Source organism: Bacillus sp. K2I17 (genome assembly GCF_002209985.1).
In the GTDB taxonomy this organism is placed as follows: domain Bacteria; phylum Bacillota; class Bacilli; order Bacillales; family Bacillaceae_G; genus Bacillus_A; species Bacillus_A wiedmannii.
In genome coordinates, this window is the sequence record NZ_NJGF01000008.1 from 1 (window position 1) to 115,343 (window position 115,343).

Below are 115,343 nucleotides of genomic sequence, written 5' to 3' on the forward strand. Positions count from 1 at the left end.
TCCCCTCCATAGTAAACAGATTAATGTGCTTTCTTTTTACTGTCTACTATAAGGGGATCATATCATTTAAGGTGTCTTTTCTCTTTTTTATGCCATATACTTTTTAAGCCTTTTTTATCTTTAAACGATTTGTAGAAATTAATACAACTCGAACATCTAGCCCGTTATATGTTCGAATATGTAATAAAAATTATATAAATTAAGAATGTATTTTAGATAATTTTAATGATAAACATCAAGGTATCTTCGCCTCCTCCTATCATAATAGCAATGTTTCCTTGCCTATCTCTTTTATTAATTTGTAATATAATTACAGTATGTGAAATTATATTACATGAACTTTAAAAGCGAAGTGAAAATAACCGTCACTTCGCTTTTTGCATTTATAATCCGTATTTAAATTACTCAATTCTATATATACTTCCACATTATTTGCTTTTATTTAATTGGTTTCTCCGTTTTTAAAACTAGTGAACTTAATGCAGGAACTTTAATTTTATTATCATGGACAACGTAAAGTGTTTTACTACCTGCCTGTTTTCCGTCTACTAGTACTTTCCACGGACCTTTCGATGGAAGTGTTATGTCAACGGCTTCCTTATTTGCGTTGTGAGTCACCATAAAGTATTCATTTTTATTCCCATTTCCCTTTATTGAATAAGCCACAACATTTTTGGGAGTATCCATAAAAGCTATATGTTTTTTTATTTGTTCTGCAGATGTCATTCGAAAAGCTGAGTACTTTTTGCGTAAATCTATTAAGCCCTTCATATATTCTACCTCATTATTAAATGCTGCACGGCGCAACCAGTCCATTTGGTTAATTGAATCAGGAGATTTGTAACTGTTATGATCACCATATTTCGTACGCATAAACTCTTGTCCTGCATGTAAGAATGGGATACCTTGTGATGTTAATAAAATCGAAGAAGACAATTTGTGCATTTGTTTTCGCACTTCTTCACTATCACTCGAATTAGTCAACTCAAGTTTGTCCCATAATGTATGATTATCATGTGCTTCCACATAAGTTAGCACCTGCTCCGGATCTTGATACGTAGACGAATTTATATCGTAATCAATGCCTGCCGTAATCCCTTTTTTAATACGGTCTTCCATGTTTTCCTTTCCATTTACAAATCCATTTTCCTTTTCCTCAAATACACTACCTTTTAATCCATCACGTATATTATCGTTAAAATGAGCAATCCCTTTCATTTTCACTGCATTTTTTTGATTTGCTTTCAATTCAGCTGCAAGAGGTGTATTTAAATCCCAACCTTCTCCATGCAGTATAATAGAAGGGTCAATTTGATTGACAGCTTTACGTATTTCATTCATCGTTTCATAATCATGAATACCCATTAAATCAAAACGGAATCCGTCTAAATTGTATTCTTTTGCCCAATATGTGACGGAGTCAACCATAAATTTCCTCATCATTTTCCGTTCTGAAGCTGTATCATTTCCTACTCCAGTTCCATTTGCAAATGTTCCGTCTTCATTGTAACGATAATAATAACCTGGAACTAACTTATGAAAATTAGATTCAGCAGCATTATACATATGGTTATATACTACATCCATCACAACACGAAGATTATTATCATGCAGTGTTTGAATCATTTGCTTTAATTCGGTTATTCGAACAGTTGGTTCATATGGATTTGTAGAATAGGATCCCTCTGGAACGTTGAAGTTTTTCGGGTCATATCCCCAGTTATATTGTGGTTCGTTTAAATTCTCTTCATTTACTGAAGCATAATCAAATATCGGTAAAAGCTGTACGTGCGTAACACCAAGATCTTTCATATGATCAAGTCCTGTTTTCACATCTTTAGGCCCTCTTGTTCCTTTTTCAGTTACACCTAAATATTTTCCTTTATGTTTTATACCACTTTCGGGCTGAATAGAAAGATCACGTACATGCAATTCATAAATAATTGCATCTTCCGGATTTTTAAATTTTGGCTTTTTGTTTGTTTTCCATTTTTCAGGAGTTGTTTCTTCTAAATCAACAACTGCACCTTTATCTCCATTTACAGAAGCAGCACGCACATACGGATCAACTGCTTCTGTCCACCTATCACCAATTTTCACCTTATACGTATAAAAGAGACCTTTTTGGTTCCCTGTAAGTTCTGCTTTCCAAGTGCCTTTTTCACTTTGTTGCATGTTTATTTCAGTACCTATTTTATCGTTCCATTTTTTATATGTAACTAACTTCGCTTCACTCGCAGTAGGAGCCCATACACGGAACTTTGTATGTTGTGGTGTATATATATTACCTAAATCGTTACCACCATAATAAAATGAATGATCAAACTCCGCACTACGAATGACTTTACCGATTTCGGTATACGTATCAGCTACGTTTTCGATTTTAACTTTGTATGTCTGTTTTAAATCAATTTTCTGTTCCGTAATTATTTTCACCTTATTTGTAATATCTCCACCATTTTTATCAAAAGGATTAATTTCCTTAATTTTAATGCCCTCAATTTCAATTTTCTGTTCCTTACTATTAAACGGAACATTAGTCGTTACAGTGATTTCATTAAAACTATCAATAGTTGCTTTTTGAATTGATAGATTCGAAGAAGGCTTAGAAGTATATACTTTATCATCACCCGAAAGAATCCACACTTCAGCACGACCGTCCTTTATATTTTCAATCCAACGATCGCCACCATCTTTTTCCCACTCATTTGTACGAATAATAAATCCTACACGATTATAGTCATCATCTATATTAATCTTAGCGTACTTTCCAAATTCATCTTCACCAGTAAATTCATATGATTTACCATTCGCATTTTCTCCCCATAACCAAAGGTTCCAATCCTTTGTATTTCCAGACTGTTCTTTGTAATGAATGATAACTTCAGTTGTTTTGGAATTTGAAACTGCCTTTACACTTTGAAAAGAGAAAACAGATGATAACATAACGATTATAGTAAGTAATAAAACTGATTTGTTAATTAATCTTTTTATCATTTGCACCACATACACCCTTTCTTTAAATAGTACGTACAATTTATTATGCTCGTACTAAATTACACTACTTAAATTAATCTAGAACTCTCTTTTACTTCACCCCCATATTGGCTATTTTCACATATGTATTTCAATGATCTTTTAATACGAAAACGTTTGCATTAATGTTTAAAAAAATAGATTTATTTATGTCTGCATATATTTGTAAATACTAAAAGATCAAGGAAATCATTTTAAAGCAATCGTTTGTTATCGCTTTCATTTTATAGCACTTTCTATTAAGAGGTCAATATATTATTAATTTTCTGTTTTTATACACTTTAAACCTTATATATGTGTCGTAACTTCATAAAGATAGACAACCTAATTATTGCTTATTAATTGTATTTTCAATCATACATTGCTGTATAAAAAAAACAGCTACTATCTTTAAAATGACAGTAGCTGTTTTTCATAATGTAATAATATATGAATGAAAACTATATTTCTAACTTACTTAATTTTTGCTGCATCAAATGCCTTTTGAACTGCTTGAACTTCAGCAGTATTTGCTCCATATTTATTCGTTGCCACTCGAATACATGCTGATCTCAACTCTTTGAAATTAGAAGTCATGTTTAACTCATCTGTATTTGCATAATAGAAGATATCAAACATTTTATCTTCACCAATCCCTTTAACAGTTACACCGTTATGAGTTCCACCTTTTGCAATGAGATACGCAACTTTATTGATAATATTTGAATTAAAATGAACGCCACCTTGATCCCATCCATTAAAATCGTTAAATTCACTGTAATCATCTGGATAAGGTACTCCAAGTGAAGATGGAACAGAAGCCGGGTTTTCCATATCACGGAAAACAGATCCAGTTTGTTCTCCCATAGTCCAGTTAAAACTTCCATTGTTTACGTATTTCTCAATAGATGTTCCCATAATATCAGATAGCGCCTCATTAATCGCACCAGATTCACCGTAATATTCAAGATTAGATTCGCTAGAAGTAACTGCATGTGTAAATTCATGGCCAGCTACGTCGTATGCCTTGACGATAGGATCTCCGTATACAAGCATACTTCCATTATTCGCACTTAATGCATTCTGCCAATTTTTCGGATCATTCGTATCTCCAGAATCCCAAGCGTGTACAACTGAAACTACCTTTTGTCCCTTATTATCAAAGCTATTACGCTTGTATTTATCTTTATAAAAATCAAATACTTTTGTTGCTAAGTAATGAGCACTTACTGCTTTTGGATCGTTAAATGTTGTCGAAGTACTAGTTGCTAATGTACCAGGATAATAGCTTTCTTCTTTAGTAATGTCTCTATAATTCACATCATATGTTTCAATTCCTTGCCCTCTTGTATAATCAGCAAGGGCATATTTGCCATTACTTTGTTGAGAGATTCCAAATGTACGTGATATACCTAAATCATCTTTTCCTGTTCCAGTTAATGATGTAAGATTGCTTTTTTTACTTTTCTTTAATGCTCCAACTAGTTTTTCACTTGCTTTTAAGTTAGATTCTTGTACCATATTTTTTAACATATCACCATTTTGTGCATTTACTAAATAAGTTCCGGAAACATATTTTGGTGTTGCAGCTTCAAATGTAACTTGATATGCATTGCTAGCTTGTCCATTATTTTCATCAACAAAAATAACTTCTTTAACTTCGGGCTCAGAAATAAAATTGATATCGTTCCCGTACTTCGTATAAATATATTGTTTTGCTTCATCTTTTGATAGATTAATAGTTTTTTTCAATTCTTCTTGTTTTAAATTTTGCGCACTATCACCTGAAATACTTTTAATAACACCGTTATTATCTACGTGTGCAGTTAATTGATGGCCGTATACTTCTTTTCCTTCGTATGTTTGCTGAATACGTACAAGTGTAGTCCCATCATATGAACCACGTTTTTGAAGAACTTTATAATCTACTCCTGTTTCTCCATTGACTTGCTTTGGAGAAAGAGCTTGTTCTGTTTTCTCCTTAAGAGCATCTTTTACTACATTCTCTGGTGCCTTTTGTGACGGTTGTGTAAGTTCACCCGAACGGAACGATTCTTCCTGAATTTGAACTTGAAGTTGATCTGTTTCCTCTGCATAACCTACTCCGTATGGTGCAACAGCCGTTAAAGCTAAACCTGTTGTTAATGCTACCTTAGTTAATGTCTTTTTGTTTTTCATTTTGTTCACCTCGTATAATTTTTGGAATAGAAAGCTTGTACAAAGTATACTTCCTGTTTTTGTCGAAAAAAAGGGAAAATACACAATTTATGTAACATTATGCAAAATTACATATATGTGGTCGATGATATAAATAAAGAACGACACATATATGTATATTAATTTCAATAAAAAAGAGCTCTTTTAGGCGCTCATCCAATTGGTTAGTTGTTAATTATCTATATTCATTCTAATCAAAGTGCCCTTACATCTAAATAACAACATAAAAACCCACTCTTTACTATTTTAAGAGTAGGTTTAATGCTATTAAAATAAAAATTGTTATAGGACATCTTATAATTTATATTACTTATTTAAACTTATATTTCGGACATGAAGTTGATTTAGGATAAAGATGGATCAAATGAATACTAATGACCTTGATAAACAAGAAAAAGAAAGTGCGTGTTTTGTTTTATGACGTATATAGTATATAAATACTGTAGTGAAGCAGCGCATCTACAATTTAGATTTTTTAATATAATGTTGTTATGTATGTCTATAGCTGCAAAGATGGATTGTAACGTTATGAGATAGCTGAAGTCTCATATGAGTTTCAGGCTTTTTTATTTTGTCAAAAATATCTTTAATTTGTCTCCCATTTAAATATAGTAAAGGACACATCTATTGCATGTTATTAGCTCAAGGTATGTTCTTTTAAAGCATATTATAAATATGCATAGTAAGAAATAAAACCATAATTATTCAAATAAAAAATCCCCCGGATTTGTTTAATGATCCAGGGGACTTTTTATTGTTGATTCTTTATATTTCCATACCGATCACAGACTTTTTTAGGATAATGGTATGTCCAAGTTTAATAGTTCTTTGCACGAGAGCTATCTATTTTATATTTATTTAATTATCCTACTAAGTTTTTTGTAAAATTCACCTTTTCTTTTTACATGATTAAACTGATTTGGATTAATATTAACTTTTTGTGAGAGTGCTACAATCTCTTCTTTTGTAATTGAATCTTTAGTATTTATAGATGCTATATTTGTATATTTTCCATCTTCTGTTTTTGGAATTTCTAAAATCCCTTTATTCACAAGATCCACTACAGCCTTGTGCTCTGAAGAATGTGTATTCACCCCAGTAATTTTCCAATTATGCATAACTTTTGGTGTGTATATACCATTCTTTACCTCTTTTAAATATGTAATAGCAAGGTTACGAATGGTGCCACCAGTTTCCCCAAATGCATTCTCTTGTTTAGATGACCATATTTGTTCAAACTTACGCCCCTCTAAAGCTCCACCTTTCGCCTGAAGAGCCTCCATTCTATAAGCATTCATTCCCAGCGTCATAACATCGCTCATTTTAATTGGTTTATTTGTACGAATAGAGCGTAAATTTGTAATTCTACTTCCATAGGGTTTTGTTAAGTCAATTTCGTATTTTACGCCTCCAAAGAAATCGTTCGTACTGTATTTAGAAGCACGACGGGTTTTATCAAAGCTAACTGTTACATCTCCGGCACGAGATGAGTTAAAGTACCCTGCCGCCCATTCCATATAGTCTTTTAAGTCTTTCCCAGTTACCTTATATACTGTAATTTCTCCCAAAGCATATTGATAGTTATACGCAATATCTTTCTTCTTAATAGGACCTACATCCAAACGGGCATTATCGTTATCAATTTGATGGGCGACTACATCTGCTTTGCTGTAGTAGAGCATGACTTCATGAAAGAAATCTGATAAAGGTGTCTCTTGAATCTGCACACTTGGAATACCCTTTATTTCATTTTCAGGAACAAGGTTTCTACCCTTTAATTGAGCGACAACAACATTTGCATCTCCTCTCGCATACTCGTGAAAAGGTGTCAGTGTGTCTTCAAGTGTAGGATCAGATACTATTGTTGTTCCATCAGTATTTTTTACAGGTATAGCTGTAGCAGTTTTATCTTTTAAAACCAGCTTTCCATCTTGCTTTGTAAAAGTAAGGTCAATACGTGAGATATGTGTTCCATATTTATCTGGTTCTGTAATAATAACGCCATTTACAACTTCTTTTTTAACAAGTTTATGCATATGAGCTGCAAAAATAGCACTTAGTTCCGGACAAGCATTCGCAATATCTTGAACACCAGTACCAGGGATTCCATTCTCATTTTCTAGTCCCATATGCATAACGCCTACCATTACATCTACTTTACCTTCTAATTCTTTAATTGCCTTTTTTGTCTCTTCTACTGGATTTTTCACAACTAAACCATCCAAATGATCTGTCCCTTTTTCAAAATCACTAATCATTGGTGTATTCATACCAATAATCCCGACTTTAATTCCACCTTTTTCAACAATTGTATATGCAGGAAGAAAACGCTCTCCATTTTCCTTATAAATATTTCCTGCTAGTGTCTTGCCCTTATATTGCTCACTAACTTTTTTCAATGTGTCTAATCCAAAGTTAAATTCATGATTTCCAAATGCCCAGGCGTCATATTCCATTGCATTCATCGCTACCATCATTGGCGATTGTGGCTGATCATTGAATAACTCTACTGAATTTCCTTGAATTGTATCCCCAGCATCTACTAATATGGTATTGGGATTTTCTTGACGCACCTTCTTTATAACCGTATAAAGCTGCGTTAAACTTCCACTCGTATTTGCACCATCAAGCGCATAATCCCAAGGCATAAATCTACCATGAATATCGGCAGTACCTAACAGTGTAATATTAACATCAGATTCCTCAGCTTTTGAGATAGATGGTTTGACTGTTACTGCTGTTCCAAGAAGTATAAAAATAACAAAATAACATAAATAGTTCTTCCATTTCATTTTTTGCATAATAACAATATTTCTCCCCTTTTTGTACTTTCATAAAGTTGCTTGAACTTTAAAAATGTAACTTATTATTCGGAAAACTTCAACTGCAAAAGAAAATTTTGGAGGTGGTTCTGCTGTGAAAATATAGAGAATAAAATGCATATACCCCCTAGCAGAATAGTATTTACTTCTTCCTCCAACGTGTGAAGAGCGCTAAACCAACGGTAGATGTATATGTACTGTCAAAATTATGGACATATAACTCATTTCCGGAAATCATTATAACTTAAAGATATAGTGTGTAATGCTGATTACATTTTCGGATTTCATTGCTAATTTATTTCCTTCTAAATGAAAATGCTGAGATCACTTCCAAAAATAATAACCCCGTTCTTCATTTAAGACGGGGTTCCACTTATACAACAATTCGGATTCAGTTTTTTTTCGAATATTCGTTTCCTATTCAAGAGTAAGATCTGCTAGTTTCGTATTTTCTTCTGCTTATCAGGACTTATATTTTATCACTCGAACCCTTGATGCTTTCCTAAATCGCTCAATAAATAGATAATAATTTTTACTTTTCAACTTCACAAAGCAATTTTACCTCTTTGATTTGTTCTATATGACGTTGTTCATGCAAATAGATTAATTCTATCCACTGATCAAGAAGTAATTCTCCAAGAGCTGGATGCATCACTGATTTTTTTGCCAATTTAGATTCATCTTCTATTGTACTCAGAAAACGCATCAATGCTTTTCTAGAGTCGGTTAACAAATCAACCATTTGCAGCACTTCAAATGGTTCTATACTTGGTTCAATCATTTCTGGTGCTATAAATTTTATTGATCTATCTAATACAATAGTATGAATTTCTTTACGCTCATTTTGGAAACTATCCATCTTTTTTAATCCTGACAAAATAACCGTTATAACTCTCTCATCTAATAAAACTAAGTGATGACAAACTTGTGCTATACTCCATTTATCCTTATCTGGTTTTCTATTAAATTGAGTATCACTTAACAAAGTAATTTCCTCAAATAATTGATTTCTCGTTTCATAAAACTTGTCCTTTACAAATGTATTCATGTGAATTCTCCTTTCATTAGAACCTATATACTTAGATTCCTGCGTTAGAAACATTCTCTATAGAAGAAAGATTTTCCTTCACTACTGTTTCTCTAATTCACGACTAAATATATGAGTTTTCTCAACATCCTTGAAGATTTCCTTGAGGTTATCATGTGCTGCAGCTACACCATAATACTTTCCACCGAATCCTTTCAATACAACTACATAAAACGTTCCTAATTATCAATCTAGCATTAAATAAATGTAAAAAATGCCCCTATTCATTCATTTTTCATGCGTATGTATGTACATTTGTTAATTTATTCGATATATTATGTGTATTGAATGATTACGAAAAGCTTATTGGTCGCTAAAAAACACCTTATATTTTTATATCCGAGAAAACTACAAAGTGTATAAAATTCCATTTGTCAAATGAATTTAATGCGGAAGGAGGTTTGTGGTTACTTCATCGGGATATAACCATCAGTTTTGAACTGATAAAAATATAGGAGGCGACATAATGTTTCGTACGATTTCAAATTTCATGAGAGTAGCTGAGATAAGAAACAAAATTCTTTTTACACTAGCGATGCTAATTGTTTTTCGAATTGGCACGTTTATTCCAGTTCCTCATACTAACGCAGAGGTATTAAAAGTACAAGATCAAGCTAACGTTTTAGGTATGCTAAACGTATTTGGCGGAGGAGCACTGCAACACTTCTCAATCTTTGCTGTAGGTATTACACCATATATTACAGCTTCCATCATAGTACAATTACTACAAATGGACGTTATACCTAAATTTTCGGAATGGGCAAAGCAAGGAGAAATGGGCCGAAAGAAATCAGCTCAATTCACTCGATACTTTACAATCATTCTCGCATTCATACAAGCCATTGGGATGTCTTATGGTTTTAATAATATAGCAGGTGGACAATTAATTACAGATCAAAGCTGGACTACATACTTATTTATTGCGACAGTTTTAACTGCAGGTACTGCATTTTTACTTTGGTTAGGTGAACAAATTACCGCTAATGGCGTTGGTAACGGTATTTCGATGATTATCTTCGCAGGACTTGTTGCGGCGATTCCAAATGTTGCGAATCAAATTTATTTGCAACAATTTCAAAATGCAGGCGATCAATTATTCATGCACATCATAAAGATGGTCTTAATTGGTCTCGTAATTTTAGCGATAGTTGTTGGTGTTATTTACATTCAACAAGCTGTGCGTAAAATACCGATTCAATATGCAAAAGCTGTTTCAGGAAACAATCAATATCAAGGAGCAAAAAACACTCATTTACCTCTTAAAGTAAATAGTGCTGGTGTAATTCCAGTTATCTTTGCTTCCGCATTTTTAATGACGCCGCGTACAATTGCGCAGCTCTTCCCTGATTCAAGCGTATCGCAATGGTTAGTTGCAAATCTTGATTTCGCACATCCACTTGGAATGACGCTTTATGTCGGTCTGATCGTTGCTTTCACATACTTCTACGCATTTATTCAAGTAAACCCTGAACAAATGGCTGAGAATTTGAAAAAACAAAATGGCTATGTGCCTGGTATTCGTCCTGGTAAATCAACAGAACAATATGTAACGAAAATTTTATACCGTTTAACATTTATCGGTGCAATTTTCTTAGGTGCCATTTCAATTTTACCGCTCGTATTCACAAAAATTGCTACATTACCACCTTCTGCACAAATTGGTGGTACAAGCTTACTTATCATCGTCGGTGTAGCACTTGAAACAATGAAGACGTTAGAAAGTCAGCTTGTGAAACGTCATTATAAAGGGTTTATAAAAAAAGTAAATTAAGTAAAAAACACAGTTGGTTATTTTTCCAACTGTGTTTTTGATTCTACTACCTCTAATTTTCCCACTAATGTATCAATCACTTTTTCTAAGTTCACAATTTTTTCATCTAATGCTTGGATGCGTTTTTCGCTATCCTCTACATTATTATATTTTAACTCATCATTGGAAGATTTGAACTGCTCCCATAATTCAAAAATAGTATTTTCAGTAGGTGATTTTGATTTTTCACCACTACTGGTTGCATCTTTATTTGATTCTAATTCAAATTGAAGTTCATATGTATTTCCAGTTAACTCTTTAGCTATTTCCGCAATTAAATCTTTATAAGACTTTTCAACCCATCCTTGTTGGAATTCGTTTTCAAAATAAATGATTAATGAATTTTCATTTATTCTGGCTGTCGTTTCTTTAACCCATGTTTCATATGAAGGTCTTGAAATTATTAATTGCATTTTACCTTTTATTTCATTCCAAATTGTATTGGGTTCTTCTTGTCCGGAAGTGAGTGGATTATTTTGCATATGATGAATATGTGTGATAGGAGTGGTTTTTGATTCTATTTCGAACCAAATTTGATATTCTTCATTAGTAAGTTTCTGTACGGTACTTGAAATTATATTTTTATACTCACCTTCAAGCAAATCACGATGAAACGCATCCTCACAAAAGATTATTAATGTATTATCTTCTATAGTAGCATTTGTATTTCTAACCCAGGTTATAAATGTTTTCTCTGCTAATTTTGGCCTTAACGCTTTCTTTACTTCATCCCAGCTATTTAGCCTTTCTTTTGGAACATCTTTCAACTTTGATGGTTCGTCATTACATAGATCAAACTGAATTTCAAACGTCGTATTAAACATTTCTCTTAATGTATGAAATACTAATTCTTTGTAGTGAGATTCTAACCAGTCACGAGCAAATTCATTTGGACAATAAATTGTTAATATATCATCCTCTAAATAAACAGTAGTATTAGTAAACCAAGTTTCATATGATGGTTTTGAAATTTGCGGTCGAATTTTTTCCTTTACTTCAGTCCAATTCATTTTCATAATAACTCCCCTCTTTTTATAGTTCTCTTTCATATAGCTTAATAATATTACGCCTTTCCAATAAATAAAGTCAATCCGTATCATGAATAAAATTCAAGCAGCCCTGTTATATACAGGGCTGCTTCTTTATACAACTACATTTCCTTCTCAAATAATTTCCCTTGTTTGAAATAGCTCCGGAGTGTGGATCGATTAGCTAAAAATACACCAACCAAAATAAAACAAGCACCTATTCCCATTGTAGGGTTTAAAGGTTCTCCTAATATGATATATCCTACAATAATAGCAATTAACGGTGATACATATAACCACGTTGACGGGAATACAGGATTTGTTTTTGATAAGAGCCAATAATATAATCCGTGCCCACCAATTGATCCGATAAAGATAAGATATAAAATAGGCCACTGTACACTCCATGAAGCTAATACAGATACATTCGGTTGTTCTACTATGACGGATGCGATTAGTAATAATACCCCTCCGTAAAACATTTGAATACCATTAATGAGAAATGGTGATACACTTTGTAAATCCGAAAGTATTTCTTTTGAGCGAATAGAGCCTATTCCGTAAAATAACTCTCCTATTATTAAAACAAAACAAGCGATACTCCATATGAGACTTACTTCTTGGTGCGTTCCTGGTAAAGAAACAAAAACAACACCTATTAGTGCGATAATTAAAGCAAAAAGTTGCTCTTTTTGTAATTTTTCCTTATTTCTCTTTGCCTGTAATAATAAAATCATCATCGGCCCCGTAGCAGAAAGTACAGCAGCTAATCCTGAAGAAATATATTGTTCCGCCCAGTACAATGTAGCAAATGTCATAAACGTTAAGCAAAAACCAGCATATATAATACGTTTTGAAAATACATGTGGCATAATTTCCTTTCGCTTTAACTTAAATATAATCATCAGAATGACGCCTGCTAAAAAGAAACGAATTCCTGCTGAAAATAATGGGGGCGCTCCTGCTTCAATTCCGATTTTTATCGTTAAAAATGTTGTTCCGAAAATAATACATACTAAAATATAATTGAAAATGACCATTTTTCTTCCTCCTTTTTACTCTTAACATGAGTATAGAAGGTATGGTGTATAACAGTGTATCTATGTATATAACAGTTACTTAAAATTGTAGTTGATTCTCTTTATATTTTTCGCTTTAATAAAATAAAAACGAAAAAGGTGAAACCATGAAGATTGTCCTTCGTAAAGAATCCAACATACCGTATTACCAACAAATATATATGCAAATCGTTGAAAGAGTACAAAGTGGCATGCTTGCGCATGGTGACCTCCTTCCATCTTTACGCTCTATGGCCGAAGATTTGCAGATTAGCCTATTAACTGTTCGTAAAGCATACAAGCAATTAGAAAAGAAAGAATATATACGCATTGAGCAAGGAAAAGGTGCTTATATACATAAACATGTAAAGAAAGATTTCAAACCAATTCCGTACAAATGGCAACAAACGAAAACGATTAATGTTATGCGATCTCAATATGCAATGAATCAGCACCGAAAATATTACGATTTTTCACAAGCGATTTTGTATCCTCGTTTATTGCCAAATCCATTCTTAGCAGACGAAATGCATAAAATACTTCATAAAGACCAGATGATCCTAGCAACTTATGGGCCAGTACAGGGTGATTATGAACTGCGAGTTGAAATAGCAAATTACTTAAGTGAACACCAGAATTTAGTGACCGATCCATCTAAATTATTAATTACAAGCGGAGCACAACAAGGAATTGATTTAATTGCTCAAACATTATTAAAACCTGGTGATATTGTATTAGTGGAAAGTCCTTGTTACAGTGCTGCGCTTGATATTTTCATCAATAAAGGTGCTAAAATTATACCAGTTTCTCTTGATAATCATGGAGTTCGCTCCGACTTAATCGATGATATTTGTCAAAGTAAAAATCCCGTATTATTGTATACGAATCCAACTTTCCAGAACCCGACAGGTACAGTAATGAGTAATGAACGGCGAATGGAACTTATAGAACTAGCAGAGCTATATGAGTTTTTTATAATTGAAGATGATTCTTTCGGAGAAATATATTTTGAGGGTGCTACTATTTCCTCTCCTATCAAAAATTTTGATACGAATGGTCATGTAATATATATAAAAGGATTTAGTAAAACGTTAGCACCAGGATTGCGTATCGCATCTCTTATTGCCGATGGGCCTATTTTTGAATGGTTATATGCTGTAAAAGGTTCAATGGATATCGGTAGTCCTTTATTAACGCAAAAAGCACTCCTTCCTTTTTTACGTGCAGAACGTATGAAAAATCATTTAGAAAAATTACGTACGGCTTTACAAATTAGACGTGATATAACTATTGATATGTTATCACCACTTAAAGAATTACGATTTGAAATACCAAATGGTGGCTTTAATTTATGGATTACACTTCCTGATTCGATAGATCCCTTTACCTTATTACAAAAAGCAAATGAAGTAGATGTCTCTTTTTTACCAGGAACAGCTTGTCTATTAAATACAGATATAAGTAATAACCAATTACGGATTAGCTACTCGATGTTAAATGAAAAAGATATGTTGATTGGTTTAGAGAAATTACATGATACAATACGAAACTGTATATTATAGAAATAACATTACATATCCAATAAGAAATACTATCCAAAATGAAAATGTGACTTTTTGGATAGTATTTTTTTCTGCGTTTTTTGTAGTTCAACTTCACTTTCTCTACAAGCCACTATTTTCATTATCCTCCGACTTTCATTACAATTTTACCTCTAATATGTTGACCTTCACTCAAAATATGAGCTTCTCTAACCCCCTCTTCATTAAACGGCACAACTTTACTTATAATTGGTTTTATTTTTCCGTGTACAATTAATTTTGATAATGCTTCTAATTGCTTTCCGTTTGGTTTTAGCCATAAAAACCCTGATTTTATCCCTTTTACTTTTTGAATTGGCTCATGAACAATCGAAACTAACACACCATCAGATTTTATAATTTGAAAGCTTTTTTCTTGTACTTCGCCACCTATTGTATCTAATACAATATCGAAATCTGATAGTAACTCTTCAAATTTATCTTTTTTATAATCAATAAAGAGATCTGCTCCTAAAGACTTTAAAAACTCTTCATTCTTACTACTTGCAGTTGTCGCAACAAAAGCTCCAAATGATTTTGCGATTTGGATTGCCAAACTTCCAACTCCACCAGCTCCAGCATGAATGAGTACTCGGTCATGTTCTTTTATTTTTGCGTAATCTACAAGACTTTGCCACGCTGTAAGTCCTGCAAGAGGAATAGAAGCTGCCTCTTCGAAACTTAGATTAGTAGGCATATAAGATACTAAATCCGATTTTACTGTAATGAATTCAGCATAAGAGCCCTTCCCTATATTTTCAGGTTTCGTAAATACTTTATCTCCTACTTTGAAGCACTCTACCTCTTCCCCAACTTCTTCAATAACCCCAGCTACATCCAACCCTAAAATAATTGGAAATGAAAATCGCAACTGTTCTTGTAAGTCTCCTTTTCTTATTTTCCAATCAACAGGATTAACAGATGTCGCGAGAATACGTATCAATACCTCGTTACCTTTAACAATTGGTTTTATAACTTCTCTTTCTTTTAATTCTTCAACATTACCATATTGATCTATAACAATTGCTTTCATTTCCATTCCTCCTTGCTATTTATTTTAATAACATACAAATATTTCTCAAAATTTTTTGCCTTGAATTATCATAAACTTATTTTTGGGGGTAATTACGTAAGAAGCGTTATGAATTCCGTAAAAAAACGTACACTCACCTTAGAATCACTCAAAACTGTATTTTCAATTACATTCAAAAGAAATGGGGAGAACTCTATGACTGAAAAGATATTTAAAATAAACGGGATTGATATATGTACAGAAAGCTTTGGGAACCCTAAAAACCCAGCTATTTTATTAATTATGGGTGCTACGTGTTCAATGGTTTATTGGGATGAAGAGTTTTGTGAACAGTTAGCTAACACGGGGAAATTTGTTATTCGTTTTGATAACCGTGATGTAGGATGCTCTGTTACATATGAGCCTGGAACTTCCAATTATACAGTTACAGATATGGCTGAAGATGCAATTGGGGTCCTCGATGCTTATCATATTGATAAAGCACATCTATTCGGTATGTCATTAGGTGGAATGATCGCTCAAATTGCTGCTGTAAAACATCCCGAAAGAATTTTAACGTTAACATTACTGGCTACAAGTGTGATAGGCTCTGACGATAACACGCGCGATTTACCTCCGATGGACGAAAGAATTTTAACACATCACGCAAATGGCACGCATTTAGATTGGACAAATAAAAATGTTGTAGCAAAATATTTAGTTTCCGGATCTCGCCTATTATGTGGGTCCAAACGAACATTTGATGAAAAAAGAGTCTATAATCAAGTAAAACAAGAAATAGAACGCGCAAACAATCTATTAAGTATGTTTAATCACGCTTTACTTCAAGGTGATGATGCTTATGAAGGTGTGCTTCACTCCATACAAGCACCTACATTAGTTATTCACGGAACAGACGATACTGCACTCCCTTTTGAACATGGTCTCGCACTTATTGATGAAATTCCTAACTCAGTCCTACTAACCCTTGAAGGCGCAGGACATGAAAATCATCCTGATGACTGGGAAGACATCATTCATGCAGTTATTGAACATACATCTAAAATATAGATAAATAACGAATAGAAGGGGCACACCATAATTTGTGCCCCTTCTATTCGTTACATGTAAAAAAGCCCATCACTGTATCCGTATGTATAGTGATGGGCAATACTTATTTTTTCTATGTTTAAAAAAACGGACAATCTAATTGATCAACAGATTCCCATGATTTTTTTTTTATATTATCGGTGGATTTATTAGCTTCTAGTGGCACATTTTTAAAGGGATTTACTTCGACCTTTAATAAAGATGATGGCTCCACGTATAATGAGAAAACATGGCTACTTGGTATAGCTTTTGACACATCAATATCTCCTACTTGTTTAAAGAGTTGCTGCGCTGCAAAGAAAAAGAAATTGGTTGGGTTTGATTGTTTATTCAGCCATGCAATCATTTCAGGTGATACTGATTTATGAATATTGATTTTTACTCGATCACCACGTTTATATCGCCTAGATCGCATACTTCCACCAACTAACTTATCGTTAAGTTTGTAAATCCTAACTCTTTTTGCTTATGCTCTCTATATTTTGGCGAACAAGTGTAGACTAATAATCCACGTGCATTTGTAAATAATGGATTATCTACAAAGATTACATTTGTTAGTCGTCCTTTTTGTTTTAAAATCATTTTTAAACTGTTTTTAATAATTACTGCGCCCCCGCCATAAATAAATACGTATGGATCGTCTTTCATGTCATCAATTTTGTTTATGATATCTGTTGCGACACGCGCTGCTAAACCTAATAATGCTGGTTGTGATTCTTCAACTAGTAACGCATTTCTTGGGTGCTTTTCATTTAAATAAATTTGGTTAAACTCTGTAATACTATCAATCGTCTTTGTTGGATACTTCCGATTCCATCTTGTAATAATTTGTAGTAACGTTTCTTTCACACCGTATGATAAGCCCTTACTTAGTTGTGGTCTAAAGTTCACACCTAGTGAAACTACTTCTTCTGTCGTCCCTGCACCAATATCAAAAGACAATAAAGTTTTATCAACAAAATCAATTTCTGAAACTTGATTTTGTTCACATTCTATTTTATGTTTCACTACATTTCCTTCTTCATCATATACAATGCCCCACGTACCAGAAGCGCCCTCAGGTAGGCATTTACAATATTCGATTGAAATATTAATTGTCACATCACGTCCGTTAGGATAATGGAACACAACCTTATGATTGCCCATATAACGTTTCGCATTTTCCGCAGCTATTTCTTGTGTAATAAGCTGCATAGGAAGAGCAACAGATAAATCATAACGAATATTAATATGACTAGAAGTTGGACTTTGACGCATAGCACTTACTGCTAAACCAGATAGAATTGTAATAACCATTAACTCATCAGTTGACTTATTTGATTTCTTCTCAACCTCAGTGCCTTTTAATTGATCTTGAATGACTTTTTCCCCAACGATATACCGCACGTTATTTAACATTAGCGATGGAGAACTAATGGTCACGTCAATGTGATTTTCTAATTCAGATAATGAAACATCACTCTCATCTAACAATCCTGTAGGCTCTCCTATATATAAAGAATATATACTCGGAATAAAAATAGGGTCTTGCCCTTTCACCATTAACTTCAAACCGTTATTTCCTGCATCAGCACCAGCTTTTAATAGAATAGACATAACTACCCCCTAAATTAATCTGACATCCCTTCCAAATATATGCGAGCCCATTCTTTTACATTCAAATGTAATGTAATTTTTTATTAATCATAAAAACAAAATATCATGTTCTTGCACCATTTATGTAAAAAGTATTTGACATAAAACTTTTCCAATTTTATACTATGGATGTAAAGAGTTTTTTACAACTATGGAGGTGTTATTTCTAATATGAATCGCAAAAATTTCATTTTACTAACAATCGTTTTATCGTTACTTGGAGTACTTATACATGGAGTCTATAAATACATCTCTGAAGGTGCGATTTTAGGTGGAACAATCTTCGCAAGTGCAATAATAATTAGCTACCTCATCAATCATATTACGTGGGGAGATCCAAACGGAGTATCAGAAGAAAGCAAAGATGAAATGGGACAACAAATTAAATATAAAAGTTTTAAAATTGCTTATTTTGTACTTATATGTCTTATGTTTTTTGTTTTACTATTATCAGAAGGATTTGCATTCCTATTACTCGATGAAATAAAGAATCTTCCTCTTTTTATCGCACTTTGTTCTTCGTTCTTTATTTATCCTATCGTTGAACTTATAGTCGCAAAACAATATAAATAAAAAGATGAGATTTTGTAAAGTGATAATAATGTTATTTAATTTTGATTTAAAAATATAAATAATAAATTTGTTTAAATCTTGTTCAACTAAAGCTCCCATTAGTTAAAGTGTAATTCTTCAAAAATTATTGAGATTCTTCTAGAAAATTAAAATCACCATCAATAAGATCCTGTAAATACTTATCAAAGCTGTTTGCAATCACTTCATATTCATCAGGGTCGTGTAAAAAACGAATGATTTGACCACATACCCCTTCGTCAGAAGGATTAAAATCAATATACAGCTTTGATGTTCCACCGTTGTTCATACAATCTGAAAAGTGAATATACGTGCCAGGGAGAAGTCCTTCTGGATTTATTTTAGAGTCAACAGCATCCTCTTCATCTTGGTATTCTAAAAGATAGGAGACGTCTTCTCCTTCTTTTGAACTTTCGATCATCTCCTGTGTAGAAAGTAAATAATATGGATACTCTTCAACATCTGAACCTAAAATACATACCCCAACTTTGTTTTCTCCATATTTCCGCCAATATGTACCATCGATATTTTCAAGTAAGGAGATTAATGATTCTGGACAATTCGGATATTTCAACCTTAATATATCAATATCCTCTTTTGTAGCACCGCACGCTTTATTTAGTGCTTCGAGATCATCTGTTGATAATGCTGCTCTCAAGCCGTTTAAAAATTTGTTTACCAAATCCATTATTTTATCCTCCCAATAATCAAATATAAATTTTTTAGTCTATATACCTAACATAAATAAGATTTGGCCTTTAACTGTTTTCACATCTAATTTAATTAGTACCATTACGCTCTAGCTCTTCTCGATTAAAGTATTGTTCTAGTAACTCTTTACCTGTTTTGATTGTAGTATAGTACTCTCCACCATACAGTTTCCCTTCTGATGGATTGTGAAAATCTTCGTATTTCTTGAAGTCTTCATTTTCTTCAAATGATTTCTTTGCAAGGTCCATGTCTGTTGTTTCAATTGCACCAAATACCCTACCTATATCATAAACGTCCTCTTCATCAAAACTCTCTTCTAAAAGATAGTGTTTATCTTCTTCTATAGACGTTATCTTACCTTTTGTAAGTGAGTATAGGTGCTTCGTTTCTTCTACTTGTACCATGATAAAAATCCAACCAACTCTTACAACCGTACATGGTGCTAAACCCTCTAATGTAAGTGCAACTACCTTTTGGTCTTTCACAAATTTCCCCATCTTACCTACCCCTTAATTCGTTTATTTTATACTATAACCATAGTCTCTTAAACATTTATCTGCTCTAAGTGAATCTCATCTTTTAATATTTACATTCCTTCAACTATCGCTTTTAATTTATTCACAGTCCGCCAATTTCTTACTGTAGCTGGCGTATGTAACTTCTGAAACTGGTTCATTAATTTAGAATTTCGAATGCTATTTTTGAAAAATAAATAAACAACTTTTTCATAAATATAGCAATCTTCAGTCTCATTTTTTTGCATAAGCAGCTGAGCTTTTTCTTTTTCAGAAAGTTCGTTTGCTAAGAAAGCAACATGTATACTTTCACCTTCTAGCAATGAATCGGCTTCATAGGGGCATCTTTTTATCATATTTATAAATTCCTCATGTGTTCTTAACATGACTGGAACATCAAAACCAAAAACGTTTTTAATTTCCGATTGTATTCGTTTATTTAAAAAATCAACATCATTTTCAGATTCGAACACGATATTACCGCTTTGAATATATGTTTTTACTTGTTTTAACTCTATTGATTCAAACATTTGTTTTAAATCCGCCATTTTGATTACCTTATGCCCGCCTACATTGATTCCTCTTAGTAATGTAATATAAATTGTCATATCAATCCTCCCCATTTAAATGAGCCGAACAATTGAGTTGATTTTCACTCTTATATTTCTCGGATATTTGTTTTAATTCCTCTAACATATCATGTATAGATAATACCTCAAACAAAATGATAGATTCGCTTGAAAAGTGATGATGATATTGATTTGGTTTACAATGTCCTAAATCATTTTTATAATCCCAAAATTTTTTGTCTAATTCATCAATCAGTTTAAAATGTTCTTCATCTATTTCATTACAATTATTTCTTAATATAGAAATTACAGAATGAACCGTTCGCTGTAATATCTCTTTTTTATTTTGTGACCAGTCCCATGTTTCAATTGGTGCTCGAGCTAAATTATCTATATGGTAAATAATTTGCTGCAATATATGGAGTTGCTTCTGCATGGCTAAAAAGCTTCTCATTTCATTCTTTGTATGTCGATGATATTTCCAATCTTTTTGCTCATATTGAACAAATTGTAACGCTTTATGTAATGATAAATTCAAATTAGATAGATTATAAGTTGTCTCTTTCGTTATAACTTTCCCTTCAATTAATGTATTAAGCCATTCCTCCATAATATTTGCAGTTTTAACAAATAGCTCCTCTGTACATCCCGAAATGGTTTCAAGGTAGTGTGGTGGCAAAATGAAAAAATTCACTAAAGTAGATACTATAATACCAGTAGATGTAGTAGCTAATCGAATTAAAAATGCAGTGAAATAATGATCTGCCGTAATAGGGATCATTGCAACAGCAGTTAATGTTGCGACTAACGTTCCCGCATGTAACTTTAGTTTTTGACATGTAACGATTGTAAACATCGCTGCTAACGCATAAGAAAGAGCCTGATGACCTAGGGAAAATGTGAAAGTCATTGCATACGCCGATCCAATTGTTGAAGCTGGAAAACGAATTAGCCCTTTTTTTATAGAATCCGTTGCAGTTGGCTCAATCGTTACAATAGCCGTGATGACAGCAAAAATAGTGGGTATATTGAAACATTCACAAACTAGAACTGTAAGAAAAACTGCTATTCCGGTTTTTATCACCCTTCCTCCAACAATATTCCATTTTCTAACTTGATTCATTTTGTATTTCCTTCATTTCTATTTCATTTATATATATAATCTACATTATATATCGTACTAAATAAAAAAACTTACTACTTTGTTATGCAAGAGTAAGTTTTTCTTCTCGTTATTTCATGATAGGTAAATGCATTATAATTTGTTGACCAATTGGTCCCATTCTTCTAAAGCCTTTATCTTGGAAGCCGACTTTTTCATATAAATTTTGTGCAGGAATATTTTTTTCATTCACAGCAAGTACAACCTCATTTTTTATCGGGAAATAACGTTTTACAAACTCTTGTAATAATGCCAATGATTTTTTAGCATATCCTTTTCTTTGTCTATTGTGATTTATAGAAAACGAAGTTAAAAGTAAAGCATCTTGATTGTCTGTGAACTCCTGTACTCTATCCCCTGTTTGCAATGCGAAAAGACCAACAGGTACCCCATTGTAATCTAAAATAACAATCACATTTTTTGTTCGATCACTTTTTGCTTTCTCCAATAATTCACCTGGATCTGATGTGAATTGAACTTGTTCACTTGGTAAAGTAAATGTTTGTATAACTTCTTTATACTTCTCCTTATACGGAACTAATTGAATTTCCCCTGTATGTATGTTCATGCTAAACTCTCCCATTTTTCAACTTATTAACTTAAACCTTGCTGCGCTTTTGAATGCACTTTTCCATCTAAAAAGGTAATTTCAACTAATGAAGTTGGATCGCTTCCCTTCCATGAAAAAATTTGTTTAATTTGTGTAGAATCTTCTACACCTTCTTCTATAAGTAAATTACCATCAAAACCAATTACATCTTTCACTTCAATATAAGTCATTCCTTCATTTATATTCGAGAAATGTTTTATATTGATAGACTCTTTCTTCTCACTTTCCAACACAGTAGAAGAAGTCGCTGTTTGTTTTTTTACTTCTTTCTTCTGTTCACACGCTGTCATACTGAAACCTAAGCATAAACTACATACTATTAATGCGCTTTTTTTCATCATAACAGTTGTCCCTCCCACCATAATTAAACCATATATTCCCTTAAAAATAAACTGAATATTAAATATTATATTGAAAAACCCCCGTACAATTAAGTACGGGGTTAACTTTATTTATTCAAATGATTATTTGATTGGTCATTCTGTTCTTTTCTTAGTTCTTGTTCTTCATCTTTTGGTAATTGTTTATCATTATCTTTAATTGGATTCGTTTCTCGATTTTCAATCATGTCATTTGGAACTTGTGGCATTACTCGGCCAACAATTGCTGCTAACTCATCAAGTATACCTTCACCTGTTTTTCCTTTTTTAATTTGCTTTCCAATTTGTTTGAGTCGTTCATACGTATCAACATCCGCTACAACGACTGCATTAGCACCATCCGGATCGTTTTTTAAACTTTCTGCTACAGAGTATTTAATGGACTCCACGCGAGTTCGATCGAGTTTCGCTTTTACATCAATACCTACAATAGCATATTTCCCCACAACTACCGCTGTTGCATCATTCACACCTGGCACACTTGCGGCTAAAGATGCTAAATGGTCCGCCGCTTTTTCATTTGGCTTATTTGGCTTATTTGGTTTGTTTGTATAATTAACATTTTTCGTCGAAACATTTTTTTGCTCTGGTTTTTCGTTTGGATTGTCCTTTTTTCCAATACTACATCCTGTTATAAAAAAGCAAAGCATCAACATATATATTAAGATCTTCATTATTCTCACCACTTTACTATTAAAGTTTAATCATAAATTTTTTCAACAGCTTGCATTTTCTTCACTTTTTCCTCTGCTCCGCTATTTGCATTAATGAAAATTTGGTACGTATCTTTCCCTAAAGTACCTACAAATTCATAGCAAAGTACTTCATTATGCAAATCATTTACAACTACGGCTTTACGTTCTTCCATAACTTTAACATCTGGATTGATTTTCTTTCTTGCTTCTGCTGCAGTTAGCTTTGCTGAGGGAACTGTTCGTTTTTGGTGTGATGCTAAATATTCTTTTGCAGAAAAACCAACGATAGAACCATCATCTAAAGCAATTTTCATTTGAATTGCTTCTGGATAAATTCGTACGCCATTCTCATTTACTACATACGTAAATACACCAACGTTATCATATTGTGAGCTATCAAAAAGCTCCATATTATTAAACTTGTGGTCCTTTAAAAATTTCAAACCTTTACTTCCTGCATCGTTTAAACTAATTTTCTGTTCTTTAATTTCTCGGTTATTCATAACCCAAATTGGATATCCGCCTTTTCCGGTAATATCCATATAAAACTCATTATTCGTTGCTGGATCTTTAATTTTCACACTATAGAAAGATTCTTTCGCACCTTTTCCGCTTTTCTCAACTTCTACTTTTTCATTTCCTTTTAAATTCAAAAATGATTTTGCGATTTTCGCCGCTTCATCTTTAGAAATTGCCTTTCCTTCCGCTTCAAATCCACCTTTTTTATTTTTTTGTGCACTTGTAAAGGTCGGTCCGAAGTTTGTAGATGAATACGATGTTACATTTTTCTCTACTGTTTTTAATCCATCAATAATTGTATTGTCTGCAGGATCACGATTTGATGCGAGTGCCATCTCAACATCCATCCAGCGTAAATTATTTTTCAAAACAAGATGTTGTACTTTTCTTAGTTCATCTTGTATATTGCCTGCATTTGAATATAAAGTTTCCAACGTTTTGTATTCTTGATCATTTAACGGCTCTTTTTCTAAATCACGAATGGCTGCACGGTAACTAAAATCACCGATATTTGCTAAAAATTCTTCCGTTTTATTAAAAGGCATTAATGTTAAAGGCAGTTGTCCTACATCCGAACGAGCTACAGATGTTATTCTCCATACGTCTGCTAATGCAGGTGATAAAGATGCACGGGAATTCATCGCGAGCGTTGTTCCAATTTTGTCGTGCAATAAATCAACCTCATATGCTAAATCATGAAACGCACGTTGATAGCTATTTTCTGCTCGAATTAATACTGCATTCTTCTCTTGATGTTCTTTGTAGCCCCAATATCCTGTTCCAACTACACCGACTGTTAATAATACGATTATAATACCTCGTAACATGGTTCCACCTCCGCTCTATTTACAGAAAATATGTTTCCCGATCTTTTTAATTTGTGGACGAGTCCAAATCCATTTACTTGTTGCGGTATCTGGATTGAAATAGTACAATGCATTTCCTGTTGGATCCCATCCATTAACTGCATCTAATACAGCTTTTTTCGCTGTTTCATTTGGCGTTAAATATATTTGTCCGTCTGCTACCGCTGTAAATGCTCTTGGCTCAAAGATTACACCCGAAACGGTATTTGGGAATGATGCACTTGTAACTCGATTCAAAATAACCGCAGCTACTGCAACTTGCCCTAAGTACGGTTCACCACGAGATTCTCCATATACTGCGTTTGCCATAAGCTGAATGTCATTTTGAGAATAACCATTTGGAACATTTGTCCCTTTATTTTGAGATGGTTTATTTTCTTGTGCAGTACCACCACTATTTCCTTTATTCGTTGTCGTTCCTTTATTAGCTGTTGACTTGTCATACTTCGTTGCTTTTACTAGCATTTGCTTCGTTTTAGCTCCAGCTAAACCATCAACAGGTAATCCGAATTTCTCTTGAAAATTTCGAAGTGCCCAGTATGTACCCCATCCGAAAACACCATCCACTTTTCCCGTATAAAATCCGTTATATTTCAAACGAGATTGCAGTTCAATGACATCTTCGCCAGATGCTCCTCTTTGAATGACTTGATTAGAAAAAGCTTCAACATTTTTTAGTTGTATACTACTTACCATCAAAGATAGTCCTATGAATGCAAGTAAAATTGCTATTTTAAAAATAGCTTTTTGACGCATGATTTTCCCTCCTTAATTACGGAAATGATTTCTTGGTTATGTTTTGTAAAAGCCTCGCTTTTATGTAAAGAAGACAAAAAAATCCAAACTCATATCGTTGAAAAAATATGTAAACAATATAAAAAAATATAAAAGGAGTTCATCATGAAAAAATTGTTAAAGCGTATCGCACTCGTCATTTTGTTCATAACTACATGTTCAAATATATATACTGTCCCATCAATTGTTCATGCGCAGCCTCCGTATGCCAAATGGGGGAAACTTGCTGTAGAAAAGACGAAAGAACAATACCCAAAAGCGGAGATTATTGATTACCTTCATATAGGTAGAAAACCGAAAACCGTTCAAATAACGGTTGAAAAATTTAAATTGTGGCTACGTGAAGATGGAAAAGAATATGGTGTTTTTGTTGATGTAGAATTTGAAACGAAGACAGATAAATTTATAAAGATGACATTTCAGAAGACGATTAGATAAAATGAAAGAACCCGTACTGTTTATATTTTAAACAGTGCGGGTTCTTTCATTTCTATAATCCATTCCTAAATTTACACCTTTCAAACATTCTCTCTTCTTATATAAACTTATAATGCTCCTGTACATGCTCAATAAACAATTTCAATGGAACAAGTCCACGTTTTGGCATATGACTACTTATTACAGCAACAAGTTCTAACTGTGGAATGATAACGATGTATTGTCCGCCATATCCCATAGCAAAATACATACAATACGGTATGTGAAATCTTTCGTTATTCAAAACCCACCAGTGATATCCATAAGCCCCCACATGTTCATACGTTTCAAATAGAGCTTTACTAGATTCTTCTAACCATTTCGATGATACAATTTCATTCCCTTGCCAATATCCATTCTGCAAACATAATATTCCGAGCTTTAATAAATCTTTAGATTTCATTTTCATACCGAAACCGCCGACATGTATGCCTTGCGGATCTTGTTGCCACTCATATTCGGTAATTTCTAATGGATCAAATAAATATCTTTTCGCAAACTGCTCTGTCGACATTCCGGTAACTTCTTGAACAATATAGCTAAGCAAGTGAGAAGACCCTGAGTTATAATTCATTTTTGTAGCTGGTTCTTCCATTATTGGTTTTTCTAATATATACTGCACCCAGTTTTCCGATTCTACAAAATCATTTGGGAACACTACTCCATTTCCGAACTCTTTCCAATCCTCACCTGTAGTCATCGTTAATAAATGATAAAGAGTCAAATCCCGCTTTTCATTAGATACATTTTCAATCCACTCTATAATCGGTGTATGTATATCATTTATATATCCTTTATCAATTGCAATACCAATTAATATAGATACAATGCTTTTTGTAATCGAGTTTATTTTATATAAATTACTTGCACATTCTATCGTTTTATAATATTCATTGGTTAGCTCACCTTTTTGATAAACGAGAAATGTATTTACTTTTTTCTTTTCAAATTTATTTTCTAGTTGCTTGAAATCCAAAACTTTACCTCCAATTAAATCATTACCTTATTTATTATATCTTGTAGCTTTAATTAAAACATAAATGTGTTCAAATAAAAAACAAACCTGCCAGTAATAAACTGACAGGTTTGTTTTTTATAATTTCGTACGAACATTCCAAAGCTCTGGGAAGAAACATTGATCAAGTACTCGTTTTAAATACGATACACCAGAAGATCCGCCTGTTCCCATTTTATGACCAATAATACGTTCTACCGTTTTCATATGACGGAAACGCCATTGTTGTAGCCAATCTTCGATATCAATTAATTTTTCAGCAAGCTGATATAAGTTCCAATATTTTTTCACATCGGCATACACTTCTATCCATGCTGCTTCTACTGTTGCGTCTTCTTCATAAGGCTGCGTAATATCACGATTTAACACATCTTTATGAATAGGGAATCCTTCTTTTACAAGTGCTTGAATTGCCACATCATACAAACTTGGTGCGTGTAGCGCTGTATGAAGTCGAGCGTGTAATTCTGGATCTTTTTCATAAATTTTTAATGCGTGCGGCGTTTTATAGCCAAGCGCATACTCAATCATACGATATTGATACGATTGAAAACCTGAAGCTTGACCGAGTGAGTCACGAAACTCAATGTACTCTGATGGTGTTAATGTCGCAAGAATATCCCAAGATTGAATAATTTGCGACTGAATTTTTGATACACGTGCTAACATTTTAAAAGCTGGTTGTAATTTATCTTGTTTAATAGATTCAATCGCTGCGTTTAACTCATGTAAAATAAGCTTCATCCAAAGTTCACTTGCTTGGTGAATCACGATGAATAACATTTCATCATGATGATCTGATAATCTCTTTTGAGAAGATAGTAAACTATCTAATTGTAAATACTCCCCGTACGTCATATTCTCTTTAAAGTCCGTATGAATTCCTTTTTCCATAATTACCTTTTCGTTTTCTTTCATATTAGCCAAACGCCCCTTTTATATAATTCTACTTATATTGGTCTAATAACTGCTCGAACTGGACTTCCATCTGCATCTGTTAAGGCAAGTGGTAATGCGATTAATTCATAATCGCCGTCTGCTACATGATCTAGTACGACATTTTCTAAAATGTGTATACCATGTTTAAACAATTGGTGATGCGCTGCCAATTCTTTATCGTCTAATGGATCTACTGATGGTACATCTACCCCAATTAAACGAATTCCCTTTTCAGAAAGAAATGGTGCGATATCAGCACGTAAATGCGGAATTACATTCGGGAATTCATTCGCTTTACCATGTGAAGATGTGCGTAACAACAAGCGTTCTATACCTTCTAAATGAAAGGTTTCTAATTCCTTTTTCCCAATGCTTTCAAGATTAGAAACATCAATGATCCGCGCTGGACCGACATAAACTTGAACATCTAAATCTATTACTTTCTTTCCATCATTATCAAAATGAAACGGTGCGTCAATATGAGTACCTGTATGAATACTCATCGTTAACTTTCCGACATTTACTGAGCCACTCTCTTCTTTTGACCATGAAACTTCATACGAGAACGGTGTATCACCTGGCCAAGTAGCAATATCATTATTTAGCGGTTGTGAAATATCAATCCACTCTGAAGCTTTCATACTTATGCCACAACCTCCCGCTTATTTTCAAACTGCTTATACGCTTCATCTTTCATAATTTTCTTTAATATTTGTACAGATTTCCACACTTCTTCGTATGTGTTATATAAAGCGACCGGCGCAAGTCTTACTCCATTAGGTGCACGGAAATCAGGGATAACTCCATTTGCTTTTAACGCTTTACATATGCGTGCTGCTTCTGCATGTTCTAAATAAATGTGCCCGCCTCGTTTTTCATCCTCTAATGGATTTCCAATTGTAAATCCGTAATCTTTTAATTCATAATCAATTAAATCCAGCATGTATCTTGTAATATGTAGCGATTTTTCACGTAAACGTTCTATACCAGCATCTTTAAATATTTCAAGAGAACCAATTAAAGGTGCAGTACTTAATAAGTGCGGTGTACCAATTTGATAAGCACCTGCATGATCAGCAGCTGTTAATGTATGTTCCATATCAAACTGCTTATCTTTTCTAGAACTAAACCAACCTGATAATCCTGGAAGTCTATTAAAATGCTTTTTATTTACATAAAGGCCCGCAACTGCACCAGGTCCTGCATTTAAATATTTATAATTACACCAAATGGCGAAATCAACATCCCATTCTTTGAAATGATGCGGAATAGAACCGATTGAATGACATAAATCAAATCCAATATGAATACCACGCTCATGAGCTTCCGCTGTTAAACGTTTCATATCAAGAATTTGTCCACTTCTATATAGTACAGAAGGCAATAAAATTAACGCGATATCATCTGTCATTGCTTGAATAATATCATCTTCAGAAAGTGTTCTACCGTCTCGGCTCTTCACTCGTACTAAATGCTCATCTGGATCTAGACCCTTTAAACGAATTTGACTTTGAAGTGCATATATATCTGACGGAAATGTTAATTCATCAGCAAGAATTTTTGTACGTATTCCTTTCGGCTCATAAAACGTCGCAATTACTTGGTGAATATTCGTCGTTGTGGAACCGGTTACAATTGTTTCTTCCGGTAAAGCTCCAATAAGAGGCGCAGTCAATTCACCTAATTTCTCCGAAAGGAAAAACCACGGATGCTCTCCTTCAGTCCAGCCGTCAATTCCATACTCCTTCCATGAATCGAGCAACGTAAGTAATGATTTCTCTGCTCTTTTTGAAAGTAGCCCTAATGAGTTTCCATCTAAATATATCGTTCCTTCTTTTTTATAGAATTCAGTTTGAAAATCTTTCAGTTCATCATGTTTATCACATTCAAGCGCATATTCATAATTCGGTTGAAATGGTTCTTTATACATGGTGTCACCTTCTTTTAATTTTCTTTTTATTCTAACTAATTGAAATATATCACCTTAGTTGATATAACGTCAATGATATTATGTCAGTTGACTTTATATATGAATTCCTTTTACAATACAGTTATATTTTCAGATATTTCAGTATAAAGAGGTGGTTCTTTGAAAAACAATACTCTTTCATCAAGAAAACACCGCTCCTTAGAAACAAAGAAGAAACTATTACACGCTGGTTACACTATTTTTATACATAACGGATTTCAAAAAACGACTATTACACAAATTATTAAACATGCAGAAACTGGTTATGGAACGGCATATGTATACTTTAAAAACAAAGATGATCTCCTTATCGTTTTAATGGAAGATGTCATGAATCAATTTTATGATATTGCTGAGCGCTCCTTTTCCCCTCAAACGAAAGAAGAAGCACATAAAATGATTCAAAATCAAGTTAGAGCATTCCTACAACTAGCAGAAAAAGAACGAGCTATATTACAAGTTGTGCAGGAAGCAATTGGATTATCAAAAGAGATACGTCAAAAATGGGACGAGATACGGGAACGCTTTATAAACAGTATTACGCAGGATATTACATACTCTCAAGAAGGTGGATTAGCACAGCCTGAATTAAATAAAGAAATTGTAGCACGTGCTTGGTTCGCGATGAATGAGATGTTTCTTTGGGCAATTGTGAAAAATGATAAAGAATTAGAGTTAGGAGAAATTGTGCATACATTGACGGAAATGTATACGACTGGGCTATATAAATAGCACACTCATTTATATAGGTGTGCTATTGTATGGTCTATAAAAATATTTTATCTGGTTATGGTGATGCTAAAAGTGTTTTTTTAAATAACGGGAATGTCTTAGCAATATTTCCAAGGTAAGAAAAGCGAACATAGCCTTGCCTCTTCTGAACTTGCCTATTGGATAACAGAAAGATTTTGTATTGATAAGGAGATTTACCAAACAGCTATTAAAATTTTTAATGAGCAAACTTCAAAAAAATAACCTGTTACTCAACAAATTAAGTACCAGGTTATTTTAAATATTTTATTACCGATACAATAATACAAATTAGCGATGTAAGTAAAAGCAACAGTCCCATATTCTTATTCTCTTTTTCATCCTTCTTAACATTTTGTATCCCCATTCCAGCAAGCATAAAACCTAACAATAATTGCAAAATAAGCATACTTTGCTTCGAATCATCATTCCAACTGTAAATAGAATAGCCCATTACAATAATAGCGAGTATAAATGTGGTAATTCTAATTATAAAAACACCCCCTATTTGATTCTATTGTGTTAACCTACTTACAATCCCAACAATAAACTTATACTCATCTCTACTTTTTCTTACTTTCTTAAACCCTTCTTTCGTATCAAAAATAAAACACGTTTTCCGAAACCAAATCCGTACATATAAAGACTCAAAGTAAATAGGTTTTATAATTCCTCTTTCCTCAAATTCAGTTCCATCTTTATTTTCTATTTCTGTTCGAACGAACCACCTATTTCCAATACCAATTTCAATATACTTCACATAAGTCCACCTTTCGGAAATTAATTTTTAACTATTCTATTATTTCCCCGGTAAGCGCACATTCCGACAGAACATGAGCCCATAAAGAAAAAGTAGATTACAAAAATCTACTTTATAACTTATATTTTTGCATTCGTTTATAAAATGTACTGCGAGGTACATCTAACAGTTTTGCAGCTAAAGAAACATTTCCATTCGTCTTTTCTAGCGCTTCAATCATACTATCACGCTGTATTTTTTCACGAAAATTTAATGTATGTTCTGTTTTATTTTCTGTTTGCAATGCAAGTTGATGTTGATTTCCCATCATTGTTTGTAATAAAAAAGAGATTTGTTTTTCGCATATTTCGCGACCTTGCGACAAAATGTAAATCCGTTCTAATACATTTAATAATTCCCGAATATTTCCGGGCCATTTATGCTGTGAAAATTGATTACAAATACTCTTTGGGAATACAACATTCCAATTCTTTCGTTCACAAAAATCTTGTATGAAGTACGGAATATCCTCTTTTCTTTCTATTAACGATGGAACATATAGCGGATAAACATGTAACCGATAATATAAATCTTGACGGAATTTCCCTTCTTCTACTAATCGCAGTAAATCTTTATGTGTCGCTGTAATAATACGAATATTTACTGGTACTTCTTTTGAACTGCCAATCGGGGTTACTGTTCGTTCTTGTAAAACACGCAATAATGCTACTTGCATCTCCGGCGGCACTTCACCAATTTCATCTAAAAATATTGTTCCACCGTCTGCTTGTTCGAATTTCCCTTTATATCCTTGGCGCCGCGCACCTGTAAACGCACCTTCAGCATAACCGAATAATTCACTTTCCATTAATTCTTTCGGCAACGAACCACAATTAACAGCTATAAAAGGGCCATTTTTTCTTGGACTATTTTCATGAATCGCTCTCGCTACATATTCTTTCCCTACACCTGTTTCACCACAAACATATACACTAGCGTCAGTTGGAGATACAAGCTTAATTTCTTCTAAAGTATGTTGAAATGCATTGCTTGTCCCTATAACTCCTGGGAAAGTAATTCCGTTTATAAATGGGGAAGCTGAAAATAAATTTCCTTGTTTATTTTCCTGTACATAAATACATTTCCCGATCATTCTATCATTACTATATACTGGTACTTCTAATTTAGGCTTCAATCCATGTTGCATTAAATCTTCAAGTTTCATTCGTGACCAATTAGAAACACGTTCTCGAACCTTTTTGCTTGCGGAAACGATAACATCACGATGATTACAAATGACAACTTGTTCATCACTGTCAATTACATCTAAAAAACGATGGATTAAATGTAGTTCATTTTGATGCACTCGAATACTACATTCACGTTCAATCGCATGTGCAATTGAAGTTACAATCCCTAGCATATACGGATGTGAAAATTCAATTGGACAGGAGAAATCTAGAACACCAATTAATTTCCCATCATCGTTATGAATCGGAGCGGCCGCACAACTCCAGCTATGAGATGCGACAGAATAATGCTCTGTACCACTTATCATAATAGCCTCTTCAATCTGTAACGCGGTTCCTATCGCATTTGTACCAACAGCTGCTTCCGTCCATTTCACACCCTCAATGAAGTTAATATGTTTTGCTCGTTTTAACGTTTGTTGATTTCCGCTTAACGATAGAACGTAACCGTCTGGATTAATTAATAATGCCATCATTTGCAGTTCATCAATGGTTTTCCTCATATTTTGTAATTGAGGTATTGCTATATCAAGGAAGATTTCACTCTTTTTCTTTTGATCTTGAAAAATATTAGAAGACAAAATTTTCTGACCTTTATTCATATGAGGATTCACATTTGCTTGTTTACATCGATGCCATGACTCTGAAATTCTTTCGTTCATACGGTTCGAATCAAGGACTCCTTCATCAATAAACTTTTTCCATGTATGTAAGTAAAACGGTGAAGCTAACATTGTATCATCTCCCTATTCATTATTTTGGAGATCTGTAAAAACATACTTTTATTATAAAACTGAATAAAAGCGTTTTCAATAAAACTAGAAAGACGACACAAATATGTTAATAATTTGAATATCTTAATGCGCTTCTTTATTCTTTTTTAGTAAAACTATATTTTGTATAATAGACGCAAAGAAAATACATAACCAAAACCACTTTTGTGGATTGCCGTTTATAAAGAAAACTATCAACGCTATTGCAAATAAAGTAGTGGATGCTAAACTAAAATATAATTTTGTTTTAATTCCCACTATCCCTCACTCCTCTATCACTTTACAGTACATATTAACTCTTCATTTTTTAACTCTAATATGTACTTCTGTAAAACATATTCTCTTCCGCCATGTTTTTCATACCAATCCTGTATTCTTTTAACATGCATCTCGTCACTTCTAATTTTTGATTCAATGTCTTTATACTGTTCATAACTGTCATATTCCCATATGGCGAATATTTCTGTTGTACCATCATTATTATCTTTCATCCAGCGTCCTATTAGCCTGGAACCATGCTTTAACTGGTTAGGTAAGTTTGTGTTAGTAAAATGCTCATTAAATATTTCTGAAAATTCTTTTTTTACTATATAGTACTTTCTTCTGTAAAACATCCCACTACACCTCTTTTATGAATCTTCCCATTACAACCGTATTATAATACTTCCCATCCGACAGCTTTTTGTCATTTTTCAAAATACCTTCTACTTCAAAACCTAATTTTTTATAAAGTTGAATAGCTTTTTCATTTGTCTCTAGCACTTGTAATGATATCTTTTTCACTTCATTTTCATCAGCCCACTGAATAGATTGTTGCAAGAGACTCTTACCGATTCTATATCCCCAAAACTCTCTTAAAATACAAACACCAAATTCTACCTTATGGGATAATCTCTTCAAATTTGATCCTTCACATCTTGAAAATCCTACGATTTGGTTGTGCACTTCTGCAACTAAAAACAGATTCTTTATCTCTTCACTATCTGTTTTTATTATTTTTTGAAACCCTATCTTATTTATAAATCCCTCTCCAGCTTCTCTATCCATATTTTCAGTTTCGCCATCGATCTGAACTCTAATTTCTGATAACTGCTCAGCATCCGTTTCAGATGCAGAACGAATTGTATAAGTTAATCCATTTATATGAAACTCTTGTCCTTTTATAATCATTACAAACTCCTTTTAAATGCAATCTATTGATGCGATTATAATTTCTTTACCCTGTTTCTCAAATTGTTGAATCGTTTCTTTACTAGCTTCTTCATCTGTTATTATAAGGTCAATTTCTATCAGTGACTCTCCTTTTATAAAGCAGTCTCTTCCAAGTTTCTTATGAGGAGCTAAACAAATATTTCTTCTAGCAATTTTACTTACTCTTTTTCCAAAATAAGCAACTTCCGGAGTTGCAGTACTTATACCGTTCAATGAAATGCCACCACCTGTAGAGAAATAAAGATCAATAGATAATCTACTTATCATTTCAGAGGCAAGTGTATCTGTCATATTCCCTGATGGTTTCACCTTTCCACCAATTAAGTATGTATCAATGTTCTTATATTCCCGTAAGGTACTAGCAATTTCTAAAGCATTCGTAATCACTGTAAATGACATTTCAGGTAAGTATTTTAACATGGCATAATGAATAGAAGCCCCGCCAATAAAAACGGAATCACCTTCTTGTATGTAGGATACAGCAACTTTCGCAATCGCATCTTCCTCTATTGAAATATCACGATAACGTTTCGTTGGTTCGGCAGCTAAGTTTCTCACTCGCGTCAGTTCGATTGCACCTCCGTGCGTTCTTTTTAACAAGCCATCCTTCTCCATAATAGATAAATCTCTTCTTATCGAATCAATAGACATATCGAAACTTTCCGCAAGATCTTTAGCAATTACCCTTCCATCTTTCTTAAGTAACTCCAAAATTTTCTCTCTACGCTCTTCAGTAAACATATACCCACCGCCCTTATTGAAGATTCTGAAACCTCATCCTTATTTTAATTATATGCATGTCTCTTCCGTTTTACAATATTTTCAATTCTTATTCACTCCGTTTTATTCAGCTTTTCCCCTCTTTCTATTCCGTTAACTTCAGAACGAAATAAATGTATATTTGTATATTCCACAAACATACTTCCATTTAACTTCCTATTGATGTAAAATTATTCCTATGTTTTACTTTTTAACACAGAAAGGAATTATTATGAAATCTATAATTAAAGTAACTTGTACAGCATTATTATTTACAGGACTAATGGCAGGATGTAATGGGAATACTGCACCGAAACAAGAAAAGAGCGCTCTTGAAAAGGATGCAATGCACTATGGGGAAATATATAAAAATGAATACTATAGAGCAACTGTTGAAAATGCTAAATTCGAAAAAATAGACAAAGAGTGGCGTCTCACAGCTCGAGTTACTATAAATAATGCTCGTACTGACGGACAAACGATAGATCTTTCAGAAATAAAATATTTCATAAAAGATGAAAAAACGGGTGAAAAATACGAAGGTGAAGTTATACAAAATGAAAATGCTAAAAAGGTTCCTTCTGAGTTTTCTTTAACTACCGACATTGTATTTAATATGAAAGCTTCTCCAAAAGATTTAAATACCATGTATTTATACATAGATAGCAAAGCTGCGCCGTTAACAGATACTTATTGGAAGCTTGATAATTTAGCATCTAAATAAAAAACAGTCTTATAAGACTGTTTTTTTGTTTGTAAAGTTATAAAGTTTACTAGTTACCTATCTCAAGCAATACGTCTTTTGCACAAATTGTCACTTCTTCAAATGGGCCATCAAATAATACACCCAATTCGAACCCTTCATTAGTAAGATCTATTTCATGACATAACCACCAAGCACCTTCAAAATCTTCCGGAATAGAACATTTCGTTACGCCTGTAAAAGTTACTTCCAGTTTATCAAATTCACTGCAAGTACCACTGCAATCTAATATAATAATTAGCGTATCTTTTGATATTCTCTCTACTGATTTGACTACACTGTCATGTAGTGAGTAATCATGTAACTGAATAACATTTGTTGGGAGTTTTTTCTTAATCGAATGGAATTGCTCTAAGTAGAATCGATCTAAATGAGCCCTTCTTTTCTCACAATCCTCTATCCATTCTTTCATAAGTTTTTTCAATTCACTAGAAGGATATTCTGAATTAATTATGGTGTTATGAATAAATGGGTGTATGGATTCAGGAAGGAATTTTAATAAATCTGTTTTCCTTTATTTCCTCTATTAAACTTTGTATATCCATTTCTGACCATTCTTTTATAGACTCTATAAAACTTACAAATTCTATAATTTGCATTTCTTTATACCAATCTCCAGTGAAATTCTTCAATCGCACCACCCCTAAAACATTTTAACATCCCACAAAAGCAATACATCTATTTATTATATCATTCCAATAACTATTTTTTCTAAAGAAAAAATGCAAAACTATAAATATTCCGCCTTTTATTTCTAAAACTTCAGAATATTTACAATAGTTTATAATTAGAATACATTTTACTAGTACAAAGTTTCACCTGTACAAAATCTAAACAAAAAGGGATGGTTATATGTTGAAGAAATTAGTAGCAGGTACACTAGTAGCGGGATTTGCATTCACTGGAGGACTTGGAGTAGCAAGTGCTGAAGAAAAAGCTAACACAATTAAGTCTTTTGATTATTTAAAAGTGGATGAACAGGATGTTAATTCACTTACAAAATTAAGTGATCAGGACAAGAAAGATATCCAAATTACTATGGTATTACCAGAGCAAAATGAAAATGGAGATTGGTTAGCTTACGGTTTTACTAGCCGCGAAACATTAGATGCTTATATTGAAAAGGATAAAAAAGTACTTAAAAATAAAATTAATCCTTTAGGTAGCGGTGCTGGTAGTACTGATTTTTATGAACATAAAGATAAAGGTGGCCAATATATTTACTGGAGCAGCGGTTTTAAAAACTTACCTTCTAGCTGGAATGACAGAATTTCTTCTGTAAGTACAGCATCGCCTTCAGCAAGTTATTCAACGACACTTTGGGAGCATACTTCAACACAAGGCTATGGAAAAGGTGTTGTATTCAAACATGCTGATTGGTACGGTAAAACTGCTAATTTAGCTGCTGATTGGAACGATATTACTTCAGCGATTGACGTAAAAAAATAATAAGATATTCAATTTTCCCTGTAAAAATTCAAACCACTATTCTCTTATTCATTTAGAGAATAGTGGTTTATTAATTTTCTATTTAAGCATGTACAGCATGCCCTACAGCTTGTAATAACGCTTCATGAATCGCTTCAGATAAAGTTGGATGCGCTGCAATATAATCTCTCATAATATCAGCGGTAACTTCTGTATGAATCATTACAGTTCCTTGTCCGATTAGTTCGGTTGCACGAGGACCGATAATAGAAATCCCAACAATTTCTTGATATTTAGGTTCCACGATAACTTTTACTTTACCCGTTTGTTCTCCAATAATAAGCGCCTTTCCGTTCGCTGTAAAAGGAAATTCTCCTATAAGAATATCACCGTATTGTTCTCTTGCATCTTTTTCGTTTAAACCAACACTTGCGATTTCTGGGGATGTGTATATACATCGAGGTACTGCATGATAGTTAACTTTCACATCTTCTCCACTCATATGTAACGCTGCTGTCGTTCCTTCATGGAAAGCAACGTGAGCAAGTTGTATTCCACCAATCACATCACCTGCTGCGTAAATATGTGATACATTTGTTTGCATATGTTCATTCACAGAAATTCCTTTATTTGAAAATTGAACACCTGCTTTTTCTAAATCTAATTTTTGTACACGTGGTTTTCGGCCGACAGAAACGAGAACATATTCCGGATTGGCTTCTTGGATACTTCCTTCATATTCAAATGAAGCTTGCTTCTTATAATTATTTAATCCTTTTAAAGCAGCTCCTGTAAATATTTCTACGCCATCATTTTCTAGTTTATCTCTTAAAATATGTGCGATATCTTCATCTTCACCATGTAATAATTGCGGTGCCATTTCAACAATCGTAACTTTTGTTCCAAGACGACTATAAATACTTGCAAACTCGCAACCTATTACACCACCGCCAACGATTAATAATGATTTCGGTATATTTTCTAGGGACATTGCATGGCTACTATTTAAAATCCACTTCCCATCAAATGGAGCAAAAGGTAATTCAGTCGGTTCTGAACCTGTTGCTATAATGAACTGGTCTCCATCTACTACATCTACTTTATCACCGTGTGTAACTCGTACACGGTGATCCGTTTCAAATTTCGCTTTACCTTGTATAACTTTTATTTTATTTTTCTTCATTAAATATTGAATTCCTTGGACAAGCTGCGTTACGATCTGTGATTTCCTCGCCTGTATTTGCTTCCAATCAATTGATATACTTCCTTTGTTAAGCGTAACTCCGTAATTATTCGCTTTTCTCACAATGTCATGCACTTCCGCACTTTCTAACAATGATTTTGTAGGCATGCAACCAACATTTAAACAAGTCCCGCCAAGATCAGCTTCATCAATAAGAGTGACATCTTTCCCATTTTGAGCCGCGGTAATTGCCGCTACATAGCCAGCAGGTCCGCCTCCAATAACGACTAATTTACTCATTCTCTCACCTTCTCTTTATAAAAGAATTGTTACAGGTTCTTCTAAATAACGTTTAATTGTGCGTAAAAATGCAGCTGCTGGTGCGCCGTCTAATACACGATGATCGAATGTTAAACTTAAAGGTAACATACTTCCTTTTCTTAATTTTTTCCCTTTATATACAGGAACATGTTCAATTGCACCAACACCTAAAATACCAGTTTCAGGTGTATTTAATACTGGTGTGAAATATTCAATCCCAAAGCTACCTAAATTACTAATTGTAAAGGTTGTCCCTTGCATATCGTCACTACTTAAATTACCTTCTCTTGCTTTTTGTGCCACAATTTTAATTTCTTTAGATAACTCTACTAAAGATAATTTATTAGCAAAGCGAATAGACGGAACGACTAATCCTTTTTCTAACGCGACTGCCATGCCTAAATGAACATGTTCAAATTGATGAATTGCATCATCTATATAAGCGCTGTTCATTTCTTTATGCTCCGCAAGTGCTAATACAACAGCGCGAGAAACGAAATCCGTAATGGTTAGTTTATCGTATCGTTTTTGTACAACTTCCGCTATGTCTTTATGTAAAGCTACTAAATCTGTCACATCTACTTTCATCGTTAATGTTAATTGCGCACTATTTTGTAGGCTTGCATGCATACGGTTTGCGATTGCTTTCCTCATACCAGTCACAGGAATGACTTTACTTTCTTCTTGTTCAAGTACTTCTGGAATTGCAACTCTTTCCTCAAGTGCCTTTAAAACATCTACCTTTGTTATTCTTCCTCCAGGTCCTGTACCAATTAATGATCTAATATCAAGATTTTCAGTTTTTGCAATCTTTTTCGCAACCGGAGATATTTTGATTCTTTGCTTCGCTACTTCTTTCGCATATGGTTCTGTATGTTGTATATTTTTAGGTTCTGCATTAGGTGTTTTTTCTTCTACAACATTTGTATTTTCATAGACTTCTACTTTTTCGTTCGGCTTACCGATATAGCAAATTACAGTACCCGGCGGCACGCCCTCATCTTCACTTACAGCTATATCAAGAACAGTTCCATCCGCTGGTGCTTCTATTTCAGTTTCGATTTTTTCCGAGTTAATGCTAGCAATTAGTTCACCTTTTTCTACATTATCACCTGCTTTAATATTCCAGCTCGTAATAATACCTTCTTTCATCGCCATACCTAACTTTGGCATTACAACTTCAACAGCCATGTTTCTCTCTCCCTTCTCATCGTTTCATTACACATGTAATAAAGATTGGTCTCCGATCATTTCTGATACGGTTTCAATTACTTTTTCCGGCGTTGGTAAGTATAACTTTTCAAGTGGTGGAGAGAACGGAACTGGTGTATGTGGTGCTGTAATTCGTTTAATAGGTGCATCTAACAAATCGAATCCTTTATCCGCTACAATTGCTGCAATATCCGTTGCGATACTACATCTTGGATTTGCTTCGTCAATAACAATTAGGCGATTCGTTTTTTCAACAGATGCTAAAATCGTATTTTCATCCAATGGTGATAAAGAACGTGGATCAATTACTTCTACTTCAAGTCCCTTTTTCGATAATTGCTCAGCAGCTGCAAGTGCTGTATGAACTTGTTTTCCAATTGCGACGATTGTTACATCAGAACCTTCACGTTTAATATCTGCTTTCCCTAATGGAATTGTATAGTATTCTTCTGGTACTTCGCCTTTCATATTGTAAAGTGTTTTATCTTCAAAGAAGATAACTGGATCGTCATCTTCAATTGCTGCTAATAATAAACCTTTTGCGTCATACGGAGTAGAAGGAACGACAACTTTTATACCTGGAATGCTCGTAAATAACGCATATAAACTTTGTGAATGCTGTGCCGCTGCGCTAAAACCAGCACCATGCATCGTACGTACTGTAACTGGCACTTTTGCTTTACCACCGAACATGTAGCGGAACTTTGCGCCTTGGTTTAATACTTGATCAAGACAACTACCGATAAAATCATTAAACATTAATTCAGCAATCGGACGTAATCCTGTTGCAGCAGCTGCCATCGCCGCTCCCATATAACCCGCTTCTGAAATAGGTGTATCTAAAATACGATTTCGACCAAATTCTTGTACAAGGCCTTTCGTAACACCAAGCACACCGCCCCATGCTTCATCGTCTTGCAAGTGATCAACTTGTGCACCGCCTGCAACATCTTCTCCGATTAAAATTACATTTTCATCACGACGCATTGATATTTTCATCGCTTCATTAATTGCAGTTGACATACTTACTGTTCTAGTCATTATTTTTCACCCTCCTCTTATTTGTAAGAAACGTATACATCTTTTAATAATTCTTCATCCTCTGGATATGGACTATTTTCACTAAATTCAATTGATCTTTGCACTGCTTCATCTACTGCCTTTTCCATATCGACAAGTTCAGATTCAGTTAATAGCGCTTTATGAATTAAATGCTTACGGAAATTCACAATCGCATCTTTTTCATTTAAATGTTCTTCTTTTTCTTCTGAAGTTTTATACGTTTGTGCTTCACCTTCGAAATGACCGTAATTGCGATATGTCATACATTCAATTATTGTTGGACCACCACCATTACGCGCACGTTCTACTGCTTCTTCCGCGGCTTTATATACTGCAAGTAAATCTTTTCCATCCACTTGAACACCTGGAATATTGTAAGCTTTTGCTCGATCTGCAATGGAATCACAACTTGACGCATATTCAAATGTTGTTGCTTCACCGTAACCGTTATTTTCGGCGATAAAAATAACTGGTAACTTCCAAATCGCTGCTAAGTTAACCCCTTCGTGAAATGTCCCTTCATTATTTGCTCCGTCACCGAAGAAGCAAACACTCACATCTTTCGTTCCTTTATATTTAGCTGTTAATGCTGAGCCGCAAGCAAGTGGAAAACCTCCGCCTACAATCCCATTTGCACCAAGCATTCCTTTATTTAAATCGGCAATATGCATGGAACCGCCTTTACCTTTACATAACCCTGTCACTTTCCCAAAAAGTTCAGCCATCATCCCGTTTAAATCACAGCCTTTTGCGATACAATGTCCATGTCCTCTATGCGTACTTGTAATACTGTCACGATCCGTTAAGTGGGCACATACACCAACTGCTACCGCTTCTTCACCTGCGTATAAATGAACGAAACCTGGCAGAACGCCTTGGGCGAATAATTCATGCACCTTATCTTCAAACTTACGAATCTCTAACATTTTTTCATACATCCAACGAGCTTGTTCTTTCGTAATTTCATTCCCTTTACTTTCAGTTGTTTTTAACATGTCCAGCCCTCCTATTTTCTTGTTCATCTTTTATATTGCAAGTACTGTGCCAAATTCTAATCATTGATTTCATCGGTTTTCTCTTTCCTTTAGAAATAAAAAAGTGGACAAAATGAGACATATGTCTCGTTTTGTCCACTTTTGTTCACTTAATGTTAGTATGATTATCTTATTCATTATCAAAACTCTTCTGTAACTTCCGGATGTAAATAATTTGACCAATATGATAAGCGTTATGAGTTGTTACATTTGCTAATATTTCCCACCACTTTGCAGAAACAGGAAATCCAACTACATCACTTTCAACCTTCTCTTCATTTATAAGCTTTTGCCATTGTAACAGTTTCTCTAGTAGTTTTTCTCTTAACTCATCGAAGGTTTGATTATTTGAAAGCATAAAACTTTTGTTATTATCACCAATAGCGGGCACGGCATCCACATTCGATTCTTTGTACCTAGTTTGCCACGTTGAATTCCAATACAGTAAATGTTGTACAATTTCAGCTATACTATTACTCTCTTCATTCGGTTTCCAGAAAGCTTCTCTCTCAGGTAGATCTTTCACTGCATCTGAAAATGGAATATACCAACTAGGATCGTTTGCATTCGCTAATAATTGATCTGCTAAAACATCTTTCACATGGGCCATTTTTTCCCCTCATTTCATTAACATATTCATACTCACTTCTCTATATACGCTGAGTCTTTATAATTCCCTTTTTTAAAAATCTCATAGAATATAGAATTAACGGGTATTGCTCTCAAAACGAATGTAAGAATAATAGATTTTCTTATCATAACTCGTTATGATAAAAGAAAAAGAAAGCTGGCGGAAAATGGATAAAAAAATCGCAGTTATAACCGGGGCTTCAAGTGGTTTCGGTCTTTTAACAACACTTGAGCTTGCGAAAAAAGACTATTTAGTCATAGCTACAATGCGAAACCTTAATAAACAAGAAGATTTAATATCTCAAGCTACTAAACTGAACTTACAACAAAACATAACAGTTCAACAATTAGATGTAACCGATCAAAACTCTATACATAACTTTCAATTATATATAAAAGAAATAAATAGAGTAGATCTTCTCATTAATAATGCAGGATATGCACATGGGGGCTTTGTAGAAGAAATTCCAGTAGAGGAATACCGTAAACAATTTGAAACGAACCTTTTTGGAGCTATATCAATTACTCAACTTGTATTACCTTATATGAGAGAACAAAAAAGTGGAAAAATCATAAATATAAGCAGCATTAGTGGTCAAGTTGGATTCCCTGGTCTATCTCCTTACGTTTCTTCAAAATATGCGTTAGAAGGCTGGAGTGAATCACTTCATTTAGAAGTAAAACCGTTCGGAATAGATGTTATATTAGTGGAACCAGGTTCTTATAACACGAATATATGGGAAGTGGGTAAACAACTAGCTACAAACCAATCTGAAACTACTTCTCCTTACAAAGAATATATGGATAAAATACAAAAACATATTAATAGCGGCAGCGATACATTTGGTAATCCGATAGATGTTTCTAATAAAATTGTAGAAATTGCTGAATCTAAGCGTACGAATTTACGATATCCAATTGGAAAAGGTGTAAAATTTATGATCTTTGCGAAGAGGATTCTTCCTTGGAGATTGTGGGAATACCTTGTATTGAGAACCTTTAAGAAAATGTAGTTAACTTTTTTGATAAACATTTTGAAAGAGGTGCTAATTAAATGTTAGGTTTACCGTATGGAAAAGTGTTTTTAGTTCCGTGGACTGAACAATGGGAAATTGAATTTATGAAAGAGAAACAATTCATTGAGGAACAAATTGGCGAACATATTTTAGCAGTACACCATATTGGTAGTACCTCTATTTCACATTTAAGTGCAAAGCCAATTATTGATATTGCAATCGAATTAGAAGATTATACGGACGGTTTAACATGTATTAAAAAGTTAGAACTGCTAAACTATAAATACAGAAAAGATGTACTACCTGAACGATATTATTTTAATAAAGGAGAACCACGAACTCATCAAATTCATATGTATGAACAAGGAAATACATATTTAATAGAACAATTACAATTCAGAGATTACTTAATAAACAATAAGACTTCTCGTATACAGTATGAACAGTTAAAGATTCAACTTTCACAAGCTAATCCTAATGATAAACATAAATATGCTGAGGATAAAACAAATTTCGTTACATCCATATTAGCCAAAATAAATGATGAATTTAAATAAGAAACCATTTACTACTCAATGGTTTCTTATTTATTAGTTAACTCTTGATTTGTACCATCAATAATCACCTTATTATGCAGCAGGTGGAACGAAATAAACTAGTATTGAGAGCATCAATATAAATGCAACCATTCCCGTTATCGAGAGTATATATTCTTTTGATTCTCTATCATACTTCCATTCCATCCATGCTCTTAAAGTCGATGATATCCCTAAATAAATGAACATGACATAAGCCATTTTAGAGTTTTCAAATTTAAACATATAATAACAACTACCTATTATATAAATAATAATAAGTCCTATTTCTATTTTTACATGTAAACTATTCACATGCTTATATCCGAAGAAGCCTCTTTTCTCCATATTTAATTTTATTCTTAAACACTGTTCTAAAAAGTAACCACCTATAGCCAGTCCAATAATAATAATCAAGATTGTAGAAATACCCATTGTTATCCCCCCTCTTATTACTTTATTTATTTTTAGAAATAGAGTGGACTATATTACGTTTATTCTCTTCTAAATAACTTACAATTCCTTCAGGATATGTGGACCTCTCCTTTAATTCATTTATATTTTTCCAAATTAATATAATATCCTCATATTCTTTATGTCTAATTTCATTTATTCCCCGGTCTTTAACAATTCCCCTATGTATCAATGTACAATGATGTCCTTTTTCGTTGTCCCACTCGAAAATATGTTCATTTACTACGGCCAATTCTTGAACATCAATCTTCAAATTGTATTCTTCTATTAATTCTCTTACTATTGCTTCTTTTGCTGTTTAACCAAATTCAATGTAACCTCCTGGAAAACGATAAAATGTTTCTCTTAAATCACATTGTACAAGTACGTTAGAATGATCTTCATTTAAAATCATTACTTCAGCACGTAATCGAGGACTTTTCATTTCTTCTCTCCCTATAATTGCTCATTTTGTGATATTGCCATAGTGTCTTAATCAATACGTATTAAATAAGGAAATATAGAATTATCCCCGTTATCAATAGTGATACAACTCCGCCTAAGGACATCAAAAACTCCCTTGATTCTCTATCATATTTCCATTCCATATATGATTCGAAACTATACAACGTAATTAAAAACAGAAAGGGTAGGAAGCCCATGTATAGAGGGTTCGAAAGAGAAGAACATATAATTATAACTACTATATACGAAAAAATAATAATCCTGTTTCCCCATTTATGCAGCTTATTTACATATTTATTATTCCATCCTTTTTGTTTCGGTATATTTAGCCTTTTTCTCACTATATTTTCTAAAACAAATAAGAATATGATCCATAAAACTAATACAATTACTTTCACATGCATTAGAGAGATCACCTCCTTTATCTTATCGTCTGGATTTTCTCCGGCTAATCACTCGGATACGTAGTACTCATTTTGTTCTCTACGTCCCAACTAATAATAGTCGCACTATCTCTCCCTAATTGCTGATGAACGTGTTCTAAAACATTATGAACATTTTCTTTTAGTTCTACATTACTTTCGTTCATATCATTATACAGATTCAATGGTGTTTCATAATGACGTTCCCCGCATTCTAATACCCCATCTGTGACTATTACAATTCGATTCTTTCCAGCACGTAATTCACGAATTCCTGTTGAATAGCAAGGGACTGGTAAATTAAATGTGTTTATATTTCCAATCCATTCGTAAAAATGACGTTGATTTAATGCATATTGTCCTAACTTATGTAACTCTTCATGAAATACATAAACTAAACAATCACCAATAGATAACCACCATATGTAGTTTTCTTTTCTTACACATATTAAGCACGCTGTTTCCCCTTTTACTCTTTTGCACTTTTCTTTAAATGAGAGGGATTGAAAGATTGTAAGTAGATGATTTTCAACAGATCGAAATACTGTATCAATCGATTCATTCATCATTACTTTTATATTTTCATATTCTTTTTGGATTGTATTTACTACTAAATCAACACTTTCCGCACTATTATGTCCATCTAAAATAGCTGCAAATTCCCAATCACCATTTGACCAAACTAACGCACCATCTTCGTTCTTTTTTGCTCCGGCGCTTATATTCCCGCCGTATTTTCCAAGTACAACGTCACCATATTGTTTAACTGAAATTTCTCCTAAACACATTTCTGTATTTCCAACCCATGAATATTGTCTATTATTTGTTGTATGCATACTCATTTACCATATACTTTCGTATTCTTTCACATATTTTTTTAATTTTCTCTTCGTCACCATATGGCGCATCAGTCCATTTCGCTACTTCAGTTGGTGACCAAAATTCTTTGGGTGTATTTGGATAACGCGGTATGATGTGCATGTGCATATGTGGTACACCATTTCCTGAAACAAAAGTGTAAATATGCTCTGCACCTTCGCTTTCTTTTAACGCTTTACTTACTCTACTTGTTATAAGTCCGAACGTTTTCGCTTCCTCATCTGTTAGTTCAGCAAGACCAGGTATATGTCTTTTTATATCTATCATTACATAACCAAGGTATGTTTCTTCACTATCCCAGTGGACATGTCCAACATAAACGAGTTCATCTTCATAAATAGCTCCACCTGGAACTGTAATATTTTCTTTATGTTTCTCGCAAATAAAGCATTTTCGTTCTACTTGATTATTTGTTGACATATCCATCACCACCCTTTTTATTAATAATATCATAAAAAAAGGAAAAACAGGATTTATATTCCGAAAATTCATTCTTTCAATTCGGCAATTTTTGAAATAAATTTGCACCTTATTATTTCTTCAAAAACGCAATCCCAATTACGATTCCAATCACAATTCCGATTACTAAATTATTAGTAAAAAAACCTTGAAATACACCGATTACAACCCCTATACCGACACCTATTGCCAAGGCATCATTCCTTTTATTATTTTTAGCCAAAATTGCATCTCCTCCCATCATTTCTCCCTAAATAACATACATTTACTTGAATGTATTAATATATTCACTATCTCACTTGAATATTTCCAAAAAATGAACTATAACTTCACATATAATATTTTCCATTTTCTGTGCATACTCCTTTATAATGAAAAAATTTCAAGTAACCATTAAATATATATAGGCATTTACTATAAGAAATATCAGTAATTTATTTAAGGAGGAACGATTCAAATGCATCCTCATTGGAATCCAAATATAAATCAACAATATGTACATTCCCCCCATCCTGTAAGGAATACATTGCATCAAGATTCAGAATATATGATGCAGCGTATTGCAAGTCTTGAAAGTCAATTAGCGAAACTAATCTCATTAATCGACGAAAATAATCAATTAATTAAATCAATGGAACAACAACAAAACCAAGTTTGCACACCAGCTGGCGGTTCTGTTATCGTTCGTATGTAATTTTTTGAACAAAAAAACACACTTTGTATAATAAAGTGTGTTTTCCTTTTATCTTCTTTTTTGATGAAATCCTTGTGTAATGCGGTCTAATATAATCGCAATGACAACAATAGCTAGTCCGGCTTCGAATCCCATTCCAATATTAACTTGTGTTACAGAACGGTATACATCAACTCCAAGACCTGGCGCTCCTACAAGAGATGCTGTTACTACCATCGATAAAGAAAGCATTATACTTTGGTTCACACCAGCCATGATTGTTCCAGTTGCGAGTGGTAATTGTACTTTAAATAATTTTTGTGATGCGGTAGAGCCAAATGCATTCGCTGCTTCAATTAAATCTTCTGGAACTTGTCTAATTCCTAAGTCAGTAAAACGAATTGTCGGTGGCATTGCAAAGATTACGGATGCGATAATCCCAGGCACTACACCTACTCCGAAAAATGTAATTGCAGGAATAAGATATACGAAAGCCGGCATTGTTTGCATAAAGTCTAATGTCGGTTTTAAAAATTTTGAGAATCGTTCATTTTGAGAAGCTAAAATTCCGATTGGGATTCCTACAATAATTGAAATAATAACAGACGTAAGTACAAGTGCTAATGTTTGCATCGTCTGTGCCCAGTAGTTAATATTTAAAATAAATAATAAACCGATCAGTGTAAAAATAATTAAAGATACCTTTCTCGTTGTGTACCAAATGAGGAAACAAAGGATAATAATCATCAATATGGCCGGTATTATTGTTAAAAAATTAGTGAGTAAATCAACGAATCCACCGATAATATAAGAGAATCCTCGGAATAAGCCTTCAAGGTGCTCATATAAACTTGCAACAAATGAATCGACCCATTCCCCTAATGGAATACGTGGTATACTACTCATCGTCTTTCACCTCTTCCTCAATATTACCTGCAAGAGCTTGAATGACACTTTCGCGTTTAATAATTCCTCTAAGCCTTTTCTTCTCATCAATTACTGGTAACGGATATTTCATCTCCGCCATTTTCGCATACGTTTCTTCAAGTAAAGTATCTAAATACACATGCGGGATATCGGTAAGTAATAAATCAGCAATTGGCCACTGTTTTTGAACGGCTTTACTCGCATCATCTGCCGTTAATATCCCTAAAAACTCATACTTTTTGTTAACAACATACACAGTAGAAACGCCAGCGTTCCTCATAATTTGAAGTGCTACACGCGGTCCACGATCAATTAATAAAGTCTCCGGTCGTTTTAATATAGATTCCGCCGTGATTACTTTTCCTAAATTTACATCCGCTACGAATTTCTCTACAAATTCATTGGCGGGACTCATCATAATTTCTTCCGGTGTTCCAATTTGGACAATCTCTCCATCTTTCATTAATGCGATACGATCTCCAATTCGAAGAGCTTCATCTAAATCATGTGTAATAAAAATAATTGTTTTCTCCATTTTATCTTGTAATTCTAACAGCTCATCTTGCATTTCTTTTCGAATCAGTGGGTCTAATGCACTAAATGACTCATCCATTAACAATACATCTGGATTATTTGTTAATGCCCTTGCGATTCCAACACGTTGCTGCATACCGCCACTAAGTTGACTTGGATAATTATCTTTATGATGATCAAGTCCTACTAACTGTAGCGATTCTAACGCTTTATTCTCTCGTTCCTCTACTGGAACTCCTTGAATTTCTAACCCGTACGCAACATTTTGTATCACTGTACGATGTGGAAATAAAGCGAACTTTTGAAACACCATACTCATCTTCGTTCTTCTCACTCTTCGCAACTCTTCTTTTCCCATCGTTGCGATATCTTCACCATCTATGTATATATGCCCCGCTGTTGGTTTAATTAATTGGTTTAACATCCGAACTAACGTAGATTTCCCGCTACCAGACAAACCCATAATAACGAAAATCTCTCCAGTATATACTTCAAAGGTTGCCTTTTTTACACCAACGTTCATTCCTGTCTCTTTCAAAATTTCCGATTTGCTTTTTCCTTCTTTTAATAAAGACAGCGCTCTTTGCGGGTGTTTCCCAAATACTTTTGTTACGTTTTCAACACGCACCTTTGTATTATCCATGTCACTACTCCTTTTCTACCCATCTATTCATATAGTGTTGCGATTTTACAAAGAAATATTACATAAAAATGACATTCATAAGATTTCTTTAAAATTCGCGTTTCCGTTCATAATAAGAATGCTTACTTATACATTTATTTAAAAAGGCAAACATTTCTTAGGAGGGTTTCGATGAAAAAGAAAATATGGCTTATATGCCTTGCATTATTTATTACTATGATATTCTCTTCATGTAATGCAACAAATGCAAATTCGAAAGGAAAAATTAAACTTGGTGTAACAAGTTGGAAAGAAAACATTGCAACGGCAAACATGTGGAAAGTTTTATTAGAACAAAAAGGTTACAAAGTTGAGCTCATGTACTTAGAAAAAGCTGCAATTTGGACTGGCGTTGCTCGCGGTGATGTTGATGCAAATTTAGAAGTATGGCTACCTGTTACGGATAAACCGCTAAACGCTCGTTATAAAGATGATATAGTCTTAAAATCAAAATGGTATGAAGGTACTGGACTTGGCCTTGTCGTCCCTTCTTATATGAAAAACATTAACAGTATTGAGGATTTAAATGCTCATAAAGATGAACTAGATAACAAAATTGTCGGTATCGAACCCGGTAGTAGTCTTATGAATTTAACAAATAAAGCGATGAAGGAATATGATATTAAACTAAAACTTGTCCAATCTTCTGAAGCTGCGATGATGAGTGAATTAAAGAAAGCATATACGAAAAAGAAACCAATCGCTGTTACGCTTTGGAATCCGCATTGGGGCTTTTCAGAATTTGACTTAAAATATTTAAAAGACCCTAAGAAAGTATATGGTGAAAAAGATGATATTTATTACTCTGTTCGTAAAGGTTTCGAAAAAGATTATCCAGATATCGTGAAATACTTTGACAAATGGAAAATGAACGATGAACAACTTGGTACATTAATGGTCATGTTAAATAAAACGAAAGACCCTGAAGAAGCGGCGCGCAAATGGATTGAAAAGAATCAAGCGCTAGTTGATGAATGGGTAAAAGATTAATAAAACAGGCTAGAGGATATGCTATTCCTCTAGCCTGTTTTATCTTATTTTTTCGTAACAACATCATCTACAATCCCATATTCTTTCGCTTCTTCAGCAGTCATAAAATAATCTCTTTCTGTATCATGTGCTACTCTTTCAATCGATTGCCCCGTTTTTTCTGCAATCATTTTATTAATATCACGCTTTAACTTTAGTATTCTTTTCGCTGTTATTTCAATTTCTGTTGCCTGGCCTTGCGCACCACCAAGTGGCTGATGAATCATAATTTCACTGTTAGGGAGCGCAAACCGTTTTCCTTTTGCACCTGATAATAATAACAATGCACCAAATGATGCTGCAAATCCCATGCATAGCGTTTGTACATCTGGTTTAATGAGATTTATCGTATCTAATATGGCAAAACCCGCTGTTGTTGAACCACCTGGGCTATTGATGTATAAATATATATCTTTCTCTGCATCTTCCGCTTCTAAAAATAATAATTGAGCTACGACACTACTCGCTACTTGATCATTTATTTCTGAACCGATAATAATAATACGATCTTTTAATAACCTTGAATATATATCATAGGAACGTTCTCCTAATTTCGTTTGTTCTACTACATATGGAATTGCATTCATTTTAAATCCCTCCAATAATTGTTATGCAACGCAAAGCATACAACTGTAGGAAAAAGGGTTTTTCGCATAAAACAATAAGACTGGCTGTATAGATGGTAACTTAGTAAAATCTATTGTCGGAAGGAGTTTCGTTAATAATTCTGGTCTCTCCTCACGAATAGACGTTACTACAACTTCAATATCATCTGTGAATTCGACAATCTCTATCCCTTCTTCGCTTACAGTTTTCAGCCTATTTCTACTCCGAAATAAAGAGGCTTTTACTGCACCTTCTGATACGGAACATACTTTAGCAATATCAGCGATACTATATTGAAAAACATCTTTTAATAATAAAATTGTGGATTGTTGTACATTTAATGACGATAATACTTTCCCTACCATTTCATGCAAATCTGCAATGTTCTCTTGTGGGGCATCAAAAATAATTTGTTCCTTTATTTTTTCATGGACTGATTTTGATTTCATCTGGTCTATCCAGCGATTTCTAGCTATTTTATATACAAGCGTCATACAAATATCTTTATTACTATATTTTTGAAGAACTTTACAAACTGTTTCTTGAGCAAGATCTTCGCCGTCCCATTTGTTTTTCGTTAAAAATGTACAGTACCTTTTCAATTCTCCATATTGCTCAATTAAAAAGTTTATATTTGAATGATTCATATCGATATGATTCTTTAAAATATGAGTTACTTTTGTGCACAAAATAACCACTCCTTTTCAGCGCTTACTTAATTAACGATTAAACAAATAAAAAAGTTACGGGGCATATAAAAAAATTATGTTTATGTTCAATAATTCGCGGTCATAAATATGTTATGTACAATTTTACGTGAGGAGGAACAAATTTGCCAAAATTAACAATTGAAGGTGCGGGAACTTTTGATGTAAAAGAAGGCACAAAGTTAGTATTAGCGATCGAAGATAACGGTGTACACATTCTCCATCGCTGCGGTGGGAAAGCACGCTGCACAACTTGTAGAGTAGAAATTATAGCAGGTGAGTTTTGTGAAGCAAGTTCTAATGAAAAAAATGCAATTACGGAAAAAGGAATTGAAGATCACTTACGTTTATCATGCCAAATGCACGTACATAAAGATATAGTCGTTCGTCCTATACTTACAGTGGAAAATTCAGGTCTAGATGCAGGCCCACGTCCAGCAGAATAATATGCTGAATTTAAAACAGCTCGCTGGTGAATATGCTGCAAACTTTGTAAAATATGGGATGAAAGTTGGACTTGGCACAGGTTCTACTGTATATTGGACGATACAAAAATTAGGTGAGCGTGTAAAAGAAGGCTTAGCATTTCAAGCTGTACCAACGTCAAAAGAAACGGAAGTATTAGCTAAACAACTAAATATCTCTCTAATTTCGTTAAACGACGTACAAAGCCTTGATCTTACAATTGATGGAGCGGATGAAATTGATGCTAATTTACAACTTATAAAAGGTGGTGGTGGCGCATTACTTCGCGAGAAAATTGTTGCCACTTCCTCCAAAGCACTAATTATTATTGCTGACGAATCGAAACTTGTAACACATTTAGGTACTTTCCCAGTGCCTGTTGAAATTATACCTTTTTCATGGAAACAAACCGAAAGGAAAATTCAATCTTTAGGTTGTCAAACAACGTTACGTTTAAAAAATAACGAAACGTTTATTACCGATAACAAAAACATGATTATCGATTGTATATTCCCTCATAACATATCTAATCCAGCCAATTTACACACTCAATTAAAAATGATTACAGGTGTAGTTGAAACAGGGTTGTTTGTTAATATGACTAGCAAGGCGATTATTGGAACTGAAAACGGAATAGAGGAATTATAAATCCGCTTTATTCCGTGTAGTTAAAAAGGATGAGGTGCTTCCTCATCCTTTTTTCATGTCATTAGTAACGAATCTAATTGTATGAATTACAAACATTATAATAAAAATTACTGTAACAATTAACGGAAAGTAAAAATCATTAGATGTTGTTTTACGGCTATATATAATGAACCAAAATATAGGTATACCAGGTAACATTACTACACCACTAACAAAATTGAGGGTAATTTTATTTATTTTGCTTTTTAACAGAATATGAATAATGAAATTAGAAAGGAAAATAAGAAATAATGTAGTTATTAATAATGACATTATACAGCCTCTCCTTTTCCATATTGATTGCAGGCGTTAGTTCATAATATATTCTTTTTGACGTCAGAAACTCAAAATCATTTATTTTATGAAAAATTTAACTTCCATCTTTTTTATTGTTCAAGCACAAAAAATAAAATAATGTTGAAGTATGATATACTATGAAAACAAAAGAACATCACTCTAGAAAGGGCTGAACAATTTGCACTCCAAAATCATAACAGAACTTACAGATTTAGAAACTGCCTTTCATATTCGAAAAGAAGTATTTGTAAAAGAACAAAATGTCCCTCTTGAAGATGAATTCGATACATTCGATAAAATTGGTGAGAAATGCAAACATATTTTAGTTTATTATAACGATCTTCCTGTAGGTACAGGTCGTATACGATTTGTTGACGGTGCAGGAAAATTAGAACGCATCTGTATTTTAAAAGACTATCGTAAATACGGATTAGGAAAAGTAATAATCAAAGCGCTAGAAGAAATTGCTCGTGACAAAGAAGCTACAAAAGTAAAACTACACGGTCAAACACAAGCTGAAGGATTTTATAAAAAATTAGATTATCAAACTTCTTCTGATGTATTTATTGAAGATGGTATTCCGCACGTTATTATGACGAAAGTACTATCATAATAAAAAGGGTAGTATATGAATTTATATACTACCCTTTTTTATAAATAGAAAAGTGAATTCTCAAGATTTTCTTTTGCATCAAAGCCCATCATCTCTTAGTTCATATCTAGGTAAAGCTTACACTGTTTTCCATAATGATAAGGCATAAATCCAGTTTGGATCCCCATTTCCTTGATAACTCTGGACAGCTTCATATACTTTTCCCTCGTGTAGAACTCTATCTCCCTTTTCATATGCTTTCTTTGCATTCCACTCTTCATATGAAGCGCTTTCAGTTTTTGTAGTAATTGTGAATATATCACTCTGTACAGATTCATTTCCAGCTACATCAACAGCTTTCACTACATATTTATAAGTAGTATTAGGAAGTAAATTTTTATCCATATAAGAAGTCGTATTAGATGTTGCAATTTTTTTCAATGATCCTTCTGTTTCTCTATAAATATCGTAATGGTCTACACCAATATTATCGTCAGAGGGACTCCACATTAGATCCACACTTGACGCTGTCGTTCCCATACTATGTAATCCTTTTGGTTGTGTTGGTACTTCTGTATCAGGCGCCTCAACTGTTGTTTTTACTGTAAGCGCTGCACTTTCTTTCGATACATTTCCAGCTGAGTCAATTGCTTTTACAGTATAAGAGTATTCTGTACTTGGTTGTAATTTTTTATCAATAAAATGAGTTCCTGGTACTGTATCAATCATCTCTCCGTTACGGAAGATTTGATACCCTTTTACCCCTACATTATCCGTAGAAGCGTTCCACGTTAGTTCTATACTATTCGCTGTTACGTTTTGTGTCTGAATTCCATTTGGACTACTTGGAGCTTCTATGTCCGGTTTCACATCATTAATAAGATTAACATCAATTACATTATAAAATGCATTTGCTGTATCAGCTACATCCCATACTGCTAAAATCACATGATATCCACTACGATCAGTAGGCACATTGATTTTGTGAGTTAAATGATTTGAGGCTGCAGAACCATCATGTTGTACAGTTCCAATTGGTTCTAAATCTGCTCTTGTGAGCGCTTTATTTGGGTTCCATTCTTTTTTTGTAATATAGTAATGCCATTTACTTGTTAAGTGAGGCGCTGTATATTTCCAAGTAAAAGTATTTTCCCCGCCTGTGATTGTATTTTTAAACCAACGATCAGCTGTTTGTTGATCTAAAACACCACCAAATTTACCACCTGCAGAAGCGATTTGGCCATCAACTGGGCCAGCTTGCGGGAACCCTTTTGGAGCTTCCAAACTTTGTGGTTCATACATAACACTTCCACAGTTTGCATTTAGTGCACCATAGGTTGGACTACATAAAGCAGATCGGCTGCTAGGCTTTTCAACAAAACCGTGCGCGTATGCGTTTTGAGGAATAAGTGTCGTGCCAATAATTCCAGCTGTTAATGCAACAGCTCCTAGACTTTTTTTGTTCATTTTCATGTTTTGTAGTTGTTTTAATAATCGATTATTCATGTTCCTGTCCCCTTCTTGTTATACTTTGTAGTGTAATGTGGGCTTCGATGTAAAAGAATAACAAGAGACAATTTTGTATCGATGTATGTGTTAATTATGCATACACCGCAGTGAAAATATATTTCATTTCTTGTGAAATATTTCACTTGATGAATATATCATGACATAAAAATCATCAAAGTATGTGCAGAAGTTGTGCAGAAATGATGAAAGCATTAGTAACACGTAAAACTATGGTCCGAATTTATAAAACAGAATATTTAACCTTTCAAAACAACGAATTCTCCGCTTCATATAAAAGAAGAGTGTCTATACCATTTCATATAGACACTCTTCTCATGTATAATCTTACATTTATTACTGACCTATAAATGTAAAAATCTCATCAGCAGCTTTCTTATAGCCACCAGATTTTCGGAAAGACTCCTTCAAATTCAATGCAGCTTCTTTATATGATGGATTATTTAATACAAATTCTACACTTTCACGTAGTTGTTCCACAGTTAATTCATTTATAGATAACTTAATCCCAGCTCCTAGATTCTCTACTTGCTTTGCGATTACTGGCTGATCTGCACTTTGCGGAATTACAATGAGTGGAATCCCGTTATTTAATCCTTCATGTGTACTGTTCATTCCGCCATGTGTAATAAACAACTTTGTATATGCAAGTAGTTTAGTTTGTGGTACATAGTTTTTTACAATGAAGTTTTTAGGAATGTTACCTAAATCACTTATTTTTGTTTTATTACCAATAGACATAACAATAGTATGATCACTATTCTCGAACGCCTTCATACAAAGTTTATAAAAATCAAGCGATTCATTAAAAACAGTGCCTAGTGAAATGTAAATCGGGCTTTTTTCTTCAATTGTAGTAAAATCAAACTCTTCATCTTTTACTTGTGCAGGGATGGATGGACCTACAAATTTAAATGTTTCATTAAACATATCTCCAAAAGGTTGGAACTCTTTTATTGTATACACAATAGTAAGTGGCGCTGCATTACAGAAAACTTCATATGGTGAGTTTATTTCAACATTATATTTTTCCGCAATCCCCTTAGTTAATCTTTCAAAATCATTATGTATCCTATCCTGAACTTCCATTGGGATACTTTTAGACAAGTAATCCAACATTTGTTCAAATGATTTTTCATTCTGTGCAAAAGATGTACAAGAATTTATTGCTGGAAGATTTAGAATTTGAGCAATTAAACGGCCACAGCCAAACATTGAATCATGAATGATGTAATCAAACTGTTCCCCTTCAATTTGTTCAAGAACATTTGGTATAATAACATCTGCCGTATGTAAAAGACCATTTATTCTCTCTGGTAAATAATTTCGACCACCGGAAAGAAAAGCATTTATAAATTTTTGATCGTCAATTGTTCGTACAGTAGCACCCGTCTTCTCAATACGCTCTCTAAAAGATTCTATTGAAAAATAAACTACCTCTTCCCCGCGTGAGACTAATTCTTCTACAACTTGCAATGTAGGATTTATATGTCCTTCTGATCCAGTATTAATGAATAAAACACGTGCCACTTAAAACACTCCTTCATTAAAATCTTTTCTATGTTGTCATTAGTATTACAGGTATTTTGTCTTATTCTTCTAAATGGACCTAGCAAGCCTAAATCCAAGGTCATCTATATGAAATGTAGGATGGCTACGGCGACGACAAGTCGCACCGCAACCTCTAGCTGCTTCAGCCCAGCTACCGCCGCGGAAAATTCGGTATGATCCGTACACTTGTTCATCATATAAATCATAGCACCATTCCCAAACGTTTCCTAACATATCGTAAAGTCCCCATGCATTCGGTTCTTTTTTTCCGACCTCATGAATATGTCCACTAGAATTTTCATTGTACCAAGCAATCTCTTTCAGTTCTCCATATATGTATCCGGTAGTTCCTGCCTTACACGCATATTGCCACTCTGCTTCAAAAGGTAATCGGTACCCATTTGAATCTAAATTACAACTAACAATTTGACCACCATCATTAATAGAATAACATTCTTTTAATCCCGCTTTTTTTGAAAGTAAATTACAAAATATAATGGCATCATTCCATGAAATATTTACAACTGGTTTGTTACTATTTTCATTACCATTTAGTGCACGATTCATAATAGCATAATATAATTCCACTGTTACAACATACTTTGCAAGAAGAAACGGTTTAACTTGAACTTGCCATTGTTTTTTTATTCGATCATCTCTTAATTCTACTTTTCCTGCTGGAATTTTCACCATATTAGAATCAACCGGGCTAATGAATCTATTCAATCCTATCCCCCCATGTTACTTCCTTTTATAGTCTAACTATCTATGGTATCGTATTTCTCTAAAAATAGTCTTACTTCATTTGAAGATTTTAAAATAATAACCTCTTTTTCCTTACTCAATTGATTTAGCCTTTTTAAAATTGAGGGTCGTTTCGTTTTAGGATATTGCCATATCCATTTAAAAAATTGCAAATCAAACCTTTCTTCACATCCAGCACCCATATCCGGTCTTGTTTTATTCCGATATTGAACAACCCTTTTAAAAGCACGATAAACACATATTGTTCTATGAATATCAAGAAAGATAATTGTATCAGCAGCGTTAATTCTTATGTCCATTGTCCCGCCATAATTCCCATCAATAATCCACTCATCTTCTTTAACTAATTCATTTTGAACCTTTCTTTGCTCCTCTTTCGGTACACCTTCCCAATTCGGTTTCCAAAATAACGCATCAAGATGATGTACTTTAATATTTAATTTATTACCTAACTGCCTTGCTAATGTAGATTTTCCTGAACCACCAGAACCTATTAATATTATTTTTTTCATACATACCCCTTTTTAAATCTATTATTTCTTCTGTAACATAAACTCACAAAACATTCCAATCCCAACACCAATTGTATAAGCAACTAAATCACTCCACAAAAATCCGTAACCTAATACGAGGCCACCTAAAGTCGTTGCACGAATGCTATCTATCCATTCAGCATGATACAATTGGCTTACTTCAATCCCGTAGCAAAACAGTAAACTTATAAAAGCCAATTTCTTCGTTTCTATTTTAGGAAATAAAAAACCGAGCCCTGTAAAAATCATGAGTGCCCATAAAGCATCGCCTAAGTACGCGTTTAATAGATGAGGTAACGCAAAAGCTAACTTTCTTGAGCTAAGACCTAAAATAATTATAACTATAGTAAATAGCGCATATAATAATCTATTTCGTTTCTTATTCATCTCAAAATCTCCTAATATGTAATTAAAAACTGTAAATAGGTAGTAAAATATAATTATTTTACTACCTATTTTTTAATGGCTTTCATAATAAGAAAATGTGGATTTGTATTTAGATAATGATATGATGTTTCATTTACTTCTCTCATTTTTTCAACCGGCCTCGGTTCCACCATTTTATCTAACACAAAATAATTTGTTGTTTCATTAATTATGTCTTGGAGTGATCTTCTAAAAAAGCTAACTTCTATTGTAATATTTGGTTTAACCCAAGTATCTACTAATAATTGTTTTTCGAAATAATTTTCACTAGTAAACTTTGTAAAATCCATAAAAGGATGATGAATGGAGTATATAAATTCGCCACCTGGCTTCAATACTCGATGAAACTCCTGAAATACTTTATCCCAATTTTCTAAGTAATGAAGCGTTAACGAACTTACAATAACATCAAAAGTATTATCTTCAGATGGTAATACTTCTTGCAAATCATGACAAAGAAACGTTGCTTTATTACCCGTACTTTCCTTTGCAGCTTTTACCATTTCAGAACTTACGTCAATTGCAGTAACATTTGCTCCCCTTTCTACAAATTGAGTAGTATACCATCCAGCTGCACATCCAGCATCTAATATACTCTTCCCTTCTAAATTCTTTGGAATCATCTCCATCATCGCTGGTCTTTCATAATAACTGTTATATGGATTTGCCAAGTCTAGATTTTCTTTATATGTAATCGCTAATTTATCATATGTATCTTTGATCGTGTCTTTCATTACTTCCACCCCTTATACATATTAATCTAATAACTCTTGCTGCTTTTTCTTTGAAAATGATTGTAGAACTAAATCATATGACCAATCAATCATCTTATTAATTTGCTCTTGCTCTACATCTTTATGTATATACACTGTATTCCAATGTTTTTTATTCATATGATACCCGGGAATGATTGCTTCTGGATACTCTTCTCTTAATCTTAATGCAAGTTCTGGATCACATTTTAATGTAATCGCAGCTTTTTCTCCTTCTTCATGGTTTATTATCGCAAATATTTTATTATTAAGCCTCATACATGTTGCATTCCAACCATCAGGAGAATCTTCAGTCGCTTTTCTTTTTGATAAACAATATGTTCTTGTTGCATTCATTTTCCTTTGCACCTCTTATTCTTTCACTATTTGATTACGATGCATTACAATTTGTTTCGTCGCTTGAAATTGGTGTTCACCATAAAACTTTATTAACTTCTCTCCACAAAATAGACTAACAATATGAACATGAGATATTTCTTGAAGTAACATTGTAAGCATCTTCTCCCCAATCCCTTTATTTCTTACAATCTCATGCACAACAACATCTTCTATGTACGCTCGAAAAACACCATCAGAAACAACTCTAGCAAATCCGATTAATTCATTTTCTTCCCATACTCCAATTGCTATACTATGCTTTAACATTTTTTGAATATCAATTTCTTTTCTTTCTGGCCACCAACCGACAGAGTCATAAAGTTTTTTTATTTTGCCTACGCAGATTGGTTGTTCATGTTGCAATTTATACGTGTACATTTTCTTTCTCCCATCAAATTACTCATTATATTTATTTTGTCTTACTTTACTTCTTTCAATATAAAACTATAGAATCCAACCTGTTACAAAAAAACTTCATAAAATAAATTTATAATATCAATTTTACAATTGCAATCGTTACTCTCATCCTTTCATATTACGTATATCAAATATACAGAATAAGAGAAAACTAATGAATATAATACCAAAAGCATTTCTCATATTATTTTTAACTATTAAAACTTGAATTTCTTGCAATAAATGGTAAAGTTAATTAGGTAAAAAATATACAAAGTGAGGCGATTTTTTGAAAAAGTTTAGTTTATTACTAACAGCATTTGTCATAATTTTATCATTATTCATCCCTAATTTTACAAGTGCTAAATCTTTCCCTGATGTCCAATCTAATCATTGGGCAATTAAAGAAATTAACTATTTATCGGATAAAGGTATCATTAAAGGTACGCCAGAAGGAACTTTTAAACCGAGTGATGATGTAACTCGTGGACAAATGGCCTTAATGCTAGATTTATCCTTAAAATTAGAAAAACCATCTAGCTATAATCATATTTTTTCCGATGTAGCCAAAGGTATCTATTACTATGATTCTGTACATAAGTTAGCACATAATAACATTGTACAACGTGAAACAAACTATTTCCCTGACCGCTCATTAACTCGTGCAGAAATGGCAGTAGTTTTAGTTAAAACTTTTAATTTGAAGCCTACAGGTGCAGACGTCAATTTCCCTGATGTTCCATCTAATCACTGGGGTTACAATTATGTCAAAATTTTAGCACAAAATAATATTACTACTGGATTGCCTGATGGTACATTTGGTCCAGGTGTAAAAGTAACTCGTGAGCAATTCGCTGCATTTTTGGCTCGTGTATTAGAACCAAATTTCCGTCCAGCTCTTCCTAAGCCTAAAGGTAACTTAGAGGTACATTATATTGATGTCGGACAAGGTGATGCTACTTTTATTAAATCTCCAAGTGGAGAAACGATCCTTATTGACGCTGGTAACAATGGCAAAGGTAAAGTAGTAGCGAATTATTTAAAAGGATTAGGATTCCAAACTATTGATTATATGATTGCCACTCATCCTGATGCTGATCATGTAGGCGGATTAGATGAAGTGCTTTATGCTATGAATGTAAAAAACATTTACGCCCCTAAAGTAAGTCATACGACACAAACGTTCAAAGACTTCCTAACTGCTGTAGCTAACAAAGGATTAACAATTAAAGAAGCGAATTCTGGAGTAACTTTACCAATCAACGGTTTAAACTCACAATTTTTAGCTCCCGTGAAAGAATACGATAACGATCTAAATGAGTGGAGTGCGGTATTAAAAGTAACACACGGTAGCAAATCTTTCTTATTTACTGGTGATGCTGAATCTAAAAGTGAAAAAGATATGGTTCTAGCACATGGTTCTAACCTAAAATCTGACGTATTAAAACCTGGTCATCATGGAAGTAAGACATCTTCTTCTCAGCCATTTTTAGATGCAGTGAAACCAAGTATCGCTGTAATTAGTGCAGGTGCAGGTAACCGTTATGGCCATCCTACACAGGAAACTTTAGCAAAGTTACATTCAATGTCTGTTAATGTATATAGAACTGATTTAAATGGAACTGTAATTATAAATAGTGATGGCTCTAACATTTCTGTAAGAACGGAGAGATAATTATGAAAAGAGGTATTATTGACCGTTTTGAAGGCGAACTAGCAATTATTGAATTGAATAACGTAACAATTGATGTACCTAAATCCAAACTCCCTTCTACTGCAAAAGAAGGTGATATTCTTATAATCGAGGATGATACGTATACAATTGATAAAGACGAAACAGATAAAAGAAGACGTGAAATCCAAGATTTAATGAATAAGCTATTTGAATAGCAAAAAAAGAGCCATCCTGTTGGAGGGCTCTTTTTTGCTATTCAAATAGTAACTAGTAAATTTTTATTATTTAACTTCATACCACCAACCTTTTCGATCAAGCCAGCCTTTCATAGCATTTAATTGCGTATCACTAGTTGGTTCAGTAACAAAATACGTTAAACCATCCGATTGTAAAATGAAGGTAGCAGTCATTTTTAAAGAAGTTAACGCTCCCATAACATCTGGAGTTTCATCAGGTGAAAAGGCTCCAGATTGAATGATATTTTGTTTAGAAACTTGTCCTTGTATATTTTCTTGTTTCGGTACTGATTCAGTAAACCAGGAAAGTGGTTTATTACCTATTAATTGATTTAAATCACATTTGCCAATACCTGGTACATTACCTGTCTCCGTGTATTGCCAAATATCACAAGGATATGCTGGTTTATTGCCGCCATATCGAGGAATCCATACAAAATCACTTTTTACGTTCGCTATTCCGAAAGGCTCATATACATGATGGCCAACATATAAACCAACTTTTTTAGCACCTAGTCGGCGTAATTCATCGATAAAAGCTTGTGTACCTGCTCTAATGTCATCCATTGTCTTCACTTCTACATCAGCCGCCCAAACTGTAGCGCTCTTATCACCGCGATTCCAAAAATCTTGCGCTTCCTTCTTCGCATCAGCAATTGAAATAAATCGGCAAAATGCATAATTACCGAAAGGAATATTTCTTATTTTCAATGCTTGAGCGTAATTTTTATATAAAGGGTCTACGTAATTCGAACCATCTTGTACCCTAGCGATTACGAAATCTAGTTGTGGAGCTGCTACATCCCAGTTAATGTTACCGTTCCATTTCGAAATATCTACAATATAACCCATTGCTTAACACCTCCTTTATTAGTATTATATTCAGAGCTCGTCTTATTGCTCTTCTGCTCTTAAAAATTCAACAACATTTGTTAGAAAAACCTATACTACAAGTGTCTTCTACAAAAACAGTAACTCATTTCCAATAAAAAAGAAAATCATAGTTATACGAATCGTACTATTTGTTCTCATAATTACATCAGCTTGAGTAGTTGCTATAAATTAAAAATAGCATCACCTTGTTTGGTGATGCTTTTAAAATCAATTTTTCTTCTAGAGCACGAATACTATTACTATAGCCGCTTCTCTAAAAAGTGTTGGCTATGTCCTTTAGGATGATCTTCAACAACACCATATTCTCGGTAGCCGTGCTTGTTATAAAAATCTGGCGCTTGAAAACTAAATGAATCTAATAATATTAATCTACACCCTTTTTCCTTCGCGATGTCTTCGATTTTATGTAACAGTTGACTGCCATAACCATCATGACGAACTGTTTCATCAACCCATAAAAAATCTATATGAAGATGATAAAAATACATCGTTCCTGTTACCCCACCAAATATTTTTCCATCCTCATCTTTTACTACAAAACTTACTTGCTCCATCGGCTGTTTTGCTTCATCCCTTAAAATCGACATGTTATATTGAATTACTTTATTTTTTATGTACTCTCCTTCAGTGCGAGTACCATTCTCTATGTGTTTCATATATTTCTCCATTTCAACTTAGTAAGCTATCTTTAATTTTTACTTTTTCTCTTTAAAATAGTAATAAACACGAATCCACCATAAGTAACAAAGCATGAAAAACCAATTATCCCTGGCACTGAAACATAGCCTATTCTTATATAACTTATAATTGCAAAACTAGCGATAGACAATAAAATAGATGGCCAAAATATAAGAGCTGTTTTGCTTCCTCTCTGTTTCGATGTACTTTCTTTCTCTTTAGAAATACGTGTGCCAAAAAGCAATACTATACAAATGAGGATTGCTGCAAAGTAAATCGTATCTAATGACAGATTATGATCATAAATCGCAATTCCAACTTCAATAGCGATAATCGTTAAAATTAATATGATGATTGTTGAAGTTTTTAAGTTTCGTTTCAATTTTCATACCTCTTTTTATATTGTTTTATCACATTCTTAAATTTCGATATAGAATATTAAAAACCTTTTTTGTTACATGATATTTATGCATACAATAAAAAAGATAGCATGAAATTTCCCCATGCTACCTTTCTAAAATACATAATTCGCATAACGCAAACATTTACTCTTCCGTAGGCTTTTTAGGACCATTAAGCTTCAATTGATAAAAAGCTAAATCTAACCACCTATTAAACTTATAACCAGCCTTCTTAATTGTCCCCGCATGAACAAATCCATAGTTTTCATGTAAGGCAATGCTTTTCTCATTTTCTGCATCAATTCCAGAAATTAAGGTCATATATTCCCTTTCTTTTGCAACTGTGATCAATGCTTGCATTAATGAAGTTCCTATCCCATTTTTTCTATATTCCTTATGAACGTACACAGAATGCTCAATTGAATATTTATAGGCAGGCCAAGCTCTAAACGGGCCAAATGTCGCAAATCCTACTATTTTATTATCTAATTCACATACTAAAATCGGATAGCCGTTAGCCTTTTTTTGTTCATACCAATCTATTCTATTTTCAAGGGTTACAGGTTTATACGTATAGACGGCTGTTGTATTCAATATAGCATCATTATAAATATCTAAAATGTATGTGACATCTTGTTTCCTTGCTTCCCTTATCATCACTTTCTTCCTTTCCTCTAATTTCACTCCTATATACGAATACGAGCTTTTCGGAAACCATCAAATATATTTAACGCAGCAGACAAAATGTAAATGATAATACCTCCACCAATTAACCACTTTTTAACTTCCTCTGGAGAAGTAGTAAACACATTTGCCACATACGTAATAAATCCTTCATTAAATAAGTGCGGATTTACTATAATTACAATGAATACTATTGTTCCAACTATTTGAAGAATAGCATTCCCGATTGCCAGCTTTTTCGTCCATTGTCCTTGTACTAACTTATAAAGAGATATACCTATTTCAAACACAATCACAATTACAACGATTGGCCAATACTGAAGTAACACCTCTTGATTAAAAGTTGCCGCGACAAACTTCAATCCGCTTTCTGTACCATGATATACACCTACAAGATGGTTCGCATAAAAATAAAGTGTTGCCCATATTGCCGTCCACATCAACCCCCCAAATACTTCGAACTTTGAGATCGACTTTTTCTTTGGAATATACGAAGTATTTTTCAAATCATCAGGCGTCCACTTTTTTAAACTTGTCGTCAACGGTTGAGTACCTTTGTCTTTATCTGTTCTTTCTAAAATTGCAAATACAAGTGTCAACCAGAAAAATACATGGAGGCCTACTTCGATAATTTCCCCAATTCCTTTACCTATCAGATTTAAAATAACATTTAATACCGCTTGCTCACCATCATATCCTACAAAATTTTCTGCAACCATTGCAATGAGTGCGATAACAGCTGCAATCGGTATGATCATTTTTAATAATGTCGTATATACATCAAAATAACGTGGTCCAATTAAATACATCGTCCTATCTAAGTACCCATTTGCCAATGAAACTGGACTCCCCAATTTTTCAAGAACTCTTTTTTCATCATCTTCATTATAATCATCAGGTAACATATCCTCGATTGTTGACCGTAGTTCAAGAATAATATCTTCACGATTTTTTTCAGGTAATCTCTTCGCTACTTCCTCGACGTAAATATCAATCAAATTCATTCTTGTCCTCCTCCTTTAATAATTTATAAAGTTCTTTCGAATCCTTTATCCATTCCTTTTTCAACTGCAAAAATATCTCTAATCCGTATTCACTTAAAATATAATACTTACGCGGTCTACTCTCCGTTTTATCCCAACTACTCGTCACTAGCTCCTGCTTTTCTAATCGGCGAAGTAGTGGATATAACGTACTTTGATCGATTGTAATCCCTGATTGCTCCAATAATTGGACAAGTGAATACCCATACTGCGGTGTTCTTAACTGGCTTAAAACCGCTAATGTTAATGTACCTCTTCTTAGTTCAGTAATTAACGAATTTAATAAAGCATCCATTCACTCACCTCATTTTCATTACTATATGTCATACAGTATGTGTTTTATACTATGTATCGTACAGTATTAATGTGATAAAAACAATACGTATTTACAAAAAATAGAAAATAAAAAAGCACAAACTATATATTTTGTGCTTTTCTGGCTAATTTAAATGCTTATAACAATTTTAATTTTGTACCTCTTGTAATATAAACTCTCCTTTTTCTTTAATAAATGGGGTAACATTTACAACTGATTCAATATGAATTACTCCATATACATGCGGATATTCTTGACCGTTAGAAGCAAGTTCATATTTTATTTCTGCTTTTATTAAGGATCGATCAATTGTCAGTAATAAAACATCTTCTTCATGACTAAAATGTTTTTCAGCAACTTCTAAAGCTTGTTTTAAAAATGAACAATGAATAAATCCTTCTTCTTTTAGTGAAGTTTCATTAATTTCTCCATTTATCTTTGCGATTTCCCAATTTCTTTTTGTTATTACTTTTGTGATCATTGTTATTTTCTCTCCATGTCTTTATATAGAAAAACAAGAGGTTCTTCTTTTTGTTACTAGAAACGCCTCTTGTTTTTCATATTTATTTTATTCCTTTAATTAAAGGCGATGCTTCCCCGCTATGGAAAATCCATAAATCATGAAGTGACCTTGTACATCCGACATATAGTAACTTCGCATCATGTTTCATATTTTTATAATGTTCTTCATCAACATCGATTAATAGAACCGCATCAAATTCTAGCCCTTTTGCCAAGTATACAGGTACTACTGAAATACCACCTTCATATTTACTTTGATCTGCTTCAATGACGTTTACGGCCAATCCTGCTTTTGTTAATTTCTCATATATATCGCGACATTCATCTTCTGTTCTTCCTATTACCGCAATTGTTTTCACATCTTCGTTTTGTAGATGTTTTAACGTCTTCATAATCTCATTAAATTGATCTTCTGCATGGATTACCTTAACATTTTCACCACTGCGAAAAACTGGTGTTGCGAGCCCAACTGGAATCTCTGCGTTTTTAATTATTTCGTTCGCAAATTCTATAATTTCTTTTGTAGAACGATAACTTCTCGTCAGTTCATAATAACCTGTTTCTTGGAATACTTCCTTAAAAGCACCCCAATCTTCAATCCCTTGATAATCATAAATTGCTTGAGATAAATCACCTAATATGGTGAAAGAATTACCTAGTGTAATTTCTTTTAATACATACACTTGGAATGGTGAGAAATCTTGCGCTTCATCAATAACGACGTGATGGAATTTCTGTCCGATTTCAATACCTGTTATGCGGTGATGTAAGTAAATTAAAGCTGGTAAATCTTCTACATACACTTCTTTTTTACGACAACTCTTTTCAGTTTCTTTCACAAGTTCTTCAGGCAATACTTCGAGTATTTCTTTACTTTTCAATATTGAACTATAAAGTGAAAGTGGGCTCATTTTCGGCCAAAACTTCATATATGTGTTCAATCTCTTTGTCGCTTCTTTTTTTAATAATTTCTTCTCGTTTGTTTCTCCATACTTTTTCAGTTCAATTTCAATCCAGCGCTTCATTCGGCCGACTAATCTTTCTCTTCTTTTCTTTAATGGATAATGTTTATATTCAACTTGCATCCATTTTTTTATGTCTTCTACTGGAATAATAGCTTTGTCCCATGCCTCAAAATCACTTGTTGGTATTAATTCTTTTTCAAATTGAACCATTCTCTCTTCAATAAAGGACTTAAATTCCAGCGTGCCTTTCAATTTACCGAGCATAACCTTTTCTTCATCACGATTAATAGAAAAGGCTTCTTTCAACTTTTCTTCTGTTTGCTTTAGTTTCACAGAATCATCTAACGTACGTAATGCCCAATCTGGAAATGTTGTTTGACTAATATTCCCTACACCTAATTCAGGAAGCACACTCGAAATATAGTCTAAAAACAGACTATTCGGAGCGAATACAATCATTCTCTCAGCTTCTAATTGTTCACGATATTCATAAATTAAAAAAGCAAGGCGATGTAAAGCGATCGTTGTTTTTCCGCTTCCTGCAACCCCTTGAATTAATAATGGTAAGTTTCTTTCCGCACGAATAATATCGTTTTGCTCCGATTGTATTGTCGAAACAATATCCTTTAGTTTATTATCTTTATTCTCACCTAATCGATATAGAAGAAAATCATCGGCATGTGAGACATCTTCATTTCCTTTTACATATGTATCAACAACACGTTCTAGTTCTCTTTTTCGAATAGAGATGTTTCGCTTTAAATACACATCACCTTCTACTAATCCGTCTGGCGATTGATAAAATGCTAATTCATCTCCACCGGTAAATGAATAAAACATACTTGCAACAGGTGCCCGCCAATCTATTACAATTGGTTTCATTGTGTCTTTATGTGAAACACCTACTTTACCGATGTAGATCGGCATAACATCTTCCTTGCCATCCTCTTGAAAATCTAATCTTCCAAAGTACGGTTCTTGTACACCGATACGTAAATTTTGCCTATTAGATTCTCTCATACTTTCTAGAATTTGTTCTTTAAAATCATCTCCATAATAAACCGGAATGTTTTCGAGCTGTTCTAATTGATCATCCATCGTACGTAATGTATCTTTCATCCTTTGTAACTCTTCTTCAAAAATGTTGTTCATTTGATGATTCCCTCCTGTCCGTTCTAATTTTTCAGTCGAAATACAATTGTATTAAAAATCCATTTATAAAGTCAATAGTTTTAGTAAGAATTTTCTAAAACAAAGAAGAGTAGAGATTAATCTCTACTCTTCTTTATTTTAATTCGGTACGCCAAACATTCATTTAAAGTTGCTAATTCTTTATATTTTCGTTTTTCAAAATCATATGCTCCGCCTGGGAAGAACCCTACAATACTTAATCCAGCTTCAGCACATAGATTGCTAATCTCATCTACCGTATAACAACGTAAAGACTGTGTAACTATATCATTTTGATTATTAGGATGCCACCAATGATCTAACATTCTTTCATTTATACTATCATATTCGTATTTTCGCATAGCTGCACTTAAGGTCATTTCTTGTCCACTTACCTTTTTCCAATAAAGTGGTTAATAAATATCAATAAGTGCACATCCATCATCCTTCATCCAGTTTTTAATCCGTTTTAATAGAATCAATTGCTCATCATCTGATCCTACACCAAATCCGTCTAAATAACTAACAACATCAAACTTTTCTTCAAAATTAATTTTATAAAAATCAGCGCAATGAATATCTATATCATTAGTAGAATGTTCTTTTGCAAACATAACTAACTCTGGTACAAGCTCAACAGTAGTCATTTTTACTTGTAACTTAGACATCGCCCTTGCAAATCCACCATTTCCTGCTCCTAGTTCTAACATTGACTGAAATGGATGTCCAATTTGTTCTTGAACTTCTTTCGCAACCTGTTCTAACCAGCTTTCTGTATTAATATCGTAATTGGATAGTTCGAATTGTTTTTCGTAAAATTCTCTCACATCTAATTCATTCATTATTATTCTCCTCCTGCAATAGATTTTTCTTCTACAGGTGAGAAACTAAATTTCTGACACCCATGAAAAAAGGTTATTATTCTCTATATTTACAATTTTATCAAAATAATAAGAATTTTTAAAGTAACAATATAAAAAGCAGATAATGAATGATCCCACTATCTGCTCTATGGCTGCTATTATTTTTCTTGTTGATACTCTACCCAATCACCAGAAATGATAACTTTCTTTAACATCTCTTTATCTTGAGCGACATACACAAATGCACGTATTATTCTATCTCCTAAATAAATCGTTTCGGTGATTCGGTCATATAAATCACTTTCTGCATTACCTGTATATTCTTCAAGTTCATCTAATTTTTGCAGAACAACCTCATTTACTTCATAAACTTCTCCGTATACTTTGTCCTCATTTGAACAAATCATTGCCGGATACCCCTCGTTTGTATCAAATAATTTACCATACGTCCATGCTCCGTCTGCGATGCATATTGCACCTTGCATAAAATGAGCATTCGTTTGCTCTTTTCTTAATGTGCCATACACGAAAACGTGATGCATATATCCCCTATCCCCTTTATATATCTCTACTTTCTAAATTGTAAATATGCACGAATCATAAAGTAACTCACTTCATTTGGAAGTTGTTCCTTAATTGATTTCAGACCACCTTCTGCATTTTGCACGGCAGTTTCAATCAGTGATTCATATTCTGCAGGAACAAAACTGTTCCAGTCTATTTCCATTCCATCTTCAAAAGAGCGAATTAAATGATTTTCAATTGTTTGTCTTGATAAGCCACGTTCTTTCGCAATTTCATCTAGATCAATGCCTTGTTTATACATTTCATACGTTTCTAAATGAGAATTTGCTGAAGCTTTCCCTGACTTTTTCCGCTCTGTCACCACTTCTGTTTTAACTGTTTCAGCATAGTTTGGATTGTCCTTAATAAAGTGCTGAACTGCTTGTAAGAAGTGAGAACCATACTTCACAAGTTTATGTTCGCCGATCCCTTTCACAGTTAAAAGTTCAGAGTCACTTTGTGGCATTTTTGCACACATATCCTTCAACGTTTGATCAGAGAAAATAACGAATGGAGGTACACCTTCTCCTTGCGCAATTTCTTTACGTACTTCGCGAAGTACTTCAAATAAAGGATGATCTTGAACAATTTGTCTTGTCTCTACTCGTTCTTTACGTAAAACATTCTCTTTACCTAATAATACTTCTTTCCCTTTTTCCGTAACTTTTAATGTCGGATACGTACCATGTTCTACTGCAATTAACTCATCTGAAATTAGAAACTCAATAAATTCACTAACTTCTTTTACACTACGATTTGATAGTAACCCGTATGTTGGTAAAGTATGAAAATTAAATTCAATAACTTTCTTATTTTTCGAACCAGTTAAAACTTGTGCAATCATTTGTTTTCCAAATCGTTGGTTCGTTCTAATCATGCAAGATAGAACCATTTGTGATTCTCTCGTCACATCGATACTTTCCCGGTCGTCCGTACAATTTCCGCAGCGGCCACAATCTTCTTTCGGTTCTTCTCCAAAGTATTGCAAAATAAATGATTGTAAACATTGTTCTGTATGACAATAATCAGTCATATTTTGCAGTTTTTCAAGTTCATTTGAAAATCGAGATTCACCTGTCGATTGATCAATTAAAAAGCGCTGTACTTGCACATCCTGAGAAGAATATAGCAATATACACGCACTATCTAATCCGTCACGTCCAGCACGTCCTGCTTCTTGGTAATAACTTTCCATGTTTTTTGGCAGTTGATAATGGATAACGTAACGAATATTCGATTTATCAATCCCCATCCCGAATGCAGATGTCGCTACCATTACACCCACTTCATCACGTAAAAAGAGTTCTTGCTGCTCATTTCGATCGGTATCACTCATACCAGCATGGTATTTTGATACCGAAACTCCCGCTTTCATTAAATCTTCATACAACTGATCAACTACTTTTCTAGTAGCTGCATATATAATCCCAGATTCCTTTTGATTTTGACGAATATAATCCGCTAAATATGCATTACGATCTTGTCCTTTAATAACAGAAAATGATAAATTCTCGCGCTCAAACGTTGTCATAATCGTATTTTCTTGATTAATTCCAAGCGTGTTGCAAATATCTTCACGAACTTGTGGTGTTGCCGTCGCAGTTAAAGCTAATACAAGCGGCTTTTCTGGAAGATAATCTAATATGCGATGTATATGTAAATAACTTGGACGGAAATCATGTCCCCACTGCGAAATACAGTGCGCCTCATCAATTGCAATCATCGGGATTTTCATATCGATAAGTTGGTCAACAAACTCCATTGAATCAAGACGCTCAGGCGCTACATAAAGTAACTTATAATGTCCTTGTTTCGCTAATTGAATGCGTTGATTCGCTTCTGTAATTGAAATAGAACTATTAATATAAGTAGCTGAAATACCGTTTTGTACTAATGTATCTACTTGGTCTTTCATAAGTGAAATCAAAGGTGAAATAACTAATGTCGTTCCTTCGAATACTAATGCGGGAATTTGATAACAAATTGACTTACCACCACCCGTAGGCATAATACAAACCGTATCTTTCCCATCTAATACATTTTTAATTGTTTCATCTTGTCCTCTTCGGAATGACGAATAACCGAAATAAGACGCTAAAAGTTCTTGTGCTTTTGTAAACAAAAAAGAGTCACCTGCTTTTCTATATCTTTCATCTATTCCTATTATATCATCACTTATGCGTCATGAAAGTGATGAATACATGACTAACAACTTGCTTTTTCATTTTTTATGCTTTTCTACGTTTTAAAGGTTGTTTAGCAACGGTGTTTTAATGGCTATTTATGTTTATAAATTTTAAAACATAAATAAAGCACATATAAAATGAATTACAAAATAAATATACATTTTATTACCCTTCCTTGAATACTACTAATCTTATACATATGAATTCAGGAGGTTACTATATGAAGCAGCAGAATATTAGTTCCATCAAGCAGAAAACAGTACCGAACCAACTCCAATTTTCGAATCATGATGCGTGGAAATATGAATCGTATTATAAATACCAGCCATTATTTTCTTATAGAAAGCTTTTCCATTTTCTTTCTCAACTTTTTAAACGTTAATGTGTATGTGATATATTATCCATAATAATTTTCTCAATATATATCTTATAGACTCACTATAATACAGCTGTTATCATATGAAATATTCTGTTGGATAAACCCCTTAAGTTGACCTGCTTATAAAAGCAGGTCTTTTTTGATTATTATACATTTCAGTACACTTTTAGATACACTTGTATATCTTTTCTCTATTTTATAACCATACTCCACTCACAACAAATGATAATAGTAACGAGATGTAAAATATAAGTTCTTAACATTTATTGAAGTAATTCTTTTTTTCTCAATACACAAAACGAATTTCACTTATTACTATAAAAGTACTCCAGATGAGTTTTTGCTCATCAACATTATCTAGTTAACGGGATCTGCTGCGGGAAGCTGATCCCATTGACTTTATTAAAGATCCACTTTCATTTGGACACATTTACCAGGTTTTTTAAATAGAATTTTATGATAACATTACTTAGTCGAGTCCGACATCTCGGCAATACCCTTTTGAGGCTCTGCAACTTCCCTTGCAGAGCCTTGTTTATTTTTATATTCATTTTATTTGTATATACCACAATAAAATTCTGCATCTTTTTCCATATCAATTTCTGAAATTAATTTAGGACACGTAACTAAAAATAAATTCCAATCATACTTTGAGTTATACATGTTCAAAGGAGTGTTACCGTTTATGTATTCTTATTGGCAATCGTATTACTCCCCCTATCATAACCCTTATGTACACTTTGATACATCTGTACGTAATTACCGAATTAGTAAAAACGAGAACTTTTTAAAAGGTTATATGCGTTCTTTATGGGAACAACATGTCGCTTGGACGAGATTAGCTATTATTAGTATTGTCTTTAATTTACCAGACGTAAACGTTACAGTTGGGCGACTTCTTCAAAATGCAACACATATGGGACTGTCACTTGAACCATTCTATGGTGAAGATGCTGTAAAAAAATATAGTGCACTAATTAAAGATCACTTAGTCATTGCAGCGGATCTAGTTAAAGCCGCAAAAGCAGGTGATCAAAATGCAGCTGCCGCTATAGAGAAAAAATGGTACGCTAATGGTGATGAAATTGTGGCGTTTCTTACTAGCATCAACCCATATATAGAAAAAGAAGAATTCAGAAAAATGTTTTATGAACATTTAGCACTTACGAAAGCAGAAGCGCTTGCCTTCCTAAATAAAGATTTTGAAGCAAGCGTAAAACTATACGATAAAATTGAAAAAGAAGCATTAGAAATGGCTGATATGCTAACAAATACAATCGTAAAACAATTCCCACAAGTGTTTCAATAATAATAAGCCGATTTGAAAAAACAAATCGGCTTATAAAACTTTCTACCAATGAAATTTCACCTCTCCTCTTTACATTTAACGTATATCGATATATTTTATTAATATCCGTTTTTTATAGGAGGAAATCTTTTGATTAACGCCATTGGTCTCGTATTTATCCTCACAAATAAACACGAGAAAAAGAAGAAAGTTTATCTGAATGAAAAATTCGCATTAATAGACATTATTGATTCTAAAGAAGTAATTGATGATGAAGGGAACTCACTAGTAGAACTAACATGTAAATACAGTATTTATCTAGATGAAAAATATTACTGTAAATCTCTCGATGATTATACTGGACAAGTATTTCCGTTCTTGAGCGCTAAAATAGGAAAAGGTCTTCTCAGAAACTTAAATTACTATTTCTCTTACGTTGATGCCTATGATAAAAAACCACCCGTTAAAGAAATTAGGCCACTTATGAAACAAGTAACGAACAGATAGCAAAAAATACTAAAAAAAGAAAGCATCTAACTTCGGATGCTTTCTTTTTTGAATCCAGAACTCATTAACTTCTATCCTTCTTCTAAAAGTATGTATCTAGGCATACTTTTAATTAAAAACATTGGAGGATTAAACTAAATGAAATACTCAGAAACGATTGTTAGTAAACGGCTTCGAACACTTAAAATATCTAGTATATTTATTATGCTAGTTTTAATTGGATGGCTTGGATATACAAAATTACTTTATGAAAACGGATTTCTTCAAGAAAAGAAACTTTCAGTTGAAGTAATGAATACTAGTATTACAGGTGAAATTGAACAAAGTTTCCATGTAAACTTACAAGGTTACCGTAAAACAGACGTTGATACTATTATAGATGCAAGTAAAACCGATCCGAGCGAACTATCTTTAATTGAGATTATCAATACATCTTGTTCACGAGATTGCATAGGTGAACCATTGGCATATGTAAACTCAAACGATGGATATATCTTTTATAAGGAGTCTACCGGAACTAATGTTGCTTTAAAAATCAAAAAACAAGACTCGTGGGAAATCGTAAAAAAATCTGTTCAAGACGGAATATAACATTAGAAAGTTAAAGAGTACGTAACGTACTCTTTTTTATTATTAATACTCTTCATATTTACAATGACATTTCGGTTTCTCTTTACAATTACATTTTTCACAATCACACTTCGGTTTTTCCTTACAGCAACACTGATCACAATCGCAGTTTGGTTTCTCTTTGCAACGACATTCGTGACAATTCCTGCATTTACATCCACATCTTCCGAACAGTGAACTACCCACCACTTAGTACCTCTTACGAGCTTACTTGAAGTAGGGGCTTCTCGGTTCATCGCTACTTTTGATAGCTAACGAATTTGTCCTAGAACAGCCGAGCTAACTCCCTTGTTCCAAAGGTTATTTTGTCACTATTTATGCCAACACTAATAAGCGGATGGCTTCTTTTTTGATATTGATCGCTGCGTTATAGTCACGACTGATTGTGAGTCCACACGAACACGCATAGGTGCGTTCACATAATGGCATTTCTTTTTTATTTCCACAATTACTACACATCTTTGTAGAAGGAAACCATTTATCTATTTTTACAAGCTGTTTTCCTTGTTCTTGTAGCTTATATGCTAAAAATGTCGTGAACATCCTCCAACCGTTGTCCGCTACACTCTTACCAAATCTAAGTGCTCGTGACATTCCTTTCATATGTAAGTCTTCGATTGCTACAACGTCAAAACTCGTAGCTAATTCTTTAGACTTATGATGAAGAAAATTTTTACGTTGATTGGCGATCTTTTCATGCAGTTTCGCTACACGAATGCGTTGTTTATTCCAGCGCTCTGAACCTTTCACACGTCTTGCTAATACTCGTTGTGCCTTCGCTAATTTCTCTAACATCTGACGATAAAAGCGAGGATAATTGGCTTTCTCATCTTCGCTACTCACATACAATTCAGCCATTGCGAAGTCTAATCCAACTACAGTTTGTACTTCTTTTTGTACAATCTCTTTTTCATATTCAGTCAAGATGGACACATTCAGTCAAGATGGACACATAGTATTTACCAGTAGGTGTCATCGAAATCGTACACGATTTGATGATATGTTTTGGCGGGATTTCTCTATGTTGCTTCAGTTTCACCATTTTCAACTTTGGTAATTTGATATAACCATGAAATAACATAATATTTCCGTTTACTCGATTCGTTGTATAGGATTTTCTACTCTTTTTACTTTTGAATGTAGGAAAATCACTTTGACCACTAAAAAAATTCTTATACGCAGTTTGCAAGTTTAATTGCGCGTTGGCCAAAGCTAAGGAATCGACTTCTTTCAACCATTCATACTGCGCCTTGTATTTCGCAGGAGTAGGGAATTTTTGTTTCTTCAGTTCTTCCTTGTTCTCTTTATATTTTTCATATACTTCTATTCGTTCAGCCAGCATTTTGTTATACACAAAACGTACACACCCGAAGGTTTTTCGTATGAGATGTGCTTGTTCTTCTGTCGGATACAGACGAAATTTATACGCCTTATTCTGCTTTGGCATATCCATTCACCTCATTTTCCGCTTCATATTCCATAAGCTATGACGGTGATCACACAACCTGAACACTACAAGATTATTATCTACTTTCATTGTTATACCAAAATCCCCCTCTTATTGAAGTAAATCAAGAGCAAGACCATAATGGTTATAAAATGATTGTTAAAAAAATTGAAATTGCTGATAAAGAAACACGAGTATATTTCACGGCTAAAAATGATGCAACTGCAGCGTTTAATTTCTACGATTTTAACTCCAAATTAATCGTAAATGGTCAACAACTAGAATACCAAGACAACTATGAAGCAAAATATCCTAAAATCCCACAAGGCATGATGCCTGGCGTAACTAGTGATGCTGTTTTAACATTCCCTAAACTCCCAATTGAGCAAGGTGAATTGCAATTAATACTAGAAGGTTCGAGTGAAAATTATGATATAACTCTTGAACCATTTAACTATAAAATTAAGTTTTAAATAATAAAATCGACTCTTTTTTGAGTCGATTTTATTATTTACCATTGAAACACCAATTACTTTTCTACTATAGTTCCTTCCCTTCCCCAACAGCCCCTTTCAACCTCTGCAACATATACCCAATCCCTTTACATCCTGCTAACGGATACGTAATAATTTCTTCTGCATATAATTGTGTCACTACTTTCTTATGCTTCTTGCCTGCAAGTAAAACTATTTCATCAAACTGAAGCAAGTCTTTTTCAATCATCTGTTGTTTTAATTGCTCCATACTAATAATTTCATCGCTCTTTGAATCGAAAGCAAGATCATAGTTTTCTAATACAATATCATTTGGTCTTAAAAATCCATGCTTCGCCGATAAGATAACCCAATTCTCGAAAAACATAGTTGCATACGCCTGACATGCTTTTCCGAACGGGCTAATATATACATCCTTTGCCTCCATCGGTCCGTAATCTGGATACTTATCCCAAATTTTCTTTTTTCCGCATGGAATTATGCATAACCTTTTCATCGTTATTTCTTACCTCACTTCTAACTTTTTAAATATAAAAATATAGAATTCCCTACTTCTTCATACTCAGCTTCTATATCTCCAATCCCCACTACGTTCCAACCATTATTTGTTTCTATTGGCTTTTCATTCATTATAATATGAACTTGTGTCATATTTTTAAAATCTTCTTCAAAAGATGCTAAAACAGGTTGATCTATCATATATGTTTTATTATGTATACTCACACTTAAAAAGGTTTTATGTAATGCTTTATTTCCGTTTAAATTTACATTCATTGGATTAAACATGTTTAATTTCATATTACCTACAATATACAGATGATACCCTTTTTCTTTATAGAATTGTTTAAAATCCTTGTCTCTTTCGTTTTGAACAAAATGAAGGATTTGCTTCGTTTCTTTACTTATTGCAATTTCATTATTAAAACTCAAATCCACATTTATATTTTGTTTTAAAAAGGCATATAACGATTTATCACTATTAAAGAAGCTCGTTTTCCAGTTAGGAAGGATTTCATCTAATAATAAACATAAAAGCATTCCTGAGCTATAGCAGCTCTTCCTAATGTTATAATTAGCTTCATATGCATCTAAAATAAATCCGCTATATTTTCGTAATGTTTCGCTTTCATCCTTTTCACATATTGCATTGTAAGCGTTCATTTCTACATACCAAGCAGGCCCCTCTATACTTTCAACCATACACTCATATGTTATAAACTCTTCTTTCATAAAACTAGTTCTTTGCTCTCTTAGTTCAATAAATTGCTTAATATAATTATATTTCTCAGCTTGTGACTTACAATGCACAGCATCATATAAACACATTCGTTCATTATTTCGCAATTGTATATTTTCTTCTAATATAGGATATAGAAATCCTAGAGATTCATTTGGAAATCTACTTTCTTTATTCAAATATTGATAGCAATGAAAAAGTTCATGCACCACAATCGCAAGTAAACTTTCATAATCTTTATGCCTATTCATATTCACGATGGCAGTTGGATAATCTTTTAATAAGATACATGTATCAGCCTTAAATTGGTCATCTCGCTTTAAAACGGCATACTCACCATCATCTTTCAAAAATAATGGATGATGAAATACATACACATGCTCATCATTATATAATGCAAATGCAGCCCTATTAAAACCAGGCCAAAGCGTATTCAATAATTCTATACTTACATCTTTCTTTATTCGATTTAATATATTGTTCATTATATGTAACACCCCTATATCATTCTACATACACCTATTCTATTCCACTTAATAACAACCCTTTTATTTACATAAATGTTAGAAAAACATATATCTTTTCTCAAACCATAATGTATTATACAAATATACATGTGATGATTTTATGAAAAGGAGGTGAACAAATGAAAAATATAATCCCTGCGCTAGTACTCTATATTATCGTTTGCGTAATCGCTATGATTGCTCCAGCATCTGAAGGCTATAATCATGTTGGCTGGAAATTGTTTGTTGGGCAAGCATATGCTATACCTATTTTCCTCATTACTGCAATTATTACATTTTATATAAACAAGAAAAAATCTACGAACAAACAGTTATAAGGATAGCAAATGCTATCCTTATTTTAATTCATTTATTAGATCAAAAATTACACTTGCAGTACTTTCTATCCTTTCTTCCGAAAAGTCAAACGTAACACCTGTTTTTTCATATATTTCTTGTATAGGTAAATTCCAATCTGCATTCGCTCCCTCTTTAAAGAAAGCAATCGCTTTTTTTGGATCCTCTCGATAAATTTGAAACAATTGCATTGCTCCTATTTGCGCAATTGCGTATTCAATTTGATAAAAAGGAAACTGAACATAATGAAATGACTCTAACCAGCTTGCACCGATTTCATCTTCTAATCCTGCAATATTGACTGATGAATATTGATACCTTTTACATACTTCAGCGTATTTCTTATCACGTTCTTCTGGTGTATGGTTTGGATTTGTATAGAGCCAGTGCTGGAATACATCTCCTGCAATTGACGCCATTAATAAAGACAAAGCACGATATAATTGTACGCGCTGCACTTCTTTATATTCATCCTCTTGCTTATAAAAGATATTGAGCTTATCCATTACTAGCAACTCAAGACCTATGGAATAAAGCTCAGCTACCTCTTCACGAAGATATCTTTCTTGCATGCTACTATCATTGTTAAATTGTTTATAAAAATGAAATGCATGCCCCACTTCATGTATTAGCGCGTTAATTGCATAAAATGATGGACTAAAATTAGAATACACAAAAACCTCTTTACTATGAGGAAAGGTAAAACAAGCAGCTCCCGGTGCTTTATTTTCATGTTCTTCTACGTCAATTAATCCCGTTTTTCGTATATGAATAAATTTCTCATAAAAATATAAATCTGTCTTCCGAAATATTTCTTCCACCCCATTCAATAAATCAATAGCATTTTGGAATGGAGCTTTTGGTAATTTACATGGAGTAAGGTCCCAAGGGCGATATTTTTTTACACCGAGATTGTTTTTAGAAAGAATCCCCAACTGTTCCCATATTGGTACAACATACTTTTCTATAGATTCATGAAGCTTATAACACTCTTTAATACTATAATCTCTATTTTTTTGTTTAAAAGCATACTCACTATAATTATTAAATCCTGCATTTAAAGCGATCTCATTCCGCAATTGTATGAGTTCATTCATAATACAATCTATTTCTATTTTCACTATACTTCTTGCTTCACATAAAGCGTACCAAGCTTTTTCGCGAATAGCTCTATTGGGGTTATCTAGTTTTGCTTTTACGTATGCATACGTCTTTTGCTCTCCTTCCCAATTAATAAATATGTTAGACATTATTTCTCTATATTTCGTAATAAGCTTTTGCTCTTTAATGGAAAGAGCAATGTTCTTGTCATTAAACATTTTACTTTTTATCAATCTTGCTTTTTTCATAAAACCGTATTTCTGCTCATTTAATAAGTCGGAAAACGGAGACTTTCTAAATTTCTGGTCAAATTTCGCATTGTATCTTTTTAAAAGTGGTTGAATTGTATTTTGATTATACATATGTAAATTACGTTTATTTCTGTCATTTGTATCTCTATACGTGCCAATTAAACTACTTGTTATCTCCTCTTCTATTTCAGCGGTTACACGCAGTTCATCCAAAAGCCAACTCTCTAATTCTGAAACAGAAGTAATATTTCGCTCTAAAAGTGACTGTAATTTACTCTCCAAATCATTAAGCATACACAATCCTCCTGTTTTAAAATTTTAATTTTCTGTTTTTTAGAGATAGAAAAGGACAAGTAGCCAATCCGACTACTTGTCCTTGCTGTGTATCTGTACTCAATAAAATTAAGCTTGGAATGCTTCTGTTAATACTGGTACGATTTGTTTTTTACGAGATACAACACCTTTTAAAGTAGCAGTGTTGTTTTCTAGAGATACGTTGTATGCTTTCTCAACAACGTTTGCTGCTTTACCGATCGCAAGACCGACAGAATCGTTAGTTAAGATATCAGTTACAACGAATAAGAATAGGTCTAAACCTTTTTCTTCTACTACTGCAGAGATAACTTTTTCAAGTTCCGCTTGGTGTACAAGAACGTCGTTTGTATCAACAGCGTTTACTTGTGCGATTTCAACTTTCGCATTACCCATTTGGAATTCTTTAGCGTCAAGAGAGATTAATTGCTCCATTGTTTTTCCGCTTAAGTCAGCACCAGCTTTTAACATTTCTAAGCCGTAGTTATCAGCATCTACACCAGCGATTTCCGCTAATTCACGAGCTGCTGCTACGTCTTGCTCTGTGCAAGTTGGAGATTTGAATAGTAAAGAATCTGAAATGATTGCAGATAACATTAAACCTGCAACTTCTTTACGAATTGTAACGCCATTTTCTTTGTACATTTTGTTTAAGATTGTAGCTGTACAACCAACTGGCTCACAACGATAATAAATAGGATCGCTTGTTTCAAAGTTAGCAATACGGTGATGGTCAATAACTTCTAACACACGAACAGACTCGATATCGTTAGCACTTTGTTGACGCTCGTTATGATCAACTAAAATAACGTTGTCCACTTCGCTTGCAACTGTCTCAACAAAACGCGGTCCTTCTACTTTAAAATGGTCTAACGCAAATTGAGTTTCACCGCTGATTTCGCCTAAACGTACAGGCTCAGCATTCATTCCTAATTCTTTTTTCAATTCTGCATAAGCAATTGCAGAACAAATTGCATCTGTATCTGGGTTTTTATGCCCGAAAACTAGTACTTTTTCCATGTTTTCCACCTCTTCATGAAAAGGATATCTTAAAGAAGCAAATATGACAATATTTAAAGCATAATTTTTTATAAATAATTGCACTTTCTTCTATATTTTTCATCGTTTTTCGTAAAAAAAGATCATCTAAAATGAATTAGATGATCAAAATGTATATTTTATTTAAAATAAGCTAGGAGCTTGCACTACATGATTTAGCGGAAAATTTGATGCTAAACCGTTATTTACAAGGTTAACATCTATAACTTGATAAAATGCATTCCCAGTATCTGCAATTTCCCAAACAGCTAAAATAAGGTGATATCCATTTCTATCAGTAGGTACATTCGCTTCATGAGTTACTGAAGTTCCTGGTCTTGTTCCCCCATCATTTTTCACATAGAATGGCACTAAATCTAAATCAGACCTTGTTAACGGCTTATTTGGATTCCAATCTTTTTTCGTAATATAGTATTTCCATTCTTTCGTACTATGAGGTGCGGTTAGTTTCCACTTGAATGTATTCGTCCCGCCGTTTAACGTAACTTTCTTCCACCTATCAACTGATTGAACGTCTAAAGCAGGAAAATGGCCTGCTCCTGCGATTTGTCCATCAGAAGGTCCTAATTGCGGGAATCCACCTATTCCTTCTACACTTTGCGGCTCGTATTGAATCGGTCCGCAATTTACATTTACCCCTTGCTTACATAAATAAGAACGGCTCGCTGGTGATTCAACATATCCATGAGCTGAAGCTTTTTCTGAAAAACCGAAAGTTAACAATCCCGTAAGTAATATACCACCACTTAATATAACTTTCTTCACCTTCTGTAAACCTTTCGTTCTCATCCCGTCATCCCCTTTCCCATAATAAAGCGAAAATAACTATAGTCGGCTAGTCATCTTCTCTACATCCATTATAAGTCAAGGAGTATAACGAAAAGAACCCTCTAAAAACTTTCTCAAATTCATTTAGTACATTATATAAATTTTATTGATACATTCAAATAACACCGCTAGAGAAATATAGACGGTGTTAAATATACTCAATTAAACTATTCGTTTATAAATAAATTACGAAATTGGCAAAGTTAGTCTAGTTATCAAATAGCCCTCTCCCTCTCAGATTTGCGGAAACTGGCTCCTTTCCGATTTCACGTGCCCATATAGATAACTGGCCGATATGATGGATTTCGTGGACAATGACATGACGTATTAACTCTCCGTGTGTACATTCAATGACTCGGCGCCTAATTGGTGCGTCTCTTGAGCTAATCGGCTCTTCATTGAAGTCAGCTTTTGAAAGTTTCCGAGAATCCATTTCATTTGTCCAAGAGGTCACAAATGGCTTCACTTTCCCGTGGTATTGAGCTGAAAGATTTTTCACTTTTTGTAAGCTGGCATACTCTTCAAACAATGGCTCCTCAGGCACTGATTCACCACGCAACCCTAAGATCCACATATATTCCACATCTACTATATGAAATAGGGTATGTAGTATACTGCCGAATCCACCGACCCGTTTCTTTACCAGTTCTTCGGCCGATATGTCTTCGCACCATGTAAACCAATCATCACGAACTTGCCAGTTATATTGAAACAGTTTCAACATCACAGCAACCTCCATCTTTTAGATTAACATTTAATATTCACCAAAAGACTTCAAAATTCCTATTTAAGTAATACCTCTTATACAACTGTTAAAACCTTATACAAATTGGCCCTCAAATTGAACATTCAATATGAAGTTAATGAATGAAAAGAAACCCCCTATTATACAGGGGGTTATCAATCTTTTTACAAATCAATACTCAGACCTAATAACAGATTTTCCGTTTAAAAATATCCCTCTTTTCAAATAAAAATACTAAATCATTTTATAATAAATAACCGTTGCATCTAAATTACCATTTGGAGATATTGCGTATTCTGGTATTTTTCCAACTTCTTTATAGTCTAATGATTTATACAATCTATTAGAAGGGTCTCCTTCTCTCGTATCTAGCACTATAAGAGACCTATTTTCTTGCTTTGCTCTTTCCTCTGCTTTTTGCATAAGCGAACGTCCAATACCGTTACGTCTAAAGTTCGGGTGAGTCATTAACTTGCAAATTTCAGCTCTATGAATCCCATTAGGCTTTGTAACTAAATGTAATTGAATACTCCCTGCCACTTCATTATTTATTTTAGCAACATACAAGATCACTTCTGGTGCTAAAACAGTTTCCCAATACTTTGTTGATTCTATTTGTTCCAGTGGAGGTAAAAAACCAATTGACGCCCCATCATCTACAACCGTTTTCAAAAGTTTAGAAAGCTCTTCCATATCATCATTTATTTGCTTAATCTCTTCAATTACTAAATTTTGCATTACTAATCCCCCTTTTGTTTCATTGTACCAAGTTTTAAGGAAGGAATAACAGGTTACTAAAAGGAAATATATATTTAGATAAAACATACTTATATAATGTATGGCAAGTGGAGGGATTAACCATTAGTAAAACAGGTTTTGACTTAATAAAACATGAGGACAACTTTAATCTTGGCTATGAAGATATCGAAGAGATATCTATGAGCTGTAAATTCTCTAACTGCACTCATACAAATGAACCACATTGCGCAATTAAAAAAGCTATTTCCGATGGATTTCTTACAGAAGAAATAATGAATTGTTATTATCGAGATAAGAATGAATTCGAATATGTATGTAAACAAAAGAACAAAACAAAAGCTATTGATTATATGAAACAATTGAAACTTTTTAGAAAATCTTAATACTAAATAAATAGTTGTTATTTCTCATTCCGACTAAATTTAAAATTCTTACTTTAATACATCACATACCAGATAATTTTTATACTCAAATTTAATCTCACGTAAAAGAACGTTTTAAACATAAAGTTTAAAACGTTCTTTTACATTCAATGCTTCTGATTTTTCAGTTCACTTAAACACTCTTGTACTAATGTTACCGCTTGACTCATTGCAGCTCCGCCAGCAAATGCTGCTGATACACCACATGCTTCCAGAATCTCTTTATCTGAACATCCTTGATCAAGACAACCTTTTGTATGATAAATGGTACAATATTCATCTTGCGTTGCTAGACTAATTCCTAATGCGATAAGTTGTTTTTCCCTTTTTGTTAAAGCGCCCTCTTGAAAACAAGCTTGCGTGAATGCATTATATGTTTCTGCAATTTCAGGAATTTGGTTTGTAAAACTACCGATACCTTCTTTATAATGATGTAGAACGTCATTTACTGAACTATGTTGTTCGTGTTCCATCTTATTATTACCCCCATTCAAATTATGTGTACCTATTGTAGTATGTGATGAAAAGAAGGTAATATACCTCATATAATAGAATGAATATTCAGTTTATTATAACTAAAATTTCAGACTATCATCCTCTACCGTTTGTTCTTTATAGTTTTTCCTTTCAATTTCTTTACTTCTTTCTTCCCAAAACGTTAAACCTTCAATTCCCACATTTTTAGGATCAAATACTGGATCTTTCCCTTCCTTTTTCTGTACTTCATAATCTTTTAACACTTTTAATGCGATTTTACTTAATAGTAGAATCGCAATTAAGTTTAACCATGCCATGCTACCGATTCCTAAATCTCCAAGATTCCATAAAAGCGACGCTGATTCTACGCTACCGATGTAAACCATAATTAAAAATCCAATTTTTAAAACTGGTTTTAACCAGCTATGTTTAAGCTCACGATCTAAATAAGTAAGTGTTGTTTCAGCGATATAGTAGTATGCGAGTAAAGTTGTAAATGCGAAGAAAAATATTGCGATTGAAATAAATAATGGACCAAACCCTGTCATAACAGTTTCAACTGCTTGTTGTGTATAGATTGGACCTGCATCAACATTCCCTATATTCTTTACTATAGCGCTTTTCCCTTCAGGTATAACATTATACATACCTGTTATTAAAATCATAAGAGCTGTCGCTGTACATACAACAATTGTATCGATATATACAGAAAACGCTTGAACTAACCCTTGTTTTGCAGGATGGGATACTTCAGCAGCAGCGGAGCTATACGTCGCTTCTCCAACACCAGCAACATTTGAAAATACAGCACGCTTTACGCCCCATGCGATCGCTGCACCGACGATTCCTCCAAACATTTCATTTACACCAAAAGCACTAGAGAAAATTAAAGCGAACATACTTGGAATTTCTGTTACATTCGCAATTAATACGATACATGTAACAATTACATAACCTATTGCCATAAATGGAACAAGCATTTGCGAAACGCCCGCAATTCTCTTTACGCCACCAAAAATGATTGATGCTAATAATATAACTAATAATATTCCAGTTATATATTTGCTAATGCCATTAGAGTTTTCAAATCCAACTGCGATACTACTAGACTGAATACCTGGTAATAAAACGCCATATGAAAGTGTTACAACAACCGCTACAATGACTGCAAACCATTTCATTTTCAGGCCTTTTTCAATGAAATATGGTGTACCACCTCGGTATTCATTCCCAACTTTACTTTTATACACTTGAGATAATGTTGATTCAACAAATGCACTCGCTGCTCCTAAAAGAGCCATTACCCACATCCAAAACACAGCTCCTGGTCCACCAAAAGCGATAGCTGTCGCGACCCCTGCGATATTACCTATTCCAACCCTACCTGATAAGGCTAAACAAAATGCTTGAAAGGATGAAATTCCCGTCTCCGAGCTCTTCCCTTCAAATAATAGTTTAATCATCTCTTTAAAATAACGAATTTGCAGAAAACGAGTGGCAATTGTAAAATACACACCTGCCCCTAATGCAAAAACAACTAACCCAATACTCCATACTTGCCCTACTAACCACTCTACTAATTGCTCCATCCAAATCCCCCTTAACATTCTTTTGAAAACTATTTTATATATAAGAAAACGGACAACTATTATTAAACCTTACAGTTGTCCGTATCTCTCATTATTTCATCCCTCTATTTATTAACAGTTAGATTCTCTATTACTTTATATTTACCCAAACGCTTTTCACTTCTGTATAGTTATCAAGCGCATATGAACCTAACTCACGACCGATTCCAGATTGTTTAAAGCCACCAAATGGTGCAGCTGCATTTTCTAAGTTATAATCATTAATCCATACTGTTCCTGCCTTTAATTTATTGGCAACTTGATGTCCTGTTTTAATATTTTGTGTCCATACGCCCGCAGCGAGTCCGTATGAAGAGCGATTTGCTCTTTCGATAACCTCTTCTGTTGAATCAAATGGAAGTACAACGACAACGGGTCCAAAAATTTCTTCCTTCACAATTGTCATATCATCAGTAACATTTGTGAAAACTGTTGGCTGTACAAAATATCCTTTTTCAAATGCCCGTTCACCACCAGTAGCAGCAGTAGCACCTTCTGCTTTTCCTTGTTCAATGTAATGTAGCACACGTTCTTGTTGCTTTTTAGATACGAGTGGCCCCATTTCCGTTTCCTTCTCCATACCTGCTCCAAGTTTTACGTTGTTCGCCATTTTTACTAATTCAGCTACGACTGTTTCGTAATGTTTTCGGTGAACGAATACGCGAGATCCAGCACTACAATTTTGGCCGTGATTATACATAATACCTTGGAATGCGCCGTTAATCGCTTCTTCTAAATCAGCGTCTTCTAAAATGATATTTGGTGATTTACCACCAAGTTCTAACGTTACATGTTTAATTGTTTCTGCAGATTGACGCATAATATATTTCCCTGTAACTGTTGAACCTGTGAAGGCTACTTTATCAATATCATGATGGTTTACGATTGCAGCTCCTGCTTCAGGGCCAAAACCTGGAACAAAGTTTACAACACCGTTTGGAAAACCTGCTTCTTTAAAGAGCTTCGCTGTATATAATAACGATAAAGGCGTTTGCTCTGCTGGTTTTAATACGATTGTACAACCTGTTGCTAGTGCAGCTCCCATTTTCCAAGAAGACATAACGAGTGGAAAATTCCAAGGAATAATTTGACCTACAACGCCAACAGGTTCATGGCGTGTGTAATTTAAGTAATCTTTTGAAATCGGAATTGTTTGCCCGATAATTTTCGTAGCCCATCCCGCATAATAACGATAATTTTCTACAGTCGCTGCAATATCATCATCCAGTGCTACTTGATATGGTTTTCCATTATCTAAAGCTTCTAACTGCGCTAATTCTTCTCCATGCTCTTCAATTAAGTCTGCTAATTTATAAATAAGGTGCGCTCTTTCAGCGGTAGTCATTTCTACCCAAGGTCCTGATTCAAATGCAGATCTTGCAGCTTTTACCGCTACATCAATATCCTCTTCTCGCGCTTCGCATACGACAGCTAAAACATCTTCTGTTGCTGGATTGTATGTCTCAAATGTCTTCCCGCTAATGGAAGGTACAAATTCACCATTAATAAACAATTTAATTTCTTCATTTAAAAACGCTTTCACGTTTGGTCTCAGCTCAATGTTTGTCGTTAACATATATGCTCTCCTCCTTATTTAAACAGCTGCATGAGCTGCAATTTTTGAAATAATCGTTTGAAGTTTTTGATCTTCTTCTTCAGTTAATCCGAGTCTCGGATAACGAGAAGGTCCCCCTGCTTGCCCGTGTAATTCCATTGAGCGTTTAACGATTTGTACATATTTTCCTGATCCTTCAAGAAACTTGCAAAGAGGTAAAATAGCATCGTTTATTTCCCAAGCTTTTTCTAATTCACCATTTTGGAAATGCTCATACATTTTCGTAACAAGTCCCGGCACGATATTTCCTGCTACTGAAACCCATCCCGTTGCACCTACTAAATAAGATTCCATAACTAAATCTTCAGATCCACAGAAGACTTGAAAAGCACCTTCGCCTTGTCGTACTAAATCTCTTGCTTTACGAATATCTCCGCTAGATTCTTTAATATGTGTAACATTTTCACATTCTTTTCCAATACGTAGCATGAGCTCTGTACTCATATCAACACCAGATGTAAACGGATTATTGTATAACATAATTGGTATATTTACAGCGTTTGAGATTTCTTTAAAATGAAAATAAATTTCCTCTTCTTTCGGCTTACAATAGTACGAGTTAATAATTAATGCGCAATCCGCTCCGTGTGCTTCTGCATGTTTCGTATATTCAATCGTTTCTTTCGTCGTTTCTGCTGCAGTTCCTACAATAACTGGAATACGGCCATCAACTTCTTTTAATACTGTTTCTACCATTTTAAATCGTTCTTCTTTTGATAAACTAACAAACTCACCTGTACTTCCATTAATAATAATGCCAGCTACCTTTTGATCGATAAAATAGTTTACGTTTTGTTTTACACCGTTCCAATTAATTTCTTGAAACTCATCCATCGGTGTGATCAATACTGGAAATGCCCCTTTAATTTTTTTCATATTTATCTCTCCCTTTACTATTTTAATAAAAATCCTGTCGGAAACGGATCTGTAGAGTCTAATAGAAACGTCTGCATCCCTGTAATAAATCCTCTACTTTCAAAGCGAAAAATGTATCCTTGTTCTTCTTTCTTCACTTGTTCCACTGTTATAAAGCTATTAAATATACTTTCATTTTTAAAAGGTTTATCCGCTATATAATCATTTTTAAATAGTGTATGAACATAAGATACAATAGTAGAAACAAAACCAGGCGAACGTACGATAAAGTTATCTTCATGAAATGTAATCGACTTTATATGGTTCTTTTCTGTTTGCATAGATTCTACTAAAATAAGTCTTTTTATTAATGACTGTTTTTGTATAGCTTGAAGTGTAACTTCACTCCATTTTTTTAATTTAGAGATATTTTCAATACTGATTTCTGGTGAATATGCATCCTTTTCTACAACTGCATATACTTTATCTGCCTGAATGAGAGAGTAACTTATATTACCAACTTGTAAATTTTTCTCAATCATATAACATAGTTTACTTTCAAACGAAACAGATACAACTTCATCATTCTCTACATACGCATGGATTGAAAATATACCAGATAGCGTTTCAATTTTGTATTGGTTCGTCTCTCTCTTTTTTAAATACCCGCTTTCTAGTAACATCGTTATGACTGCGACAATCCCCCCATAATGAAGCGGAATGGATCCTTCATGATTAAAAAATAATACAGCTGCATCGACTTCCATATGAATAGAAGGAACGACAATACATCCATTTAATCCGATAAAACCACGTGGTTCATTTAATACAAGCTTCATTTCTTCTGCTAATTCACCTGAAAATTGTTCGTTTAATTGCTCTAAACTGTAGTAGTATTTGCATGGTACATCTTTCATTACACGAAATGCTTCACCATTTACATGTACGTCTACTGCTGTATACATTTTTTGAATGTTCATTTTACATCCTCCGTTTCATGTTCCATCGGCGGAATTAGCAAAAAGCCTTCTTTAAGTGGGTCCTTTTCATTATAAAAAAATCTATGCATCCCCATAAGCCAAGCTGAACCTGTAATTTTCGTTACGACAGCTTCAATATTTTCTACAGATGTTGTATTTATGACGCACCCTTTAAATAAAGAGCCAACGATACTCTCATGAATAAACTCTTCATCCACTTCAATTTTTTGATTTGCGTATAATACAGCTAACTTCGCTGATGTTCCTGTACCACATGGAGAACGATCAATTCCTCCTGGCGGAACGACAACTGTATTTTTCACATGAGCACTTTCATGAGTAGGATCTGTATAAAATTCAATATGGGTTAACCCTCTAATAAATGAATACTGCGGATGAATGATTTCAAATTCCTCATTAATGATATTTCTAATATGAATTGCCTTATCGATGATTGTAGATGCATGTTCCGGTACTAACTCTAAACCTACTGACTTCGCATCAATAATGGCATAGAAATTTCCTCCATACGCAATATCTGCTTCTACAGTTCCAATCCCTTCAACTTGTACAGTAATATGTTTCAATAAAAAAGCTGGTATGTTACAGAAAGAGACTTCTTTCGCTTTTCCATCTTGAACAAAGATATCCACTTCAACTAAGCCGGCTGGCGTGTCTAACTTTAACGAAGTAATCGGTTCAACTACAGGAATTAAACCTGATTCAATTAAAGCTGTACATACACCAATTGTATCGTGACCACACATCGGTAAATATCCACCTGTCTCTATGTATATAACACCAATATCTGCTTCAGGATGACACGGATCTGTTAATAGTGCTCCTGACATTACATCATGACCACGCGGTTCATTCATTAACAATTTGCGAATCCAGTCATACTCCTTTTTCATATGTAACATCTTCTCTGCCATCGTCTCTCCAATTAACTTTGGAAGTCCGCTTATCAATGTCCTCGTCGGATTCCCGCCCGTATGTGTATCAATCGTCGTAAAGACTCTTTGTGACCTCATCCATTTAACACCCTTTCTGTAAAACGACTCAAACGAAGTGGTTCAATAGGAATGATTGTTTCTTTTTCATTTAATAACTCTTCAATTACTTTTCCAGTAACCGCTGCAAGGCTAATGCCATCCCCTTCATGCCCCGCTGCGATAAAGTAGTTCGGGATATGTTGCACGCGTGAAATGATTGGCAAATGATCTTCTGTCCACGGGCGTAATCCAGCATATGAACGAATCACCATCATATCCGCCATTTTCGGATAAAAACGAATTGCTCTGTTTGCAATACATTTAATAACCTCGTTGTTTATCTTCGTATGAAAACCTACAAACTCTCTACTACTACCAATTAAAAAATTTTGGCTTTCTGTCGGCTCAAACACAAGAGCTACCCCATATTTCTCAGTTAAAGCATCCACTTTTCGTTTTCCGCCAAATTTAGAAATTAAATAGCCAAATTCCATTACTTTACGGCAACCAACGTGTTGTTGCCTTGAAGCTACAATAATATGCCCTTTTCTCGGTTCAATTGGGATATTTACATCCAACATTTCTCCGATTTTCGGAGCCCACACACCGGCTGCGTTTACCACTTGTTTCGCAGTAAACGTCCCGTTAGTCGTTTCTACAATAAAGGAACCGTCTATATCTCTTTTCATTTCTTTTACTTCCGTATGATTAAAAGCTTTCGTACCAAATTTCTTCGATTCTGTAAGAAGTGAAAAAGCAAGGAGATATGGATTTACAGTCGAATCCGTTGCGCATTCTAACCCGCCTAATAACTCTTCTGCAAAAAATGGCGATTCTTCTCTTATATCTTGTCTATCAAGCATTCGAAACGGTAAACCAGCTTCCTTTTGACGATTCACCCATTGCTGGGCTGCTTCCATTTCTTCGTCCGACTCACATACGAGAATACTTCCTGGTGCTCTATATTCAAATGAGTGCTCTAACTCTTCACTTAAATCAGTTACTAACTTTTGACTTACTAACGACATTTGACTATCAAACCCTGGGTCTTTATCAATAGCCAAAATATTCCCGTCACACCGTGAAGACGTCCCACTGACAAATTCTCCTTTTTCAATGATTGTTACGTCTCTTCCGTATTTTGAAGTGTAATAAGCGATTGAACATCCTATAATTCCACCACCTATTATTAAAACGTCACAGTGCCTCACGTAGCACCCCTCCCTTCTTTTTAATCCCTCACTTTCTTTTATGCAATTGATGTGCCAACTCTACATATATACACTTTTTACAAATAATATTTTTATTTGTAAAAATATTTTGAATTTATCATAAATAGGTGTATTATTTTTTTATCACTGTCAAAATTTTTATACATAATAGGAGGACAATATGGCATTCTCATTTCCCACAATACAAGAATTTCTAAAAACTTTATTAATTGATCACACAAACAATTTGCAACATATTGAGCAAGTTAACGAAAAGTTTTATTACAGCCCTTCTACTACAGAAAAATACAACTGTGCAGTTATAGATGAAGATGATTCATTCAACACTTTAATTGACGCGTTTTCTCATGAAATGACCGTTATCGTAATAAACGAAAATAAAGAGCCTATATGCTGTATAACGGCTCAGCAAATCATTCCGTTTCTTGTTAAGTCTTACAATGAACTACAATCTTTCTATAACACCGTAATACAAACAACTGATTCTTCTGTTACAGTTATCGATGATAAAGAATGTGTTCGTACTTGGACAGATGGCGCCGAAAAGATTTTTTCAGTCAACCATACTGAAATTATTGGACAACCTATCACTCGCTTTTTTGACTATAAAGATTTGGAAATTTTACAATCATTACATGACGGAAAAAGCATAATTGCTCAGTTCCATCAGCCTCGTCCAGATTTATTTGTATTAATTAACTCAAACCCAGTGTATTGTAACGATGAAATTATTGGAGCAGTCGTTTCAGAAACTGATGTTACGAATCAAGTTGCTTTAAATGAAAAACTATTTAATATGTCACATGAAATGCACCGATTAGAACAAGAGGTCGCAAAATATAAAGATGAATTAGACCCTTTCCTTGCGATGAATGGAAAGAGCCCTGTTATACAAAGAACGATACAATTAGCTAGAAAGGTGTGTTCGGTGAAATCAACAGTTTTAATACTCGGAGAAAGTGGTGTTGGAAAAGAAGTATTTGCGAAAGCAATCCATGAAGCAAGTGAAGCAACTAAAGCACCTTTCATTTCAATTAACTGCGGCGCCATTCCAGAAGCGTTATTTGAAAGTGAATTATTCGGGTATGAGCGCGGGGCGTTTTCTGGTGCAAATAGTAAAGGGAAAAAGGGTAAAATAGAGCTCGCGCAAGGCGGTACATTATTCCTAGATGAAATAGGAGAAATGCCGCTCGATATGCAAGTAAAGCTTTTACGTGTACTACAAGAACGAAAATATTACCGAGTTGGTGGAGAAAAAGAGATTCATATTAATTTCCGCATTATCGCTGCTACAAATCGTGATTTACAAGAGGAAATGAGAAAAGGCACGTTCCGAGAAGATTTATACTATCGCCTAAATGTAGTTAGCTTGCATATTCCACCGCTGCGCGAAAGACGCGAGGATATTATTGAATTAACCTATTCTTTTTTAAACGATTTTTCAATCAACTATAACAGACCAATTCGTGACTTACCTTCCAGCATTATGCATGAGTTACTTCATTACAATTGGCCAGGTAATATTCGCGAACTTCGTAACGTTGTTGAAAGACTTGTCGTATTTGCGACTGACGGTATTATAAAACAAGAATATTTACCATTTCATACAACTGAAACGTTAGAGAATCATACGGCTCATTCCCTATTACTCAGCAACAATCATACAATCCTTTCTTTACAAGAAGAAATGGATGAACATGAGAAGAAAGTTATTGAGAGGGCTTTACGCATTTTAAATGGGAATAAATTAGAGTGCGCGAAACAACTCGGTGTTACGAGAGCCACTTTATATAACCGTTTAAAAAAACTTGGTTTACAATAACCGTTTCCCTCCTCTATATTGGCATAGTTTTTGCATTATATAATTTGTGCAAACCGAACTAGAGGAGGAATACATATGACGAATAAAGATCATGTAATTGTTTGTCGATGTGAAGAAGTTACATACGGTCAACTTCAATCGACAATTGCTGAATATAATTGCTCGGCGAGAGAATTAAAACTAAGAACACGTGCTGGCATGGGATTTTGCGGTGGCCGCACATGTAGAATGATGATAGATCGAATGATTGAAAGTGCAAATCCTGAAGTAACTACTAATGAAATTCCATTAAAATATCAACCACCAGTGCGCGCAGTTACCTTTGGAGCGGTAGGTGAAAATAAATGAATAGAATTACCCATCATCCTGTTTTAGGGAGTTTAAATAGTAGTAATCGCATCACTTTCCAATTTAACGGGCAACAATATGAAGCATATGAACATGAAACGATTGCGGCCGCTTTACTTGCAAACGGAATAAGAACTTTAAGAGTGCATGAAGATAGCGGGACGCCGCGAGGTATTTACTGTAATATCGGGCATTGTTCTGAATGCCGCGTGACAGTAAACAATCAAACGAACGTACGAGCATGCTTAACTGTTGTTGAAAAAGATATGGTAGTTAATAGCGGCAAACAGCATCCAAATATCGTGAGAGAGATGGTGAAAAAGCGATGAATGATGTCATTATTATTGGAGCTGGACCAGCAGGTTTGTCAGCCTCCATCTCTTGTGCTCGTTTTGGACTAAATGTACTTGTTATTGATGAATTTATGAAGCCTGGCGGAAGGTTGCTCGGACAATTACATCAAGAACCTACTGGAGAATGGTGGAACGGAATAGAAGAATCAAAACGCCTTCACGAAGAAGCAAAATCACTTTCAGTTGATATTCGATGCGGCATTTCCGTCTATAATTTAGATAAAGATGAAAGTTCTTGGTTCGTACATACGAATATCGGTACGTTAGAAGCGCCGTTCGTTTTACTTGCTACTGGCGCTGCTGAGTACTCCATCCCCCTTCCTGGTTGGACACTTCCAGGAGTCATGTCGATTGGTGCAGCCCAAGTAATGACAAATGTACATCGCGTTCAAGTTGGGCGAAAAGGAGTAATTATTGGCGCTAACATTTTGTCATTCGCTATTTTAAATGAATTACAATTAGCGGGAATTAAAGTGGAACATATCGTACTTCCTGAAAAAAATGAATTAAGTCAAAAGGCTGGTGAACCAGAAGAAGTATTAAACTCACTCTTACACGCTGCCCACCTTGCCCCGTCACCTTTATTACGTATAGGTAGTCGATTGATGAAATATAATTGGGCGAAACAAGTTGGATTAAACTTCTACCCTAATAAAGGTATGAAAATAAATGGAACACCACTTCACCTTCGAAAAGCAGCTCTTGAAATTATCGGTACAGATCAAGTTGAAGGTGTACGCGTTGCTAATATTGATACGAAAGGAAACATCATAACTGGATCGGAACAAATATATGAGGCAGACTTCGTTTGTATTGCCGGTGGCTTATACCCTCTTGCTGAGCTTGCTGCTGTAGCTGGCTGTCCTTTCCGTTACATTCCGGAATTAGGCGGCCATGTTCCACTGCATTCCGAAACGCTGGAAACCCCTCTTCCCGGTTTATTTGTAGCCGGCAATATAACTGGCATTGAAAGTGGGAAAATTGCAATGGCACAAGGAACTGTTGCTGGATATTCAATCGTAAAACAGGCAAATAATAAATCCCATTCGGTTGAACAACACTTGCAACAGGCGATCCAACATGTACATATCGTACGACAACAAGCTGCCATTCAATTTAATCCGATGATTGATGTCGGTAGACGGAAAATGAATGAAATTTGGCGTGATTATTCCCTGGCATATACACATACTAAAAAGAGCTGCTGAGATTACTCTCAACAGCTCTTTTTTCTACTCATCTGAGTTATTAAACTTTGCTAATGCGTAAATGCCTTCTTCTTCATCTAATTCAAGTTGTAATCTTGCTGCAAATGAATTGACATTATATTCTCTGTCAAGTAATAAGCGTAATGCTTCAATTAAGTTCGCTTGAATTAAAATTTGCTGGCGACCATTTACCTCTACTTCAGCAGAGAAACCGTAGTCATCATCATACATTAGTTCAACTAAAACTTCTTCTGGACCAACTTGTCTTTTTTCAGCGATATATACACAAAGCGCATTGATAAGTTCTTGTTCAGAAATTTTTATTGTTTCCATGCTACTTCATCTTCCTTTTTCTTACGTTGATCTTTGAAGTATTTAAATGCACGAACTGCTAACATTACGATACCAGCCATTACTAACATATTTACCATAAACGCTAATACAGAACCAAGAGCTCCCATATTTGCAAATAGGCTACCCATTAGTAAACCACCAAGACCACCTAGTAATAAACCTTTCATAAAGCTTCCTTTATTACTCTTTGGTGCTGTGTTTGTTGCCTTTGTTTTTGAATCTGTTGTTGTTTTTTGTGAGTTTACGTTATTATCTTTTTTGTTCAAATCAACTTTTGACTTTTGACCAGAACTTGGTGTGTATGATTTTTTACCAGATTTGTAACCCTTCGCTGCTGCGTGATCTACAAACATGAAGCTACTAGCTCCAAAAATAACCATGAATGCTGTCATGACTGCTACAAGTTTTTTCAACATATTATATCCATTCTCCTTTTATATAGATATATGTGAAATCTACCTTTCTAGTAAATTCAGAATGATAGATTTATTTTTAAAAACATTTTAAAGGTTCTTATGAACTTATTATATGAACTTTTGTCGAAATATGCAAGTATTATTTACTTCCGACAGTTTGGTGACAAAGGAAAAATTAAGCAAAACAGAATTGACTTTAAATGAAACAAAACATATTATAGGTTCATAAGAACTTTTTATTATTTTTGGAGGTGAAAAGATGGAAACATTTCATCTCACACGAAACGAAATGGCTACCCTTCTTCTATCATTAAGAGGATGGAATACGAAAAAGCCTCTCGGTATTTTACAAGAAGCTTGGGCAAAGTCACATAAAAAAGATATTGAAAGCGGACAAAGCGTAACTGCTTTTATTACTACCGCACTTTCACCTATTTTTGAAAAACTGATTAAAATTGATGATACAGACGTCGGTTTTTCATTAAATGAAATAGTTGCGCTTGGAAATCAGATTGAAAATACAAGTTTCTCAGTAACAGCCATGCAAAACTGGGTGAAACGAGATATAAAAGAAATGATTGGCTCTCCTCAAAAAGGAAAAAAATATTCAATTGAACAAGCAGCCTTACTATTCATTGTTGAAGATTTAAAAACAGCACTTGATTTTGAATCCATTCGTAAGCTATTACGCCTTATTGTAAATGACCCAGCCGATCGAAGTGATGACTTAATCAATCCTGTTCATTTATATGGAGCATACTCTTCTCTATTTGAAGAACTCAATCAAGGGAATTGCTTACAACTAAATGCAACAGATACAATCCATACAATTGAAAATATCGTGAAAGAAAGAGCTGATAAAATTGCAAGCAAGTTCGATCAGGTTAACAACGAACAACGTGAAGCAATTCGTAATGCGATTATTATTGCCACATTATCTGTGCATACCGCTTATGTACAAATGTTAGCAAAACGTTACGTAACAGCAACTTTATTTTTACAAAATTTAGAAGTGAAACCGTAAAAAATAGGAGCAGAAATGCTTCTATTTTTTTATGAGAAATTTTTAATAATCTTTTCATTTTCTCTTCATGAAAACTAAGCTCATATCCTGTACTATACTACTTATGAGAGACATAAAAGAATTGAAATAGCAATCCCCTATACAAATAAGGTATAATCTACACATAGTGAATCTTTTATGTTATTAAGTATAAGGTTCACCTATTCAAAAATACATAAACTAGAAGGTGCAACAATGGTAAGTAGTTTTATTCATTCAGTATTAACGTTTTTTGAAGGATTAGGTTATTGGGGCATTATGCTTGGTCTAATGATTGAGATTATTCCAAGTGAAATCGTCCTTGCTTATGCGGGATTCTTAGTATTCAATGGTAGTATCTCATTTGTAGGCGCCGTTGTATTCGGTACAATTGGCGGCGTTATTGCTCAAATCTTTATTTATTGGCTTGGACGATACGGTGGACGACCTATATTAGAACGATACGGAAAATATATTTTCATTCATAAAAAACATATAGATGCAGCTGAAGATTGGTTTAATCGTTACGGGACTGGTGTAATTTTCACTGCACGCTTTATTCCAGTAGTACGTCATGCGATTTCAATTCCTGCTGGTATTACAAAAATGCCATTATTACGTTTCACTACATTAACAGCACTTGCAATCATTCCTTGGTCTATTATTTTTATTTATTTAGGTGAAAAACTAGGTCAAAATTGGGAGAATATAAACGATATTGCGGGACCGTATGTGAAGTCTTTCGCAATTGGCGGCGTCATACTTATCCTACTATACTTCATCCTTAAAAAATGGACAAAAAAACGTAAAAATCTTGCTTAAGATAATATAAAAACCGCTATACATTCATTACGAATGTTAGCGGTTTTTATATTAGACTTGATTATGTATTAAAAATTGGATTATTTCTTCCTTATGCTTTAAGTCATGCTGAATGAGTGATGAAAAATAATGATTCAGCATGACTTTTTTAGTACCAATTTGAAAGTCATTATAAAAATTATCGGCAGGAATTCGCTCAATTTCGTCTACTAATTGTTTACGAGTATAGCTAAACTGATTGATAAGCTCTTCTCTTGAAATACCTGATCTTGCATATATCATTGCACTCTTATTCATTTCCTCTACATCTGTTGGAAAATGAGGCACTGATTGAGTACTAAGAAAATAAGGAATTCGATACTTCATTACAAAATCATCCCAAATAATAAAATGTGAAATCACATCTGCAATCCCCCACGAACCATTTTTAAATGATTGAAACCATATATCATCAGGTACTTCCTTCAATGTTTGACACCATTCTATTATATTTAACTTTTCTTCTAAAATATTTTCTTTCTTCATTATGCATTCCTTTCTCGCACTTGTAATTCATTCATATTAATATCTTCTAGAAATTGTATAAAAAGCCTCCATAATTATGTGGATAAGCAACAATTCATTCGTCCATTTCGTATATTAACTCTAAAAGGAGTGATTTCCCTATGCATTGGCAACAAAAAATACAATACTTAATCGGACGCCCTATCGGTATTTCCTTCATAAATGGGCAGGGAACTTCTGGTGTATTATGTTCAGCACATGATGGTCAATTATATGTGTATGAATACCTTTATCAAGCGCAGTTCGCAATGAAGCATTATGATTTTAGACAAATTCAAGATATACATGCCTTTCCGAATTGCCCACATCAAAATACTCTATACTAAAAAAGGAACAGCTTATAGCCGTTCCTTCTTCTCCACTCTTATTTTTCAGTATAAAAGTTTTGTACTGCTTCATCAAAGTAAATCCAGCCTTTCCAACCTAAATGAATTGTATCTTTTAAGAAATACTTATCATATTCATGGCCAGAAAAATCAACTACTGGGTATCCTGCTTTCTCAACTTGTTCCCGAACTTTTTTATAATACACTTCACGGCGTTCTTTAGGGAAACCAGCGTAATCATACCACGGTCCGTTTACAGGTACAGAAATGAATAGTGGCTTAACATTTTTCTCTTTAAATATATTTAAAACAATTTGTAAGTCATCATATTCTGGTGATTCTTCATATGATTCATTTGCTCTAAAGTTTTTTAAACCTTTTAATTTTTTCTTTAAATTATGTTTATAGTAATACGGATTTTCAATTCCGAATGTGTTTGTAGTAGATTCCGTTTTTCCTTCTTCCTCCGCATGTTTACGTGCATCTACCCAAGAAATTGAACGTAGTCCCATATTTGTTTTTTCTTTCATCGGTTCAATCTTAAATAAGGAGTTAAATACATCTCTATGATCTAAAATATTTCGATGCATATAAGCAAGTGGTTTAACTAAACCTGCTTTTATGTTATGTTTCGTATCATTATATACAATACCTTCTAATGAATTTTTTAATATATCATCTTTTTGAACAACTTTATAGTCTAATAATCGTTTCGCAATTTGCTTCTTCATTTCAACATTTATTGTATCATTAAAAATAAAATGATATGCTTGTTGTTTGGAGAAATTGTTAGTAAAATCCCCTTGTGATACACCCGTTTTAGTAAACCATTGTGGTGATAGAACAAAGACTACTTTTTTACCTTCTAACTCATCCATTGTAGACGTCATATTTAATATATGAGCTAAACTTTGTGTACCGCCAATCCCCATTAAATATGGTGTAAAACCTGCAGGATTTACTTTAAAGTAATTAGACGGATGATATGCATCCATTCGTAAAAATTCAGATGAACCATACATCGGTAAATACTGCGAATTCTCTAACATTTTTTGCTGTAAGAAAACACTTTGTAGTTTTTCTTTTTGTAAGGAAGTTGCCGCATCTTCTACCTTCTTATCACTAATAAGTGATACTAAACTTTTCGATGGGATTAATATGATAATGAAAAAAAGCACACACGCTAAAATTATGGGACCGAAAGCATGCTTCATTTTCATCGTCTCTTCCTCTTTCTATCGCTATTAAATTGTAACCCTTGTTTTTGACACGCCATCATTTCTCTCCTTTTTCTCTATACATGTCCCATTCTATTTATCTATTATATACATGTATGTATTTCTTTCCTTGTTCTATTAAGTTCTATACAAATATCGCAAGAAAATGTTTCCATAGAAACACGTTAATTATACAAGATTCTACATAAATTTCACACTGGAATTTTACTAATAATTTTATTTTTAAGACATGAAAAAATATATAAAATGTCTATAATTCATCAGGAGCTATATTAAATTCAAAATAAGATAAGATACGTCCACTATAATCAATATCATGAGTATATGTAAAACCTAACTTTCGTAAAAGATTTTTCGAATTGTCATTTGCTATTTTCACCCTAGCAATTATTCTTTTTACACCCATCGTCTCTTTTGCATATTGAATAGAAGCCCCTGCTGCTTCTGATGCATATCCATTTCCCCAATAGTCTGGATCAAGTAGATACATAATCTCTATTTCATCAGTTTCATCCACTTTTCTTAAACCACAATGTCCTAAAAGCTTTCCTGTTTCACTATTAAATAACAACCATACACCAAAATTATACTGTTCCCAATGTAATATAAGATTCCTGATATAATCATTTGCTTCTTCTTTTGACATTCCTCTTGATTTAGCAAGCCATTTGCCAACAGCTTCTTTCTTTAATATGTTATAAAATTGATCAACATATTCTATACTTGGTTTCCTCATGAACAATCTTTTTGTACATATTACTTCCTTTTCTTCAAACATAAACATCATTCCCATCCAAACATTTTATACAGACCAGTAAATTATACCACGGACTATTTCTCTAACTTTAAATAAGAAAAACAGACTATCACACATGTGAAGTCTGTTTCTCCATACTTTTATTTTTGTACATCTGCCCATTTTAAACTTGTAGCTGGACCGAATTGATGTACATATAAATCTTTCACATGCGGCTTTTGTAAGTATGATAATCCGCGCTGGAATACCGGTGCAATTACTGCATCATCCAGTAACATTTTCTCAGCATCTTGCATTGCTTTCCAACGAGCTTTTTCATCATTACCTAATTCTGTTTTAATCTTCTTAATTAACGCATCATATTCTGGGTTTGCATATTCTGTATTGTTCACACTGCTTCCAGAAAGGAATACTTCTAAGTAAGTCATTGGATCTGGATAATCCGGTAACCAGCGTGATAATGACATTTCATATTCTTTCTTCTTCTCTAACGCTAGTTTTTGCGTGTGTGGTTGTAATTTTACATTTATCTTTAAGCCTGGTAAGTTTTTCTCTAGCTCTTCTTTAATGTATTCTCCTACTTTTTTGAAGTTTTCTAAGTCATAGTTTAATAATTCAAGCGTCACTTCATTTGTACCGGTCTCTTGTTTCGCCTTTTCCCAATATTCTTTCGCCTGTTTTACATCAGTTTTATTAAACTCACCTGCTGTACTTCGAAAATCTTTTTTATCTGGACCTTTTAAAAATCCTTTTGGTACGTAATAGTTAGCAGCAACCGAACCATCATTTAAAAATGAAGTCGCAAGTCCTTTCTTATCAAACACTGTACTTAGCGCAAGCCTTGCGTTTTTATTTTTAAGAATCGGTACATTTTCATTGAATCGGAAGAAGTACATAACCGGATCTGTATATTGTTTTAGCTCTTTATTACTTTTATATTTATCGACGAATTCTGTAGAAATGACAGCTCTATCAACTTTATCTGTTTCATATAAATTTACCGCAGTTGAAATTTCTTTAACAATTTGATAGTTTACTTCATCTAGCTTCACTTCTTTCTTATCCCAATACTTATCGTTTTTTTTCAGTGTAAAACTAGCTTCATGCTTCCACTCTGATAATGTAAATGGCCCGTTATACACCGCTTTATTTGCTTCTAATCCGTACTTATCGCCCTGCTCTTTCGCATATTTTTCATTAATTGGATAGAAGGACGGTAAAATTAGTAGTTTCGTAAAATACGGTACAGGATGTTCTAGTTCTACAACGAATGTTTTATCATCCGTCGCTTTTACTCCTAATTCATCTAAACCTAATTGTTTCTTATTTATTTTCTCCGCATTTTTCACATCGTAAGCAATGTATGCATATTGAGAAGCAGTATCCGGATTAATCAGCTGCTTCCAAGCGTATACGTAATTTTGTGCTGTTACTGGATCTCCGTTAGACCATTTCGCTTCACGCAAGTGGAATGTATATGTTTTTCCATCTTTACTTATTTCATATTTTTGTGCTCCAGCCTCAATCACTTCATCATTTTTCGATAAACGGAATAATCCTTCCATTACGTTATTTATAACGTTAAACGATACCGCATCTGTTACTTTCCCTGAATTTAATGACGGAATTTCACCCGTTTCTAGTAACTGTAATACTTTCTTCTCATCTTTCGGCTTTGTCGTTGTTTTTTCTTTTGCGCATCCTACTAAAAATGAAGAAACTAATAGAGTACTAACTAATGAGTAACGAACAACTTTTTTCATTTGAAAACCCCCTCTATTTTTTAAGGTAAGTAACGACGAGCACCAGCGTATTCTTCTATATATCCTGGTGTATTTAGCGGTATAATCTCTACTGATCTTTCAGCTCTTGGTGAGTGAATCATATTTCCGTCACCAATATACATAGCAACATGGTGAACACTACCTTTTCCTTGATCATGTGCAAAGAAGATTAAATCTCCTTTTTGTAAATTTTCTTTATCAACTGCAACTCCATTTCTCGATTGCGGACCTGAATCCCGCGGAATTGTAATACCGTGTGATTTATAAATCGTATGTGTAAATCCAGAGCAATCAAATCCAAAGCCACTTGTACCTGCCCATATATACGGTAATCCTAAAAACATTTTTCCAGTGTTTATTAAATCATCAGCTGTAGGAGTTGGAATATCATTTTGCGAACGGTAAACTGTCCCATCATTTTTTCGTAGCCAAGCTTTCTGTCCGTTTGGTAACAACACGCGGTACAAAATCGTATCTTCACTAAGTAGTGGCAGTCGCGTATTATAGCTCACTTCAAGTGATTTATGTTGTTCAGAAGGATTTATATATAAAATGGCTGTCGGTTTTGTTACTAATACGAAAGGTTCATTTGTTTTATCAGCAAATTCTTGATTATATGTTAACTGTTTTTCGGGCATCCACCCTGGGTAGCCCTCTTCATTTCGAGGTGTTGGCTGACCATGGACTAACACTTTAACCCAGTCCCCTTTTTTATCAACAACCGTTACTTCTTGACCTAACAACGCTTGCGTTTCTAATTTATTTGCATTTGTTAACCAAAGTTTCTCATCAAGCGTCATTGATTTCGTCCACTTCCACAAATCAACTGGGTTTGTAGCGCTCGGTGCATCAATTGGCCGTAATGAATCAGGCGCAGTCCAAAGTGTTGCGGCAGATACATCGATAAACGCTTTACTATCTTTCTTCTCTTCAGCATTTGCTGATGTAAACGATGAAAATATAAATAAAGTTGTTAAAAATGCAGTTCCTACTTTTTTCATAAATATCCCCCTTAAAAGATAGTTTACTAGTCTCTTCTCCTAAGATTTACTATTCACTGTCGTTTGAAGGTTTACCTTTGATCCAGAATAAGTCATTCCTTCCGGTTCTTCCATTAACCAAAGCGGTGCATCCAGATCGAAGTAATGAATATTAGGATGTGCAGCAGCTAAATGGGCTACAGCGCTAACAGAAAGTGAAGATTCCATCATACTTCCGACCATACATTTTACACCAGCTGTTTCGGCAATATCGGCAATACGCCACGCTTCACGTATGCCGCCACATTTCATTAATTTAATATTAATTAAGTCTGCATATCCTCCTTGAACAATTTTCAATGCATCACTCGCTGAAAATATGCTTTCATCTGCCATAATGGGCGTTTGTACATGATCTTTGACATACTTTAACCCATCCCAATCTTTCGCATGAACAGGTTGTTCAATAAACTCGATATTTAAATTACGATTTTCCATCTCTTTAATGATCGTAACCGCTTCTTTTGGATTCCACCCTTGATTTGCATCTAATCGTAACGTCGTATTTTTTGGTACACTATTTCGAATTGCTTCAATACGTTCTAAATCTAAATGAGCAGATTTTCCCACTTTAATTTTTAAAGTTTGAAATCCTTTTTCTACATGTTGCTTTGCCTCTTTCGCCATAATAAAAGGCTCATCTACACTCACCGTAATATCTGTATGAATTTCTTTCTTTCCGCCTAATAATGCGTAAAGTGGAACGTTTTGGTGTTGACAATACACATCATATAAAGCAATATCTACCGCGGCTTTCGCACTTGGGTTTCCAATACAACTCATTTGAATGTGCTGCAGTAACTGCTGAAATTGAATGATATCTTGACCAATTAAACAGGAACGCATCGGTCCTAAAATTGCTTCTTCAATCCCGTTAGCGAAATCACCCGTAATAACTGGTGTTGCGGCTGCAGCCCCCTTGCCAATAACTCCTTCGTCTGTATGAATATATACATCTATACTTTCTATTTCAGTTACGGTACGAAGCGCCGTTTTAAACGGTGTATGAAGATTTACACGTCTACGCTTTACTTTTACATCCGTAATTTTCATATTGTTCATCCTTTCATTGTCTGACAAAGTGGAACCTTAATCCACAAAATAAATTAGTTTTTTACGGACAATTAATCTCCTCTTTCGCTTACTTTTCATATAGGAGATTAATGTGAAATAAAAAAAATCCAGCCATAAGAAGATTCTTATGGCTGGATTTTGTCTAGGAATAGGTAGACAAAGCAGCAATTTGATTATATTTTTTCTGCGCATCTTTTAACGCTACAAGTAGTGCCTTTTGAGACGAACCGAAGTATCTATTTTTTATTTCTGTTACCAATAGTGGATCATTAATATTTTTATGTAGAAACAAATATTTAACGAATTGAGATGTTAATGCAATTGTCGCTGAGCAATCTGCATCTACAATTTCCCCTGTCTCCTTAACAAGTACAAACGCTACAAAATAACTTTTGAACTTTTCGGTAATAGGATTATTTTGAGGTGCTTTCGCATCCCCTACGATATAAATTGTATTTGAAGCGTACACAGCTATCTTCCTTTCTAATACGGGATAACGGTTTTCTTAATAGTCGTATGAGTGATAAACTCAACGTTGATTAAGAAATGTATCCGCTCACCTTGTATTATAATACAATTGACAGAATTTTAACAACATTTATTTCAGTGTATATTCCATAAGTATAAAAACAGCTCAAACTCTTCATTTTTACAATATGTGATTGTTACTTGTACCATGCCATTCATACATAAAAAAACAGCTAGCAATCGCTAACTGTTCTATTACACTACTTCGGCAACACAAATATAGTTTCATTTGACTTTGAAAATTGATATTCTTTTCTCGCAAACTTCAAAATTTCTTCCTCATCGTCTGTTAAATTTTCTATGTTAGTCTTTAAAGAATCCTGGTCTTTCTTTAAAGAGACCAATTGTTTTTTTTGATTCGTTATTGTATCTTTTTTTTCTACGATTATTTCTTGTTGTTTCGTTAAAATAAATTGAAGGTACAAAGTAGCCGCCGCAATAAATATAAACATGAATATAAATCGTCTTAGTTTTTTCTTATTAATTGCTCGCTTCTCATTAGGCTGTGATAGTTGCTCTTCTATATTAGGAACATTTATTCGCTTGAGTTTCCTCATTATGAAATCCCCCTAACACATATATTTTCACTACCCTCGGCATAATCCCTTACTAACTATAATTCTATTCTTATAAAATAAGCTCCTTCACAAAAATATCTTACAAATCAACCAATTAAAGATAGCATTCGACGACATTTCCATATTTACTTTGAATTTTTTTATGTATGCTGCCATAAAATAGTAGTTTCTGTTATTCTTTTTCTATTATTGTAGAAGAGTTTTTTTACACACAAAATACCTTCCCTACATATCGATGTTATAACATGCTTACAAGGAGGAAAAAGATAAAGTGAAACTTTAATTAGTGGGGTTTTTCTTCATCCCCCACTGATTATTAGTTGAACCAATCGGGCTTTTATGGGCAGCCCAACCCCCACCTAACTTCTTTGCCTTCGCTGAATTTTGAGGTGAGGGTCTTACTGCCCATTAATGCGGGATAAATTGTCGTATATTCGATAAAACTGGAATTACTGTTTTAGAACTAAGATTTTGAGCATAGATCACCTGTTAGGAAACTTTACTAAATAAAAAAGCCCCAATTGGGCTTTTTTATTTTACAATTCAATTTCATATTCCATGCTTTTTGCTGTTTCCTCAGCAATCTCCACACCTAACAAATTTTTCACAATATGAAATGACATGTTAATACCAGCTGAAATACCTGCAGATGTAATAATGTGTCCTTCATCTACAAATTTCACATTCTCCATTACTTCTACATTCGGAAAATCTTTTTTGAAGGTTTGAATACTAGCCCAATGCGTTGTTGCTTTTAAGCCTTCCAGTAAACCGGCTTTCGCAAGTAATAGCGCACCCGTACAAACTGAAGTCATTAGCTTTACTTCTTTCATTTGCTGACGAACCCAATTTATTATAATATCATTTTGTACTTCATTTTCCCGAACACCTTTACCACCTGGAATGATTAAAATATCAACTGGTGGTAAATCTTCAATACTATAATCTGGCTTTACCTTTAATCCGTTTCTTGCTGTAATCATTTCTCCATTTTGGCTAACTGTGTAAACAGTAAATGGTTTTTCTTCATCCGCTTCAGTTACAGAAAAAACTTCAAATGGCCCCGCGAAGTCTAACACTTCTACCTCGTTAAATAAAAATATGCCTACGCTCCACTTATTTATCATACGTTCACTTCCTGTTTTAAATGGTGTAAAAGGTGATCATATTCTTTTTCTAACGCAATATCATACGCTGTTTTTCCATCATTTTTCTTAATCGCTTTATTAGCTCCATTTTCAAGAAGTAACATAACTATTTCTTCACTTCCTAATAATGCTGCTTCATGTAACCCTGTCCAACCCCCACTTTGTATAGCATTTACATCTGATCTACTTTCAATTAAGTAAGCAACAAGCTCACTTTGTTTATTCGCTATGGCCGCTTGCAAAGGTGTATTTTCATTTTCGTTTTTTGCTCTAATATGTATATCTGCCCCACTTTCTAAAAGAAAACTTGCTATCTCTTTTTGTCCAAAATAAGCCGATAAATGAAGTAGAGTCCAACCATCGTCACTAAATTCGTTAACAGCACTTGGATTCGTCTTTATAAACTCCACCACTTCTTCCTTATTACCACTTATAATAGCTTGTACTATTGATTGTAAAATCGCCATAATAATCTCCCATCTTTCAAAATATTTAAGTATACTCTTCTATATGTTCTATTGATTATTATAATTTCCTGTTAAAATAACAGTTTACATAATAATATTATCACTCTAATCTCTATCTTTTGTTTTAAATATTAAAAATTTATGTTAAAACAAAAATAATCATGTTTAATACGGAGGAGAAATTATGTTAAAAGTAATGCCTTTAAATAGTGAAGACTATGATTTAATTACAGCTGCTGAAAAAGTAATCGAAAAAAACTATAAATATGGTCGTCATCATATCGGATCAGCTGTAAGAACTAAAACAGGTAATATTTATGCAGCAGTGCATGTTGAAGCGAATGTCGGAAGAATAACAGTGTGCGGTGAAGCTATGGCGATTGGAAAATCTATTTCAGAAGGCAATCATGAATTTGATACCATTGTAGCAGTTGCTCACCCACACCCTCATGAAGACATAGAAAAATGTTGGGTTGTTGCTCCATGTGGTATGTGTCGAGAATTAATAAGTGATTACGGAAAAAATACGAACGTTATACTTTCTTATAATGGTGAACTTGTAAAATGTAACGTAATGGAATTATTACCTGAAAAGTACACAAGTGAAGTAGAATAATCATTCCTGTTTTCCATTCATCAAATAATATTATTCCAATAAAAAACAATCCATTTTAAAAACGGATTGTTTTTTATTTCTTTTATATGCAGTTTATTTTATTTTTCTATTTTCGATAATTATAAAATTATCATTAACAAAAATGAAATTCAAATATTCAAGTACGTATTGCGGTTCGTTTTTCATTTGAAAATCAAAATCCTTTTTCTCCTTACATTCGAAAAATATCAATATAAATTCTCTAAAATAAGCAGTCTTATCATACTAATCTATAACAATTCTGTCTTCTTCCCTTACCTGTTTCCTTTAACACATATGATTTTAAAACAAGCGCTGTTAATGAATCTGTTAATGTTTTATATGATAAATTAGATAACGCTAATAGATCGTTCGTATATAACATTCTATGCTTCTCTAATAATAATAGTACTAATCGTTCCGACGGTTTTAATGCCTCATCACTTTCTAGTATAAAGTCTATATTTTTCATTTCTCTAATTGTTACTCCTTATATAAAAAAATACTTGCACAACTAATTTAATATAAAAATAATACACAACAAGATTTGAAGTATATTAAAATAACATCGTTTCGAAACACTATTATACTATAACATAGAAAAAGCATTTCCCGAAATAGGAAATACTTTTTAAAATTGCTTATATGTTTCTTCCAAACTTACATTATATTTCGAATTCTTATCCGTACAATTTCCTCCTAATTTTTGCTGGTCATACCGATGTATTTGTAATCAATCGAGTTCTTCTAAAATAATATAAACAAATAAAAACGGTTAGTCTATCATACTCTAAACATGAATGAATAACCGTTTTCCAGCTTCTTCTCAAATACATGTACTACCTTAAATATTTCTTGCAATATGCGGCTTACTGTAATGACTTGTACCACCACCGCCTACTACTACTTTACCGCCTTTTTCAAAAATTAATAGTTTACTTGAACCATCTGCAAGAAGTACTATTACTTCAGCATTATTACTTGTTGCTACATAAATTACATAGCCACTTTTTGATATACATGTTTCCCAATTCGCATCAAATTCTGATCTTACTACACGATTGGAATACACTTGATTTTCAATTCTGTCTTGTTCTACGTTTTCCAAATTTATCCCCTACTTCTCTAAAATATCATTTATAGAAAAATAACATTTCTATTTGAAATAGTAACTGCCTTTAATATAAGTAGTATATGTAGTTAGTAGAAGAATGCTTGGACAACCGGAACGTAATACCATGTAAGTAATATACAATTGAAATAAGGCAGCCGATATTATATCGATTGCCTTATTTTCATACATAGTTCTTTATTTTTCGTTTCGCACAGCTTCAAAAGTAAACATTTGACTTGCATTTGACGGTTCTTTTTCATAAACATAGTCAGCGGAGTAAGTAATGTTAGAGAAACCTATACTTTCTAGCAGAAGTTTAAACTCTTCTATTCCATACCAGCGTATCGCAAAGCGTTGTAGTTCTGTTTGTACTAACTGCCCTTTACTCCATTTTTCATATTTTAAATATGATAGAGTAACTTGGTTCAGCCAATCTATTTCAATTGATTTATTTTCTAATGTAATTCCGTCTCCACTCGGCAAAGAAAAAGTCGATGTATGAATCTCTCCTGTTTTCCAGTCATGCGGAAGCATAATATCTACGATTAATCGCCCGCCTGGATTAAGATGTTCATAAAAACATTTCAATGCGTTTATAGAATCTGTACGATTTTCAATTAAACAAAAAGATCCAGTTGGAATGATAATTGCCTCGTATTTATGTGGCAGTGAAAATTGTTGTAAGCTTCCTTCATATAAATTAGGATGTAAGTTTCTCTCTTTACATCGCACGCGGCACGATTCTAGCATTTCAGGTGAATAATCTATCCCATCTACTGTAAAACCAGCTTCAAGAAGCGGGATAATGACACGCCCTGATCCTACCGCTGCTTCGAGAATTCTTCCCCTACAATTTTTTAAACGTTCCTCGTAATACTCAATATCACCATTTAAAGAATAACCGACAGGCTTAGTGAAATCATAAAGTTCCGTGCAAAGTGTACTATAAAAACTAAACATTTATTTTCTCCTCCGTTTTATACGTACGGAAGATTTTCATTCAATTAATCTTCCTGTACCTTTATTTTTAATAAAAATTCGAAAGAGCTGACTGTCATATTATATCACTCGCTTTCCATACAATATAATTATATTGTATAATATTCCATTCAAAATGAACATATGAAAATTCAGAATTATATTGAAAGGAGGATATGATGAATTCAGAATTATATTGAAAGGAGGATATGATGAATTCATTAATTGGATTTATTTTTCTTCTTATCACTTTTAATACACTCATTTTCTTTATAGCAAAGAAATATCAACGAATATGGAAAATAGCCAGTGGTATTTTCATACTTTCTTCGCCACCTTGCACGTAATTGATGAAAAAGTAGGAGATGGATTCGCTGGAGGTTTTGCTGGGCTTACCTTTAGTGGTCTATTGATCGTGAATGCAATTTTTTTATTTGTTGTAAGCATTTTTGTATCTACTAATAAACATTCACATTAAACTCCCCATTTCAAAGTTTAAAGAGCTTACTATGCAGTAAGCTCTTTATTCATAACTATTTATTTCACAATCGGCAATATTACTTCACTTAATTTTACTGTAAGCTTCGTGCCTGCTTTCGGTCTAATCGTATAATCATAGTCACTAGCGATTAAAATGCCCCCTATTTGATGCCCCGCTTTAAATACATAATCATCAGGCTGCATATCCCATGTGAATGTATAATCTTTGCCCGGTTGAATCGCTGTTGAATTTTCTATACTCTTTAAGTTTTGTGGATCCATCCAGCCTCTCGTTACAATTTCCGGCTTTGCTCCACCATAATCAACAAGTAAAGCAGTTAAATTTGATACAGATCGATCAATATTTCCTGTAATTGAAATCTTTGGTGTACCGCTTATACGCGTATCTTTTTGAAGTACAGGCATTGTATACACTAATCGATTGGCTACTTCTAATTCTGGGTTTTCTATTAATTGATTTGATTTCATTTTTGCATCATCCACGAATGAGAAAACTTTATTTGCAGAGCCCATACTTAATGGCAAATTAACTGCTTTGTTACTTAAATACATACGAACTTTTGACGGTACAGCTGCTGGATCCGGCCAATTTTTTATTTTATCCCAAGTTTTATTTTCACGTTGTACATCCACCATCGGTTCATTCATAATCCCATTTTCAATTCCATACAACCAGTAATCGAACCATTTATTTTGTGTTCTTTGCCAATCATTTGTTGATGTTCCACCGTGTCCACCTTGATGTAACCACATTTTACGAGGGACATCATTTTCTCCAAGTGCTTCCCACCACTGCGCAAACTGCTTCGTCTTTACATTCCAATCATTTAAACCATGAACAACAAATACACTTGCTTTTACATTTTTAGCATCTTTTACATAATTACGTTTATCCCAAAAATCATTATAATTACCAGTTTTCCGGTCCTGTCCAGCTGTTAGCTCTTTTATTACTTGTCCGCAAACTTCAGGATTTTCTCTTGTTAGAACTGCTTCTGCCATGTTATCTGTATCTTCTCCTTGGTATCCACCAGGCGCAATGACTGCACCGTTTGCACGATAATAATCATACCAACTACTAATCGCTGCGATTGGAATAATTGTTTTTAACCCTTCCACGCCAGTCGTCGCAACTGCATTTGGTAACGTACCATTATAAGAAACGCCTGTCATACCTACATTTCCTGTTGACCAATCAGCCTTAACTTCCTCACCATTTTCTGTATATGCTTTCGCACGCCCATTTACCCAATCAATGACAGATTTCGTCCCTAATATTTCTTGCTCATCCCCAGTAGTTGGACATCCGTCTGATTTTCCAGTTCCTATACTTTCACCTAAAATGACTGCATAGCCTCTTGGCACATAATAATTTCCGTATGAACCAAGATTAACAGCTCCATACGGTTTCCCTTCATACGCATACAATTCTTCATCTACATTATATACAGGAACATCTTTTAAGCCAGATCGATATGGACTCATTTCATAAATAACGGGAACTTTCACATTCGAATTAGTTTTTGGACGCATAACTTTTACTGATACACGATCCTTTTTTCCATCTCGATCACTATCAACTTCCGTCTCTACAAATAGATTTTCGATAATTGCTTCATCAAGCGAGTAAATCGGTTTTGTCATCCCATTTTCTAATTCGATCTTCGTATTTGATTGTACTCCTTCTGAAACTTTCACATTTAACTTCACGTCATTCTCATTTATGTAGTTTGTTTCTTTATTGTCTGCATACGCAGTCATACTAGAAACTCCTGATGTGACTGATAAAGATAAGATTGTTGATAATGTAATTGCTATTTTCTTTTTCCCCATACTTTTTCCTCCCCATATATGTCTCCTTTTACTATACAATAAAATAACAGAAAATTCAGTTTATATTTCATGCAACAACTTGAAAAATTTGTAGAACACTCTTCAAACGAGCTTTCGAGGTTATACATTCTGATTTACTACTCTCATATAATCAAAAAAAACATCGCCTAATAATAGACGATGCTTTTTATAGTTTCGAATTAGTCATTCTTCATATTAATATAAAATCTTATATCTCGCTCTATTGTAGAGACTCCATAATCAAAACCATGTCTTTCTAAAATACTTTGCACTATCGCTAAACCTAGTCCTGTACCAGAATGGTCTTTACTACGAGAAGATTCTAAGACGTAAAAAGGTTCCCAAATTTTATCGATATCTTTCATTTGTTCGGCATTCATACCATTTTGAATTTGAAAATATATATTTTCATTTCTATCTTCTAAAGTAATTTTTATATTTTGATTTGCTGTATATTTTATCGCATTAGATATTAAATTTTGAAAGACCATTTTCATTTTATTTACATCAGCATTAACAACTGCATCGCTAACATTATAGTTCACTTGCAAATTGATTTCTTTCGATTCCAGTTCAATCTTATGCTTATCTAATATACTTTGGACTAGTGATTTAATATCGAATTCTTCTTTTTCTAAAACATCTCTTTCTAGTTTAGAAAATCGTAATAACTCTTCAATTAGGTTTGAAATGTGATCAGTTTGTTTAATGATTGTATCTATGTATGTACCATCATCTAAACCATCTTTTATTCCCATAGAATATGCTTTCACTAATGCGATTGGAGTCTTTAATTCATGCGTCACATCACCCATAAATCGTTTTAAATGTTCATTTCGATCTGTTAAATCTTCATGCGCTTCATTTAGTTTTTCACTCATGATATTAATACTATTAGCTAAGTCCCCTATTTCATCATTTGTTTTCACTTTCGCTCGTTCAAATTTCAAATTTGAAATATCTTCTGCAACA

126 protein-coding genes and 5 pseudogenes (1 of these 131 running past the window's edge) are annotated in these 115,343 nt (G+C 33.8%); 33 read left to right on the forward strand and 98 right to left on the reverse strand.

Going from position 1 to position 115,343, the window contains the following annotated elements; all coding sequences use genetic code 11:
• Positions 1-438: 438 nt before the first annotated feature.
• The 4 genes from pulA to CER22_RS11635 all read right to left on the reverse strand — a co-directional run bounded on the left by pulA (position 439) and on the right by CER22_RS11635 (position 9,102).
• Entirely contained in the window at positions 439-3,003 is a 2,565-nt protein-coding gene (gene pulA, locus CER22_RS11620; RefSeq protein ID WP_088608795.1) for a type I pullulanase, read from the reverse strand.
• A gap of 486 nt (positions 3,004-3,489) precedes the next feature.
• The gene (locus tag CER22_RS11625) at positions 3,490-5,193 is read right to left on the reverse strand and encodes a M4 family metallopeptidase (RefSeq protein ID WP_088608796.1); all 1,704 of its coding nucleotides are present in this window, start codon (positions 5,191-5,193) and stop codon (positions 3,490-3,492) included.
• An 893-nt stretch (positions 5,194-6,086) separates the two neighbouring features.
• Positions 6,087-8,033: a bifunctional metallophosphatase/5'-nucleotidase gene (locus CER22_RS11630; RefSeq protein ID WP_088608797.1), complete on the reverse strand. Its 1,947-nt coding sequence runs from the start codon at positions 8,031-8,033 to the stop codon at positions 6,087-6,089.
• A gap of 553 nt (positions 8,034-8,586) precedes the next feature.
• Positions 8,587-9,102: a DinB family protein gene (locus tag CER22_RS11635; RefSeq protein ID WP_060486760.1), complete on the reverse strand. Its 516-nt coding sequence runs from the start codon at positions 9,100-9,102 to the stop codon at positions 8,587-8,589.
• Positions 9,103-9,607: 505 nt separating this feature from the next.
• Here CER22_RS11635 and secY point away from each other — a divergent pair.
• Positions 9,608-10,912, forward strand: a complete 1,305-nt coding sequence (gene secY, locus CER22_RS11640) for a preprotein translocase subunit SecY (protein ID WP_048547274.1) — start codon at positions 9,608-9,610, stop codon at positions 10,910-10,912.
• A gap of 17 nt (positions 10,913-10,929) precedes the next feature.
• Here the strand turns inward: secY and CER22_RS11645 are convergent, their stop codons facing one another.
• On the reverse strand, positions 10,930-11,967 hold the full coding sequence (locus CER22_RS11645) for a DnaA N-terminal domain-containing protein (RefSeq protein ID WP_088608798.1): 1,038 nt from the start codon (positions 11,965-11,967) through the stop codon (positions 10,930-10,932).
• Between the two features lie 134 nt (positions 11,968-12,101).
• On the reverse strand, positions 12,102-13,019 hold the full coding sequence (locus CER22_RS11650) for a DMT family transporter (protein ID WP_060486758.1): 918 nt from the start codon (positions 13,017-13,019) through the stop codon (positions 12,102-12,104).
• A 146-nt stretch (positions 13,020-13,165) separates the two neighbouring features.
• Here CER22_RS11650 and pdxR point away from each other — a divergent pair, with 146 nt between their 5' ends.
• Positions 13,166-14,599 (forward strand): MocR-like pyridoxine biosynthesis transcription factor PdxR, encoded by a 1,434-nt coding sequence (gene pdxR / locus CER22_RS11655; protein ID WP_087983905.1) that lies wholly within the window; start codon positions 13,166-13,168, stop codon positions 14,597-14,599.
• Positions 14,600-14,720: 121 nt separating this feature from the next.
• Here pdxR and CER22_RS11665 read toward each other — a convergent pair whose 3' ends face one another.
• Positions 14,721-15,650 (reverse strand): NADP-dependent oxidoreductase, encoded by a 930-nt coding sequence (locus CER22_RS11665; protein WP_088608799.1) that lies wholly within the window; start codon positions 15,648-15,650, stop codon positions 14,721-14,723.
• Positions 15,651-15,845: 195 nt separating this feature from the next.
• Between CER22_RS11665 and CER22_RS11670 the strand changes: the two genes are divergently transcribed.
• Complete coding sequence (locus CER22_RS11670) at positions 15,846-16,700, forward strand: alpha/beta fold hydrolase (protein ID WP_088608800.1); 855 nt, start codon at positions 15,846-15,848, stop codon at positions 16,698-16,700.
• A gap of 118 nt (positions 16,701-16,818) precedes the next feature.
• Here CER22_RS11670 and CER22_RS11675 read toward each other — a convergent pair whose 3' ends face one another.
• Both CER22_RS11675 and CER22_RS11680 read right to left on the reverse strand, forming a co-directional pair.
• Positions 16,819-17,154, reverse strand: coding sequence for a hypothetical protein (locus tag CER22_RS11675; RefSeq protein ID WP_001257747.1), 336 nt, complete (start codon positions 17,152-17,154; stop codon positions 16,819-16,821).
• A gap of 11 nt (positions 17,155-17,165) precedes the next feature.
• The gene (locus CER22_RS11680) at positions 17,166-18,335 is read right to left on the reverse strand and encodes a ParM/StbA family protein (protein ID WP_000025617.1); all 1,170 of its coding nucleotides are present in this window, start codon (positions 18,333-18,335) and stop codon (positions 17,166-17,168) included.
• Between the two features lie 210 nt (positions 18,336-18,545).
• On the opposite strand from CER22_RS11680, the gene CER22_RS11685 reads away from it, so the two are divergent.
• Positions 18,546-18,947: a hypothetical protein gene (locus tag CER22_RS11685; protein WP_088608801.1), complete on the forward strand. Its 402-nt coding sequence runs from the start codon at positions 18,546-18,548 to the stop codon at positions 18,945-18,947.
• Positions 18,948-19,071: 124 nt separating this feature from the next.
• On the opposite strand, the gene CER22_RS11690 is transcribed toward CER22_RS11685, so the two are convergent.
• From CER22_RS11690 to sleB, 9 genes are all read right to left on the reverse strand, one after another.
• Complete coding sequence (locus CER22_RS11690) at positions 19,072-19,653, reverse strand: SMI1/KNR4 family protein (protein WP_088608802.1); 582 nt, start codon at positions 19,651-19,653, stop codon at positions 19,072-19,074.
• 91 nt (positions 19,654-19,744) lie between these two features.
• The gene (locus CER22_RS11695) at positions 19,745-20,173 is read right to left on the reverse strand and encodes a hypothetical protein (protein WP_088608803.1); all 429 of its coding nucleotides are present in this window, start codon (positions 20,171-20,173) and stop codon (positions 19,745-19,747) included.
• Between the two features lie 89 nt (positions 20,174-20,262).
• Complete coding sequence (locus CER22_RS11700; RefSeq protein ID WP_088608804.1) at positions 20,263-20,799, reverse strand: DUF1697 domain-containing protein; 537 nt, start codon at positions 20,797-20,799, stop codon at positions 20,263-20,265.
• A gap of 1 nt (position 20,800) precedes the next feature.
• On the reverse strand, positions 20,801-21,883 hold the full coding sequence (locus CER22_RS11705) for an aromatic acid exporter family protein (RefSeq protein ID WP_088608805.1): 1,083 nt from the start codon (positions 21,881-21,883) through the stop codon (positions 20,801-20,803).
• A 109-nt stretch (positions 21,884-21,992) separates the two neighbouring features.
• A complete protein-coding gene (locus CER22_RS11710) occupies positions 21,993-22,490 on the reverse strand; it encodes a GNAT family N-acetyltransferase (RefSeq protein ID WP_088608806.1) in 498 nt (165 codons plus the stop codon).
• A gap of 26 nt (positions 22,491-22,516) precedes the next feature.
• Entirely contained in the window at positions 22,517-22,873 is a 357-nt protein-coding gene (locus CER22_RS11715) for a hypothetical protein (RefSeq protein ID WP_088608807.1), read from the reverse strand.
• A 107-nt stretch (positions 22,874-22,980) separates the two neighbouring features.
• The gene (locus CER22_RS11720; protein WP_088608808.1) at positions 22,981-23,586 is read right to left on the reverse strand and encodes a YhcN/YlaJ family sporulation lipoprotein; all 606 of its coding nucleotides are present in this window, start codon (positions 23,584-23,586) and stop codon (positions 22,981-22,983) included.
• A gap of 26 nt (positions 23,587-23,612) precedes the next feature.
• Positions 23,613-24,953 carry a germination protein YpeB gene (gene ypeB, locus CER22_RS11725; RefSeq protein ID WP_087983897.1) on the reverse strand — a complete coding sequence of 447 codons (1,341 nt, stop codon included), beginning with the start codon at positions 24,951-24,953 and terminating at the stop codon, positions 23,613-23,615.
• A gap of 15 nt (positions 24,954-24,968) precedes the next feature.
• On the reverse strand, positions 24,969-25,748 hold the full coding sequence (gene sleB / locus CER22_RS11730) for a spore cortex-lytic enzyme (RefSeq protein WP_048547302.1): 780 nt from the start codon (positions 25,746-25,748) through the stop codon (positions 24,969-24,971).
• A gap of 144 nt (positions 25,749-25,892) precedes the next feature.
• On the opposite strand from sleB, the gene CER22_RS11735 reads away from it, so the two are divergent.
• Positions 25,893-26,225, forward strand: coding sequence for a DUF3889 domain-containing protein (locus CER22_RS11735; RefSeq protein ID WP_088608809.1), 333 nt, complete (start codon positions 25,893-25,895; stop codon positions 26,223-26,225).
• Between the two features lie 97 nt (positions 26,226-26,322).
• On the opposite strand, the gene CER22_RS11740 is transcribed toward CER22_RS11735, so the two are convergent.
• The 4 genes from CER22_RS11740 to kynU all read right to left on the reverse strand — a co-directional run bounded on the left by CER22_RS11740 (position 26,323) and on the right by kynU (position 30,148).
• Positions 26,323-27,240, reverse strand: a complete 918-nt coding sequence (locus tag CER22_RS11740; protein WP_088063661.1) for a serine hydrolase domain-containing protein — start codon at positions 27,238-27,240, stop codon at positions 26,323-26,325.
• 117 nt (positions 27,241-27,357) lie between these two features.
• Complete coding sequence (gene kynA, locus CER22_RS11745) at positions 27,358-28,197, reverse strand: tryptophan 2,3-dioxygenase (RefSeq protein WP_087983895.1); 840 nt, start codon at positions 28,195-28,197, stop codon at positions 27,358-27,360.
• Between the two features lie 32 nt (positions 28,198-28,229).
• Positions 28,230-28,859, reverse strand: a complete 630-nt coding sequence (gene kynB / locus CER22_RS11750) for an arylformamidase (protein WP_088608810.1) — start codon at positions 28,857-28,859, stop codon at positions 28,230-28,232.
• Positions 28,860-28,861: 2 nt separating this feature from the next.
• Positions 28,862-30,148, reverse strand: a complete 1,287-nt coding sequence (gene kynU, locus CER22_RS11755) for a kynureninase (RefSeq protein WP_088608811.1) — start codon at positions 30,146-30,148, stop codon at positions 28,862-28,864.
• A gap of 159 nt (positions 30,149-30,307) precedes the next feature.
• Here kynU and CER22_RS11760 point away from each other — a divergent pair, with 159 nt between their 5' ends.
• Positions 30,308-30,919 (forward strand): TetR/AcrR family transcriptional regulator, encoded by a 612-nt coding sequence (locus CER22_RS11760; protein WP_088608812.1) that lies wholly within the window; start codon positions 30,308-30,310, stop codon positions 30,917-30,919.
• Positions 30,920-31,190: 271 nt separating this feature from the next.
• Here the strand turns inward: CER22_RS11760 and CER22_RS11765 are convergent, their stop codons facing one another.
• From CER22_RS11765 to CER22_RS11795, 7 genes are all read right to left on the reverse strand, one after another.
• Positions 31,191-31,430, reverse strand: a complete 240-nt coding sequence (locus tag CER22_RS11765; RefSeq protein ID WP_073515272.1) for a DUF3953 domain-containing protein — start codon at positions 31,428-31,430, stop codon at positions 31,191-31,193.
• A 21-nt stretch (positions 31,431-31,451) separates the two neighbouring features.
• A complete protein-coding gene (locus CER22_RS11770) occupies positions 31,452-31,697 on the reverse strand; it encodes a DUF3977 family protein (protein ID WP_088608813.1) in 246 nt (81 codons plus the stop codon).
• A 112-nt stretch (positions 31,698-31,809) separates the two neighbouring features.
• Positions 31,810-33,660 carry a sigma-54-dependent Fis family transcriptional regulator gene (locus CER22_RS11775; protein ID WP_088608814.1) on the reverse strand — a complete coding sequence of 617 codons (1,851 nt, stop codon included), beginning with the start codon at positions 33,658-33,660 and terminating at the stop codon, positions 31,810-31,812.
• 123 nt (positions 33,661-33,783) lie between these two features.
• Positions 33,784-33,957, reverse strand: a complete 174-nt coding sequence (locus CER22_RS33040) for a hypothetical protein (RefSeq protein ID WP_098133380.1) — start codon at positions 33,955-33,957, stop codon at positions 33,784-33,786.
• A gap of 17 nt (positions 33,958-33,974) precedes the next feature.
• A complete protein-coding gene (locus tag CER22_RS11785; protein ID WP_088608815.1) occupies positions 33,975-34,313 on the reverse strand; it encodes an NIPSNAP family protein in 339 nt (112 codons plus the stop codon).
• Positions 34,314-34,317: 4 nt separating this feature from the next.
• Positions 34,318-34,869: a GNAT family N-acetyltransferase gene (locus CER22_RS11790; RefSeq protein ID WP_088063670.1), complete on the reverse strand. Its 552-nt coding sequence runs from the start codon at positions 34,867-34,869 to the stop codon at positions 34,318-34,320.
• A gap of 12 nt (positions 34,870-34,881) precedes the next feature.
• On the reverse strand, positions 34,882-35,652 hold the full coding sequence (locus tag CER22_RS11795) for a DeoR/GlpR family DNA-binding transcription regulator (protein ID WP_088608816.1): 771 nt from the start codon (positions 35,650-35,652) through the stop codon (positions 34,882-34,884).
• A gap of 250 nt (positions 35,653-35,902) precedes the next feature.
• On the opposite strand from CER22_RS11795, the gene CER22_RS11800 reads away from it, so the two are divergent.
• Positions 35,903-36,394: a hypothetical protein gene (locus CER22_RS11800; RefSeq protein WP_073515277.1), complete on the forward strand. Its 492-nt coding sequence runs from the start codon at positions 35,903-35,905 to the stop codon at positions 36,392-36,394.
• A gap of 49 nt (positions 36,395-36,443) precedes the next feature.
• Here the strand turns inward: CER22_RS11800 and CER22_RS11805 are convergent.
• Positions 36,444-37,065 (reverse strand): annotated as a pseudogene (locus tag CER22_RS11805) (DUF4085 family protein).
• Positions 37,066-37,285: 220 nt separating this feature from the next.
• Between CER22_RS11805 and CER22_RS11810 the strand changes: the two are divergent.
• Positions 37,286-37,882, forward strand: a complete 597-nt coding sequence (locus CER22_RS11810) for a hypothetical protein (RefSeq protein ID WP_088063671.1) — start codon at positions 37,286-37,288, stop codon at positions 37,880-37,882.
• Between the two features lie 82 nt (positions 37,883-37,964).
• On the opposite strand, the gene lpdA is transcribed toward CER22_RS11810, so the two are convergent.
• The 5 genes from lpdA to CER22_RS11835 all read right to left on the reverse strand — a co-directional run bounded on the left by lpdA (position 37,965) and on the right by CER22_RS11835 (position 43,283).
• A complete protein-coding gene (gene lpdA / locus CER22_RS11815) occupies positions 37,965-39,344 on the reverse strand; it encodes a dihydrolipoyl dehydrogenase (protein ID WP_088608817.1) in 1,380 nt (459 codons plus the stop codon).
• 15 nt (positions 39,345-39,359) lie between these two features.
• Positions 39,360-40,556, reverse strand: a complete 1,197-nt coding sequence (locus tag CER22_RS11820; protein WP_088608818.1) for a dihydrolipoamide acetyltransferase family protein — start codon at positions 40,554-40,556, stop codon at positions 39,360-39,362.
• Between the two features lie 27 nt (positions 40,557-40,583).
• A complete protein-coding gene (acoB, locus tag CER22_RS11825; protein ID WP_088608819.1) occupies positions 40,584-41,618 on the reverse strand; it encodes an acetoin:2,6-dichlorophenolindophenol oxidoreductase subunit beta in 1,035 nt (344 codons plus the stop codon).
• 17 nt (positions 41,619-41,635) lie between these two features.
• A complete protein-coding gene (gene acoA, locus CER22_RS11830; RefSeq protein WP_088063675.1) occupies positions 41,636-42,634 on the reverse strand; it encodes an acetoin:2,6-dichlorophenolindophenol oxidoreductase subunit alpha in 999 nt (332 codons plus the stop codon).
• A gap of 169 nt (positions 42,635-42,803) precedes the next feature.
• Positions 42,804-43,283 (reverse strand): DinB family protein, encoded by a 480-nt coding sequence (locus CER22_RS11835; RefSeq protein WP_060486729.1) that lies wholly within the window; start codon positions 43,281-43,283, stop codon positions 42,804-42,806.
• Between the two features lie 187 nt (positions 43,284-43,470).
• Between CER22_RS11835 and CER22_RS11840 the strand changes: the two genes are divergently transcribed.
• Both CER22_RS11840 and CER22_RS11845 read left to right on the forward strand, forming a co-directional pair.
• Positions 43,471-44,316 (forward strand): oxidoreductase, encoded by an 846-nt coding sequence (locus CER22_RS11840; protein WP_218824977.1) that lies wholly within the window; start codon positions 43,471-43,473, stop codon positions 44,314-44,316.
• Positions 44,317-44,357: 41 nt separating this feature from the next.
• Complete coding sequence (locus tag CER22_RS11845) at positions 44,358-44,876, forward strand: GrpB family protein (protein ID WP_088608820.1); 519 nt, start codon at positions 44,358-44,360, stop codon at positions 44,874-44,876.
• Positions 44,877-44,948: 72 nt separating this feature from the next.
• On the opposite strand, the gene CER22_RS11850 is transcribed toward CER22_RS11845, so the two are convergent.
• The 6 genes and pseudogenes from CER22_RS11850 to CER22_RS11875 form a co-directional block, all read right to left on the reverse strand.
• On the reverse strand, positions 44,949-45,329 hold the full coding sequence (locus CER22_RS11850) for a DUF4181 domain-containing protein (RefSeq protein ID WP_060486726.1): 381 nt from the start codon (positions 45,327-45,329) through the stop codon (positions 44,949-44,951).
• Positions 45,330-45,351: 22 nt separating this feature from the next.
• Positions 45,352-45,792 (reverse strand): annotated as a pseudogene (locus CER22_RS11855) (NUDIX domain-containing protein).
• Between the two features lie 61 nt (positions 45,793-45,853).
• Positions 45,854-46,216, reverse strand: a complete 363-nt coding sequence (locus tag CER22_RS11860) for a DUF4181 domain-containing protein (protein WP_000558206.1) — start codon at positions 46,214-46,216, stop codon at positions 45,854-45,856.
• Positions 46,217-46,260: 44 nt separating this feature from the next.
• The gene (locus CER22_RS11865; RefSeq protein ID WP_088608821.1) at positions 46,261-47,070 is read right to left on the reverse strand and encodes a PP2C family serine/threonine-protein phosphatase; all 810 of its coding nucleotides are present in this window, start codon (positions 47,068-47,070) and stop codon (positions 46,261-46,263) included.
• On the reverse strand, positions 47,054-47,605 hold the full coding sequence (locus tag CER22_RS11870) for an HIT family protein (protein WP_142293472.1): 552 nt from the start codon (positions 47,603-47,605) through the stop codon (positions 47,054-47,056). Before CER22_RS11870 ends, CER22_RS11865 begins: the two co-directional genes overlap by 17 nt.
• 40 nt (positions 47,606-47,645) lie before the next feature.
• Positions 47,646-47,813, reverse strand: a complete 168-nt coding sequence (locus CER22_RS11875) for a hypothetical protein (RefSeq protein WP_048547350.1) — start codon at positions 47,811-47,813, stop codon at positions 47,646-47,648.
• A 216-nt stretch (positions 47,814-48,029) separates the two neighbouring features.
• On the opposite strand from CER22_RS11875, the gene CER22_RS32525 reads away from it, so the two are divergent.
• On the forward strand, positions 48,030-48,266 hold the full coding sequence (locus tag CER22_RS32525) for a hypothetical protein (protein WP_142293467.1): 237 nt from the start codon (positions 48,030-48,032) through the stop codon (positions 48,264-48,266).
• A 48-nt stretch (positions 48,267-48,314) separates the two neighbouring features.
• Here the strand turns inward: CER22_RS32525 and CER22_RS11885 are convergent, their stop codons facing one another.
• Together CER22_RS11885 and CER22_RS11890 are read right to left on the reverse strand one after the other, a co-directional pair.
• The gene (locus CER22_RS11885) at positions 48,315-49,151 is read right to left on the reverse strand and encodes an ABC transporter permease (RefSeq protein WP_000095064.1); all 837 of its coding nucleotides are present in this window, start codon (positions 49,149-49,151) and stop codon (positions 48,315-48,317) included.
• Positions 49,144-50,349 (reverse strand): quaternary amine ABC transporter ATP-binding protein, encoded by a 1,206-nt coding sequence (locus tag CER22_RS11890; RefSeq protein WP_000370614.1) that lies wholly within the window; start codon positions 50,347-50,349, stop codon positions 49,144-49,146. The genes CER22_RS11885 and CER22_RS11890 overlap by 8 nt, the downstream gene beginning before the upstream one ends.
• A 171-nt stretch (positions 50,350-50,520) precedes the next feature.
• Between CER22_RS11890 and CER22_RS11895 the strand changes: the two genes are divergently transcribed.
• Positions 50,521-51,378, forward strand: a complete 858-nt coding sequence (locus tag CER22_RS11895) for a glycine betaine ABC transporter substrate-binding protein (RefSeq protein ID WP_048547352.1) — start codon at positions 50,521-50,523, stop codon at positions 51,376-51,378.
• 44 nt (positions 51,379-51,422) lie between these two features.
• Here CER22_RS11895 and clpP read toward each other — a convergent pair whose 3' ends face one another.
• Both clpP and CER22_RS11905 read right to left on the reverse strand, forming a co-directional pair.
• Positions 51,423-52,004: an ATP-dependent Clp endopeptidase proteolytic subunit ClpP gene (gene clpP / locus CER22_RS11900; protein WP_088608823.1), complete on the reverse strand. Its 582-nt coding sequence runs from the start codon at positions 52,002-52,004 to the stop codon at positions 51,423-51,425.
• 21 nt (positions 52,005-52,025) lie between these two features.
• Positions 52,026-52,712, reverse strand: coding sequence for an RNA polymerase subunit sigma-70 (locus tag CER22_RS11905; protein ID WP_088608824.1), 687 nt, complete (start codon positions 52,710-52,712; stop codon positions 52,026-52,028).
• A 143-nt stretch (positions 52,713-52,855) separates the two neighbouring features.
• On the opposite strand from CER22_RS11905, the gene CER22_RS11910 reads away from it, so the two are divergent.
• Together CER22_RS11910 and rpiA are read left to right on the forward strand one after the other, a co-directional pair.
• Entirely contained in the window at positions 52,856-53,176 is a 321-nt protein-coding gene (locus tag CER22_RS11910; RefSeq protein ID WP_001125375.1) for a 2Fe-2S iron-sulfur cluster-binding protein, read from the forward strand.
• Between the two features lie 4 nt (positions 53,177-53,180).
• A complete protein-coding gene (rpiA, locus tag CER22_RS11915; RefSeq protein WP_088608868.1) occupies positions 53,181-53,843 on the forward strand; it encodes a ribose-5-phosphate isomerase RpiA in 663 nt (220 codons plus the stop codon).
• 42 nt (positions 53,844-53,885) lie between these two features.
• On the opposite strand, the gene CER22_RS11920 is transcribed toward rpiA, so the two are convergent.
• Positions 53,886-54,155 carry a hypothetical protein gene (locus CER22_RS11920; protein WP_088608825.1) on the reverse strand — a complete coding sequence of 90 codons (270 nt, stop codon included), beginning with the start codon at positions 54,153-54,155 and terminating at the stop codon, positions 53,886-53,888.
• Positions 54,156-54,357: 202 nt separating this feature from the next.
• Here CER22_RS11920 and CER22_RS11925 point away from each other — a divergent pair, with 202 nt between their 5' ends.
• Positions 54,358-54,792 carry a GNAT family N-acetyltransferase gene (locus CER22_RS11925; protein WP_060486723.1) on the forward strand — a complete coding sequence of 145 codons (435 nt, stop codon included), beginning with the start codon at positions 54,358-54,360 and terminating at the stop codon, positions 54,790-54,792.
• A 117-nt stretch (positions 54,793-54,909) separates the two neighbouring features.
• Here CER22_RS11925 and CER22_RS11930 read toward each other — a convergent pair whose 3' ends face one another.
• The 8 genes from CER22_RS11930 to CER22_RS11965 all read right to left on the reverse strand — a co-directional run bounded on the left by CER22_RS11930 (position 54,910) and on the right by CER22_RS11965 (position 61,102).
• Positions 54,910-56,277 carry a lytic polysaccharide monooxygenase gene (locus tag CER22_RS11930; RefSeq protein ID WP_088063682.1) on the reverse strand — a complete coding sequence of 456 codons (1,368 nt, stop codon included), beginning with the start codon at positions 56,275-56,277 and terminating at the stop codon, positions 54,910-54,912.
• Positions 56,278-56,634: 357 nt separating this feature from the next.
• Positions 56,635-57,828 carry a macrolide family glycosyltransferase gene (locus tag CER22_RS11935; RefSeq protein WP_088608826.1) on the reverse strand — a complete coding sequence of 398 codons (1,194 nt, stop codon included), beginning with the start codon at positions 57,826-57,828 and terminating at the stop codon, positions 56,635-56,637.
• Positions 57,829-57,897: 69 nt separating this feature from the next.
• Positions 57,898-58,542, reverse strand: a complete 645-nt coding sequence (locus CER22_RS11940) for a formylglycine-generating enzyme family protein (RefSeq protein ID WP_087983915.1) — start codon at positions 58,540-58,542, stop codon at positions 57,898-57,900.
• A gap of 65 nt (positions 58,543-58,607) precedes the next feature.
• The gene (locus tag CER22_RS11945) at positions 58,608-59,126 is read right to left on the reverse strand and encodes a DNA topology modulation protein (RefSeq protein ID WP_088063684.1); all 519 of its coding nucleotides are present in this window, start codon (positions 59,124-59,126) and stop codon (positions 58,608-58,610) included.
• 21 nt (positions 59,127-59,147) lie between these two features.
• Positions 59,148-59,534 carry a ribosomal maturation YjgA family protein gene (locus CER22_RS11950; RefSeq protein WP_088608827.1) on the reverse strand — a complete coding sequence of 129 codons (387 nt, stop codon included), beginning with the start codon at positions 59,532-59,534 and terminating at the stop codon, positions 59,148-59,150.
• Positions 59,535-59,599: 65 nt separating this feature from the next.
• Complete coding sequence (locus CER22_RS11955; RefSeq protein WP_088608828.1) at positions 59,600-60,307, reverse strand: class I SAM-dependent methyltransferase; 708 nt, start codon at positions 60,305-60,307, stop codon at positions 59,600-59,602.
• 21 nt (positions 60,308-60,328) lie between these two features.
• Positions 60,329-60,682, reverse strand: coding sequence for an MmcQ/YjbR family DNA-binding protein (locus CER22_RS11960; RefSeq protein WP_088063687.1), 354 nt, complete (start codon positions 60,680-60,682; stop codon positions 60,329-60,331).
• Between the two features lie 15 nt (positions 60,683-60,697).
• Positions 60,698-61,102, reverse strand: a complete 405-nt coding sequence (locus CER22_RS11965; protein ID WP_000288955.1) for a GNAT family N-acetyltransferase — start codon at positions 61,100-61,102, stop codon at positions 60,698-60,700.
• Between the two features lie 307 nt (positions 61,103-61,409).
• Here CER22_RS11965 and CER22_RS11970 point away from each other — a divergent pair, with 307 nt between their 5' ends.
• Positions 61,410-62,795, forward strand: a complete 1,386-nt coding sequence (locus CER22_RS11970) for an S-layer homology domain-containing protein (RefSeq protein ID WP_088063688.1) — start codon at positions 61,410-61,412, stop codon at positions 62,793-62,795.
• 2 nt (positions 62,796-62,797) lie between these two features.
• Positions 62,798-63,010: a DUF3006 domain-containing protein gene (locus CER22_RS11975; protein WP_087983863.1), complete on the forward strand. Its 213-nt coding sequence runs from the start codon at positions 62,798-62,800 to the stop codon at positions 63,008-63,010.
• 66 nt (positions 63,011-63,076) lie between these two features.
• Here CER22_RS11975 and CER22_RS11980 read toward each other — a convergent pair whose 3' ends face one another.
• The 11 genes and pseudogenes from CER22_RS11980 to recQ form a co-directional block, all read right to left on the reverse strand.
• The gene (locus tag CER22_RS11980) at positions 63,077-63,883 is read right to left on the reverse strand and encodes an N-acetylmuramoyl-L-alanine amidase C-terminal domain-containing protein (protein WP_088608829.1); all 807 of its coding nucleotides are present in this window, start codon (positions 63,881-63,883) and stop codon (positions 63,077-63,079) included.
• A gap of 281 nt (positions 63,884-64,164) precedes the next feature.
• Positions 64,165-64,581, reverse strand: coding sequence for a GNAT family N-acetyltransferase (locus CER22_RS11985; RefSeq protein WP_088608830.1), 417 nt, complete (start codon positions 64,579-64,581; stop codon positions 64,165-64,167).
• 32 nt (positions 64,582-64,613) lie between these two features.
• On the reverse strand, positions 64,614-64,985 hold the full coding sequence (locus CER22_RS11990; RefSeq protein ID WP_088608831.1) for a hypothetical protein: 372 nt from the start codon (positions 64,983-64,985) through the stop codon (positions 64,614-64,616).
• A gap of 163 nt (positions 64,986-65,148) precedes the next feature.
• Positions 65,149-65,661 (reverse strand): GNAT family N-acetyltransferase, encoded by a 513-nt coding sequence (locus CER22_RS11995; protein ID WP_088608832.1) that lies wholly within the window; start codon positions 65,659-65,661, stop codon positions 65,149-65,151.
• A gap of 29 nt (positions 65,662-65,690) precedes the next feature.
• On the reverse strand, positions 65,691-66,692 hold the full coding sequence (locus CER22_RS12000; RefSeq protein ID WP_088608833.1) for an HAAS signaling domain-containing protein: 1,002 nt from the start codon (positions 66,690-66,692) through the stop codon (positions 65,691-65,693).
• Positions 66,679-67,026, reverse strand: a complete 348-nt coding sequence (locus tag CER22_RS12005; protein WP_048547374.1) for a PadR family transcriptional regulator — start codon at positions 67,024-67,026, stop codon at positions 66,679-66,681. The genes CER22_RS12000 and CER22_RS12005 overlap by 14 nt, the downstream gene beginning before the upstream one ends.
• A 169-nt stretch (positions 67,027-67,195) precedes the next feature.
• A complete protein-coding gene (locus CER22_RS12010) occupies positions 67,196-67,528 on the reverse strand; it encodes a DUF952 domain-containing protein (RefSeq protein WP_097890109.1) in 333 nt (110 codons plus the stop codon).
• 82 nt (positions 67,529-67,610) lie between these two features.
• On the reverse strand, positions 67,611-69,686 hold the full coding sequence (locus tag CER22_RS12015) for a HelD family protein (protein ID WP_087983855.1): 2,076 nt from the start codon (positions 69,684-69,686) through the stop codon (positions 67,611-67,613).
• A 116-nt stretch (positions 69,687-69,802) separates the two neighbouring features.
• Positions 69,803-70,546, reverse strand: a pseudogene (locus CER22_RS12020) (class I SAM-dependent methyltransferase).
• 179 nt (positions 70,547-70,725) lie between these two features.
• Complete coding sequence (locus CER22_RS12025; RefSeq protein ID WP_075307402.1) at positions 70,726-71,109, reverse strand: gamma-glutamylcyclotransferase family protein; 384 nt, start codon at positions 71,107-71,109, stop codon at positions 70,726-70,728.
• Positions 71,110-71,135: 26 nt separating this feature from the next.
• Positions 71,136-73,253, reverse strand: coding sequence for a DNA helicase RecQ (gene recQ, locus CER22_RS12030; protein ID WP_088608834.1), 2,118 nt, complete (start codon positions 73,251-73,253; stop codon positions 71,136-71,138).
• 284 nt (positions 73,254-73,537) lie between these two features.
• Here recQ and CER22_RS33045 point away from each other — a divergent pair, with 284 nt between their 5' ends.
• From CER22_RS33045 to CER22_RS12050, 4 genes are all read left to right on the forward strand, one after another.
• Positions 73,538-73,699: a hypothetical protein gene (locus CER22_RS33045; RefSeq protein ID WP_000813318.1), complete on the forward strand. Its 162-nt coding sequence runs from the start codon at positions 73,538-73,540 to the stop codon at positions 73,697-73,699.
• Between the two features lie 682 nt (positions 73,700-74,381).
• A complete protein-coding gene (locus CER22_RS12040) occupies positions 74,382-75,005 on the forward strand; it encodes an acetylglutamate kinase (RefSeq protein ID WP_142293468.1) in 624 nt (207 codons plus the stop codon).
• A gap of 129 nt (positions 75,006-75,134) precedes the next feature.
• A complete protein-coding gene (locus CER22_RS12045) occupies positions 75,135-75,491 on the forward strand; it encodes a hypothetical protein (RefSeq protein ID WP_000606238.1) in 357 nt (118 codons plus the stop codon).
• A 138-nt stretch (positions 75,492-75,629) separates the two neighbouring features.
• The gene (locus CER22_RS12050) at positions 75,630-76,082 is read left to right on the forward strand and encodes a hypothetical protein (protein ID WP_000877594.1); all 453 of its coding nucleotides are present in this window, start codon (positions 75,630-75,632) and stop codon (positions 76,080-76,082) included.
• A gap of 2 nt (positions 76,083-76,084) precedes the next feature.
• Here CER22_RS12050 and CER22_RS12055 read toward each other — a convergent pair whose 3' ends face one another.
• Positions 76,085-76,357, reverse strand: a complete 273-nt coding sequence (locus CER22_RS12055) for a hypothetical protein (RefSeq protein WP_227557878.1) — start codon at positions 76,355-76,357, stop codon at positions 76,085-76,087.
• A 79-nt stretch (positions 76,358-76,436) separates the two neighbouring features.
• A pseudogene (locus tag CER22_RS12060) lies at positions 76,437-77,568 on the reverse strand (RNA-guided endonuclease TnpB family protein).
• Between the two features lie 152 nt (positions 77,569-77,720).
• Between CER22_RS12060 and CER22_RS12065 the strand changes: the two are divergent.
• Entirely contained in the window at positions 77,721-78,041 is a 321-nt protein-coding gene (locus tag CER22_RS12065) for a hypothetical protein (protein WP_241673951.1), read from the forward strand.
• A 67-nt stretch (positions 78,042-78,108) separates the two neighbouring features.
• Here the strand turns inward: CER22_RS12065 and CER22_RS12070 are convergent, their stop codons facing one another.
• Positions 78,109-78,558, reverse strand: coding sequence for a DUF6884 domain-containing protein (locus CER22_RS12070; protein WP_088608836.1), 450 nt, complete (start codon positions 78,556-78,558; stop codon positions 78,109-78,111).
• A 20-nt stretch (positions 78,559-78,578) separates the two neighbouring features.
• On the reverse strand, positions 78,579-79,784 hold the full coding sequence (locus CER22_RS12075) for a peptide ABC transporter permease (protein WP_088063702.1): 1,206 nt from the start codon (positions 79,782-79,784) through the stop codon (positions 78,579-78,581).
• Between the two features lie 161 nt (positions 79,785-79,945).
• Here CER22_RS12075 and CER22_RS12080 point away from each other — a divergent pair, with 161 nt between their 5' ends.
• Entirely contained in the window at positions 79,946-80,143 is a 198-nt protein-coding gene (locus tag CER22_RS12080; protein ID WP_087983846.1) for a DUF4017 family protein, read from the forward strand.
• An 18-nt stretch (positions 80,144-80,161) separates the two neighbouring features.
• On the opposite strand, the gene CER22_RS12085 is transcribed toward CER22_RS12080, so the two are convergent.
• The 5 genes from CER22_RS12085 to CER22_RS12105 form a co-directional block, all read right to left on the reverse strand.
• Positions 80,162-81,808, reverse strand: coding sequence for a M3 family oligoendopeptidase (locus CER22_RS12085; protein WP_088063703.1), 1,647 nt, complete (start codon positions 81,806-81,808; stop codon positions 80,162-80,164).
• A gap of 108 nt (positions 81,809-81,916) precedes the next feature.
• Complete coding sequence (gene ppaC / locus CER22_RS12090) at positions 81,917-82,846, reverse strand: manganese-dependent inorganic pyrophosphatase (RefSeq protein ID WP_000416840.1); 930 nt, start codon at positions 82,844-82,846, stop codon at positions 81,917-81,919.
• Positions 82,847-83,008: 162 nt separating this feature from the next.
• Positions 83,009-83,674, reverse strand: a complete 666-nt coding sequence (locus CER22_RS12095; protein WP_048547409.1) for a lytic polysaccharide monooxygenase — start codon at positions 83,672-83,674, stop codon at positions 83,009-83,011.
• Positions 83,675-83,921: 247 nt separating this feature from the next.
• Positions 83,922-84,437, reverse strand: a complete 516-nt coding sequence (locus CER22_RS12100; RefSeq protein ID WP_088063704.1) for a DinB family protein — start codon at positions 84,435-84,437, stop codon at positions 83,922-83,924.
• 255 nt (positions 84,438-84,692) lie between these two features.
• The gene (locus tag CER22_RS12105) at positions 84,693-85,196 is read right to left on the reverse strand and encodes a GNAT family N-acetyltransferase (protein ID WP_088063705.1); all 504 of its coding nucleotides are present in this window, start codon (positions 85,194-85,196) and stop codon (positions 84,693-84,695) included.
• A gap of 107 nt (positions 85,197-85,303) precedes the next feature.
• On the opposite strand from CER22_RS12105, the gene CER22_RS33635 reads away from it, so the two are divergent.
• On the forward strand, positions 85,304-85,600 hold the full coding sequence (locus tag CER22_RS33635) for a hypothetical protein (RefSeq protein ID WP_088063706.1): 297 nt from the start codon (positions 85,304-85,306) through the stop codon (positions 85,598-85,600).
• Between the two features lie 146 nt (positions 85,601-85,746).
• On the opposite strand, the gene CER22_RS12115 is transcribed toward CER22_RS33635, so the two are convergent.
• From CER22_RS12115 to CER22_RS12145, 7 genes are all read right to left on the reverse strand, one after another.
• Positions 85,747-86,184 carry a carboxymuconolactone decarboxylase gene (locus CER22_RS12115; protein WP_133058557.1) on the reverse strand — a complete coding sequence of 146 codons (438 nt, stop codon included), beginning with the start codon at positions 86,182-86,184 and terminating at the stop codon, positions 85,747-85,749.
• A gap of 30 nt (positions 86,185-86,214) precedes the next feature.
• Entirely contained in the window at positions 86,215-87,705 is a 1,491-nt protein-coding gene (locus tag CER22_RS12120; RefSeq protein ID WP_088063708.1) for an alanine/glycine:cation symporter family protein, read from the reverse strand.
• Positions 87,706-87,835: 130 nt separating this feature from the next.
• A complete protein-coding gene (locus tag CER22_RS12125; protein WP_088608837.1) occupies positions 87,836-89,320 on the reverse strand; it encodes an aldehyde dehydrogenase family protein in 1,485 nt (494 codons plus the stop codon).
• Between the two features lie 18 nt (positions 89,321-89,338).
• A complete protein-coding gene (gene dapA / locus CER22_RS12130) occupies positions 89,339-90,235 on the reverse strand; it encodes a 4-hydroxy-tetrahydrodipicolinate synthase (RefSeq protein WP_088063710.1) in 897 nt (298 codons plus the stop codon).
• 17 nt (positions 90,236-90,252) lie between these two features.
• Positions 90,253-91,194 carry a proline racemase family protein gene (locus CER22_RS12135; protein ID WP_088063711.1) on the reverse strand — a complete coding sequence of 314 codons (942 nt, stop codon included), beginning with the start codon at positions 91,192-91,194 and terminating at the stop codon, positions 90,253-90,255.
• The gene (locus CER22_RS12140; RefSeq protein ID WP_060487075.1) at positions 91,191-92,228 is read right to left on the reverse strand and encodes a proline racemase family protein; all 1,038 of its coding nucleotides are present in this window, start codon (positions 92,226-92,228) and stop codon (positions 91,191-91,193) included. The genes CER22_RS12135 and CER22_RS12140 overlap by 4 nt, the downstream gene beginning before the upstream one ends.
• On the reverse strand, positions 92,225-93,400 hold the full coding sequence (locus tag CER22_RS12145; RefSeq protein ID WP_088063712.1) for an NAD(P)/FAD-dependent oxidoreductase: 1,176 nt from the start codon (positions 93,398-93,400) through the stop codon (positions 92,225-92,227). The genes CER22_RS12140 and CER22_RS12145 overlap by 4 nt, the downstream gene beginning before the upstream one ends.
• Positions 93,401-93,581: 181 nt before the next feature.
• Between CER22_RS12145 and CER22_RS12150 the strand changes: the two genes are divergently transcribed.
• The 4 genes from CER22_RS12150 (at position 93,582) to CER22_RS12165 (ending at position 97,152) form a co-directional block, all read left to right on the forward strand.
• Complete coding sequence (locus CER22_RS12150; RefSeq protein WP_088122355.1) at positions 93,582-95,243, forward strand: sigma-54 interaction domain-containing protein; 1,662 nt, start codon at positions 93,582-93,584, stop codon at positions 95,241-95,243.
• Positions 95,244-95,318: 75 nt separating this feature from the next.
• On the forward strand, positions 95,319-95,591 hold the full coding sequence (locus tag CER22_RS12155) for a (2Fe-2S)-binding protein (protein WP_088063714.1): 273 nt from the start codon (positions 95,319-95,321) through the stop codon (positions 95,589-95,591).
• Entirely contained in the window at positions 95,588-95,920 is a 333-nt protein-coding gene (locus CER22_RS12160) for a (2Fe-2S)-binding protein (protein ID WP_088063715.1), read from the forward strand. The genes CER22_RS12155 and CER22_RS12160 overlap by 4 nt, the downstream gene beginning before the upstream one ends.
• Positions 95,917-97,152, forward strand: coding sequence for an NAD(P)/FAD-dependent oxidoreductase (locus CER22_RS12165; RefSeq protein WP_088063716.1), 1,236 nt, complete (start codon positions 95,917-95,919; stop codon positions 97,150-97,152). The genes CER22_RS12160 and CER22_RS12165 overlap by 4 nt, the downstream gene beginning before the upstream one ends.
• A gap of 24 nt (positions 97,153-97,176) precedes the next feature.
• Here the strand turns inward: CER22_RS12165 and CER22_RS12170 are convergent, their stop codons facing one another.
• Both CER22_RS12170 and CER22_RS12175 read right to left on the reverse strand, forming a co-directional pair.
• Complete coding sequence (locus CER22_RS12170; protein WP_060487081.1) at positions 97,177-97,485, reverse strand: YxcD family protein; 309 nt, start codon at positions 97,483-97,485, stop codon at positions 97,177-97,179.
• A complete protein-coding gene (locus tag CER22_RS12175) occupies positions 97,473-97,922 on the reverse strand; it encodes a hypothetical protein (protein ID WP_000914471.1) in 450 nt (149 codons plus the stop codon). The genes CER22_RS12170 and CER22_RS12175 overlap by 13 nt, the downstream gene beginning before the upstream one ends.
• 259 nt (positions 97,923-98,181) lie before the next feature.
• On the opposite strand from CER22_RS12175, the gene CER22_RS12180 reads away from it, so the two are divergent.
• Complete coding sequence (locus tag CER22_RS12180; RefSeq protein WP_000447225.1) at positions 98,182-98,946, forward strand: DUF1836 domain-containing protein; 765 nt, start codon at positions 98,182-98,184, stop codon at positions 98,944-98,946.
• A 234-nt stretch (positions 98,947-99,180) separates the two neighbouring features.
• Entirely contained in the window at positions 99,181-99,786 is a 606-nt protein-coding gene (locus CER22_RS12185) for a DedA family protein (protein WP_061664652.1), read from the forward strand.
• Positions 99,787-99,837: 51 nt separating this feature from the next.
• Here the strand turns inward: CER22_RS12185 and CER22_RS12190 are convergent, their stop codons facing one another.
• Positions 99,838-100,311, reverse strand: coding sequence for a DinB family protein (locus CER22_RS12190; RefSeq protein WP_088063718.1), 474 nt, complete (start codon positions 100,309-100,311; stop codon positions 99,838-99,840).
• A 140-nt stretch (positions 100,312-100,451) separates the two neighbouring features.
• Here CER22_RS12190 and CER22_RS12195 point away from each other — a divergent pair, with 140 nt between their 5' ends.
• Complete coding sequence (locus CER22_RS12195; protein ID WP_000558704.1) at positions 100,452-100,676, forward strand: hypothetical protein; 225 nt, start codon at positions 100,452-100,454, stop codon at positions 100,674-100,676.
• Between the two features lie 38 nt (positions 100,677-100,714).
• On the opposite strand, the gene dltD is transcribed toward CER22_RS12195, so the two are convergent.
• The 9 genes from dltD to CER22_RS12250 all read right to left on the reverse strand — a co-directional run bounded on the left by dltD (position 100,715) and on the right by CER22_RS12250 (position 109,290).
• Positions 100,715-101,896, reverse strand: a complete 1,182-nt coding sequence (gene dltD / locus CER22_RS12200; RefSeq protein WP_088063719.1) for a D-alanyl-lipoteichoic acid biosynthesis protein DltD — start codon at positions 101,894-101,896, stop codon at positions 100,715-100,717.
• 268 nt (positions 101,897-102,164) lie between these two features.
• On the reverse strand, positions 102,165-102,692 hold the full coding sequence (locus CER22_RS12205) for a GNAT family N-acetyltransferase (RefSeq protein ID WP_048547882.1): 528 nt from the start codon (positions 102,690-102,692) through the stop codon (positions 102,165-102,167).
• A 119-nt stretch (positions 102,693-102,811) separates the two neighbouring features.
• On the reverse strand, positions 102,812-104,434 hold the full coding sequence (locus CER22_RS12210) for a peptide ABC transporter substrate-binding protein (protein ID WP_088063720.1): 1,623 nt from the start codon (positions 104,432-104,434) through the stop codon (positions 102,812-102,814).
• Positions 104,435-104,454: 20 nt separating this feature from the next.
• Positions 104,455-105,456, reverse strand: a complete 1,002-nt coding sequence (locus CER22_RS12215; RefSeq protein WP_088608838.1) for a C40 family peptidase — start codon at positions 105,454-105,456, stop codon at positions 104,455-104,457.
• Positions 105,457-105,495: 39 nt separating this feature from the next.
• Positions 105,496-106,557, reverse strand: a complete 1,062-nt coding sequence (locus tag CER22_RS12220) for a dipeptide epimerase (protein WP_141555007.1) — start codon at positions 106,555-106,557, stop codon at positions 105,496-105,498.
• A gap of 154 nt (positions 106,558-106,711) precedes the next feature.
• Complete coding sequence (locus CER22_RS12225) at positions 106,712-107,038, reverse strand: DUF3870 domain-containing protein (protein WP_048547447.1); 327 nt, start codon at positions 107,036-107,038, stop codon at positions 106,712-106,714.
• 259 nt (positions 107,039-107,297) lie between these two features.
• On the reverse strand, positions 107,298-107,654 hold the full coding sequence (locus tag CER22_RS12235) for an FtsB family cell division protein (protein ID WP_001228712.1): 357 nt from the start codon (positions 107,652-107,654) through the stop codon (positions 107,298-107,300).
• Between the two features lie 557 nt (positions 107,655-108,211).
• Positions 108,212-108,802 carry a DJ-1/PfpI family protein gene (locus tag CER22_RS12245; protein WP_088063722.1) on the reverse strand — a complete coding sequence of 197 codons (591 nt, stop codon included), beginning with the start codon at positions 108,800-108,802 and terminating at the stop codon, positions 108,212-108,214.
• Positions 108,799-109,290, reverse strand: coding sequence for an ankyrin repeat domain-containing protein (locus CER22_RS12250; RefSeq protein ID WP_142291758.1), 492 nt, complete (start codon positions 109,288-109,290; stop codon positions 108,799-108,801). Before CER22_RS12250 ends, CER22_RS12245 begins: the two co-directional genes overlap by 4 nt.
• A 184-nt stretch (positions 109,291-109,474) precedes the next feature.
• Here CER22_RS12250 and CER22_RS12255 point away from each other — a divergent pair, with 184 nt between their 5' ends.
• Positions 109,475-109,906, forward strand: a complete 432-nt coding sequence (locus tag CER22_RS12255) for a cytidine deaminase (RefSeq protein ID WP_088608839.1) — start codon at positions 109,475-109,477, stop codon at positions 109,904-109,906.
• A 259-nt stretch (positions 109,907-110,165) separates the two neighbouring features.
• Here CER22_RS12255 and CER22_RS12260 read toward each other — a convergent pair whose 3' ends face one another.
• The 3 genes from CER22_RS12260 to CER22_RS12270 form a co-directional block, all read right to left on the reverse strand.
• Entirely contained in the window at positions 110,166-110,396 is a 231-nt protein-coding gene (locus CER22_RS12260) for a hypothetical protein (RefSeq protein WP_000789031.1), read from the reverse strand.
• 372 nt (positions 110,397-110,768) lie between these two features.
• Entirely contained in the window at positions 110,769-111,032 is a 264-nt protein-coding gene (locus tag CER22_RS12265) for a hypothetical protein (RefSeq protein ID WP_000432423.1), read from the reverse strand.
• A 201-nt stretch (positions 111,033-111,233) separates the two neighbouring features.
• Entirely contained in the window at positions 111,234-111,998 is a 765-nt protein-coding gene (locus CER22_RS12270; RefSeq protein ID WP_088063725.1) for a class I SAM-dependent methyltransferase, read from the reverse strand.
• A 230-nt stretch (positions 111,999-112,228) separates the two neighbouring features.
• Here CER22_RS12270 and CER22_RS12275 point away from each other — a divergent pair.
• Positions 112,229-112,494, forward strand: a pseudogene (locus tag CER22_RS12275) (hypothetical protein).
• Between the two features lie 59 nt (positions 112,495-112,553).
• Here CER22_RS12275 and CER22_RS12280 read toward each other — a convergent pair.
• Both CER22_RS12280 and CER22_RS12285 read right to left on the reverse strand, forming a co-directional pair.
• Positions 112,554-114,350, reverse strand: coding sequence for a Xaa-Pro dipeptidyl-peptidase (locus tag CER22_RS12280; protein ID WP_088063726.1), 1,797 nt, complete (start codon positions 114,348-114,350; stop codon positions 112,554-112,556).
• Between the two features lie 200 nt (positions 114,351-114,550).
• A protein-coding gene (locus CER22_RS12285; protein WP_088063727.1) for a sensor histidine kinase crosses the window boundary here: on the reverse strand, positions 114,551-115,343 show its 3' portion. 584 nt of this gene lie beyond the right edge of the window; the window shows 793 of its 1,377 coding nt (coding positions 585-1,377); the start codon falls outside the window, past its right edge; its stop codon occupies positions 114,551-114,553.

Bases quoted from the DNA above. Each gene is read 5' to 3' on its own strand.
- CER22_RS11735 (WP_088608809.1), top strand. From the start codon at position 25,893: ATGAAAAAATTGTTAAAGCGTATCGCACTCGTCATTTTGTTCATAACT.
- CER22_RS12215 (WP_088608838.1), bottom strand. From the start codon at position 105,456: ATGAAAAAAGTAGGAACTGCATTTTTAACAACTTTATTTATATTTTCA.
- CER22_RS11675 (WP_001257747.1), bottom strand. From the start codon at position 17,154: ATGCGATCTAGGCGATATAAACGTGGTGATCGAGTAAAAATCAATATT.
- CER22_RS12055 (WP_227557878.1), bottom strand. From the start codon at position 76,357: ATGAACCGAGAAGCCCCTACTTCAAGTAAGCTCGTAAGAGGTACTAAG.
- CER22_RS11860 (WP_000558206.1), bottom strand. From the start codon at position 46,216: ATGCATGTGAAAGTAATTGTATTAGTTTTATGGATCATATTCTTATTT.
- CER22_RS11930 (WP_088063682.1), bottom strand. From the start codon at position 56,277: ATGAATAATCGATTATTAAAACAACTACAAAACATGAAAATGAACAAA.
- CER22_RS12220 (WP_141555007.1), bottom strand. From the start codon at position 106,557: ATGAACAATATGAAAATTACGGATGTAAAAGTAAAGCGTAGACGTGTA.
- lpdA (WP_088608817.1), bottom strand. From the start codon at position 39,344: ATGAGTAAATTAGTCGTTATTGGAGGCGGACCTGCTGGCTATGTAGCG.
- CER22_RS11965 (WP_000288955.1), bottom strand. From the start codon at position 61,102: ATGTACACGTATAAATTGCAACATGAACAACCAATCTGCGTAGGCAAA.
- CER22_RS12150 (WP_088122355.1), top strand. From the start codon at position 93,582: ATGGCATTCTCATTTCCCACAATACAAGAATTTCTAAAAACTTTATTA.
- CER22_RS11670 (WP_088608800.1), top strand. From the start codon at position 15,846: ATGACTGAAAAGATATTTAAAATAAACGGGATTGATATATGTACAGAA.
- CER22_RS11835 (WP_060486729.1), bottom strand. From the start codon at position 43,283: ATGGCCCATGTGAAAGATGTTTTAGCAGATCAATTATTAGCGAATGCA.
- CER22_RS12235 (WP_001228712.1), bottom strand. From the start codon at position 107,654: ATGAGGAAACTCAAGCGAATAAATGTTCCTAATATAGAAGAGCAACTA.
- CER22_RS11850 (WP_060486726.1), bottom strand. From the start codon at position 45,329: ATGGGTATTTCTACAATCTTGATTATTATTATTGGACTGGCTATAGGT.
- CER22_RS12245 (WP_088063722.1), bottom strand. From the start codon at position 108,802: ATGATAAATAAGTGGAGCGTAGGCATATTTTTATTTAACGAGGTAGAA.
- CER22_RS11985 (WP_088608830.1), bottom strand. From the start codon at position 64,581: ATGAAACACATAGAGAATGGTACTCGCACTGAAGGAGAGTACATAAAA.
- CER22_RS12165 (WP_088063716.1), top strand. From the start codon at position 95,917: ATGAATGATGTCATTATTATTGGAGCTGGACCAGCAGGTTTGTCAGCC.
- CER22_RS12175 (WP_000914471.1), bottom strand. From the start codon at position 97,922: ATGTTGAAAAAACTTGTAGCAGTCATGACAGCATTCATGGTTATTTTT.
- CER22_RS12135 (WP_088063711.1), bottom strand. From the start codon at position 91,194: ATGAACATTCAAAAAATGTATACAGCAGTAGACGTACATGTAAATGGT.
- CER22_RS12115 (WP_133058557.1), bottom strand. From the start codon at position 86,184: ATGAGGTATATTACCTTCTTTTCATCACATACTACAATAGGTACACAT.
- CER22_RS11690 (WP_088608802.1), bottom strand. From the start codon at position 19,653: ATGGATTTGGTAAACAAATTTTTAAACGGCTTGAGAGCAGCATTATCA.
- CER22_RS11940 (WP_087983915.1), bottom strand. From the start codon at position 58,542: ATGGTGAAAATTCCAGCAGGAAAAGTAGAATTAAGAGATGATCGAATA.
- CER22_RS12185 (WP_061664652.1), top strand. From the start codon at position 99,181: ATGGTAAGTAGTTTTATTCATTCAGTATTAACGTTTTTTGAAGGATTA.
- acoA (WP_088063675.1), bottom strand. From the start codon at position 42,634: ATGTTAAAAACAACTGAAAGTAAAGGGAATGAAATTACGAAAGAACAA.
- CER22_RS11645 (WP_088608798.1), bottom strand. From the start codon at position 11,967: ATGAAAATGAATTGGACTGAAGTAAAGGAAAAAATTCGACCGCAAATT.
- CER22_RS11680 (WP_000025617.1), bottom strand. From the start codon at position 18,335: ATGTCTATTCTATTAAAAGCTGGTGCTGATGCAGGAAATAACGGTTTG.
- CER22_RS11810 (WP_088063671.1), top strand. From the start codon at position 37,286: ATGTTGAAGAAATTAGTAGCAGGTACACTAGTAGCGGGATTTGCATTC.
- CER22_RS12095 (WP_048547409.1), bottom strand. From the start codon at position 83,674: ATGAGAACGAAAGGTTTACAGAAGGTGAAGAAAGTTATATTAAGTGGT.
- dapA (WP_088063710.1), bottom strand. From the start codon at position 90,235: ATGAAAAAAATTAAAGGGGCATTTCCAGTATTGATCACACCGATGGAT.
- CER22_RS11650 (WP_060486758.1), bottom strand. From the start codon at position 13,019: ATGGTCATTTTCAATTATATTTTAGTATGTATTATTTTCGGAACAACA.
- CER22_RS12100 (WP_088063704.1), bottom strand. From the start codon at position 84,437: ATGTTGAAACTGTTTCAATATAACTGGCAAGTTCGTGATGATTGGTTT.
- kynU (WP_088608811.1), bottom strand. From the start codon at position 30,148: ATGTATAAAGAACCATTTCAACCGAATTATGAATATGCGCTTGAATGT.
- CER22_RS11795 (WP_088608816.1), bottom strand. From the start codon at position 35,652: ATGTTTACTGAAGAGCGTAGAGAGAAAATTTTGGAGTTACTTAAGAAA.
- CER22_RS12270 (WP_088063725.1), bottom strand. From the start codon at position 111,998: ATGTTTAGTTTTTATAGTACACTTTGCACGGAACTTTATGATTTCACT.
- CER22_RS11635 (WP_060486760.1), bottom strand. From the start codon at position 9,102: ATGAATACATTTGTAAAGGACAAGTTTTATGAAACGAGAAATCAATTA.
- CER22_RS12180 (WP_000447225.1), top strand. From the start codon at position 98,182: ATGGAAACATTTCATCTCACACGAAACGAAATGGCTACCCTTCTTCTA.
- ppaC (WP_000416840.1), bottom strand. From the start codon at position 82,846: ATGGAAAAAGTACTAGTTTTCGGGCATAAAAACCCAGATACAGATGCA.
- CER22_RS12190 (WP_088063718.1), bottom strand. From the start codon at position 100,311: ATGAAGAAAGAAAATATTTTAGAAGAAAAGTTAAATATAATAGAATGG.
- CER22_RS12010 (WP_097890109.1), bottom strand. From the start codon at position 67,528: ATGATCACAAAAGTAATAACAAAAAGAAATTGGGAAATCGCAAAGATA.
- CER22_RS12205 (WP_048547882.1), bottom strand. From the start codon at position 102,692: ATGTTTGAAGAAAAGGAAGTAATATGTACAAAAAGATTGTTCATGAGG.
- CER22_RS12105 (WP_088063705.1), bottom strand. From the start codon at position 85,196: ATGCAAAATTTAGTAATTGAAGAGATTAAGCAAATAAATGATGATATG.
- CER22_RS12065 (WP_241673951.1), top strand. From the start codon at position 77,721: ATGATTGTTAAAAAAATTGAAATTGCTGATAAAGAAACACGAGTATAT.
- CER22_RS11895 (WP_048547352.1), top strand. From the start codon at position 50,521: ATGAAAAAGAAAATATGGCTTATATGCCTTGCATTATTTATTACTATG.
- secY (WP_048547274.1), top strand. From the start codon at position 9,608: ATGTTTCGTACGATTTCAAATTTCATGAGAGTAGCTGAGATAAGAAAC.
- CER22_RS11920 (WP_088608825.1), bottom strand. From the start codon at position 54,155: ATGTCATTATTAATAACTACATTATTTCTTATTTTCCTTTCTAATTTC.
- CER22_RS11710 (WP_088608806.1), bottom strand. From the start codon at position 22,490: ATGAACATACATACAGGGGAAATTCAATTAGTTCCGTATAAGGAGAAG.
- CER22_RS11705 (WP_088608805.1), bottom strand. From the start codon at position 21,883: ATGAATCAAGTTAGAAAATGGAATATTGTTGGAGGAAGGGTGATAAAA.
- CER22_RS11630 (WP_088608797.1), bottom strand. From the start codon at position 8,033: ATGCAAAAAATGAAATGGAAGAACTATTTATGTTATTTTGTTATTTTT.
- CER22_RS11845 (WP_088608820.1), top strand. From the start codon at position 44,358: ATGTTAGGTTTACCGTATGGAAAAGTGTTTTTAGTTCCGTGGACTGAA.
- CER22_RS11820 (WP_088608818.1), bottom strand. From the start codon at position 40,556: ATGGCTGTTGAAGTTGTAATGCCAAAGTTAGGTATGGCGATGAAAGAA.
- pdxR (WP_087983905.1), top strand. From the start codon at position 13,166: ATGAAGATTGTCCTTCGTAAAGAATCCAACATACCGTATTACCAACAA.
- sleB (WP_048547302.1), bottom strand. From the start codon at position 25,748: ATGCGTCAAAAAGCTATTTTTAAAATAGCAATTTTACTTGCATTCATA.
- CER22_RS11790 (WP_088063670.1), bottom strand. From the start codon at position 34,869: ATGATTATAAAAGGACAAGAGTTTCATATAAATGGATTAACTTATACA.
- CER22_RS11800 (WP_073515277.1), top strand. From the start codon at position 35,903: ATGAAATCTATAATTAAAGTAACTTGTACAGCATTATTATTTACAGGA.
- CER22_RS12075 (WP_088063702.1), bottom strand. From the start codon at position 79,784: ATGAACAATATATTAAATCGAATAAAGAAAGATGTAAGTATAGAATTA.
- CER22_RS12140 (WP_060487075.1), bottom strand. From the start codon at position 92,228: ATGAGGTCACAAAGAGTCTTTACGACGATTGATACACATACGGGCGGG.
- CER22_RS12160 (WP_088063715.1), top strand. From the start codon at position 95,588: ATGAATAGAATTACCCATCATCCTGTTTTAGGGAGTTTAAATAGTAGT.
- CER22_RS12210 (WP_088063720.1), bottom strand. From the start codon at position 104,434: ATGAAAAAAGTTGTTCGTTACTCATTAGTTAGTACTCTATTAGTTTCT.
- CER22_RS11715 (WP_088608807.1), bottom strand. From the start codon at position 22,873: ATGATGAAAAAAAGCGCATTAATAGTATGTAGTTTATGCTTAGGTTTC.
- CER22_RS11720 (WP_088608808.1), bottom strand. From the start codon at position 23,586: ATGAAGATCTTAATATATATGTTGATGCTTTGCTTTTTTATAACAGGA.
- CER22_RS11945 (WP_088063684.1), bottom strand. From the start codon at position 59,126: ATGAAAAAAATAATATTAATAGGTTCTGGTGGTTCAGGAAAATCTACA.
- CER22_RS12040 (WP_142293468.1), top strand. From the start codon at position 74,382: ATGTATTCTTATTGGCAATCGTATTACTCCCCCTATCATAACCCTTAT.
- ypeB (WP_087983897.1), bottom strand. From the start codon at position 24,953: ATGTTACGAGGTATTATAATCGTATTATTAACAGTCGGTGTAGTTGGA.
- CER22_RS11700 (WP_088608804.1), bottom strand. From the start codon at position 20,799: ATGACAATTTATATTACATTACTAAGAGGAATCAATGTAGGCGGGCAT.
- CER22_RS11695 (WP_088608803.1), bottom strand. From the start codon at position 20,173: ATGGGGAAATTTGTGAAAGACCAAAAGGTAGTTGCACTTACATTAGAG.
- CER22_RS11960 (WP_088063687.1), bottom strand. From the start codon at position 60,682: ATGAATGCAACAAGAACATATTGTTTATCAAAAAGAAAAGCGACTGAA.
- CER22_RS12125 (WP_088608837.1), bottom strand. From the start codon at position 89,320: ATGTTAACGACAAACATTGAGCTGAGACCAAACGTGAAAGCGTTTTTA.
- CER22_RS11785 (WP_088608815.1), bottom strand. From the start codon at position 34,313: ATGTTTTACAGAAGAAAGTACTATATAGTAAAAAAAGAATTTTCAGAA.
- CER22_RS12120 (WP_088063708.1), bottom strand. From the start codon at position 87,705: ATGGAGCAATTAGTAGAGTGGTTAGTAGGGCAAGTATGGAGTATTGGG.
- CER22_RS12155 (WP_088063714.1), top strand. From the start codon at position 95,319: ATGACGAATAAAGATCATGTAATTGTTTGTCGATGTGAAGAAGTTACA.
- acoB (WP_088608819.1), bottom strand. From the start codon at position 41,618: ATGACTAGAACAGTAAGTATGTCAACTGCAATTAATGAAGCGATGAAA.
- CER22_RS11955 (WP_088608828.1), bottom strand. From the start codon at position 60,307: ATGAAAGACACGATCAAAGATACATATGATAAATTAGCGATTACATAT.
- dltD (WP_088063719.1), bottom strand. From the start codon at position 101,896: ATGAAAATGAAGCATGCTTTCGGTCCCATAATTTTAGCGTGTGTGCTT.
- CER22_RS11875 (WP_048547350.1), bottom strand. From the start codon at position 47,813: ATGGGAGGAGATGCAATTTTGGCTAAAAATAATAAAAGGAATGATGCC.
- CER22_RS12025 (WP_075307402.1), bottom strand. From the start codon at position 71,109: ATGCATCACGTTTTCGTGTATGGCACATTAAGAAAAGAGCAAACGAAT.
- CER22_RS12195 (WP_000558704.1), top strand. From the start codon at position 100,452: ATGCATTGGCAACAAAAAATACAATACTTAATCGGACGCCCTATCGGT.
- CER22_RS11995 (WP_088608832.1), bottom strand. From the start codon at position 65,661: ATGATAAGGGAAGCAAGGAAACAAGATGTCACATACATTTTAGATATT.
- kynA (WP_087983895.1), bottom strand. From the start codon at position 28,197: ATGAAAGAAAACGAAAAGGTAATTATGGAAAAAGGAATTCATACGGAC.
- CER22_RS12085 (WP_088063703.1), bottom strand. From the start codon at position 81,808: ATGCTTAATGATTTGGAGAGTAAATTACAGTCACTTTTAGAGCGAAAT.
- CER22_RS11980 (WP_088608829.1), bottom strand. From the start codon at position 63,883: ATGGGTTATATTGTAGATATTTCGAAATGGAACGGTAACATTAACTGG.
- CER22_RS12250 (WP_142291758.1), bottom strand. From the start codon at position 109,290: ATGGCGATTTTACAATCAATAGTACAAGCTATTATAAGTGGTAATAAG.
- CER22_RS11665 (WP_088608799.1), bottom strand. From the start codon at position 15,650: ATGAAAGCAATTGTTATAGATCAATATGGTAATGTTGAAGAATTAAAA.
- CER22_RS11775 (WP_088608814.1), bottom strand. From the start codon at position 33,660: ATGTTAGCTTCACCGTTTTACTTACATACATGGAAAAAGTTTATTGAT.
- CER22_RS11975 (WP_087983863.1), top strand. From the start codon at position 62,798: ATGAAAAGAGGTATTATTGACCGTTTTGAAGGCGAACTAGCAATTATT.
- CER22_RS11870 (WP_142293472.1), bottom strand. From the start codon at position 47,605: ATGAATTTTCGGAATATAAATCCTGTTTTTCCTTTTTTTATGATATTA.
- CER22_RS11890 (WP_000370614.1), bottom strand. From the start codon at position 50,349: ATGGATAATACAAAGGTGCGTGTTGAAAACGTAACAAAAGTATTTGGG.
- clpP (WP_088608823.1), bottom strand. From the start codon at position 52,004: ATGAATGCAATTCCATATGTAGTAGAACAAACGAAATTAGGAGAACGT.
- kynB (WP_088608810.1), bottom strand. From the start codon at position 28,859: ATGAAAGCTTCAGAGTGGATTGATATTTCACAACCGCTAAATAATGAT.
- CER22_RS11865 (WP_088608821.1), bottom strand. From the start codon at position 47,070: ATGCATACAACAAATAATAGACAATATTCATGGGTTGGAAATACAGAA.
- CER22_RS12015 (WP_087983855.1), bottom strand. From the start codon at position 69,686: ATGAACAACATTTTTGAAGAAGAGTTACAAAGGATGAAAGATACATTA.
- CER22_RS12070 (WP_088608836.1), bottom strand. From the start codon at position 78,558: ATGAAAAGGTTATGCATAATTCCATGCGGAAAAAAGAAAATTTGGGAT.
- CER22_RS12005 (WP_048547374.1), bottom strand. From the start codon at position 67,026: ATGGATGCTTTATTAAATTCGTTAATTACTGAACTAAGAAGAGGTACA.
- CER22_RS12050 (WP_000877594.1), top strand. From the start codon at position 75,630: ATGAAATACTCAGAAACGATTGTTAGTAAACGGCTTCGAACACTTAAA.
- CER22_RS12170 (WP_060487081.1), bottom strand. From the start codon at position 97,485: ATGGAAACAATAAAAATTTCTGAACAAGAACTTATCAATGCGCTTTGT.
- CER22_RS12000 (WP_088608833.1), bottom strand. From the start codon at position 66,692: ATGAATTTGATTGATATTTACGTCGAGGAAGTAGCGAAGAGATTACCT.
- CER22_RS11840 (WP_218824977.1), top strand. From the start codon at position 43,471: ATGGATAAAAAAATCGCAGTTATAACCGGGGCTTCAAGTGGTTTCGGT.
- CER22_RS11685 (WP_088608801.1), top strand. From the start codon at position 18,546: ATGAATCGCAAAAATTTCATTTTACTAACAATCGTTTTATCGTTACTT.
- CER22_RS12080 (WP_087983846.1), top strand. From the start codon at position 79,946: ATGAAAAATATAATCCCTGCGCTAGTACTCTATATTATCGTTTGCGTA.
- CER22_RS33045 (WP_000813318.1), top strand. From the start codon at position 73,538: ATGAAGCAGCAGAATATTAGTTCCATCAAGCAGAAAACAGTACCGAAC.
- CER22_RS12260 (WP_000789031.1), bottom strand. From the start codon at position 110,396: ATGAAAAATATAGACTTTATACTAGAAAGTGATGAGGCATTAAAACCG.
- CER22_RS11625 (WP_088608796.1), bottom strand. From the start codon at position 5,193: ATGAAAAACAAAAAGACATTAACTAAGGTAGCATTAACAACAGGTTTA.
- CER22_RS12255 (WP_088608839.1), top strand. From the start codon at position 109,475: ATGTTAAAAGTAATGCCTTTAAATAGTGAAGACTATGATTTAATTACA.
- CER22_RS11950 (WP_088608827.1), bottom strand. From the start codon at position 59,534: ATGAATAAGAAACGAAATAGATTATTATATGCGCTATTTACTATAGTT.
- CER22_RS32525 (WP_142293467.1), top strand. From the start codon at position 48,030: ATGCATCCTCATTGGAATCCAAATATAAATCAACAATATGTACATTCC.
- CER22_RS11885 (WP_000095064.1), bottom strand. From the start codon at position 49,151: ATGAGTAGTATACCACGTATTCCATTAGGGGAATGGGTCGATTCATTT.
- CER22_RS12280 (WP_088063726.1), bottom strand. From the start codon at position 114,350: ATGGGGAAAAAGAAAATAGCAATTACATTATCAACAATCTTATCTTTA.